Raw genomic sequence first — 115,343 nt, 5'->3', positions numbered from 1 at the left:
TTGGGAAATTAAGATAAAAAGTTAATGGAGCTAATCCAATAACTTTTTTATTTTACACTCTCATAATCTAAAAAATATAGGATATTTAAAAGTTATTAGTAGCGTTTTTGGGGGAAACTGTTATAATGATTCTTAAGAAACTGAGACAATTTATGTTTTACCATCTCACAAAGTTTCTGGAGAAGTGTATACTTCTACCTTTTAGAAGAATGAAAGAGGTTTTTGTATGGGTTATTCGAGTGAAAAATCGTTTAACAAGGCTACTTCAGCGGGCTTTATTATCGCACTTGGGGTAGTTTATGGTGATATCGGTACAAGTCCGTTGTATACTATGCAATCCATTGTCTCAGGACAAGGCGGCTTGCAGAATATTTCAGAGAACTTTATCTTAGGGGCAGTTTCTCTTGTTATTTGGACGCTAACCCTGATTACTACAGTTAAATATGTTTTGATAGCTTTAAGGGCTGACAACCATCAAGAGGGCGGAATATTTTCCCTCTTCACTTTAGTCCGTCGTATGGCTAAATGGCTAATCGTACCGGCGATGATAGGGGGAGCTACTTTACTGGCAGATGGCGCGTTGACTCCAGCGGTAACAGTAACTTCAGCAGTTGAAGGTCTAAAGGGAGTCCCCGGGCTAGGAGAACTATATGCCAACCAATCATTAGTTGTGGTGACTACTTTAATTATTCTGGCCTTCCTTTTCCTCATACAAAGGTTTGGTACGGGAATGGTAGGCAAGCTTTTTGGTCCTATCATGCTGATTTGGTTTGGCTTTCTGGCAACAACAGGAATTCTGAATTCCTTTGCCAATCTTGAGATTTTCAAGGCTATTAATCCTTATTATGCTGTACATCTATTGTTAAGTCCAGAAAACAAAGCAGGCCTTTTCATTTTAGGATCGGTTTTCCTTGCTACAACAGGTGCTGAAGCCCTTTATTCAGACCTTGGCCATGTGGGACGTGGCAACATTTATGTCAGCTGGCCTTTCGTGAAGTTATCCATTGTCTTATCGTACTGTGGACAAGGTGCTTGGTTGTTAGCGCATAGAGGTGGTGACCTCGGAGGAATGAACCCTTTCTTCGCGGTTATTCCGTCAGAGATGATGATTTATGCTGTTATTCTTGCTACACTTGCGTCGATTATTGCATCACAATCATTGATTTCCGGCTCCTTTACTTTAGTTTCAGAAGCTATTCGTTTGAAACTTTTACCTATGATGCGTATTTATTATCCTGGGAAAACTCTCGGACAGCTTTACATTCCAGCAGTGAATTTGGCTTTATGGCTAGCAACCACCAGTATTGTGCTTTATTTTAGAAGTGCAGAGCACATGGAAGCCGCTTATGGTCTAGCCATTACGATTACCATGCTCATGACAACTATCCTTTTGGCTTACTACTTAATCCATAAAGGAATTAAAAAGCCTTTTGCTTACTTGATTGCAGCCTTTTTTGCAAGTATCGAAGTAATCTTCTTTATTGCTTCAGCAGCAAAATTCGTGCACGGTGGTTATGTCGTGGTTATAATGGCGGCTCTGATTATCTTTGTTATGTTTATCTGGTTCCAATCAAATAAAAGTGTTAATAAATATATCAAGTCTTTAGATCTCAATGACTTCAAAGGTCAGCTCAAGGAGCTGAAAGAAGATAAGGAGATGGACCTTTATCAAACAAATATTGTTTATATGAGCAACAAGATGGAGGGCGATTTCATTGATCGTTCTATCTTGTATTCAATTCTTGATAAACGTCCGAAGAAAGCAGAAGTATATTGGTTCGTGAATGTTAAAGTAACCGATGAGCCATGGACTTCAGAGTATGAAGTGGATATGATGGGAACTGATTATATCGTGAAGGTTCATCTTTACTTAGGTTTCCGTATGAAGCAGGAAGTTCCGCGCTATCTACGAACAATTGTGAAAGACTTGATTAAATCAGGCAGATTGCCTAAGCAGGAGCAAAAATATACCACTATGCCAGGGCGTGATGTGGGAGATTTTAGATTTATTGTGATTGAAGAGCGCGTGACCTATGCTCAAAAACTGCCAAGTTTTGACCGCTTTGTTTTGAAGACAAAAGCCAACATTAAGCGCTATACAGCTACACCTGACCGCTGGTTTGGTTTACAATTCTCGGAGGTATCGCTTGAGAGAGTTCCATTGATTTTGTCAGATGTTCACAATCTCAGCATACAGGAACGTCCAAAACCAGAAGAAGGCGATGATGTCACTGAAACATATAAATAAGAAATATAAAAAGCAGTTAGCATTCTAACTGCTTTTTATTTAAATAAAACAAAAGAAAAGACTTATTTCTTGCCTTGGAGTCCACTCTAAGGTGTATAATGCACATATCAACCTTAAGGAGGGATAAGATGACAGAGAAAATAACAGCAGGAAGAGATCTTTTAGAAAATTTTGCTCCAGATTTTGCGAGATATAATGATGACATACTTTTTGGAGAAGTCTGGGCGGATGCGACGCTTTCTCCTAAAGTTCACTCCATCATAACACTGAGTGCTCTGATAAGTAAAGGTGCCACCGAGCAACTTACTTTCCATTTAAAGAAAGCAAAAGAGAACGGCATGACAAAGGACGAAGTGGCTGCATTAATTACTCAGCTTGCCTTTTATGTCGGCTGGCCAAATGCATGGTCAGCATTTAATCAAGCAAAGGAGATTTGGAATGAGCGAAAATAAACCCTTATTTGGCATGGGTGAACTTAACACAGCATATGCACAGTATTTCATAGGAAAGAGCTACTTGAATCCTCTTGTACCCCCTGAAGAAGAAATTCCTTATATGACAGCCAATGTGACCTTTGAACCAGGCACCCGAAACAACTGGCACATTCATCGTTCAGGTTATCAGATTTTACTAATTACTGATGGGGAAGGCTGGTATCAAGAAGAGGGGAAGAAAGCCCAGTCTCTTAAAGCAGGAGATGTCATTGTAACAAGAGATGGCATCAAGCATTGGCATGGAGCCAAAAAAGACTCATGGATGAGTCACATTGCTATAACTGCTGGTGAAGCCGAGTGGCTCGAAGCGGTTGATGATAAGGCTTATAAAGATTTATAATTAAGGAGAAAATAACGATGCTTACAGATACATATGAATTAATAAATGGAGTAAAAATTCCTAAACTTGGTTTTGGCACTTGGTTACTCGACAATGAACAAGCTGCCCGTGCGGTAAAAGAAGCACTTCAAGCTGGTTATCGTCATATTGATACGGCTGAGGCGTATGAAAATGAAGCAGGAGTGGGACGAGGCATCCGTGAGTCAGGTATAGCGCGTGATGAAATATTTGTGACTACTAAGCTACATGCAGAAATTAAAGACTACGACCAAGCAAAACTTGCTATAGCAGAGTCTTTGGAAAAACTGGGACTTGATTCAATCGACTTGATGATTATCCATTCTCCTAAACCTTGGAATGATTTCTTAGGTAAGGAACGCTATTTTGAAGGAAATCTTGCTGCCTGGAAAGCCTTAGAAGAAGCTTATGAAGAAGGAAAACTTAAAGCTATAGGTGTATCTAATTTTGAAACTATTGACTTGGAAAACTTAATTAACCATGGAAAAATCCCACCAATGGTTAACCAAGTCTTGGCACATATTGGGAATATTCCCTCAGAAGTAATCGAATACAGTAAAAAACATGATGTTTTAGTCGAAGCATATTCTCCATTTGGCCATGGGGATATGTTTAAACATGAAGCGCTAAAAGAAATAGCGGATAAATATGGTGTTTCTGTGGCACAACTCGCAGTACGCTATCTTTTGCAACTGGGTTTGCTGCCCTTACCAAAAGCATCAAGTCTCGACCATATGAGAAATAATGCTGATGTTGATTTCATTATTGGAGATTCAGATATCAAAAGACTTGATAATTTTACTAAAATTGAATATTCTAAAGAAAATAAAGTTTTCCCCGTTTATCAAAAATAGGAGTAGTTCATGAACATAAAGCAAATCAGTGAAAAGTATGGTATTCCTGCAGATACTTTAAGATATTGGGAGAGGGTTAAGGCCATCCCAGCAGTGACACGAAATTCTTCTGGATATAGAGATTATGATGAAGAAGATGAAGACTGGATTCATTGGACAAGTTGTATGAGAAGTGCTGGAGTATCACTTGAGAGGATCATCGAATATATTGACTTATTTGCAAGAGGTGAGCAGACTATTGATGCGAGAAAAACACTGCTGACCGAGCAGCTAAAAGTAATCGAAGATAAGCAGTCGGAACTCCAACATATGCACGATATATTAGAAGAAAAAATTAATCATTATGAAGACCATATGCTGAAATATGAAGGAAAGCTCAAAAAACCTTAGTATTTCCATAAAAATTACTTTCTTGTTCCTATAATACTCTAAAGTATCTGCTATACAAACACGTATTCTTGCTATATAATGATTTATATAAGAGTTAAAATAAGGAGGAGAAGAATATGAAAGCTATAGAAGTATCTGAGTTTGGAGACAGCAGTGTACTGAAGTATAAAGAAGTAGAAGAGCCAGTTCTTAAAGATGATGAGCTTTATGTATCACTAAGAGCTGCTGCGGTAAATCCTGTAGAAACATATGTACGTCAAGGGACCTATGCTCAGCTTCCCTCCCTGCCTTATATACCCGGAAAAGATGGAGCAGGTATTGTGAAGTCTGTTGGCGCAAACGTCAAGACTTTCAAACCAGGAGACAGAGTCTTTTTGACAGTAGACAGCAATGCGCAGTCGGGGACTTATGCCCAAGGAATTTCTTGCAAAGAAACAGAAGTAACCTTCCTCCCAGAAAATATGTCTTATAATGAGGGAGCAGCACTAGGATCAAGTGGACTAACCGCACTTTATGCTTTAAAGCAAAAAGCTGATATAAAATCTGGTGATCTTCTACTCATTCATGGTGCGAGTGGAGGTGTCGGAACCCTGATGCTCCAATTTGCAAAATTATATGGAGCAAAAGTGATTGCCACTGCTGGTTCAGAAGAAGGACTTCAAGTTCTTCGAGACCGAGGTGCAGACTATGTCTTTAATCACCATAAGGATGGCTATATTGATGAAATCAAAAACTATGGTATAAATGTGATTATTGAAATGTTGGCCAATGTAAACTTACAAAATGATTTAGAAGTAATTGGTAAGCAGGGTAAGATAGTTATTGTAGGAAATCGAGGGGAGATAACAATTAACCCAAGATTACTTATGATGAAGGAAGCAACTGTGACTGGCCTCTTGCTGTCGAATATTACTGCTGACGAAGTTGAAGAAAATACCAAATTACTCTTGTCTGGATTGGAAAACGGTGTTAAACCAGTTATTGACAAAGTATTCCCTCTGAATGAAGCAGATAAAGCTCAAGATTATATTATGGACAACCGAGGGAGTTTAGGAAAAGTCATTCTTTCTGTTAATGTGTGAAAACTTGTTATAAAATACTGGATTTTAATCTGGTATTTTTTATTTTAAAGAAGGCTTGACTTTAGTGCGAAAACGTACTATAATTAAATGGTACGACTTCGTACTAAAAACGCTTCTAACTTTAAAATCGGAGGAATAATATGCACCATCGTGATTTAATGACTGAATTTAGCACGGCTTTAGGGAAGGTTGACACAGCTTATGCCTTGGTAGCTCAGAGATATAACTTGACCTTTAATGGATTGATGACTTTATATATCGTTGATGAAAAAAATGAAGTTACACAAAAAGAAATCAGTGATACACTCTTTTTGCCTAAATCAACCGTTCATAGTTTGCTTTTGAAGTTGCAAAAACAAGAAATACTTGAGTTAACTAAGGGAAAAAATGCTAAAGAGAAGTTTATCATTTTTACCGATAAAGGCAGAGAAGTGTTTGAGGAAATTCAAGGTCAAACGGATCTTTTTGAGACTCGTGTAATAGAGGAATTCGGATTAGACAATGCTCAAAAATTTCTTGAAAGTACGAAAATTTTCACAGATAGTTTATTACAAAATGCCCGAAAAGTAATGGAGGATAAGGAAGATGAAGCTTGAAATACGTGAATTAGACCAAAAAGATTACCAAAAAGCTATAAAATTTGCTGTAAAGGGCATGAGCTTTGACCGATATGGGGAAAATCCATCTATCATCAATATGTATGGTAAATACTTCCTCTATCTAGAATTATCAAAGGCCACCCAAGTTATTGCAGCCTATATGGAGGATGAATTGGTTGGTTTATTGCTCGCAGAAGTTTATGGAGAACCGAAAATTAAGCAAACTTTGGGACAAAAGCTATATATAAAAGCTTTTGGCTTCTTACAATCTCTTTATGCAAGTGGTGGCCTCGGGACATATGAAGCCACAAATAAGGACCTTCTGAATATCTACAAAAGCAAAACACAGCCTGATGGTGAAATTTTATTCTTAGCTGCCGATCCAGATAAAAAAATAAAAGGTGTGGGTACAACTTTGCTGAAAGAACTAGAAGCACGAGAACCAGGTAAAGAAATATTTTTATATACAGATTCGGGATGTACTTACCAATTTTATGAACACAAAGGTTTCGTTTTAGAAGGCGCGCGTGATATTCAGTTAAAAATTGGAAAAAGTAAAACAGACTTAACCGCTATGCTTTTTAGTAAAAGATTGACTCAGAGATAAAAACAAGACTTATCTATAAATAAAAAAGATTAGCCCTTTGGCTAATCTTTTTTATATGAGCGGAGCGATACTTCACAATATTAACAGCTTAACTTATATTAATAAGAGAATCAATCAAAATATTTTACAAAAAAAATTTATTATAGTATTATTGACTAGTCAACAATTGACCGGTCAATTAAGAAGGAGGCGATATGGACCTTAGACAGATGAGCCAGCTCTTTTATCAGCTCAAACTTGCAAATCAAGAGATGACGACAAAGTTTGAAAAAGAGACTGGCTTCAGTATTACTCGTTATGAACTCATGATGTTTTTGAAAGAGAACGGGCAATGTTCTCAGGGAGAATTACAAAACAATTTAAAAATAGATAGTGCTGCCATTACACGGCACTTGAAAATACTAGAAACCAAAGGTTACGTCGCTCGTGAAAGAAATAAACAAAATAATCGAGAAGTTTTTGTAACTATCACAGAATGTTCAAAAGAAGCTTTGGAATCCTGTGAAAGAGAGTATAACTCTTCAGAAAATAAATTAAAGTTGCCTTTCACAGCTCAGGAAGAAAGTTTGTTTCTTGAGTTATTGACAAGGTTAACAGAAGAAAAGGAAAAATAAATGACAACGAATAGAGTAAATAACGATTTCTCAGAAATCACTTTTGGCAGAAAATCAGTACGAGTTTATGATGAAACATATAAAATCTCACATGAAGAAATGTTAGAAATGATTCAAGAGGCAACAACAGCACCATCATCTGTAAATATGCAACCTTGGCGCTTTGTAGTGGTTGAAAGCGATGAAGAAAAGGAAAAGCTAAAGCCTTTGATTCGCTTTAATACCCGCCAAAACGAAACTTCTTCGGCCATGGTCCTTATATTTGGAGATATGTTGTGTTATGAATTAGGTGAAGAAATTTATAACCAAGCTGTGGAAGAAGGCAAAATGCCTCCTGAAGTGAGAGATCAACAACTGGAAACAATCATCCCTTATTATCAAAGTTTTACTAAAGAAGTAATGAATGATGTGGTTAAAGTTGACTCTAGCTTAGCTGCGATGCAATTTATGCTAATCGCGCGTGCACATGGTTATGAAACAAATCCTATTGGAGGATTTGAGTCAGACCAGTTGGCAGAAGCTTTTGGCTTGGACGAAAAGCGCTATGTCCCTGTTATCATTTTGTCAGTTGGTAAAGCTAAAGAAACTGGTTATGAATCAGTACGCTTACCTGCTGAAAAGATTACTGAATTTAAATAATCAAGTGATTAAACAAGAGAGTGATATTGGATAGAATTACGAAACTGTAGTTTCCCCTACCGCTCTCTTGTATTATGAAATAAACTCGAAAACTTTATTGAATATTTTCTATAAGCATACTTTCTGGCCGAGATTTTTAAGGCGAGAGGGTAGGCTTTTTCATTTCCTATCTCTCAGCTATAAGTATTAATAATCACCTCATAGCCAAGATACTCTTACTCTTGAAAATGGATAATGCTTCGAGATATGGTGTTAGAGTATTAATATTTAAGTGATGAATACGAGATAAGATATTTATCTTTTGAAATCATAGAAACTATTTTATAGAGGAGTATTCCTAAGAAATAGTTCACAAAAGCAGTTGAGACAACCGTGATGAAAAGTACGGGAAGTCCCATTTTAAAGACAATCATTAATTCAGAAATATGGAGGAGCTTGCCAAAGAAATAAACTGAAAGAACATAGACAGAGCCACTTACGAGAGTAGAAATGAAGTAAGTTACACCTACCTTCATCAAAAATAATTTTGGAGAGGATTTGATGATTAATTTATAAATAAGCAGGCAGACTAAAGCTGATAGAGTGCGGTCAAAAGCAGAGGGTATTTGAAAAATCGGATTACTTCCCAGCACCATAGATGTGATAATGACAAGACCACTTGCTAAGAAAGTTTGCTTTACTGTGGGCTTTATCATTACACATAAGAATAAAAATGCTAATGAAAAATCGGGACGAATAATACCAGCGATACTGGGGGTAATTACATTTAAAATTTGACCGATAATAATCAGCACAGGAGTGAGGGCAATAATATTTGATGATTTAGTTTTTTTGTTCATGAGTGTCTCTCTTTCTATATTTAGGAATGGGATAGAGTACTTTCTAGAACACAAAAAAGCATAGAATATTCTATGCTCATATCATCAATATTTTGCATAGATACAGGTTTTAGAAAGTACACTAAAATTTGTATCTATGGAATTCATTTAGAAGCCATACATACACCTGTATCTTTGCCAAAGTTTAGTAGAATAACAGTTGTTCATTATGCGTACAGCTCCTTTCGTTTTTTGTTAATAGTAATACTATCATTTTATAAATTAACTGTCAATGATTAAATATCTTATGCAAAAAGATTTTCTCTAAAAGTTTATAAGTTATAGTTTTACAACACCTGGTAACAAGCGGAGTGAACAGGAAAATTCTCTTCTAAAATGGTATACTAAATTTTTTTAACTTGAGTTGTTTTTTTAATAATAGTCTGCGGGGTTATGGTAAAATTAAAGTAAGATAAAGAGATTAAAATGTATATAATATAATAAAATAGGAGGGACGGACTATGGTTTATAAAAAATATGGTGAAGTCTTTAAAAAATTGCGCTTACAGCACCATTTACTTTTAAGTGATTTCGAACGTGTAGGTTTATCAAAATCAACCTTGTCTTATTTTGAAAATGGTAAATCAATGATTTCTTTAGATAAGTTGGATCTCGCTCTACAAGAAATGCATACAACATTCCGTTCTTATATGTTAATGATTAATAACGATGAGGAAGATTACTGGCTGTCACAGTTCAAAGAAATGGAGCAAAGCTATTTTAGTAATGATCAGGACAATCTCCAAAAAATATACCGTAAAAATATAAAATACGACATGGAAGAAAATCAAGTGATTGCGCTCTCCGCAAAAGCTTGCTATGCACAACTTTCCACGGATGAAGTACATTATATAGAAAATAAGCTTAAATCTTATGAGGTTTGGCATAGTTATGAAATGTATATTCTAGTGAATACATTAGAAGAAATTAATCCTGACTTATTATATAGCCTTATAGAGAGAATTTTATCCCAAAATAGTCAATACTTAAAAGAAATCACTGAATTTAGAAATCTATTAATTAGACTCGTTATCCGGACAATTCTTTCCATGATTAGAAGAGGACAAAAGAATTTTTCAGAAAAGTTAATACATGAATTAGATAAATTAACGCTTGTGTTTGATACATATGTCAGAATATCTTCAATTTTTGTAAATGGTTGTTGGATTTATAAGTTTGAAGATAAAAATATGGGAATGAAACTGGTCAGTAGAGTTCTAAAAATATTATCGGAAATAGATGCTTTGGAGTTACGGGAAATTTTTAAAAATAATTTTGAACAAATAAAATTATCGAATGGAAATTAATCGTAAATAATAAAAAAGAAGGTTATTAAACCTTCTTTTTTTTATCTAAAAACTAGCCATACAGAAGTATTTTTTAGCCTATATAAAACTCGGAAAAAGGATTTACATATATAAATTATTCAATTAATTGAACTTGAAATGAGGAAAAAATATTAAAAAAATAAAAAAAAGTTGTTTTTATTAACTTAGAGAAATTATTAATTTTTCATCTTAGATTTGTCTATATAATTTTACCGAAAAATAGTTTGAATTTGTGAAAGATATGGTGTATTTTAGTAATACATAAGGATAAAACAAAAATTTTTTTAATGTTATAAAAAGGCCAAAACTAAAAATCTTGTTTATTTTTGACGGAAAATTATAAAAACATTATAAAAAGATTTGTGTAAAGGAGGGGATTCAAAATCAAAAATTAAAAAAATTTGAGTAGGTTTATCCTGAAAAGTGAGTTTAAAAAATGGAAGGAGAAATTATGAATAAATATATAAGGAATTTACAGGGCGTTGCAACGGTTATTGCAACTCTGTCACTTTTACTCAATTTATTCCTCCCAGGAATTACAGTAGTAGCAGAAACAGTTAATGAAGCAACTTCTACGACCGAGGTGATACGCTCTTCTGAAAAAGATATAGCGTTAAACGAAAATTCTGGAAAAAAAGAAGCCATAAAGGGCTCTTTAGGGGAGAGTAAACAAGGAGGGACAACAGAGAAAGCGAAACCGTCGTCTGACCAAGAAATTAATAGAGAGAGTAGCACTGCAGAATCTTCAGAGACGAAAAAAAGTTCGATGAAGTCCATTATTGGAGAAAGCCAAAATGCGAATGATGGGCCTACTGCATCTACTGAATTAACTTTAGAAGAATATTTGGCACAAAATGATTACCTACTTGCCGATGGGAAGCTGTATTCAACAAATGGAACGGATGTACGTGAAGATTTAAAAGACGTTTTATCAGTCCTAGCTCAAAAATATGGATATGGTTTGGGTATTTCTCCGAGAGCTGCAAGTGATGTCGTTATTGACGATGCTTACAGTATTAAGACAGCTAGTTGGACATACACCAATGGGAAAGAAGGTTCACGCTGGTTTGCTAAGAGGGATGATGATCAAACAAAACGAAATCTTCTATGGTGTATTGAACCAGCAGCTCCTTTATATGCGGGTGCCAATACAGGTTTTACTTTAGGTCAAGATACTTCTACCAAAATGCAAAAGATTTCTTTAATGGCCTACTTTGGATATGAGAAGCAAAAATCGATTGTAAATGCTTTTTATACAGAAAAATATAGCCAAGAAATTGCTACAGGAATTGGTGTTAGTAGTATTTCAGATACAGCAAATAGTGTAAGTTTAGCTGGTTATAATGCTTTCAAAAAAGCAGTAGATGAAAAGATTCGTCCGTTTTATAATCCGCCAAGTTTCGCTGGGAAAAACATCACAATCAATGCAGGAGAAACACTTACATTGACGGATGAAAATAATAGCCTAGCAGCATACAAAGTCACTTCAACTCCTGCAAATATGACAGTGACTAAAAGTGGGAATACCCTCACAATTAAAGCGATATCTGCTGCCAATATTGCCGATCTTCGCTTCGCTTTTGATATCGACCCCGCCTATGTAGGTGCCACAGTTGTTTACAAACATGCTACTTTACAAGATGTGGTTAAAGGGCGTGTTTATAATCCAACAGGGTTTGATTTATCAATAAAAGTTAACAATGAAATAAAAACTAATGCCAGTGACGCAGAAGATGGCGATAAAGTATTATCGCCTGAAGAAGAAGTAACAATTTTTGATGATGTAGAGTACAGTCATCTATTTACAGATGGACGGACTTACAGTATCAAAGGTAAACTAATGGATAAGCAAACGGGAGCACCGTTACTCGTAAATGGCAAAGAAGTAACAGCAGAAAAATCTTTTATTCCTACTCAAAGTAGTGGAACAATCCGCCTTGCTTTCACTTTTGATGCTTCTGTTTTAGCAGGTAAAAAAGTAGTTGTTTTTGAAGACTTATATGATGAAAATATAAAAGTCGGGACACATAGTGACTTAACGGACGAAGGACAAACAGTTGAGTTTGATGAGCCCAAAATTTCAACAACTGCGACAAACCAAGATGATGGCTCAAAATTATTTGATCCAGAAGAAAAAGTTACTTTAGTTGATAGTGTAGCTTATCATAACTTACAAATTGGAAAAACGTATAAAGTTTCAGGCGTTCTCATGAATAAAGCAACTGGGCAACCATTGGTCGTTGGGGAAGAAAAAGTTACAGGTGAAACGATTTTTACTCCAACAGCTTCCGATGGAACTATTGATGTGGTGTTTGAATTTAACGCTTCTGCTTTAGCTGGTAGCGAGTTAGTTGTTTTCGAAAAGATTGAGCGTCAACACGCTGTGGATAAGGAATATCGTTTTGTTGCTAAGCACGAAGATTTAAATGATGCAGGGCAAACAGTTGAAATAACAGACCCTAAAATAGCAACACAAGCAACAAATGCCAATGATGGTACCCAAAGTTTTGAGCCTGTAGAAACAATTACCCTTAAGGACGAAGTAGCTTATGAAAACTTAATTGAAGGTAAGGTATACACTGCCAAGGGAACGCTTATGGATAAAGCAACTGGTAAACCTTTGGAGATTAATGGTAAAAAAGTTACCGCCCAAACAACCTTTATCGCAGGTCAAGGTGAAGTGACCAAAGAGGAAGAGATGGTTGATTTAGAGGGAACACCTACTAAACGTGTAAGTGGGACTATCGAGGTCATCTTTACTTTCAATGGTTTACATCTCAACGGGAAAGAGCTCGTCGTCTTTGAAGCTCTAGAACGTAAGGGTTCTGAAATAGCTGTTCATGCAGATCTTGAGGATGAAAAGCAAACTGTTAAATTTACAGATCCAAAATTAGCGACACAAGCTCGAAATATAGAAGACGGTACTCAAGTATTTGACCCATTAGCAACGGTTGTTCTGGAGGATGAAGTAGCATATGAGAATTTAGTCGAAGGACAAGTTTACACAGTAAATGGAACGCTCATGGATAAAGCTACTGGTAAGCCTTTGGAGATTAATGGCGAGAAAGTTACGGCTCAAACAACCTTTATTGCAGGGCAAGATAAGGCAGTCGATGAGAAGACGAAAGATGTTTTAGGAAGTAAAAAAACTTTTGTCAGCGGAAAAATTCATGTCACTTTCAAATTTATTGGTTTACATTTAAAAGGGAAAGAACTTGTAGTTTTTGAGTCTCTCGTTCGTGCTGGCTCTGAAATAGCCGTGCATGCTGATTTAAAGGATAAAGGACAAACTGTAAAAGTCACTGAACCTAAAATTGGTACAAAAGCTACAAATGCTCAAGATGGTACACAAAGTTTTGAGACAAATGGTAGCGTCGTCTTAAATGACCAAGTTACTTATACAAATTTAATTGCAGGTAAAACCTATACAGTTACTGGGACACTGATGGATAAAGCCACAGGACGTCCGCTTCAAATTAATGGTCAAAAAGTTATGGCATCAACAACATTTGTTGCTGGAGAAGGTGGACCAAGTAATAGTCAAAAAGTTACAGGATCTCTTGTGAGTGGGAAAGTGAATGTGGTGTTTAACTTTAATGCTCAATATTTGCAAGGTAAAGAAGTAGTTGTCTTTGAATCTTTGGTACGAGAAGGAACTGAAATAGCAGTTCACGCCGATTTGGAAGATGAAAACCAAACTGTGAACTTTAGAACACCAGTATCTAACGAATCAATCCTTCCAGATTTAGGAGACCATTCTTTACTAGGTGGTGTGGTATTAGGTTTACTTTTCTTAGTATTAGCAAGTTCATTTGTGTTATATCGTTTGAAAAATAATAAATGATTATGAGGAGATTTCTAAAGGGCTTCAGTAATTTTTTGTAATTAGGAAACAATAATTATAAAAAAGCTAGGCCGAGAAAGCGTCCTCAGTTGTATATTCTTCAATACCTAATATGAACAAGTCAATATTAAATAAAAAGAGCATATTTAAGGATAAAAAATATGAAAATTTACTATAGAGGGAGTTGTGCATCAAGTAAAAAAGCTCTTGAATGGTTTAGAAGCCATGACATCGAAATAGAAGTAGTGAAGATTAGAGAAATAACACATAAAGATTTGATACATGTGCTTTCTCTTTCTGACAATGGCGTGTTTGATATTGTGAAGCGCTCCAGTGGACCTGTTTCTGATGAAAATATTAAAAATAGGGAAAAAATAAATAATATGAGTTTTAATGAAGCACTCGTCTATTTAAAGAAGCATCCTGCTTTACTCATGACCCCTATAATATTGGAAGCAGATAGGTGTCTAATAGGTTTTAATTCAGAGCAAATACGTCAATTTTTTCCTATAAAATATAGAAAAACATTACAATGATATATTTTAGGATAAAGAAATTCAAAGGGAAAAATTAAATTGTGATTACTGGGCTTACGAGTCCAGTAATTTTTTATTATTTAATATTTATTTTAAACATAATTTGTAGTGGAAAGTTTTATCATAACAGTTCGATTTATCGAACCTCTTCTCATAAAAGTTACTTAAATTATGTTTTAAACTCTAGTATAAGAGACTTTAAGCTATTTTGGCGATAAAAAAAACGGACTTGTATAGACAATTACATCGAAAGAAATATTGAATTAATTTATTTCTTATTATAATATAATAATATAATAATATAAAGTAAATATATTAAAAATAAAGGGATTGGATTTAGCTTTCAGGTCTTATCAGTTTAATTTTAGAAAAGTGAAATTTGCCTTTAAACATAGTGTCACTGCTTTTAAAAAGTAGTGCTAAAGGTAGTATTTTACTGGATATCAGTTACTAAAGAATATATATAAAATAAGGAGAAAATAAAAATGAGAAAATATCAAATATTATATAAAGCACTATCCTTAAGAAGACTCGTCATGTTAAATGTTGTGATAGCTATAGTTACTCTGTTAAGTGTATTACCTTCTAGAGTTTTTGCAACAAATGGAGGAGCAGTTACAACTGCGGATAAAACTTATACTTTTGACTACAAGACACACATACCTTGGGTAGGTGCTAACAATAGTTTGTTTAGAGCTTCTTTTAATATCCCTTCACCAGGTACAAGTACTATTGATGGTGACCGGTATCAAGGATCACTCACGTTTACTAAACTTCCCAATAATGATTATCGATTGGTGAATGTTATACCTTACATGGACGTCCCTACTTTTAATATCACAAATTCTGGTGGCGCTACAGCGGCCGCTGGCTCTTATAAGTGGGATGAATCCTTACAAGCTTGGGCTCTTCCAAACCCACTGACCGACAACACAGGGTCGAGTATTGATACCAGCCAAGCAGTGAATGGCAGTGCAGGTATTAAAATTTACATGACGGGAGCTTCAACAGGGTTCATGCCTCTAAGCACACTTACAGAAGATTACACATCCCTTGAAACAAGACCTGTTTTCTTACTGGGCGATGTTGCTGGTTTGGCTCCTAATGTTGTGCAAAATATTTCCTTTAACTTATATCAAGAAAGAGCATATAATGGAGATCCTAATAAATGGCACGCTTTTAATTTTAATGTTCCAGCTTTAGTCCAATATGAATATGATGGCCAAGTATCAGGGACCAACCCAGAGGATCAAGTTGACTTAGTACCAGGAGATATGGTTCATTTCGAGTCTGATGTAAACCTTGCATCCCCTCAGAAAATAGCAGTGGATATGATTTGGCAGTCCAGCAAAGACAAAGGTTTAACCTTTAATGATATTCCTGAAACGCTGACTAATTCAGAAGGCAATAAGAATGTCACTAAGTCTCTTGACTTTGTTTCTGATCTTGCAGATGAAGGAAGTTTATATCGCTTAAAAATTATCCCTGTAGGTTCAAAAAATACTGACCCAATTTATACTGAACCAGCTGTATTGTCATTTAAGTCAGAGAGCCTGACCTTTAAAATCAATTATGTTCTAAATGGGGGAACGAATCACACTGCCAATCCTTTGACATACAATTATGGACAAGGCATCAGTCATTTTGAAGCCCCCCAACGTGAAGATTATACTTTCATAGGATGGACAGATAAAGACGGAAACAGTATTACTCACATACCAGCAGATGCGCAAGGAGAAAAAACACTTCATGCAAATTGGGTGGAAGATAAGCACCCGATTAGTTACTTTTTAAATGGTGGAGAGAATCATGAAAAAAATCCAACATTTTATGTCTATGGAAGGGGCATAGACTCCTTTGAAAAAGCAACACGTGTAGGCTATTCTTTTGTAGAATGGATCGATGAAGCTGGAAATCCAGTGACAAACATAGCTTCAGATACACAGGGAGAGAAAAAATTATACGCAAAATGGCAAGCAAATACTTATAAAATCAATTACGTACTCAAAGGTGGAGAAAATTCTGAAAAAAATCCAGACTCTTACATATATGGCCAAGGTATAAGCCGCTTTGAAAAGGCGACGCGCCAAGGTTACACTTTCATGGGATGGACAAATCAAGAAGGAAAAAATATCGAAAACATATCACCTGAAGATCAAGGAGATAAGACACTCTATGCCAGTTGGGAAAAAATAGCAGTTGCCTCTACTGAAAATAAAGTTTCTAACAGTAGTGACAACAGTGGTGACAATGGTAGTGAGAATAGTCAAGGCAATAGTAGTGATAGCATTCAGTATTCTTCTAAGTCTAAATCTTTACGTGCTGCTCAAGAAAAAAGTAAGCTACCACAAACGGGTGAAGCAGAAAAAACGAATTTTTATTTACTAAGTAGTATTGCCTTTATCGCAAGTTTCTTACTTATAGCGAGAAAAAAGTTATTTAGAAAGTAGACTTTATCTAAAATTTAGGATAGAGACCATAGTCATATACAAGTTGATAAAAGAGACATTTATTGAAGGAGGATAACGTCTCTTTTTATTGGGGATATGCTAAAAATAGCGCACCCCTACTGTTGAGTGAGGTAAAATTTCAGTATTGCCAAAATTTTTCAGACAGAGAGAATCTAATACCTTTTAATAAAGCAATAACACAGTCTCTATTGTAATATTAGAAAAAGTATATAAAAGTAGTTACAGTTCAGCTTTTATGATACAATTAAGCTTAAATTAGTCTTAAAAATTTTAAAAAATAGTTAATATGGAATGGGAAAGGGAAGCAGATATGCGCAGGAGAAAAAAAATAGTTTTTTATAAAAAAGTAAAAGTTGTGGGGGTAGGGTTAATATTGCTGACAACTGTTGATTTATCACCTGTGCTTGCAGTGACCAATCCTAATGTAGATAATGCACAATCTATTAGTAATGGAGTTGCCACCAGAACGGAAAATTATACCTATGATGTATCAGTAGACTATAATCCAATGAATTTTCAACAACTAAAGGTTACCCTTCCAATACCTGAGCAATACGTTACAAAAGAATTAGGTTTTAGAATTGAGCCTAATACAAATTTTTATAACTATAAAACAGATACAATCAACTCTAAAATTACTAGTGTGAGTTATGACAACCCAATAACTTCTACTAATACTTTAAGAATGTCTTCGTCGAATTTCATCGTATCTAGTAAGAATGTCAATTATTTGGGATTTACTTTTAAAGTTAAGTATACAGATATACAAACGAATGAGTTAATTGATGTTACATATAATGTGAAATTTATAAATGCTGCTTTAAATATAAATTACGTGGATGAAAACAACACGATCATAAGTGAGCCTCAGAGGGTAACGGGTAGTGTAGGCGACTTATATGATGCTAGTGCGGAGGAATATAAGAAGATAATCCCGGGTTATACAATAAATGAAGCCAAATTACCAACTCATACACAGGGAGTTTTTTCAACTTCTGAACAAGATATAACTTATTTTTATACAAAAAATAAGGCAGGAGCTGGCAATGTAACTGCTAAGTATGTAGATACGGATGGTACACCAATTTCAGGAGATGTGGTAAAAGCAGGAGTTATTGGTGAGGATTATACGACAGAGCAAAAAGATATACTGGGTTATACTTTTAAAGAAGTTCAAGGCTATGTAACAGGTAAATTTACCGATCAACCTCAAACAGTAACATATGTTTATGAACAATATAAAGATAAATCAACAGTACTTGTGCATGATTCAGAGCTAACGGTTGGAGATACATGGAAACCAGAAGACAACTTTGATAGTTCCACTGATTATTATGGTAATACAGTACCTTTTTCAAACATAAATGTTGCAGGTCAGGTAGATACTACAAAATCAGGCACTTATAAAGTTACTTATAGAAGATTCGTACCCAACTTCTTTTCAGCTTCTGAAAACCAAGGAACATATTCTGCTATAGCAACAATTACTGTAAAAGATGCCCAGCCTCTAAAAGGTGGGGACATTACTACAAAATATGTGGATACAGACGGAAATGCACTTTTAGAGGATGTCGTGCAGACTGGTAATATTGGTGAAAATTACACAACTGAACGTAAAGAATTGGATGGTTATACTTTCAAAGAAGTGCAAGGTAATGCTACAGGCCAGTTCACAAATCAAGCTCAAACTGTCACTTATGTCTATACTAAAAATGAGATTCCTAATCTAATAGGTACAGTCATTGTTAGATATGTGGATACGGATGATAATTCCATTTCAGAAGATGTTGTAAAATCAGGTACTGTGGGAGAAAGCTATATAACGGATAAGAAAGTTATTGAGGGCTACTCTTTTAAAGAAGTTCGGGGGAACATTTCAGGACAATACAACGAGCAACCTCAGACTGTGTCTTATGTGTATGTGAAAGATGAAGTTGGTTCTGAAACAGGAACTAATAATAATGCCAAAGATGAAGTTGGTTCTGAATCAAAAACTCATAGTAAAACGAGCAACAAACGTACAGCTTTATTATCAAAACAAGCTTTACCTAAAACAGGGGAAAATGAAAGAATGGCTTTAGTCAATTCAACTATAGGCGCTGTTCTATTAGCAACAGGATTACTTGTTTACGTTTTTCGCTTTAAGAGAGTAAACAAGTAAGAGCATAAAAAGTAAAAGAGCTTAGGCCTTAAGGATTTGAGTTGTTTTGTATGAATGCTCAAAAGGGTATACTCAGTTTTCCTTTATATAGAAAATAAAAAAATCATTAGGCTAAAACCTGATGATTTTTTTTATATTAACATAGATATCTTTTATTTAGAAATCAAGTTTATTAGTTTACTCGACTATTTTCTGAAGTCCCCTCATCCACTTTATCTTTTACTTTATCCACTTGTTTTGAAGTGAATTTACCTGTACTTTGAGCCGCATCCACAACGCGATCTTGAACGGTTACTTCGTCTTCTCTTTGTTGCTCTTTGGTCTTGATATCTGTAACTGTAACGTTCACTTCAACAACATCTAAGTCGGTCATATTTGCGACTTCTTTACGGATAACATCTTTGATTTGATCATAAATCTCAGGGACATTTTTACGGTATTCTGTAATGACTTTCAAATCTACAGCCACTTGAGTTTTTCCAACTTCTACATCCACTCCTGAAGTCACATTATCAGTGTTCACAAGTTTGCCTGTTAAGTTAGAGAAGAAGCCACCTTCGATAGAGAGAAGACCATCCACGGTTTCTAGGGCCAAGCCTACAATTTTTTGAACGACTTTATCTTCATAAGTCAACTCACCTTTGATGTCATGCTCATGGGTTTGAGTATCCACTTTATCATTTTCAGCCATTGTTCCAAACGATTTCATGTTTTCTTGTACCATTAAATTCTCCTTTTATTTATAAATTATTTACGATTTTTAAGTTGTTCAATGATGCCTGTCTTTTGTAAAAATAAACCCGCCATTATGCCTAAGCTTATTAAAATCAAGAGAAGAATCATTTTCCAGAATCCAATTGTGAAGATGGCAATGGCTGCTATACCACCGATAATGCCTCCAATAATTGGATATCGATATCTTTCTAGATAATCCATTGACACCTCCTATATTACACGAGAGCGGTTTGAACTCGCTTCTTTATTTATAGCATTCACTTCAACTTTTATTTTTACGGGTTGATCTACCCCAAAGAAAAGTTTTAAGCTATCAACTATTTCCTGTTCCAATAATTGAGCCTTCTCTGCGATATCTACCCGAGGGATGATCTCCCCTTTCACATCAATGTCTATTTTATTTCGATGTAAAATAACATCAATGTTTGGCGATTTGAGGTAGTCGTTCTCAATAACTTTTTCACGAACAAGTCCCTCAATAGCAGAACGTTTTAAAGTAAGCTTTCCTCCCTGGTTGGAGAGTGTAATGTCTATATAGGTGCGAGGGTAGAATGCAATGATGATCAAAGCTAAAATTAAGATACCCGCTAAGATAGCATTTCCCCAGAATAAGTACATAGGCATGTATTCCCCAACATAGAGAAGTTGGCTTGAAGTGCTCATCATGTCATTATACTCCACGACATTGTAGTAATCCCAAGCAACAGGCACCACAATGGAAAGTAAAAGGATGTCAAACACTATAAGTATAAATTTCTTTCCAGATGACACAGGGCCTCCTTTCTAGATTCTTTAACTCAATGATTCATTTTTGCGAGCACGAAGGAAACTACAGCAACGACAATTACTGCCCCAATGATTGAGGGGATAAGTGCCATTCCGGCTAAAGAAGGGCCCCAGCTTCCTAAGAGTGCTTGACCAACCGCAGAACCAACAAGCCCTGCCAAGATGTTCGCGATCCAACCCATGGATCCCCCTTTAGTAATAACTCCTGCGATTAAACCAATAATGGCTCCAACAATTAACGACCAAATCATAAAATTCTCCTTTTCCAATTTTTGTAGTTTTTAGTTACATATGCGACTAATATAAAACTAACACAGATCTATACCAATTTCCAATAATTTGCTTATATTTTATAATGTTCTAAATATTATCTTGTTTATTTTATTTTGCAAGCTTTGTGGAGAAGGTAATTAGGTACTCTATTTATGGTTGCTCAACCTTAGAGTTATTCTAATATTTCATATAGATTTAAGAAGTAAAGAAGCTCATAACTTAACATTTATGAAAAACAATAATAGTGATAGTGGTAATACAAAATACCGAGGAGACAGAAAATTTCCTCAGTGTTTTATTATTAAATACATTTATCAATAAAAGTAGGATTTTTCGAAAAGTTAACATAAGTTATATTGATAACCTAATACTGTTATATGTATGTGTATATATGTGTGTATTAGTGGTTAATGTTCTTCTCAAACATGTATTATAATTTAAAACTACATATAAATGAACACAGATTAAATTACAAGTTAATGAACATAAAATATAAAAGATATTGATGAAAATTTGTAGAAAATAAAAAGCGTCCAGAAAATGGTGGTTTTCTGGACATAACAATTGTAAAAATGATATTAAGCAAAAATAAGATATATCTGATCAATTAGGGTGAGTGTATCTTCATTATAGTGGTCATTCTACTGAATAAATTATTGCTATAAAAAATCTAGGACAATATTCTAGATTTTTTTATTTTTAACCTACTTAAAGTATACTAGCTTTTCGTAATGCAGTTTTTATTTCGCTAAGTGTAGTATGACAAGGAGTGTTTTTTGGATTTACAAATGTATTATTACTATATTCTTTTTCTACTTCATCTGTATTATTTTGATCAAAAGTCTCATCTGTATAAGTTAATCCAGAACCTGGTGTATGAACAGCATAACCTTTGTCGTACCAATCCTTGGACATTTTATTAACTTGTTCTTATGTATAACCCATATAAAAATCTAGACAATATTTTATTGTTGGATTAACCTGTATAGATTTAATTAGATTTTTTGACTGGTTTTCCGTTAATATGGTAGAGCAAGTTTTATTTGGCAGTAAAACAACCGCTACATACTATAGACAGAAAGGCAGCGCCTAATAATATTTTTTTCATACTCCCCCTTGTTTATCCAATTCTAGTTCCTCTAACCTTATAAGTAGTACCGCTTTTGCATTATATGTAGCATATGCAAACCACTGTCCAGTTGTTGGATAAAGACGTTTATGGTCATCTCCTGGATAGATAATTATACTAGAAGTCGCCCATCCTAATTTGTATAAATTATACATGTCTTGCACATCACCCACTGTTCCTAAATCGACATTGATTTTCCAATCAAGCCATCCATTAACTTCATGTGAGGAGCCTCTATTTAAGAAAACCATACCTGAAAATTGACCTCAATTACTACTGAATTTTTGAGAATTATAAACTTCTCCGGCAACAAGTACGCGATAACTAGTAACGGGGTCTGGAGGAGTGCTCCCCTAATGTAGAATCTAATTTAGATTTTTTTCAAGAGCAATATCATTCTTTACGTTCCTAACCATAGTTTTTTTAGCTTGTGCTACGGTGATTGCATTACTACTGTTACTGTCATAAGTTTTAGCTATTTTAGTAAGTTCGCTTACCTTTGTCAGTATCTTTTAAATTACTAAAAAGCTCATTAACACTCTGTTTAGGTGTGTTACTAGTTTCTGTAGTTTCAGAACAACGAGCAAGAGAATGTTGCTCTGAATTTGTATACTCTTTTACATCTGCTTTAATTGAGTGTGAAACAACTCCTATAGTTCCAAGAGATAAAATTAATAGTACAATTTTTTCATGTGTTCTCCTACTTCTAAGTATATTACTTAAAACGAATACGTTGAGAGTTATATAACGATAATTTTTAACCCATTAAAAAAAAGTAAATAAATATTAGGCAAAACATATAAAGTAAAATTGGCAAAAGAAATAAGCAAGAGTAAAGAATATAAGGAAAGTATTTGACCGTATTTTGTTTAAATGAGTTATAAAAAAGGTAAAAAAGATAGAGAATAATTAAAGAGTAAAGAAAAAGCCAAAAATTCAAAGAGGAAGAAAGAAGTCTGAACACAATAAAAAACAATTCAATTAAGGAAAGAAGCCAAAGAAAATAGGCATTATCTCCTTTTTTTTGAGCAAAATACTGAGCAACTAAACACAGAGTACTTGCAATAAATAAATACGAAAGCACAATTGTTAAAGAGTTGATATTAGAAAAAAAACTAAATGAAGAGGGGAGCAGTATTATAAGTAAGGTTATTACTGTGTTAACTGTTAAAACAATCGCAGCGACAATTTTTGGATTAAATTTAATTGACATAAGGTATGTTTCCAGTTCTTTTTTATTTATATAAGTTATTTTAACATTTATTCTTACTATTTTGTGTTACTCCCGAAAGGTCAGGTAACCTAAACTAATTGGGTAGGGGGTGTTACAATTTTGTTGAATAAGAAAGGAGGTGTATATAGAAGTATATTCGGCATAAATGATAAGACATTTTAAGTAAGTAAATCTGAAAAGGAGAAGCAATGAGTTTAACACTAAAAGATGATATGGTATTAGCTGCACAAAAATGGGTAAATGCAACCTATGGTAGTAATGAGGGTTTTGAAAAAGTAAAAGAAGATGGTAAAACGGGTTGGCCTACAATGTTTGCCCTCACTATGGGGCTACAAGTCGAGCTTGGGATTACGGCTTTATCAGAAGCCTTTGGTCCGACGACATTTAGTTTACTTTCTCAAAAATATCCCAAGATAGGAATTTCAACAAATACTCCTAAAAACGTAGTTAAACTAATTCAGGCAGGCCTCTATTGTAAAGGTTATTCAGGTTCTGATATTGGGGGACTTTTGATTCAACAACACAAAATAGTATTCAAAATATTTTAAAAGATATGACAGGACAAGCTGGGGATATCGTTACACCTAAGGTATTTAAAGCAATTTTAAATATGGATGCATATGTTGTAATTGGAAATGGAAGCGAGCAAATTAGAAGCGTACAACAATGGCTTAATAATAAGTACATTAACAGAAGAGAATTTTATTATATGCCGTGTGATGGTAACTTTTCAAGGAGTGTACAAGTATATTTGACATATGCTATTCAATATGAAATTGGTATGGATGATGATACAGCAAACGGGAATTTTGGACCAGGTACTCAAGCAGGGCTTAAAGAGCATCCATTGAATGTTGGAGACAGTGATTCTGGTAATTTCTTTGTACATCTTTTTCAAGCTGCAATGATTTTTAATGGATATAATGTTCCATTTGATGGTACTTTTACAAGTTCGACATCAAGTCAGGTTATGGTTTTTCAAGCTTTTGCCTTATTACCTCAAAATGGAATAGGAGATTTTCAAACATGGGCCTCCCTTCTTGTAAGTACAGGAGATCCAGACAGAGTTGGTAAAGCTTGTGATTGTGTTACAGAAATTACTGATGCTCGAGCAAAAGAATTAATTAAACGAGGGGTTGAAACTGTAGGTCGATATTTAACAAATGTGGAAGGTACTGACTTAAATAAAAAAATACAACCTGGCGAATTAGAAACAATTTTTAGAAATAAGCTAACAATATTTCCAATTTATCAAACTTATGGAGGGGAAGCAGCATACTTTAATTATGAACAAGGCTCCCAAGATGCTGAAGCCGCAATTCTAGCCGCAAAAGGATATGGCTTCAATCCAGGGACTACAATATATTTTGCGATTGACTACGATGCTACAGGAGATGACATACAGAGTAATATAATTCCTCATTTTGAAGGCATTAAAGATAGTTTTATTAAAAATATGTCAGGTTATAAAATTGGGGTTTATGGTTCTCGGAATGTTTGTATTCAAGTTTCAGATAAAGGCTTTGTAAGTACAAGCTTTGTAAGTGGAATGTCAACGGGCTTTAGTGGAAACTTAGGATTTCCATTGCCAAAAAATTGGGCTTTTGACCAAATATCAACGATAGCAACTGGTAGTGGAGACAGCTATATTGAAATAGATAATGATATTAAATCAAACAGATATAATGGAGAAAGTTCAGTAGATAGTCATGGAGTAAATGATGATTTTATTGAACAATTCCTAAATATAGAAACTGCAGTAAGAGAATATCTTACACTAAATAATATCGCTTTAAATACATCTAGTATTAATAGTAGAATTTGCGGCTTATATCGTTATTTTAATGCTCCAAGCTATGTAGGTTGGCAATGGGATATACTTGCTGGACCAATTGATCAAAAATGGATTGATTACTCAAAAGAAAAATTAGGGATGTCAATTGAAAATAAGATTAAACCTGTTGATCCTGCGACAGGACTAAATATAGATATATCACATTTTATGGCAGCATTAAATGCATATATTTATGATTCAGTTTGGCCTATTGAAAATAGATTAAGTAATTTTTGTGGGTGGATTGGGGATCTTCTTACATTTATTAGAACTGTTCAGGATAATGAGAAGAACTATGACTCTTTCTTGCAGTGTGCGGAGGCATTAATTGCTCAATTAGAACCTATTCCAGGTAATGCATTTTCAATGGAAGATATGATTGTTGATGTTGATGCGATGAATATGGCTAAGAAGGTAAATGACAATCTGGATACAACACTTACTTCTTTATACCTTGACTACTTACAGTCTGATGCAATGGATCGCTTTAAATTAGTGTATGAAAACAGATTTAATAGTGACTATAATAAGATGTTAAATGAAGCAGAAGGGTTCGTATATAGTAGTATTGATCCAGAAGTTGTCGCAACTCGACTACTCTTTTTAAAGCACTTTGCTGTTCCTGATCATACTGTTGCGGAAGGAAAAGATGTTTGTCTAGCCTTTGCGAATTATATACAGAAAAAAAGTTAAATAATATTATAATAAAAAATACTCAGAAATTAAGCTTTTCTGAGTATTTTTCTGATACTTCCTCTAATCATTTCGAACTTATGTTAGCTAATTAGCAATGATAACACTTGAATATTTTATTGTTAGAAATTACTGAGTTTTGACTATCTATAATTTCATCTTTAGCAGTCTATAGTCAAAACTATGTAAGAAAATCAGATACTTTTTAGAATATTGAGGATACTATCCGAAGGAGGGGAGAGTAGTTGTAATTAATGTACAAAAACAAAAATAAGTATTGTCCATAAAATGGTGGTTTTCTGAACACGGTTTATATTATATTTTTATTTCGCCACATATAAAAAGATGCTTATAATTCATCCTTTTATAACATTATTACCCACCAGCATCTCAAAAGTTAATAATACCAAATGTAGAATTAAATGCAAAGCTATCAATATAGTTTATTATCGTTTGAGATACGCTAGTTTCTAATCTCCCTCACAATTCAAAGTATTATTAATTTCACTAGTCAGGATGCTTATGGGTTTACAGCATACTGTAAACCAGTGAAGAGAAGGAAGATAGATAAAATAAGTGGATAAGTAGCAAAAAAGTGATCGGTGAATATTAAGGTTAAGAGCAATTTTTTAGAATGTGGAGAGGTGTGCTTTCCTGAATTTGATGAATTTTTGAAAATAAAAGACAGAGAAAAATATAGATAAAAATGATATAATAAAAATGATTTTTATTCTGTCCTTTCCTGAAAGAAAAGGAAGAAAAATATGAAAGCTGTAGATGGAAAGCAGGAAGTTAGAAAACTACAGCTGGAGATAAAAAGTAATGACAGTAAATAACAGACGAAACAAATAAAGCGTTTTGTTGCTGAATTTGAAAATCATGAAATATCAGTATTTACAAACTTTAAAATTCAAGTGTTTTTTCATATAAGTATATTTTTTATTTTAGCCACGATAATGGAGATTGTTACTATAGATCCTCCTTTATATCTCTAGCTATTGAATTTGTAAAGGTTATGAAAATCATAGATATATATATTATATACTCAATCTAGCCAACCACATACTTTTTAATAGTTGAATCATTCTTTTAAAGCTATGGAAAAAAGACGAGGGTAGACTGGCGATTTTCTAGTCAGGAATTACTAATAATAGATACGCATGTCACACCACATATCTAAAGAATTAAACCAAAAAATTGAACACGATTAGTAAAACTTCTTCAGCCATTTGGTGGGAAAAGTGGGCAGAATTGAATGAAAAAGGGCTTTTAAGCCATTTTTATAAAGGGGAGAGAAAATTGGCACAATTGTACTTCAAATATGGCAGTATGAATTCAGGCAAAAGTATTGAAATTTTGAAAGTTGCCCATAATTATGAAGAACAGGGAAAACCTGTTTTGATTATGACTTCAAGTTTGGATACGCGCGCTGGAGTTGGTGTAGTAGCTAGCCGAATAGGTATGAGCAGTGCAGCTGTAGCTATTGACGAAACGATGAATGTCTATGATTATGTAGAAAGTCTTCCTGTAAGGCCTTTCTGCGTGTTGATTGATGAAGCACAGTTTCTCAGTAAGCAAAATATTTATGACTTGGCACGCGTTGTTGATGATTTAGATGTGCCAGTCATGGCCTTCGGTTTAAAAAATGATTTTCGAAATGAACTTTTTGAAGGCTCTAAGTATTTGCTCCTCTTAGCAGATAAAATAGAAGAGATTAAGACAATTTGCTGGTATTGCAGTAAAAAAGCAATCATGGTTTTACGCATGGTTGAAGGAGAACCTGTTTATGAAGGAGAACAACTCCAGATAGGGGGAAATGAAAGTTATATTCCAGTTTGCCGTAAGCATTACTTTCATCCCTTGAAAAACAAGTAATTCCATCATCTAAAATAATGAAATAAGTAAGGAAAAGATAAAAAATGTTTGATCAACTTGAAACAATGGTAGGACGATATGAGGAACTGGGAGAGCTACTCAGTGACCCTCAGGTTGTTAATGATACAAAGCGTTTTATGGAGCTGTCGCGTGAGGAAGCAAACTTACGGGATACTGTAGCAACCTACAACGAATATAAAAAAGTACTTGAAACCATCTCCGACAGTGAAGAAATGCTTGGGGAAAGTGGACTTGATGACGACATGAAAGAGATGCTCAAAGAGGAACTTTCCGAAGCCAAGTCAGAAAAAGAAGTCCTTGAAGAAAAAATAAAAATCCTTTTGCTTCCAAAAGATCCTAATGATGATAAAAATATTATCTTAGAAATTCGCGGAGCTGCAGGAGGAGATGAAGCAGCACTTTTTGCTGGTGATTTGCTTAATATGTACCAACACTATGCTGAATCACAAGGTTGGAAGTTTGAAATCATGGAAGCAAGTATGACCAGTATTGGGGGTTATAAAGAAGTGTCAGCGCTTGTTTCAGGAACTTCTGTTTATAGCAAACTCAAATATGAATCTGGAGCCCATCGTGTACAGCGTGTTCCATCTACGGAAACACAAGGGCGTGTGCATACCTCGACTGCGACAGTACTTGTAATGCCCGAAGTTGAAGAATTTGAAATGAAAATAGAACAAAAAGATCTTCGGGTAGACATTTACCACGCTTCAGGTGCTGGTGGACAAAATGTCAATAAGGTTGCAACAGCTGTACGTATGGTTCACTTGCCAACAGGTATCAAAGTTGAAATGCAAGAAGAACGTACACAGCAGAAGAACAGAGACAAAGCGATTAAATTGCTGAATACAAAAGTGTTTGACTATTATCAACAAATTGAATTAGACAAGCAAAACGCTGAACGTAAGTCGACTGTAGGGACTGGGGACCGCTCAGAACGTATCCGTACATACAACTTCCCACAAAACCGAGTAACAGACCACCGCATTGGATTGACTTTGCAAAAATTAGATACCATCCTTTCAGGAAAAATGGATGAAGTCATCGATGCCCTCGTGGTTTATGATCAAACAGAAAAATTGGCAGAGTTAAATAAATAATGGATAATTTTCAGTTTGACGGGTTTAATATCCAGCTTAAAGCTGAGGAGCAAAGACGGATGGAAACTGCAAAAAGAGTGAAAGACGTCGATACCAGAGTGCTGGTTTTTGAGGTGAGTCGAGAAGATACCCGCTTTGACTTACTTTATTGTCAGGCGGTAAATAAGGACTACTGGATAAGTATTGAAAATGTGGAAAGTCCTTCAAAGCATCTCCAAAGACTAGACAGACGTGTACGAATGAGCATTGATTTTTATAAGAATAATGCTTACTGTCGTCTCTGGCAAGAGCTCAAATCGGGAGATAACTGGAGTAAGCGCAAAAAAGTACTTTCGCTTGCTGATTATGGAAAATTTAGCAGACAGCCTTTGGATATCACCATGAAAAAATTCAACGCAATCGCTCTTGGAAAGTTGGAAAATATTGTCAACGAGAAGAACAGGACACGCAATGAGAATGCTGTCCTTTTTGCACAAGATAATATTAAAGTTCCGATAGTGACTTATCTATTGGGCCGAGTTTTTCCTCTACTTTAAAATGAAGGAGGAGAAAGGAAAGAAAAAATGTTATGGATTGAGGCCGTGCGCCAATTCTCCAGCAATTTAGAAGAGCCGTATGCTCTAGAGTTTGTCTGGCGAGATTTACACGAATTAACAAAATTACAATGGTTGAATTTGCAAAGAGAAGACATCTCTGAAACAGATTTGGCAAAATTAAAGTCTATTGCTCAACGCCTAAAAAATAATGAACCACCACAATACATTGTCGGTTGGGCGGAATTCTGTGACATGAAACTTGCAGTAGATGAACGTGTCTTGATTCCACGTCCAGAAACTGAAGAACTTGTACAGATGATTCTATTGGATAATGATGATTATCCAATGTCTGTTTTAGATATTGGAACAGGTTCGGGAGCTATCGCTTTGTCTTTAGCTAAAGCGAGAAAGCACTGGGAAATCACAGCATCTGATATTTCGGAGGAGGCGCTTGAAATAGCGCGTCAAAATGCCTCAACTCATCGACTTAAAGTGAATTTTTTGAAATCTGATGTATTTGAAAATCTGCAAGAACGCTATGATATTATCGTTTCTAATCCACCTTATATAGCTTATGATGAAACCTACGAGATGGATCAGTCTGTAATCCGTTTTGAACCAGATCATGCGCTGTTTGCACAACATCAAGGCTTAGCAATTTATGAGAAGATTGCCGAAAATGCGCAAGTCTACTTGCAGCCCAAAGGTAAAATCTACTTGGAGATAGGATATAAGCAGGGTGCAGTTCTAAGAGCACTTTTCCAAAAACATTTTCCGGAGAAAACAGTCAGCCTTCACCAAGATATCTTCGGAAAAGACCGGATGATAAGTGTGAAATAAATGGAATTTAAACGTATAAAAGCTCATAAAGAAACTTTTATTCCTTTGCTTCTTTTAGCGGATGACCTAGTGCATATTAGGTCTTACCTAGAAGAGGGTACATTATTTGTTCTGAGTGAGGATTCGGAAGTCAAGGCAGTGTGTATCGTGAACTCAAATCTTGAAATTGAGAATTTAGCGGTGGCAGAGCAGGCTCAAGGTCAAGGCTACGGCAAGCAACTTCTGACGTATCTTTTCGATTACTATAGAGGGCAAGGGATAATGACAGTTGGAACAGATGAAGTTTCAGGAAATATTCAATTTTATCAAAGCTGTGGTTTTGAATTTTCACATAAAATCAAAGATTATTTCATTGAGCACTATGAGTCACCTCTTTATGAGAAAGGTAAATTACTTAAAGATAAAAGCTACCTAAGAAAGGAGTTATAAAATGTCAGTAGAAAAAGCAATAGAAGCATTAAAATCAGGGGAGTTGGTGGTTTTACCCACCGAAACAGTTTATGGAATTTTTGCGGATGCAAACAATGAATCAGCAGTTAAAAAACTTTATGCTGTAAAAGGTCGGCCAGTCGAAAAAGCACTTAACATGAACGTGGCTAACTACGAAACAATCCTAAAATACTCACTCCACCAGCCTCCTTACCTTGAAAAGTTAGTAAAGGCATTTCTTCCTGGTCCGTTAACTATTATCTTGGAAGCAAGCCCCGAAGTACCTGAATGGATTCATGTGGGAAAGACAACAGTCGGTTTCCGTATGCCTTCTATCCCGGCTACACAAGAAGTCATAAAAGCCTTAGGAGTTTTGGTGGGGCCTTCTGCAAATTTGACAGGCTCTCCTAGCCCAAGATTTTACAGTGATTTGACATCAGACATTTTAGACAAAGCAGCTCTATCTATTCAAGACGATAGTGTCTATGGTTTGGATACAACGATTTTAGATCTCTCGGCAAATCAACCAAAAATCCTCAGACAAGGTGCCATTACTGCAGACGAGATCCTTAAAGAAGTCCCAGAATTGTCTGAAATTGTCTAAACAGATAATTTGGTTCGGAACTTTGCTTTAGATATAATGGAAGATGTACAAAAGCTTCCCACGCACTTGGAAAAGGCTTGAGGTAAGCACCGTATAAGGCAAAGGAGACTACACATGGAAATATATAATTTTGAAGCGTTTGATCCAGAACTTTGGGCTGCTATACATGCAGAAGAAGTTCGTCAGCAAGAAACTATTGAGTTAATTGCCTCTGAAAATATCGTATCCCCCGCGGTACGTGCAGCACAGGGCTCTGTCTTGACCAACAAATATGCGGAAGGTTATCCGGATAAACGTTACTATGGCGGGACAGAAGCTGTAGATGTGGTCGAAAACTTGGCAATCGAACGTGTCAAAGAATTATTCCATGCTGACTTTGCAAATGTCCAACCGCACTCCGGGTCGCAAGCTAATGCAGCGGCATATATGGCCCTTATCGAGCCAGGTGATACTGTCTTAGGGATGGATTTGAATTCTGGTGGTCACTTGACTCATGGATCACAAGTTAACTTTTCTGGAAAGACTTATAATTTTGTTTCATATGGCTTAAACCCAGAAACTGAATTACTAGACTTTGAAGAAATTGCAGCTCAGGCCGAAAAACACCGTCCAGCATTAATCGTGGCTGGTGCATCCGCTTATTCACGCATTATCGATTTCTCAAAATTCCGTGAAATTGCCGACGCCGTGGGAGCTAAACTCATGGTTGACATGGCACATATTGCAGGTCTTGTGGCTACAGGACACCATCCAAGTCCTTTCCCCTATGCAGATGTAGTGACTTCGACAACACATAAAACATTACGCGGCCCACGTGGCGGTATTATTTTAACCAATAATGCGGATTTAGCGAAAAAGATTGACAGTGCAATTTTCCCAGGTTTACAAGGCGGCCCATTGGAACATGTAATTGCTGCTAAAGCGGTTGCTTTTAAAGAAGCGCTGGCGCCTGAGTTTACAACATATATTGAACAAGTCGTGAAAAATACAGCAGCTATGGCTGATGAATTCAGCAGAGCTGGTTTACACGTTATTTCAGATGGAACAGATAATCATCTTTTCTTAGTCAAAGTAACAGAGTTAGGTATCAATGGTAAAGAAGCACAAAATCTTCTAGACACTGTCAATATTACTCTTAATAAAAACTCTGTACCAGGTGAGGAACTGAGTCCCTTTAAGACAAGTGGTGTCCGTATCGGTGCAGCAGCGATTACAAGTCGTGGCATGAAAGAAGAGGAAAGTCGTAAAATTGCTCAAGCAATCATCAAGGCTTTGTCTAATAAAGATAATGAAGTAGCACTACAAGAAGTTCGACAATTTGCATTAGATTTGACAAAAGGCTTTCCTTTAGTCTAGAATGTAAGTATGACTTTTTTAACAAAAATTTCCACCAACCTAAATAATAATATGAACAGTGATAAGTAAAAAAAGGTGGAAATGCTAGAGAAGTTTTTAACATAAGATGGTATAAAATGATAAGTAAATTGATACACGAACCATCGGAAAAAATGATTAGGATATAGACAGATGTTGAAAATTTTGAAGCTACTTACTAAACTTGCACTACTGGCAGCAGTGGTTGGAGTAGTTTTTTATGTGCATAGAACTTATACAAATGTAAAAAATGTGATGAAGTATGAACAATCAGTTGATGCAACTCTTAAAGCTCAAGGGCTAGAAGGAGATACAAAGCTAGCATTAGCAATTATTTATACAGAGACAAAAGGAAATGCTACAGATGTTATGCAGTCGAGCGAGAGCTTAAATGGCAATCAAAACAGTATATCAGATGAAGATAAAAGTATCGCACAAGGTGTGGCAAACCTGTGTAAAGTTTTGGAATACGCTGAAGATAAAAATGTAGATATTTGGACAGGTGTCCAAGCCTATAATTTTGGACAATCTTACGTTGATTATGTAGCCAAAAATGGCAGAAAAAATAATCTCGAACTTGCAGAAAAATATTCACGAACCGTAGTTGCTCCCAGTTTAGGAAACACGTCAAATGCGACCTATTACCATGTGACAGTTGATTCATTAATGAACAGTAAAGGAAAACTTTACGTCAATGGCGGAAATATGTACTATGCAAATGAGGTTAAATGGCATCTCTTGTTGCTTAACCTCTTTAACTGGTAAAACAAAAGGACTTCTCTCGGAGACAGTCCTTTTTGCCTTTTGAGTAGGCGTGATTAATATTTGATATCAAAATTTTTGAAGTCTGAAAAGTCTGTGGTGCTGATATCTAACTTTGAAACTGAGGCAAAGGGCGTTGGCCCTTGACGCAACTTCATTTCAAAACTTTTTAAAGCTGCCTGACTATCTGATTGAGCCAGAAGACCGACCGTACCATCTGCATTGTTCCAAACGCGACCTTTTATTCCCAGTTCTCTTGCAATAAGGACAGTGCTATAGCGAAAGCCAACGCCTTGTACCTGCCCATGAACAATCATTTTTACCTTATGCATCGTACCAACCTCCTTGTAGGAAAATAAAAATTCTTCAAGTAATCTATGATATAATTATATCAAATGGAAATTATTACAGCAAAAGACAATAAAAAAATTAAAGAAGCACGTAAGCTCCTGACTAAGAAAAAGTATCGTCAAAAATCTTATCTTATCGAAGGCTTTCATCTGCTTGAAGAAGCCATGAATTCTAAGGCTGAGATTTTACAAATATTTGTAGAAGAATATAAGTACGATAAAGTCGCAAACTGCGATAAAGTTGTGGTGGTAAGTGCGGAAGTACTGAAGAGCTTATCTGATACGGGAACCCCGCAAGGAGTAATAGCCGAAGTGGCACACAAATCCCAAGAGGTTCTGTTTAATCAAGGTAAATTTTTAGTCCTAGAAAATGTTCAAGATCCTGGGAATGTAGGTACTATGATACGCACAGCTGATGCGGCGGGGTATACAGCTGTACTTTGCTTAGGAGAAACAGCTGATGTTTATGCACCAAAGGTCATGCGAAGTATGCAAGGAAGTAATTTTCATATCCCCATCAAGCTTATCGATAGCCTAGAGATACTGAAAAATGCAGAAATTCCTCTGTATGTTACCACCCTATCTGAAAATTCAGTTAGCCACAAAGAGCTTGTGGCAGAGAGCAGTTTTGCCTTAATTATGGGGAACGAAGGATCTGGTGTAACCTCAGAAGCAGTAGCAGCTGCAGACAAATTGATTCATATTGAAATGCCGGGTCAGGCCGAATCGTTGAATGTTGCAGTTGCGGCAGGGATTCTTATGTTCAGTATATAAAAAAACTGCAATTGCAGTTTTTTTATTTTATTGAACTTTAGCTGCTAATGTTTCAGCAAAGGCTTCAAGATTAGTGATATCTTCATCTTCCGCATTTAAATCTACCTTGACTGATTCAGCTCCTTTTTCAGCTCCTGTGAGCCCAAACTGTTCTTCAAACATATCGACACAGATACAGAAGTCATCGTAGAAAGTATCTCCTGAACCACAAACACCAAAAGTTTTTCCAGCAAGATTAACATCTTTCAAATCTTCATAGAAATCGACGATTTCATCAGGTAATTCCCCATCACCGTAAGTATAAGTGGCAACGATACAAAGATCAGCCTCTTCAAACTCATCAGCATCAACGGATGTACATTCATCCAAATCTACATCCAGTCCCAAATCTTCTAATTTATCAGCGACGATCTCTGCGATCTCTTGTGTATTACCTGTCATACTTGCATAAACTACTTTTGCTAAAGCCATTTTTTGCTCCCTTATGAAATTTATATAACAAGATTATATCAAGAAATTCTATAAAAATCAGCTCTTGTACATTTTTACAGGTTTTCTATGCACTTTTATGACGAACTTCATGATAATGATTAAGTACAAAAAGGATGCTAAAGCATAAGGCAGAAAAGAAGAACAAGGTAAGCATAAAAGGCACAGACGAAAGGGTGCTTTGATTATTGGAGTATCCTAAAATATATTTCAGGAAATTCGCAAAGTGTATTTTTGCTGAGTCGCCTCCTAATTGGATAAGGGTAGCAATGATGATTGGTAGAGCCATAGCCAACAATAAGATAATTATTTTCTTGAGACCTGTAAACATATCATTGAAAGTACCTACGAGTAAACCAAAAGATGAGAAAAAGAAAATCACCATAAAAAGGAGGAGGATATTTAGGAGGGGATTATCATTATAATAAAAACCTTTAGATGTAATCATTGTCGATAAATCAAGACTAGAGAATGAGATCTTTGATAGGGAAAAGACTAATATTGAAGTAATAAACGAGGTTAAACTAATGGTAGACAAGTTTACTAAGAAAATATCAAGGCGACTTAGGCCATTTTGGATAAAGAACTTAAAGTCTGCACCTCCCCCAATAAATGAAATAATAATTGAAAAAAAGATTATGGGAAAGAGAACATCTGCTGATAAACCAGTTTCACTTCCGGAAAACCAAATTCCTATTATTGGAAAAGCAATGCCAAATAAAATCCACCAAACAAAGAAAATACCTAAGGAGATAACTTGTTTTAAAAGTTTATATTCAACTGCTGTTTTATACTTCATTTACTTTACCTTCTTTCTGCTTGTTACTTTTTTAAAATAATCTTGTAAGTTCATAGGAGTTACTTTAATATTTCCTAAATTTTTTCTTGTCAGATTTCCTTTGATATAAACAGTTGTTGCTCCACCAAGTAATTCTTTATCTAGTACTTGAACATTGTCAAGAAGTGCTTCGACTTCATCAGTGGAACCAGATAAAATATATGCTCCCTTCAGCATAACTTCGACATCTTCATCAGCGATCACTTTACCCTTATCTAAGATGATGACACGTTCAAGAAGGTTGGATATTTCTTCGATTAAATGAGTGGAAATCACAAATGTTCGGAGTCTATCTTGATACGTTTCCAGTAAAAAATTATAAAAGATTTCACGGTGATTTGCATCTAAACCTAAAACAGGCTCATCCAGAAAGATATAGTCACAGGGAACACATAAAGCAACAATTAATTTTGTAATACTTCGATAACCTGTAGATAATTTATTCAGGTACTTGCTAGAATCAAGTTCAAACTCTTCTAACATTTGATGGGCCAAATCCCAGTCAAAACTTCCATAAAATTTTTCTGTTAACTTAAATAAAGAATTTATCTTTATTTTAGAAGGATATAAGTCATCTTCGCTCATCAAATAAAGTTTGTTCAAATATTTTTCATTGTCAGATATTTTTTCACCTAAAAGCTCAATTTGGCCTGTAGTACTGAAAATTCGGTTATTTATTATATTCAATAAGGTACTTTTTCCAGCACCATTATTTCCTAACAAACCATATATTTTTTGAGGCTCTATATTAATAGAGATATTATCTAAAACATTTTTTTTGCCATAAATTTTACTGACTTCTTTTATTCTTAAGTTCATTTTGTATAACCTCTCTCTATTAAATTTATCAATTGTTCTTGAGAAATATCGAGCTTCTGGGCTTCTTCTAAAATATTCAATAGTTTATGATTAATAAATTCTGTTTTTCTTTTTTCTAGAAGAGCTTGTTGAGCTCCTGATTTCACAAACATTCCGAGTCCTCTTTTCTTTTCAATTAAGTTTTCCTCCACTAACTTATTCATTCCTTTTAAGATTGTTGCTGGATTTATTTTATACATTTTAGAAATTTCTGTAGTAGAAGGTATTTGTGTTTCTTCTTTGTAAGACCCATTGAAAATCCCTTCTGATATCTCCTCAGCTACTTGCTGATATAAGGGCGCTTCCCCTTCAAAATCAAATTTCATATCTCCTCCTTTCTGTTTGTTGGTTAATTACTTATGTAACTAAGTATATATCTTGTAATTTGAATTGTCAACCCTTAAAAAAACATCTTGTATTAAAAAATAACCGCTATCCCTTGCATATCGCAGATTCCCAGTACTTCCGTCTTAAAATAATTTATGATAGAATAGGAGTATCATTGCGATTAAAGAAATATTTAGAAGAAGGTATAATAATTGATTACATTAAAATCTCAACGTGAAATAGATCAGATGGATCGTGCTGGGTCCCTATTGGCAAGTATTCATATCGGTTTACGTGATTTGATCAAACCCGGAATTGATATGTGGGAAATTGAAGAATATGTCCGTAAAGTTTGCAAGGAAAACAATACTTTGCCCCTCCAAATCGGTGTAGACGGCTCGATTATGGATTATCCTTATGCTACTTGTTGTTCACTTAATGATGAAGTAGCCCATAGCTTTCCACGCCACATGAAATTAAAAGATGGAGACCTTATTAAAGTTGATATGGTTTTAGGTATGGTTGAAGATGGTTCAGTAGATGTAGCAAAACTGGATTTTGACAATGTACCTGAGATGAAAAAATATACGGAAGGCTTCAGTGGAGCTATTGCGGACAGTTGTTGGGCTTACGCTGTAGGAACTCCTTCAGAAGAAGTTAAAAATCTCATGGATGTGACACGCGAATGTCTTTACCTTGGGATTGAACAAGCTGTAGTAGGAAACCGTATCGGTGATATAGGTGCAGCCATCCAAGAATATGCAGAAAGTCGTGGTTACGGTGTAGTACGTGACCTTGTAGGACATGGCATGGGTCCAACTTTCCATGAAGACCCTTTGGTTCCTCACTATGGTAAAGCGGGACGTGGTTTACGTTTGCGTGAAGGTATGGTTTTGACTATTGAGCCAATGATTTCGACAGGTACTTGGGAAATCGATACAGATATGGAAACAGGCTGGATGCATAAAACTTTAGATGGCGGTTTGTCATGTCAGTATGAACATCAGTTTGTTATCACTAAAGATGGCCCTGTTATATTGACAAGTCAAGGAGAAGAAGGCACCTACTAAGATGTTAGAAGGTTGTGTGCATTAAAAAGAGAGGAGAAAATTAAGAATGAAAGCTCTTTTTAAACGAGTTTCAACTTGGCAACCTTTGAAAGACTTTATTAACTTTTACAAAAGTTCCGAATTGTCTTTATCGAGTATTGCCGTTGCTTATTATCTGCTTTTGTCTATTTTTCCTTTACTTTTGATTTTGGCAAACTTGCTTCCCTTTTTAAATCTTGATACGGATTTGATTTTGGACGTGCTTCAGGATCAGGTGCCGCCTCAGATTTATGAAATGAGTGTTGGTTTCATCCGAAATATATTAGAAAATCCTAGCACGGGTTTGTTATCAGTCTCAGTTTTAGCTGGTTTTTGGACGTTTTCCAGAGCCTTGGCTACCTTGCAAATGGCGATAAACAAAGCTTATGAAGTTTCGCAACATCGCGACTTCATTCTCAGTCGGATTATTGGATTGGTTGTCGGTTTAGGACTAATGATTTTGTTATCTTTAACTATTCTGATTTCAACATTTGGCCAGGTAACATTGACCTTTATTCACGATCATATCTTTGCATTTGATAATAGCCTGTATAGAACGCTGCAAACAGCTACCTTACCAGTAGTCATCATTGTTGTCTTTGTTTCTTTGGTTTTACTTTATTTTGTATTGCCAAATGTGAAAATACACAAACTGCGCTATATTATGCCAGGAACTATTTTTTCAACCTTAGTTTTTGTTGCTCTACCTAACTTTTTTGGTGTATACCTAGGACGTGCTCTTAGTCAGATGCGAGACTTCAAGTTGGTTGGATCCTTGCTTATCTTTGGTTTGATGATTTGGTTTATTTTTATTGCCAAAGTCTTAATTATAGGAGCAGTTTTAAACGCTACGTATCAGAAAAAATATTTTGGACAAATTGAAACGCGCCGGGGAGAAATCGTTGGCTTTATCAAGGATATTAGAAAATAAATAATAAAAACTCCGCTGTTTTGAACAGGGAGTTTTTATAGTTTCTTAAGCTTTTTTTCGGAAAACAATTAATTTTGAATAGAAGTAATTCAAAACAATATTGAGGACTTGAATGACGAGCGAGAGGGCCAGGACAACGACAGGCTTTTTCAAATGTAGTAAATCCATCAAAATCTCGGGATGGGTGTCAATAAACCACCATTTGAGTATGATAGCCAGTAACATGAAGAAGAGACGGCCAGCTGCAAAGTTGATGAAGTCACGGAAAAGATGAGTAGACTTGTGTTTGAAAACCCAAATTTTGTTAGTAAAAAAAGCAAAGATGATGCTGACAATTTGTCCAATTGCTTCTGAAATAGCGCCGGCATTGATTCCGGGATGATTAAGCAGATAAAAGCTCGACTGCATAAAGACATAATAAACAAGTGTAGTCAAGACACCAAAGACCAAATATACAAATGCTTCGGTCTTCGCAAAGTTTTTTATTTTTTCCATAGCACCTCATTTTACCAAATTTATAATTTTTTTGCTAGATAATCTAGTGATTGTCTTGACACTATTTACTTGAATATTTCTTAACTGAGGAGTGGCTGAAATTATGAATTAATTAATGATTTTTGATTTATTTTCTGACAGGCGCGATGCGATTTTTTCTTGTAAGCTATCAATATCAGCTTGAGGTCTTCGCTTCCAGTTATTTATTTCTGCAATAATTTTTAAAGGAGACGTTGAGCGATAGGAACGTGTCGGATTTCCCGGGAATTTCTTGTCGGTCACATTTGGATCGTTTTCATAAGGACCAGTTGGCTCAACGAGGTAGACGTGAGCGTTTCCGTCGCCCGCTGCCATTTGCGCAGCAAAACCAGCACCATCTTTCAATGCTGTAAAATAAATATGATTCATCACTACACGCGCATCATAGTTAGATACAAAACCAGCCTTTAGTAAATCGCCCACTTTTAACTCGGCCTTTGTCCCATGATAAAAAGGGCCTTCATCTAAGACTTTGTTCATTTTTTTATTTCCTTTCTTCAAATATAGGATAGCTGAAAATATTTTTTAAAATAGAGATTTGGCTATCAGTCCAATAATTATAAAAACAAGAATAAACATAGCCAAACTAGCAACTCCAGAAAGAATGAGCATACTTTTTTGATAGATAGAAAACTTGGGAAAGTCTTTTCTAAAGGCAATAAATAAGTTGATTGTAGCAAAAAATGAAACAAACGAGAATAAAGCAAAAAAGCTCATAATACTTCCTTTCACGAAGTTGGTAGGGCGCGGAACTCCATTAGCTCCATAATGTATTATACAGGATAATACTTGTTTTTTCTCTTGATAAGCCAATTCAGACAAATTTTTACTACCCGTGAGCCAATGTAGGACAAGTAACGTCCTTTTAGAAGTAATACCCCCCTGAACAAAAGATTATTCTATATTGCGTAAAGCATATTTGACCTTGATTAATGTGTATGATATAGTTAAACTATGTTAAAATCAAGATTTTATTCTTTTATGTTTGGGACAATTATTGAAGCATGGATTTTCTCCATCGCCTTTTTTGAGGATCAATGGTTTTGGCTCCTTATCGCTAGTTTTCTTTTAGGCCGTAGAATTTATGTGGCTTACAAGGTAGACAAGTTTGTGAAACTCAGCAATATCAAGTAATGGCTCAGGTCATTACTTTTTTGTACGCTTGAAAGAAAGGTGTTCTTTACTGTTTTTTGATATAATAAGTGGAGAAAAGACGATAGGAGACGGTTATGCCAGTTACAGTACAAGATCTCATAAAAAAAATAAAATTTAATGTGATCTACTCGACAGAAACAGCACTTCAAAAAGAAATTACGACTTCAGATATTTTACGACCAGGTTTAGAAATGTCTGGGTATTTTGAATATTTCACACCAGAACGTATCCAGCTGTTTGGTATGAAGGAATGGTCATATATGATGAATGAAGTGGGCGATGCCCGCTATGACATTCTCAAAAAGGTTATGGCAGAAATAACTCCAGTAGTTATTGTAGCCCGGAATTTGGAAATTCCAGAGGAGATGGTTAATGCCGCCCGTAAACATGATATCGTTCTCCTTCAATCGCGTGAAACAACCAGTCGCTTAAACAGTATATTAACCTCATATCTTGATGAACAGCTGGCCGAGCGCGTGAGTGTCCATGGTGTATTGATGGATATTTATGGTGTCGGTGTTTTGATTCAAGGTGCCAGTGGTATTGGTAAATCTGAAACGGCATTGGACTTAGTAGCCCGCAATCACCGTTTGGTAGCAGATGACCGTGTAGATGTTTTTCAAAGAGATGCCTTTACTTTAGCTGGCGAGCCTGCTCCTGTTTTGCAGAACTTTTTAGAGCTCCGTGGTGTTGGTATAATTGATGTGATGAGTTTGTATGGGGCGCGTGCTGTAAAAGATCAAACCGATATTGATTTGACAATCTATCTTGAACCTTATGAGGTAGGTGGTGAGTTTGATCGCTTAGGTAATGGTGTTAAAAATATTGTTCTTGCTGAAGTTGAAGTACCACAGATTAAAATTCCCGTGAAAACAGGACGTAATGTTTCCACAATCATTGAAGCTGCGGTTATGAACTATCGGGCGAAAGATATGGGTTATGATGCAACAGCACTTTTTGAAGACCGCTTGACGCATCTCATTGAGAATAACAGCTAAGGAGTTTATCGTGAACTATTTTCCAAGTTTGGCTATGAATAAAATAGCTTTTGAGCTGGGCCCCTTTTCTATCCACTGGTATGCTATTTTTATCGTGACCGGTGCAGCTCTTGGTGTGTGGCTGGCTTGTAAGGAAGCACCTCGCCGTGGTTTAACTCCGGATGACGTGATTGATTTTATCCTTTGGGCTTTTCCTATCGGACTAATCGGAGTTCGAGCCTACTATGTCGCTTTTGAGTGGGGATATTATAGCCAGCACCCGAGCGAAATTATTGCCCTGTGGGATGGCGGAGGCGCTATCTATGGTGGTTTGATAGCTGGAGCTATCGTTTTATTTGTTTTTTCTTATTATCGAATGATTAATCCTTTAGATCTTTTAGATATCAGCATCCCAGGTGTCCTTATCGGACAGGCTTTTGGGCGCTGGGGAAATTTTGTCAACCAAGAAGCATACGGCAATGCAGTAAACAACCTCAATTATCTACCTTCATTTATTCGAGAGCAGATGTTTATTGATGGGGCTTACCGTATTCCAACATTCTTATATGAAAGCATTGGGACCTTTTCAGGATTTTTGATTATTATACTTTTCCGTCATCGTATTCCAGGACTTAAACGAGGGGAAATTTTTGCTTTTTATCTTATCTGGTATGGAGCTGTGCGTTTTATCGTAGAAGGCATGCGGACAGACAGTTTGATGCTGGGTATATTTAGAGTATCTCAAGTTTTCTCTGCTGTAATGATACTTGCAGGTATTGCTTTTGTTTTAATTAGAAGATTGAAAAAAATTGATTAAAAATATAAACAATGAAAGTACTTTTGTAGAAAGGTGCTTTTTATTATTGCAGATCCAAATTTATAGGGAAACTAAAAGATATAATCAAGGTTAGGAACAGCTTTTTTATCTTATTAATATCACTCCGAAAATTTATGGCTAAATTATTTTCTAAAAAATATTAATTTTGCTATAATAAAGTAAAATTACCGTTTAAAATTAAGCGGTTTCGGAGGTGAATATGGGAGAAATTAGTGTACAAAATGTAGCTTGGCTGATTATTGCAATTGCTTTTGCGGTTTTAGTTATTTTCATAATTGTACTTTTAAACAAGGTTTCAAAAATTATCGAAGAAGCAAATCGTACGGTAAAATTAGTGTCAAGCGATGTGGATGTCTTACTCCATCAAGCTGATGGACTAATGGCAAAAGCCAATGTTCTTTTGGAAGATGTTAATGGCAAAGTAGCAACGATTGATCCGCTATTTGTAGCTGTAGCTGAACTTTCTGAAAGTGTAACTGCAGTGAACAAGAGCAGTCGTGGCATGGTTGAGCGTTTCTCAAAAAAATCAGGAACCGTGGGCCGTTCAGCTTCAACTTTAGTATTGGCTAAAACAGCGAATAAATTCTTAAAGAGAAAAAAGAAAGTGGAGGATAAATAATATGTCTAAAAAATCAGGATTTTTGGCGGGTGCTTTGATTGGTGCCGCAGCAGCTCTGTTTTTCGCCCCTAAAAAAGGAAGCGAAATGCGTGAAGACGCGAGCAAAATGTATGATGACTTCAAGGACGATCCAGAAGCCGCAATTAATAATTTGCGTGACCTTTCAGCGGATAAGTTCAACGATATTAAAGAACGCTTTGACTCAGGCGAAATCTCAGCAGATTCTGCAAAAGAGTACTTGACAAGCAAGCGTGATTTGATTAAAGAAAAAGTTGACTCAGGTGAACTTTCTAAAGAGTCCGTAATTGAATTTTTCAATAGCACACGTGATGCGATTGTAGATAAAATCAATCAAGCTAAAGAAGGTACAGAAGAGCTTTTTGATGAAAATGAATCAGAAATTACTGATGAAGTAGTCGAAAAAACAGCAGAATTTAAAGAAAAACTGAACGACAATGTTGATAAAGCAGTCGATAAAGCTGAAGAAGTTAAGGATGACACTGAAACAGCAATCGATGAAAACGTTGATTTTGGTGAAATTTCTGAAGAAGCAGAAAAACTTGAAAAAAAAGCGAAGGACCTTTCAGAAACAGAATGGTAAAAATAAAGCTGTCTGAGGACAGTTTTTATTTTTGTAAAAGTTTTACAGTGTTTAAATAAGCTTTTGTAAAGAAATTGCGTTATAATAGTTCTATCAAAAATTAAAAATCGGAGGATTTATAATGACTCAAGCTAACTTTGGCGTAGTCGGTATGGCCGTAATGGGGAAAAACTTAGCCCTCAATGTTGAATCACGTGGATATACGGTAGCCCTTTTTAACCGTACGACTGCAAAGACTGAAGAAGTTGTAGCGGAACATCCAGACAAAAATTTTGTTTTGACTAAAACAATTGAAGAATTTGTAGCTGCGATTGAAAAACCACGTCGTATCATGCTCATGGTACAAGCTGGGCCAGCAACAGATGCAACAATCCAATCGCTTTTACCACATTTGGATGAAGGTGACATCTTGATTGATGGCGGAAATACACATTTCCCCGATACAATGCGTCGTAATGCAGAACTCGCAGACTCTGGGATTAACTTTATCGGTACAGGTGTTTCAGGAGGCGAAAAAGGTGCGCTTGAAGGTCCTTCAATCATGCCTGGTGGTCAAAAAGAAGCTTATGATTTGATTGCTCCAATCTTTGAACAAATCGCAGGTAAAGCACCACAAGATGGTAAACCATGTGTGGCTTATATGGGCCCTAATGGTGCAGGTCACTATGTAAAAATGGTCCACAATGGTATCGAGTATGGAGATATGCAACTTATTGCAGAATCTTATGACCTTTTGAAACGCATACTTGGTCTTGATAACGCTGAAATCCAATCTATCTTTGAAGAGTGGAATGAAGGGGAGTTGGACAGCTACCTTATCGAAATTACAAAAGAAGTTCTTAAGCGTAAAGATGACCAAGGAACAGACGGTTATATCATCGACAAGATTCTTGATAAAGCAGGAAACAAAGGTACAGGTAAATGGACGTCACAAAGTTCGCTTGACCTTGGCGTGCCATTGCCATTGATTACTGAATCAGTTTTTGCACGCTTCATCTCAACTTACAAAGATGAGCGTGTTAAGGCAAGCACTGTCTTATCAGGACCGGAAGCAACATTCTCAGGCGATAAATCTGAAATTGTTGAAAAAATCCGTCAAGCACTTTACTTCTCAAAAATCATGAGTTACGCACAAGGTTTCGCTCAACTGCGTCAAGCTTCTAAAGAATACGATTGGGACCTTCCTTATGGTACAATCGCGCAAATCTGGCGTGCAGGATGTATCATCCGTGCCGAATTCTTGCAAAACATCACAGATGCTTTTGACAAAGATGCTAACCTTGAAAATCTTCTTTTGGATGAGTATTTCATCGATATCACAAAACGCTACCAAGCTGCAGTACGTGATGTAGTAAGCCTTGCTGTACAAGCAGGTATTCCAGTACCAACTTTCACAAGTGCAATCAGCTATTATGACAGCTATCGCTCAGCAAACTTGCCAGCTAATTTGATTCAAGCACAACGTGACTACTTCGGCGCACATACATACGAACGTACAGACATGGATGGAATCTTCCACTATGATTGGTATACAGAAGACTAATCGTAAGCCTCGCTGAGCTTTCCGCTCAGTCTCCGTTCGCTGTGCTCACTGCGCTGTCCACTCTTTCTAAGCGCTAAAGCGCCAAGAAAAGTGGCACTTCGGCACACATACATACGAACGTACAGACATGGATGGGATCTTCCACTATGATTGGTATACAGAAGACTAATCGTAAGCCTCGCTAAGCTTTCCGCTCAGTCTCCGTTCGCTGTGCTCACTGCGCTATCCACTCTTTCTAAGCGCTAAAGCGCCAAGAAAAGTGGCACTTCGGCGCACATACATACGAACGTACAGACATGGAAGGTATCTTCCACTACGACTGGTACACAGAAGACTAATCGTGCCTCGCTGAGCTTTCCGCTCAGTCTCCGTTCGCTGTGCTCACTGCGTTGACCACTCTTTCTAAGCGCTGAAGCGCCAAGAAAAGTGGCACTTCGGCGCACATACATACGAACGTACAGACATGGATGGAATCTTCCACTATGACTGGTATACAGAGGATTAATCTCAAATAAATTTACTAAACTTCTTACCAAAGTAACTTGGGAAGGAGTTTTTTTGTTATTTCTATGTAAAAAAGTGGGATTTATGTGTTTGTAACATGTTAAAAACTCCATTCTTTGACAAATCTTAACAATTCAATCGAAAAAACTTAGAACTCCTTTGTTAAACTATGCTTATAGTAATCACAAAGGAGTTTTTATGTTACGCAAGAATAAGGCGAGAAAAAGAAAAGATTATTTAGTCATTCTACCTTTAATTTTAATCATCATTGCCGTTTTAGGATTTCATTCATTTTATAATCGACCTATTGCAGAGACTTCGGCTGCTCGAAAGTCTGTAGTGCAACAAGAAGTCGTAAAGCAAGAAAAAGTAACGACTGAAACGGTTAATCTCTCAGATATTGTAGACACAAAAAATTTGCAGCTGGTTAATAGTGACTATGCTTTTGATTCCGCAGAAGTAGGACAAAGTTTAGCGAGCAGTAGCAATGGACTTCTGCTGAGAGCAGATGTATTATCCGCTGTTTCTGGTCTTCTCAACGACACACGAAATACAGTAGGTGGGGAGCTTGTTCTTAATAGTGGCTATCGAAGTGCTGATGAACAGAGTCAACTTTATCTTAATACAGCTGACAAGTCGTATGTTCAAAAACCAGGTCATAGTGAACATGAAACAGCTTTAGCTGCGGATATTGCTATCCAAAACGTAGCGAATGTTGAAAATTCACCACAATCAAAATACCTAATTGAAAATGCTTGGAAATATGGTTTTATCTTGCGCTATCCAGGAGATAAAACTCAGGTAACGGGTATTACAAATGAACCTTGGCATTTTCGCTATGTGGGAAAGATTCATGCACAGTACATGTCGGAACACCACCTTGTCCTTGAAGAATATATAAATATGCTCAAAAAGAGCGGCGGCTATAATTTTAATAAAGATGGGCAGAGCTATACAGTTCGTTATGAGATTCCTACGAACAATCAATTGCAGATTCCACATGATGAAGAATATGAAATTTCGAGTGATAATACTGGCGGATACGTGATTACCAGCTGGAAAGAGACGGAATAGAAATGAATCTGAGCATAGAAGAAAAAATGATAAAATAGAAGAGAGGAAGGGCTTGAAGAAAGACTATGGTTTATACAGTTTTAGTATGTGATGATGATAAAGACATCCAAAATGCTTTGAAAATATATATGGAACAAGATGATTATAAGGTTTTATTAGCCAGTAACGGAAAAGAAGCATTGGAAGTAATCTCTCAAAATGAAGTCCACTTACTTTTGCTTGATGTGATGATGCCTGTTTTGGATGGGATTTCTACAGCTGTGAAGATACGTGAAACTTCTAATCTTCCCATAATCTTTTTGTCTGCCAAATCAGAAGATACAGACCGCATTCTGGGATTAAAAATGGGTGCTGATGATTATGTCAGTAAACCTTTTAATCCAATAGAATTATTAGCGCGTGTAGATGCCGCTTTACGTCGGTATGCGCGTTTTGGTGGTTTAGAGAATCAGAAGTTAACAAAGTCTGTGACAGAAAATAATTATCAGAATGGCGGTTTAGTGCTTGATACACAACAAAAGAAAGCAACGATTGACGGACGAGCGATTACTTTGACAGCTATAGAATATAAGATTTTACATCTCTTGATTACACACTTGGACCAAGTTTTTAGCTCGGATAAAATTTATGAAAAAGTTTGGGAAGAACCAGCCTTTCAGGCAAGTAAAACAGTTTCGGTACATATCCGACACTTGCGCGAAAAGATTGAGATAAATCCAAAAAATCCTCAATATATTAAAGTTATTTATGGTCTGGGATACAAAATGGTGAAAATAAAATGAAAAAAATAATGCGGTCTAACCTCACCAAAATTCTGAGTATATTTTTGGCTTTTATTTTTGTGCAGAGCTTTTTACGTCATATAAGTACAACCTATAATTATTATTTGGCAACTTTTTGGGGAGATTTTCTCAAATTTAATTTTATTATTTCAGCTTTACTGAGCTTGCTCTTTCTCTTGATTTTTGTGTTTTCAATAATATGGAGCGAGCGAACACAGAAAGTGAAAAATAGTATCACACAGATGGATTTTTCCTTGTTACTGTTTTTGGTTTTCTTTAGCTTTTTTATAACTTATAATTTACTGAGAAACTATGGCTCAGGCTCTCTCACCTTTATTCTTTCCTTACTCACCATGCTTATCTCAGCTATGGGGTGCTGGGAAGTTATTATGCGGATTAAAGAAGGAAATTTTCAATTTCAATGGAGGAAATTTTTTAAGAGAATGTCTGCCAGAACAAGTCTTATACTCGCAATGATTCTGCCTCTGATAGGAATTGCCCTTTATTTTTTGATATCTATTCTTCTATGGTTTATTATCCCTGTGATGAGAGTGGATAGTGGCCTGGTTGTGCGCATTCCCAATAATTACACCATTTTTAATGACCCACTCATTTCCATTTCGATGGCAATTTTATTTGTGTCTCTGACTTTTTTAATGGATTTTATCTTACAAGAGGACCGAAACTACGAGCAAGCCAACCAAGAAAAACTTCGTGCGGAACGCTTTAAAGCTGAGCTGATTACGAATATGTCTCATGACATGAAGACCCCTTTAACGAGTCTCATTAGCTATGTTGATTTGCTAAAAAATCTCCCAATAGAAACTCCTAAGTTTAAAGAATATACGGAGGTTCTAGAACGAAAATCACTTCGTTTAAAACATCTGATTACGGATTTGCTTGAAGCTTCAAAGATTGGGACAGGCAATGTTCAGCTAAATTTGGAACAAGTAGATGTGACAGAAATGCTGGGACAAATTGCTGGAGAGTTTGAGGATGATTTTCTAGAAAAGCAACTTACACTTATTCTTCGCTTAGCAGACAACCCCTGTTTTTTAAACATAGACAGTGAGCACTTCTATAGAGTTATTGAAAATGTTTTGGGAAATAGTTTGAAATACAGCCTTGAAAAAACGCGCGTCTTTCTTGAGGTTAAGGAAAAAGATGAACAAGTATATATCTATATAAAAAACACATCCAAAGATCCTATAGAGATAGAAAGCTCAGAACTCACAGAGCAATTTATCCGTGGAGATCGTGCACGTTTTCAGGAAGGGCATGGTTTAGGTTTATACATTTCTAAAAACTTAGTTGAACTTATGGGAGGTCAATTTGAAGTAGAAGTTACGGGTGACTTATTCGTTGCTAAACTGACCTTTAGTAATAACTATAAAAATAAAGCCATCCAAGAAGGATGACTTTATTTTTTGCAAAGATAGATTACTTGCCACTCAATCCATCTGTGATATGATCAATGTTCCATTTCAACATATCATAGTAGGTATCTCCTTCTTGGCCTTTATCCGCCAGTGAATCCGTAAAGATTTTTGAGTAAATATTTACACCAGTTTGTCTTGCTACGGACTCCATAGTTTTTGGAGAAACGCTGGTCTCGACAAAAAGGGCTTTTACATCTTTGTCTTTGACGATATTATTTATTCGTGTCATTTGAGAAGGTGTCCCTTGATTATCGGTATTAATTTCCCATATATATTCAGCGGTTAGGCCGTATTGTTGAGCGAAGTATTTAAAAGCACCTTCACTTGTGACTAAGATACGGTCTTGCTCAGGAATCGTCGCTATTTTTTGCTTTGCTTCAGTATCTAGCTTTTGTAACTTATCGGTGTATGTTTTGAGATTCTTTTGGTAGGCATCTTTATTTTGAGGGTCTTTCTTTGAAAGCTCTTTTTCGATGTTTTGGGCATAGGTAATCCCATTCTGAATATTAAGCCACGCATGTGGGTCTTCTTCGCTTTCCTTACCTTTTTCACTTAAGGAAATTGGTGTGACACCTTGACTTACCATGAAGCTGTTCTCTTCTTTACGGCTATTTTTAATCAGCTTATCAAACCAACCTTTTCCTGTCTCAAGATTGAGGCCGTTGTAAAAGACAAGATCAGCCTTTTCCACGGCTTGAGTGTCTTTGGGTTTAGGATCATACAAGTGCGGGTCTGTTCCCCGTGGAACCATACTATACACATCCACATGCTCTTTTCCAACATTTTCAACAATATCAGCGATGATGGAATAAGTGGTCACAACTTTCAGCTTGTTTGAGGAATCTTTTGTTTCTTTTTTAGACGTACAAGCGGTGAGGAGCAAGAGAAGCGAGGCTAAGAGAGCGACATAGGAGAGTCGTCTGAGTTTCATATTTAATTTCCTTTCTGAGTATAGCGGATAAATTCATTTCTTGGACTGAGAAAAAACGAGAAGGCAAAAGTGAGTGCACCAACAATAACAATGGTTGCGCTTGTGGGTAAGTCGTATTGGAAACTAAGGAGGACTCCAATTATCCCGAAGAGTACACCTAAAAGAGAAGATAGAGCAATCATCCGTGGAAGGGTATTTACCCACAAATAAGAGATAGAAGCAGGAATAATCAACATGGCAACCACGAGTACAATTCCGACTTGTGATAAGGCCGAAATTGTAAACAGTGTGAGAAGAATCATCAAGAGATAGTGATAAAAGGTATTATTCAAACCATAAGCTTTAGACATTGTAGGATCAAAAGAAGTGATTAAAAGTTCTTTGAAGAAGAGTTTCACAATAATCACAACGACAAGCAGTAAGATAAAAGATTGCAAGAGTTCGTGTGGTGTGACTGCCAAAATATTCCCAAAGAGAATATGATTCAAATCAACCCCACTCTCTGCTTTAGTGATTAGAATAATCCCCAAAGCAAAGAAACTACTCAGAATAATCCCAATCGAAGCGTCGGTTTTTAAATTACTATGCTTAATGATGAACTGAATTAGAATAGCTCCCAAAATCCCTGATAGGGTTGCTCCAATCAATACATTTATACCTAACATATAAGAAATAGCAACACCTGGCAAGACAGCATGCGATAAGGCATCGCCCATGAGGGACAGACGTCGAAGGACAATGAAACTTCCTAAAATTCCTGAAATAATTCCAAGCAAGATAGAAGCGATAAAGGCACTCAGCATAGTTACACTGAGTCCCGTAAGATCAGAAAGTGAAAAAAGAATATTCATTTTGTTTCAGACCTCGCTTTCTTTTATGACGATATCACCTAAGGAATCCCCATAGGCTTTTTGAAGATTATCATTTGTAAAACTTTCTGCAGTGTAGTTTGCACTGATTAATGTTTTATTGAGAATAACCAGATAGTCAAAATATTCTTTTACGTTATGAAGATTATGGTGGACGATGATTATTGTCTTTCCAGCTTGACGCAATTCTTCAAGAATTTTGACAATAATCTTTTCACTGACCATGTCGATACCAACAAAAGGCTCGTCTAAAAAATAAAAGTCCGCTTCTTGTGCTAAAGCGCGTGCGATAAAGACGCGCTGAAGCTGTCCTCCAGATAAAGCACTTATTTGTCTATCTTTAAATTCATCAAGTCCCAAGCGATGCAAAGCTTGACTCGCTTTTTCTTTTTCCTTTTTACGGGGTTTTTGAAAAAGTTTCAAGTTGGGATAAGTCCCAGTCAGCACAGTGTCAAAAACGGTGATAGGAAAGCTCAGATCAATCTCACTACGTTGTGCGACATAAGCAATCTTTCTTTTGAGATCTTTGACAGGTGTATCGTTAATTGTTACGGTACCAGATTTGGTAGGAACCATTTCTAAGATACTTTTCATTAACGTTGATTTTCCAGCGCCATTAGGGCCGATGATGCCCGTACAAGTTCCTAGAGGAACCTGCAAGGATATATGATCTAAGGCTGTATTACCTTTATATTCGACGGATAAATTTTGAATGTTTAACATTTTTTTCCCTTGTTTTTAAAGTTCACAGTGAGCTACTGTTGGCGCCCAAGATTCCCTTGGTGTCGATAGCATTTTTTGAGTTTTGAAAATTTGGGTACAATAAAAAGAGCAGTTTATACTGAATTAAGTTTCGCTGCTTAGCATATTTTAGCTTTCCTTCTGTAAGTATTGTTTTTCTTCCTGCTCTGTAATTAGCATCTAGATGGAAGGGCAATAAATAAAAAATGAAAAAAGTTTAGTCGTAAGTCTAGGTAAGTAATATTTTACAGGGTAAGCTACAAAAAGTCAAACGTTTTGTGGGTGAGCCTATAAATAGAAGAAAAAAACCAAGGGTAACCTTGGTTTTTAGTAAGTAAATATATTATAGGCTTTTAAGTTTACCTCGAAACTCATCAATGGACTTATAGCCTTTCTTGTCCATGATTTCTTGTAATTCGTTACTGATTCGGGTGAAAATCGCTGGGCCTTCTTTGTGCAAGGCCGTACCGATTTGTAACATAGTAGCTCCGCAGAGTAGATGTTCAAAAGCATCTTGTCCTGTTTCGATACCCCCAGTACCGATGATTTGAATCTCTGGTTTAAGACGTGTGTAGAACGCACGCACATTCGCTAAAGCAGTAGGTTTGATATATTGACCACCGATACCACCAAAACCTTCTTTAGGTTTAATCACTACGGATTCTTCCTCAGCATCAATGAAAAGGGCATTGCCAATGCTGTTGACAGAGTTAACATAAGTCAGTGGAAACTTATTGAGTATTTCTGCCATTTGGTCGAAATGAACCAAATCAAAGTAAGGTGGGAGTTTTACACCGAGAGGTTTATCAAAGAGAGTAAAAACTTTTTCCAAAAGTTCTTCTGTAGCTTGAAAGTCATAGGCAAGTTGCGGTTTACCTGGGACATTTGGACATGAAAGGTTAAGCTCTGTGATACCAGAAAAACGACTTTCTTGGATAGCTTTTAACATTTCGATATTTTCTTCTTTACTCATCCCAGCGATTGAGAAAAAAATAGGTGAGTCTTGATTCTCTTGTACTTCTAAAACATAATCTAAATAATAGTGAAAGCCTAAGTTAGGAAGTCCCATAGAGTTAATACTGCCTAACTCGAGATCGACATAACGAGGAGAAGGGTTACCTTCTCTTTTTTCTAGGGTTGAACTTTTTGTAATGTATGCACCAGCATCAGATTTTTCTAAGTCTTTCAAATCCTCAATGGTCATACAGTGAACGCCAGAAGCATTCATAAAAGGGTTGGAAAATTTAGCGTTAGCAAAAGTTGTTTCTTGTTTCAAGTCTCTAGAACCTCTTTCATAATTTTTACTATTTTACCATTATGAGTTGATATGTCAAATTATTTATATAGAAATTTGAAAATAAGCTGAAAAGTATTTTATTTTTCTTTTTATCTATTATGTGTTACTATATAGTTGTACTTAGTAATACATAATAGTTGGAGGAACAATGGAAAATAACACAGAAATGCTGAAAGGCGTTTTGGAAGGGTGTGTAATGCAAATTATAAGCCAAGGAGAAACTTATGGTTATGCTATCACACAAAAGTTAAAAGAACAGGGCTTCACTGATGTGGTTGAGGGGACTGTTTATACTATAACTTCCAGACTTGAGCGGCAAAAACTACTTGAAACAGAAAAAAAAGCTTCTGAAAAAGGGCCAGCGCGAAAGTTTTTCAAGCTTAATGAAGCAGGAGAGAAAGAACTCGAAGCCTTTTGGACGAGGTGGGATTTCATTTCAGATAAACTTTCTGAGATAAGGAGACTACAATGAATTTTTGGGATAGAATTACAGGCAGAGATATGACTACTGCTAGAGCGGATTTTGAAAAACGCGTCGCTTACTTGCCAGAGTCTTATCAAAATATATGGGCGGACTTGGATACCGAAATCCAAAGATACAGTGATTTGACAGGGAGAAACCTTATACCCATCTTATCTAGCCTACTGGACTTTTTTGAAGAAACAGCTTCAGATCAAGAGGATGTATCAGCTGTGATTGGAGAGGATAAGGAAGCTTTTGTTGCAGAGCTCTTCGATCAGCGCAAGCCAATCCCAAATCAGTCCTACAGAGACAAATGTCGGGAGCAGCTCAATCGTAGTGTGATGAAAAAACTAGGAAGAGGGTAAAATGAACCTGCAAGAAATAATAGACGGAAAAAAAGATTGGCTTGCCTTACAAGCCAAGGTAAAGAAATTACCCAAAGACTATTACATTGTCAATAAAGAAATTCAAAAATACTTTTTCAAGATTGGCGTGACCGATACTCAAGTTTTCTGGGAACTTTTGGAACTTTTTGAAGACGGTGCACAACGCAATATAGATGTTTTACAGTTAACGGGAGATGATGTAGCAGCTTTTAGTGACAGCTTACTTGACCAAAATGAGAGCTAAGAAGTAAAAAAAGAAGCCTGTCATATTTGTGACAGGCTTTTTAAAAGGGGCAAGTTAATGTGTAACACGTTTACGATTTGCTTTTTTACGACTTTCTTGAGCAAATTCCCATTTTTGTTCAACTGGATCAATCATACGTTTTTTGTAAATTGCACCTGCAGTAAATAAAGCCGCAAGAGTCAAGACGTTACCAGCAACAAATCCAGTAATAAGATTTTTATTCATAGCTATACCTCCAAGAGTAATTTTTAGCGTGCGAGACGTTTACGTTTTGCGCGTTTTTGACTTTCTGTGAAGTGATTTTCTTTAAAGTTAGGACGCATCTCAGCATCAATCAAACCTTTATGTTTAGCTACCATCATAGCTGTTCCAGCAACAGTGATTTCAATGGCTTTACCGATGAGGTAGCCTTTAATAAATTTATTCATTTTTTCCTCCCTGTACATCTTTAACAATACTACTATTTTTTCTTTGAGAAACTTATAAATTTATTATAACACTTGCAAGGCTTTAAACCCAGCATTTTAAGCTGCCTTTCTTACGAAAGGTCGGATAAAAGAGTTAAAAATGTTATAATGAATAAATATGTTCATTCTTATTGGGCAGAAAATATAGAAATTGAATATCAGAAAAGTAAGTATATGAAGAAGAATAAAGTTTTAGTGGTCGTAGGGCCTACAGCTGTAGGAAAAACGGCCTTGGGCATTCAGCTGGCTCGAGAATTTGATGGGGAAGTTATCTCTGGGGATTCTCAGCAAGTTTATCGTGGTTTAGATATTGGAACGGCTAAGGCCAGTAGAGAAGAACAAGCAGCAGCTGTACACCATCTGATTGATGTGAGAGAAGTAACGGATAACTATTCAGCTTTTGACTTTGTTCAAGAAGCAAATCAATCCATTGAAAAACTTATTGTGCTGGGCAAGGTACCCATCATCGTGGGTGGGACAGGTCTTTATATCCAAAGTCTTGTTGAAGGATATCATCTAGGTGGGCAGGACAATCATGAGGAAATGATGGCCTTGCGTAAAGATTTAGAAAAATTATCAGATGAAGAGTTATTTGCGCGTGTCAGAAAACCAATCCCAGAACTGAATCGCCGCAGAGCTATTCGTTTTTTAGAGTTAGAAGCCTTTGGTACAGGGGAGAATTCAGCGTCTGAGTATGAATATTGTATTATTGGACTAAATACTGAGAGAGAAAAGCTGTATAAACGGATTAACCAGCGTGTCGAACAGATGGTGGAAGAAGGCGTCTTGGAAGAAGCTCAATTTTTATTTGAAAAGCATCCAGAAGTGCAGGCAGCCAAAGGAATTGGCTATAAGGAATTTTTCCCTTACTTTGCAGGTGAAAGTTCTCTTGATGAAGCAGTGGAGCTTGTCAAAAGAAATTCAAGAAGATATGCCAAGCGCCAATTAACTTGGTTCCGAAACCGAATGAACGTAGACTTTTATGATGTTTTGGCGAGTGATTATCCAGAAAATGCTATAATATGTGCAAGAGAATTTTTAAATAAGGAGGAAGAAAGTGAAAGATAAGGAATATATTGATTTAGGTTTGAAATACGGAGGCTATATGGCTCAAGACCGTGCATTTTTAGAAAACCGTTTGGGAAGTTTAACAGATGAAAAAGAAAAAATGCTTTTGGTTACTCCTCCTTCAAGTGTAATCAATGCTTATTTTGCAGAACTTTATCAAAAACGATCACCTCAAGATGCAACGGACTATTTCTTTCAATTATCGCGTGATTTGAAAATGTTCCAAACCCAGCCTAATTTTCACTTAGAAGGAAAAGATGGAACAGAGAATTTCCGCTTTATGCGTTTAAACATTTCCGGGAAGTCTTTTGGTTTCTGTTACCGCAATGAGCAGGAAGAAGCCGTTGTCTTCAGTGAGTTTCCACTTAAAATAACTACCCAAATTATTTATGAAATTGCCCAAATTTTTCCACATTATGTCTTAGAACAAGAAGGGGATTACCTGATTATGAAGAAAGTGGAGTTTAATGGGGCTTTTACTGATGCGCAAGAATTGTCAGATTTAACGACATCAGATGAAAATGAGAATTATATTCGTTTGATAGGCTACAATTTTGAAGATTTAGTACTCCAAGCGGAAAAAATTCGGTATATTAAACCTCTTCTTTATCAAGCAGAGCAAAACAAGTGTTACATGTACATTTCTAAGGGATTTTGACTTGAAAATTCTAAAGAATGACGTATAATTAGAAGAAAGGAGAGTTTTATGTTGACAATTTCACTTATTATTACAGTGCTCATCGTGATTCTTATTTTGGCGAGCGCGGGGACACTATTTTATGTTATTAAACAACAAACTGTGGCAATCATTGAGCGGTTCGGGAAATATCAAACGACATCTACAGCTGGTTTTCATGTGAAATTGCCTTGGGGAATTGACCGTGTAGCTGCACGCATTCAATTACGCTTGCTGCAAAATGAAATGACTGTAGAAACAAAAACAAAAGATAATGTTTTTGTGACGATGAATATTGCCACACAATACCGTGTCAATGAAAACAACATAAAAGATGCGTACTACAAATTAATGAATCCCTCAGAGCAAATTCAGGCCTATATCGAAGATGCTCTACGTTCAGCGGTTCCTAAGTTAACTTTGGATGAAGTATTTGAGAAAAAAGATGAAATAGCTTTAGAAGTACAGCATCAAGTTGCAGAAGAAATGACAACCTACGGGTATATCATCGTAAAAACTTTGATTACTCGCGTGGAACCTGATGCAGAAGTAAAACAATCAATGAACGAGATTAATGCGGCACAGCGTAAGCAAGACGCTTCACAAATGCTGGCAAATGCCGAAAAAATTAAAATCGTGACTTCAGCTGAAGCCGAAGCTGAAAAAGATCGCCTACGTGGTGTCGGTATCGCCGAGCAACGTAAAGCTATCGTGGATGGACTTGCACAACAAATCCTTGAAATTAAAAGTACAGGTGCAAGCTTAACAGAAGAACAAATTATGTCGATTCTTTTGACTAACCAATATCTAGACACTTTGAACCAATTTGCTGACGGAGGAAATTCAACGATATTCCTGCCAGCAAATGTAGATGGTGTTGAAGATATGCGCACTCAAATTATAAGTGCTTTAAAAACAAAATAAAAAGATCACTGGAAAGTGATTTTTTTATTTTCAAATTAAAGACGGCTTAAAAGATTTTAAAATAGTGCGTGGTATTATACTGAATCTATATAATAATAAAGAAATGGAATAAAAGAATGTAAAAAAATAATCGTTGACAAAAAAAATTTTTGTGATATAATAGAGTAGTTGAAAAGCAGAAGCACCCGCTTCTCGCCTGAGTGGTAATAGCCCTGGGCAACGAAATGGAATTATTCACAAAACGAATGTTTTCATTAGCGGGGCGCGTATGCGTTCCGCTTTTGTTTTTCTAAAACTTTTTTAGAAGGAGAATAGACATAGCAAAACAAGACAACAGAAAACCTTTGATGAACGGTCAAATTCGTTCACGCGAAGTACGTCTTATCGGCGCTGAAGGCGAACAGCTTGGTGTTACACCAACCGCTGTGGCACTCACTCAGGCCGAAGACCTTAACATGGACCTGGTTTTGATTTCCAATCAAGAACCACCAGTTGCAAAAATTATGGATTACACTAAATTCATGTTTGAGCAAAAGAAAAAGCAAAAAGAAGCTAAGAAGAAACAGGCAACTGTTACTTTGAAAGAAGTTCGTTTGAGTCCAGTTATTGATAAAAATGACTTCAATACAAAACTTCGTCAAGCGATTAAGTTCCTTGAAAAAGGAGACAAAGTTAAAGTTTCAATTCGCTTTAAAGGTCGTATGATTACTCACCAAGATGTGGGTCGTCAAGTAATGGATGAATTTGCTGAGGCAGTGAAAGATATCGCTGTAGTAGAGCAAAAAGCCAAAATGGATGGTCGCCAAATGTTCTTACAATTGGCACCAATCAAAAAGAACTAAGTTCTTATTATTAACCAAGGAGAATTAAAATGCCAAAACAAAAAACTCACCGCGCATCAGCTAAACGTTTCAAACGTACTGGTAATGGCGGTCTTAAACGCTTCCGCGCTTACACTTCACACCGTATGCACGGTAAAACTGTTAAACAACGTCGTCAACTCCGTAAAGGCCGTATGGTTTCAGCAGGTGACTTCAAACGTATCCGCCGTATGGTTGCGAACATGCGTTAATAACAGTTCTGTGGACTGTTATGCATGAGAGCAATTGACGAGTAGGCGGAAGCCGTACGAGGAAGAACATGCGTTAATAACAGTCCTGTGGTCTGTTATGCATGAGAGCAATTGTAGCAAACAGTCCAAGACTGATTAACTCATAAGCAAATATATAAGGCTTATATGATTTCACTAGAAATCAATCAACTATAAAAATTAACTGTCACTGACAGGATAAAAATTTTCTAAGAAACAAGGAGAACACACATGGCACGTGTTAAAAATAGCGTTGCAACTCGCAAACGCCGTAAACGTATTTTAAAACTCGCTAAAGGTTACTACGGTTCTAAACACCGTCTTTTCAAGACAGCTAAAGAACAAGTAATGAACTCATACTACTACGCATTCCGCGATCGTCGTCAAAAGAAACGCGACTTCCGTAAATTGTGGATTGCACGTATTAATGCAGCTGCACGTATGAATGGTCTTTCATACAGCAAAATGATGCACGGTTTGAAATTGGCTGAAATTGAAGTCAACCGTAAAATGCTTGCTGACATTGCTATTGCTGACGCAGCAGCTTTCACAGCTCTTGCTGAAGAAGCTAAAAAAGCATTGGCTAAATAATTTTAAGAAGCTTCCTTTGTGGAGGCTTTTTTTGTTTTATAAAAATAGTAGGCTTTAAATATATGGATATATTTTTACTTCCTTTTAATAATTTTTTATCCTTATCTGAGTAAATACTATCTAATCTTTATACGATAAGCTTTTTCACGTAATTTAAAAGTAATAAACTTCATGAAAAACAAATATTGATTTTCAGTATACTAAGATTATGTACCTTATATACCTCTCTAAATATTGACTAATAAAGGCAAAAAAGACTTTAAAGGTGGAATATACACAATAAGTCTGAAAATTCTTTTTTTTTTGAACTGTAAAAATAACAGAATTTTTTATATAATCAACAAGGAGAAAAATAAGAGGGCTAAAAATTGGAATTATCAAAAGAAATTAATAAGTTGTGTTATTTTAGACAAAAAATAACAAAAGAAAATCAAGAAGGTGAAGAATATGAGCTCTTGCTCAGATACAAAGATGGAGATAATTACTATTTTCCACAGGCTATTTTTGATGAAATAACAGCTAATGAGGAATCCCATGACCTCTACATTAGACATATTGAGAAACTACTTCACGAAAAATTATTAAAAGATTCGAATACTTATACTATAAATTTTGATTATCAAGAATTAAATTATCCTGAGACACTAAGATTTCTCACAAATTTTGAATTTAAGGATCGTTTAAAAATTGAAGTAACAGAAAATTTCCTTCCTAATCCAGAAATAGAATTTGACGAACGAAAATTTATCAGTATCCTGATGGAACTACAAAAATTAGGATATGAGCTTGCACTTGATGATTTCTTAACAGGTATAAATACATATGAATTTTTGTTCAAATTATGGGAAGTAATATCTAGAGTGAAAATATCAGTATTGAAATTCAAGAAATTTCTTAATAATGATGAGCTAGAAGTGTTTTTGATGTCAATTGCCGAAAGCATCTCTTTTTTAGAAAAAGAAATAGTTATTGAAGCAGTGGAAAATGAGAAGTTACTTTCCCAATTTCCTAGCGAATGGTATCAACAAACTTTTTATTATGATAAACCGCATTTATTTTGATTTGAAAAGATATTTTATGTGAACAAATGTGACCAGCTGCACGTGAGTAGAAAGTGTTAAAAAATAGAAGTAAACCTTATTGCAAGGTCTATTTTTAATGTTCTAGCTTGTGGGACAGTCAAACAGATAATATAAGGAGAAAATATATACAGAATGAACGTAATTAGTACAGTATTAGGAGATAATTTCTTTATCAAAATACTGCTCATTCCAACAATTTTAGGTTTAAACTTTTTAATAAAAAATACTATACAGAGAAAGTACTCCAGGGGAGAAATGGGAGTAAAGAAGGAGTGGATTATTTCCACTACCCTTTTTACAATAAGTGCAGTTATTTTAAAAGTATTATTTGTTGAATTAGACATCTTATCTCCAAATACAAATACATATCTACTAAATGATAGTGCTTTATACTTCACGGCTATTTGTATCTGCTATATGACCATTGGGTACTATAAATACATGGAATACTCCGTACTCATCTTATTCCTTGTCTATTATTATTTTTTCATATATTTTTGGGGCTTTGAGTTCCAGTCATCTTTCTTCGTTATTTTAAGTTTATTTTTATTTTGGAGCTTGATTTTTGTTATTGCTAGGTACAGAAAGATTGTCATAAAAAAATATTATTTATATTTTTCAATAAGTATGGGAATTGGAATAATTGCAGAGCTACTGTGCCTCTCAGAATTTGCTTTCAGTTTTGAATTATTAATAGGCGTATTACTAAAGTCTAGCGCTTTACTCGCTCTAAATAAAGTAGTAAGTAAACTTCTAGGAATTGTAATAGAGGAGTTTTCTGAGTTAAAAGAGCAGAGCTATATCGATGAGCTTACCGGGGTCTCGAATATTAGAAAGTTTTATGAAGTTCTAGAGCAATTATTGCACAATAAGACTTTTAGACATTTTTCACTCGCTTTATTTGATATTGATTCATTTAAAAGTATAAATGATAACTATGGACATACTGCTGGAGACGATGTTTTAAACCAAACATGCAGAATAATAGAAAAAGTTTTTTCTGAAAATAAGGTACATGGTCAAGTATTTAGATACGGTGGTGATGAGTTCTATATTATAATTAGAAAAAAAGCCAATAAAGATATTCAGAATGTGATGGAACAGATTAGACTACAGGTAGCGAATCATAATTTTAAGTATAAAGACACGGATTTTAATATATCATTGTCTGTGGGAGTTTGTGAAATTACGGAGCAAATAAAGTTTGGTGAGATACTAAACACGGTAGATGAGAAGCTATATTCAGCTAAAGCAAACGGTAAAAATCAAATCGTTTACTAGTTGTTTTAGAAAATAGAGATATAAAAACTAAGAAAACAGATGTGAGCATCTGACTCCTATAGAATTTCAAGAAAACAAATCATCCATTGCTTACGTTTTGAAAACACGACAGTTACGCTCTGTCGTGTTTTATATGTTCATACTAAGAGAGTTTTATTAACAGGTCTTTCCCTTTGTGTGACTCTTACAGTTAATAGTAATTCACCAGATCTATTTTCAAAAGATAAGATGAAAAATAAATCGTTAAAAATATAGATTTTATATTCAGAATATTATTTCGAATAAAGCAAATACATGGTCTATAGAAGTTAAAACATGATATAATAAAAAAAATTTTATCCACAAAGTAATAACTAGAGAGGAGTGTGATCTATTGGTTTATAAAAAATATGGTGAAGTTTTTAAAGAACTGAGAAAACAACATCGAAGAACTTTAAAAGATTTTGAAAAAGTAGGTATATCGAATGCTACTTTGTCACAGTTTGAAAATGGCAAATCCATGCTTGCTTTTGATAAATTAGAAGCAGCTTTACATGAAATGCATGTGACAATGGCTGCCTATATCCTCATGATTAATAATGGGGAATCAGAGTATTTTCTCAGCGAATTTATTGAGATTGATAAGGCCTCTATCACTAGAGATACTGATAAATTAAAGAATATATATAGGTCAAATAGTCTGTATGGAGCTGAGGAAGACTGTGCTATATCTGTAGCTGCTAGAGCGGGTTATGAAGAGTTGTCTCCCAGTGATAAGGAAATTATTGAAAAATATTTTACTTCTTGTATTCTGTGGAGCAGGTATGAATTGTATCTTTTAATTAATACCGCTGAACAGATAGACAGTTCACTCCTCATTGAGTTAATAGATAAATTTTTTAGTAATAAATATTACTACTTGAGAGAACGTCAAGAATTTAAACATTTAGTGGCTAGAATATTGGTGAAGGGGATACTTTATTTAATTAGGAATAATAGAGCTAGCGAGGCGCAGAGGATGATGAAACAACTTGAGCAATTACCTACAGAGTTTGAATTAACTGAAAGAGTAGCTTATATGTTTTTAGAAGGTTGTTTCATGATGAAATTTTTGAGTTTTGAGAATGGTAGCAAGGTGATTAGAAGATGTTTCAGGATACTTACCGATATTAATGGTGTAGCTTTTAAAAAGATGATGAAATTTGAATACGAACGCGTCTTACAAACAATAAAAGAAGGCTAGCTTCCTAAGAATATTATATATTGCGATAGGCTAGCAACCAGTAGGGTTTAATATCACCCTGTAAATGTGATGTTCTTTTATTTAGAAATCAAATATCAGAATATTCAGTTTTTAAATTCTACATCATCCAATACGATTTATACAGTGGTAGCCACGTTTAATGGCATATTCCTGATAAAAAATGAGTTGTATATTATTACCTTATAGGTGAAATGTATTGAACCTCAGTGACATACTGTGTTATACTAGCTCTATGAAGTTAATCGCTTACACAAATGTCTATAAACAGGCAGTTATAGACTTGATACTCCATATTCAAAAAGACGAGTTTGGGGTTGCTATTGATCTAGAAGATCAACCAGACTTACAAAACATCCTAGAACATTATAGTCAATTTTGGTTAGCTGTTGATGAAGAGGAAGGAGTGATAGGCACACTTGGCATCGTCAAGTTTGACAAACAGCAAGCCGTCTTAAAGAAGATGTTTGTAAAAGCGGACTATAGAGGGAAAGCTGTTTCTAAAGCCCTTTTAGAGTCCTTATTTGAGTATTGCCAAAAAGAAGGAATAAAAGAGGTTTATCTAGGAACAGTAGATAAGTTTAAGGCCGCCCATCGCTTTTATGAAAAAAATGGATTTGAATCTATTCAGGAAAATAATCTGCCAAGTCATATGCCAAGAATGGAGGTTGATACGATATTTTATAGAAAAAATATCTAGCAATTTTAAAATTAGAAATGTAACCGCATACCTTGTATAAAAAGCGTCTTAGCTTGTTTTTCACTTGAAATAAAGGCGGAAAAATAGTAAAATCATAGTGTATTAAAAAGTGCAAAAAGCACTTAAAACAATAAGGAGATAAAAATGTCAATTATTACTGATGTTTATGCTCGCGAAGTCCTTGACTCACGCGGTAACCCAACAATCGAAGTTGAAGTTTACACTGAAGACGGTGCATTCGGACGCGGTATGGTACCTTCAGGTGCTTCAACTGGTGAACACGAAGCTGTTGAACTCCGTGACGGTGACAAATCTCGTTACCTCGGTCTTGGTACTCAAAAAGCTGTTGACAACGTAAACAACGTAATCGCTGAAGCAATTATCGGTTACGAAGTTACTGAACAACAAGCTATCGACCGTGCAATGATCGCTCTTGACGGTACAGAAAACAAAGGTAAATTGGGCGCTAACGCTATCCTTGGTGTTTCTATCGCTGTTGCTCGTGCAGCTGCTGATGAACTTGGTGTTCCACTTTACAACTACCTTGGCGGATTCAACGCTAAAGTATTGCCAACTCCAATGATGAACATCATCAATGGTGGTTCTCACTCAGACGCTCCAATCGCTTTCCAAGAATTCATGATCGTACCAGTTGGTGCACCTACATTCAAAGAAGCGCTTCGTTGGGGTGCTGAAATCTTCCACGCTTTGAAGAAAATCCTTAAAGCTCGTGGTCTTGAAACTTCAGTTGGTGACGAAGGTGGATTTGCTCCACGTTTCGACGGTACTGAAGATGGTGTAGAAACTATCCTTAAAGCTATCGAAGCTGCTGGCTACGAAGCTGGTGAAAACGGCGTTATGATCGGTTTCGACTGTGCTTCATCAGAATTCTACGAAGACGGCGTTTACAACTACGCTAAATTCGAAGGAGAAGGTGGTGCTAAACGTACTGCTGCTGAACAAATCGACTACCTTGAAGAATTGGTTAACAAATACCCAATCATCACTATCGAAGATGGTATGGATGAAAACGACTGGGATGGCTGGAAAGCTCTTACAGAACGTTTGGGCGATAAAGTTCAACTCGTTGGTGACGACTTCTTCGTTACAAACACTTCTTACTTGGCACGTGGTATCAAAGAAGAAGCTGCTAACGCTATCTTGATCAAAGTTAACCAAATCGGTACTTTGACAGAAACATTTGAAGCAATCGAAATGGCTAAAGAAGCTGGCTATACAGCTATCGTTTCTCACCGTTCAGGTGAAACTGAAGATTCAACAATCTCAGACATCGCCGTTGCTACAAATGCTGGACAAATCAAAACTGGTTCACTCTCACGTACAGACCGTATGGCTAAATACAACCAATTGCTTCGTATCGAAGACCAATTGGGAGAAGTTGCAACTTACAAAGGTCTTAGCGCTTTCTACAACCTTAAAAAATAAGGTTTAGATAGTTTTGATTAGCGATATATATTGCTTTTAAAAATACTCCATCACTGTTTGGATTCAAGCAGTAAAGGGGTATTTTTTCTTATCGAAAATGGTGCAGCAGTTTCCCATAATTTAAGAACCAATAGACCTATATAAGGGCGACTGGTGTGCTATAATAAAAAGATGAAAAAGGCAAATGAAGATCGTGTACACGAAATTTTTAATAATATCTCCGCAGATTACGATAAAATGAACGCAATTATTAGCTTTAAGCAACATGATTTGTGGCGTATCAAGACAATGAAAAAAATGGGCGATTTATCTGGTATGACTATTTTAGATTTGTGTTGCGGGACAGGGGACTGGACTTTTGACCTTTCTAAAGCTGTAGGAGATAATGGCAAAGTTATAGGCTTGGACTTTTCAGAAAATATGCTAAAAGTTGCAGAAGATAAGCTTACTAAAAAAACTATTGGTAATATTGATTTTATTCAAGGAAATGCTATGAGTATTCCTTTTGAAAAGGAAATGTTTGATGTAGTAACGATTGGTTACGGACTGAGAAATACCCCCGATTATCTTACAGTTCTAAGAGAGATACATCGTGTTCTTAAACCCGGAGGAAGGGTAGTATGTATTGAGACTTCTCATCCGACTTTACCCATTTACAAGCAAGCTTTTGAACTTTACTTCAAGAAGATTATGCCTTTTCTCGGGAAAGTCTTTGCAAAGTCTTTGAAGGAGTATCAGTGGCTTCAAAAGTCAGCAGAAAATTTTCCCGATGCTAAGGCTTTGGCCCTTCTTTTTACTAAAGCAGGATTTTCTTCTGTAAATTATCAAAAACATGGTGGCGGGGCTATAGCCACTCACTTTGGAACGAAAGTTTCCACAGTTAGTAAAAACAATTTACAGTAAGATTTTAGAGAGTAAAACACTAAATTTACATTTGTAAACTTAGTGTTTTATTTTCTGAATTTTAAGTGGTATACTGACATCATATCAAACATATCAATGTGAACAATAAAGAAACGAGAATAAAGATGTATACAAAACCATTTAACATTAAAAAAGTTACTTTGAGAGCTTCTAATCAACACGCAATGCGCCTTTTCTATGAGGAATTACTCCACTTGCATATTGCGGAGCAAACAGAGGATTCGATCTCTTACGCTTTTCGAGAAAAAGAAGCGCCTTTTCTAACGCTTGAGTTTGGTGGCAAAGCAAGAGCTCAAAAGACTACTGGTCTTTTTCATTATGCGATACTTTTTCCAGACCGTGCTTCAAAAGCTGGTCTCATCGAGCGACTCATCAAAGCAAACTACCCTCTAGGAGCCGGTGACCATCTGGTGAGTGAATCTTTCTACCTTAACGATCCCGAAGGAAATGGCATAGAACTCTATCACGATCGTGAGCCCCAGAGTTGGACTTGGAATGAAGGACAAGTGGAGATGGGTACCTTTGCTGTGGATATTGAAGCTGTTCTGGCAGTCAAAAAAGCTGGCTCTTTCAGTTATCCCGCACAAATGAGTATCGGCCATCTCCATTTTACGGGTAATTCCCTCGCGAAGGCAGATGAGCTTTTTATCAAGTTACTTCACGCTGACTTAGTTGCCCAAGTCGGTGAGACAGCTCATTTTTACTCACAAAATCATTATCACCATCATTTCGCGACAAATCTATGGGAAGGAACAAGACTGGAAAAAAGAAAGAGACAAGAAAATGGCATTCTGGCTTGGGAGATAGAAGTAGGAAGCGAGTACTATGAATCTCTACGTGAACGTCTTGTAAAAAATAAGATAGTTTATGAAACTAAAGGAAAAAGTCTTCTCCTAGAAGATCACGTGGGCGCTCAGCTTGTGATCACACCGATATAAAAAAGTTGCTGGCTGATCAAGGCCGCAACTTTTTTTATTTGGTAAAGCACATCACTTTAAGAAGCATCGCCAACTTGACTTAGTGCAAAAGTATTTTTTTCTTGAATTAATAATTCAAGCAGCTGGAGAACTTGAAAAAGGCCCGCTCGATTTTCAAACTCTTCACGTGTTTGAGGCAAATCCATTTGACGATAATTAGAATAAGCATTCTCAATCTTCCGTAATAAGTCGCTGCCATCATTATTTGCAGCATAGGTGAGCGATAAGGTTTCAAAGATATTAGAAACTTCAGCTAGGTGCTTACTGTCTACATCTATCTGCTCTAATTTCATGATAATATCTTTTAAAAGGGTAATCTGGATATGTCGCATATCAAAGTAACGCTGGTAAAAAGTATTATTTCTTAAGAGATTATTTTCGGATTTTTCAGTGGCTATTTTACTGCTTGTTTCGATGAGCTCAAGAAGGGTGTCGCATTGTGCAACGAGTTCTTTGAGGTTTTGTTTTTGATTTAAGCAAATGACCAGACGGGCTGAAATATTTTTAAATTCTTTTTCGAGGATGTTAAGATTATTTTCGAGGAGTTTTTCGTTACTTGGCATATAGATATTGGCTATAAGCGCTAAACCTACACCAATAAACATTAAGGAAAATTCATTTCCGACCAAAGAGAAAGTTATTTCCTGCGCCAAAAGATAGTGAGAAAAAAGGACAGAATTTACAACAATCCCCTCACTGGTATTTGTTGCAACAGAGATAGGAATAAATAAAAGTAAAAATATACCAAATGATACAGGTGTGAAGTGAAAGAGGTTTAAAACAATAAAAGCAAGTAAGGTAGCTATGACTAGCCCTAAAACGCGCATAAATCCTAAGCGGAGGGTGCTTTTTTGAGTATTGGTAATTGAGAGAATCGCAATAATCCCTGCACTTGTAGCAGATTCTAAGTGGAAGAATTGTGCAATAATGATAGCTAAAGTTGCACAGATTGCCGTTTTGATTGTTCTTTGCCCTATTTTGATATAGCGGTAATTCACATTTTATCTCCTTGTGGTAGTGTAGAAGCGGTGGTAGAAGTTAACTTGAAATTAAAAACTTCTCTTAACTAGAGTTATTATACCAAAATACCAATAGAAAACAGATTCTATAATCCCCAAATTCTTATAAAGAAGTATTTTCACTAATTTTCGAGAACAAATGAGGCGAGAAGTAAGAAAAATCTGTGTATAATAGAAGGTAAGAGAATAAAGGAGAAAAAATAAACAGATGAAAAAGTATATTATTGTAGGGATGTTTTCGTTCTTACTCGGAGCTATAGTAGCCTTAGGCATATCTAATATTACTCAATCACCTGCTACACCTATGGCCAAGGAAAGTTCGAGTTCGACAACCTCTGAGGACAGCAGTTCTTCAAGTATTTCCTCTGAGGTGAAGACCACTCCGTCTACCACAAGCAGTAGCGAGCAATCCATATCTTCTCTCTATAACCTTGTCCCCCCTCAAAAGACTTATAAAAATTTAATTGTAGCTAAGACTGCGGAAGCAGAAGCTTATATTCAAATGAATGGCTACAACCTGACGAGTAAAACCAATAATGTCTTGAACGAAAAATCACTCATCAGTGAAGCCTCAACAGAACTACCTAATCCAGTGGATACTTCTGGAAAGGAAAGCTATCTTTATTTTTGGGCTAATGATACACAAGCCAATGAGCTGGGAGCCGTTCGGGTGAATGGGCAAGTCGTTTTCTTCAAAGCAACAGATACTTACTTAAGCAATTTGCGTTAAAAAAACAGGAATATATCCTGTTTTTTTTTGTGTGGAAAAATCTACCTTCTACATGGACATCCATACAGGCTCTAAGCAGTTGCCATCTGGATCTTGGACTTCCAGACCGTACATAACCTCCTCAGGAATGCCATTGTCGAGGTGAATAGACTGTCCGCCGTTTTGACTGGCGCGTTGGCCAAAGTCTTTGACAGCATCTGCACTAGGGAGAGTAAAGGCAGCAAGAGCTCCACTCACTTTATGAGTATCAGCGATAGTTTTATCTCCGATAAAAGTTTGGTAGCGCTCATGTGACAAGAGCATGATATAGAAGTTCTCATCCCAAACCATACAGCTTACTAAGTCATCAGAAAAATCAGGGTTCTTTGTAAAACCAAGCTTTTCATAAAAAGCTGTGGATACCTCAATATCTGTAACTGGGAAGTTTACGAAAACCATTGTTGCCATATTCAAATCCTCCTTTGAATAATTTTGGGGTCAAAATATTCTTAACTTTAAGCTAATTGTAGCATAAATGATTTTTTTTACCGCTTCATTAGACTGAAAAATACAACGTGGAAGTATCAGTGTTAAGCTAAAAAACGAGCAGGTTATTCAATTATCATGAAATTAAGATTGTTTTTTAGGCGATATTGCGCGGGAGAAATCCCTTCTATTTTTTTGAAAATATGAATAAAGTGGCTCTGGCTAGAGAAGTTGAGTTTGGATGCAATCTCTTTGTAACTCTGGTGCGTGAGCATCAAGAGATGTTTTGCTTCAAAGATTTTTTTCTCATTTATATAGCCATGTATAGTTTTTTTCATTTCTTTTTTGAAATTTGAAGAAATATAGGTTTTATGCCTTCCGACATAGTTTGAAAGTTCTTCTATCGTAATTTTATTGTAAATATTACTATCGATATAATATAAAATTTTTTTAACCATATCGCTTTTTTGAGTATAGGGAAAATGATGAATAAGTTCGATAAACATATAGGAAGATTCTGTTATAAAATGAATACAATCTTCCAGATTTCTCGCTTTTTCAAGCGACTTAATTAATGAATCCGATAAGCTGTAGGCTCTTATTGCAGATATTCCACTGTTTATACTGATACGAGTAAGTAAGGTGATGATTGCAACGCACTTGAATTTTACACTTTCTAACTTATTGGATGATAATTGAGCAGTGTAAGTGGTTCTTATTTTTTTTATGATCCATTCAATTATCCGAGGCTCATTACGTCGTATAGCATCTAAATAACGTTTCTCTAGTTCAACGGAGTCCTCAAAAGAATCAGTGAAACGTCTTGACTCGATACTTGACTTAGAGAGATGATAAATTTCGTGCAAAGATTCTTCTGAATTAAGCCATTCAGGAGGTGTTGGAAGTGGAGTTTTTTTTAATAAGTTATGAACAAGAGCGATAAAAGTAATAAATTCTTTTCTTTGGATAAGATTGCTATTTATAATTGATGAAGAAGTGCCTGCTTCAGCGATATCGGACACATCCACTAAATTTTGAATAGGTTTGGGACCAATAAGCACTGCAAAAAAGGGTTTATCTTCAAAGTAACAGTCAAAACTTGAATATATGTGGCCGTTATATTGAAAATAGTCCACTTGCTCAAAATTTGGCGAATGCTTCGTTAATGCCGCTTGTAGCTCGACTAAGCAAGTTTCATCTTTCGGAAAAGTAAAGAGTTCTTCTCCCTGACTTATAGTTATAGGTACGCCATATTTGAGGGAAAGTTCTTCTAATATAAACTTAAGTGTAGCTTCCATAGTGTAATCCTCCATTCCATATCTTAGTAAATTATAACATATAATACTTTTGTGCTATATACTATACTATTTTGATATATCTAATGGTTTTTTTATTTTACAATAAAGAGAGTAGCGAATGTATGAAAGGAGAAGTGTAGCCTAAAACATATCATTCTAAATTAAGGATTAACGACGACTCTTTTAATTTATAAGGTGAAAGATTCTGTCTATAGTCAGGGTGTAAGTAGATTTAGACACGATTATTCTAGAAAGGGCAATAACAAAAATAAGATGAACTATAAAAAAATTAAATTTCTCATAGCTGTATTTACTCTTTGCTTGATTCCGACGCTTTTTCCATCCAGTACAAAAGCAGATACCGCGGGGTTTTCGGTAGTCCCAATATTAGATGAAAATCAAGTCAAACCAGGCCTTGGTTATTTCAATCTCTTGTTAGACCCGAGCCAAAGTAAAAAACTAGAGTTTAACATTTACAATAATGGAGATGAACCCATAAAAATAGAGACGACGTTTGGGACGTCTTTTACTGGAGATGCTGGTAATGTCTTATATACTCCCAAGAAGTATAAGAGTGATTCATCTTTAGAGATTAATATTAAAGAGTATGTAAAACTGCCTAAAGAAGTAACTGTTCCTGCTCATAGTAAAATGATAGTTGCGGCAGAAGTAACAATGCCGAAAGAAAAATTTACTGGAGTTATTGCGGGAGGATTCAACTTCAATGAAAAAGATACACAAGAAAATGAGAACAAATCAAATAACTCAAAAGATTCTACTTCTATAACAAATCGCTATGCTTACGTCATAGGTCTAGTCTTGCAAAACAGTGTAGAAAAAGTTCAACCAGAACTTAGCTTAGGAAAAGTGGGTGCCTCTCAGAGAAATAACCGTAATATTATCAGTGCAAATTTGCATAACTCTGCTAGAGCCTACCTCTTGGATATGGATGTTGATGCTGTAGTTAAGAGCACTAAAGATGAAAATGTTAAATACACTTTCAACAGCTCTTCAATGGAAATGGCTCCCAATTCTAACTTTGATTTGGCCATTCCTGTCTCTATCCAAGGGGCATTAAAGGAAAACCAAACTTCTGAACCCTTAAAACCAGGTCAATATAAAATGACTCTAACAGTATTTGGCGGAAAAAATAAGAATGGACGCTACCAAAAGCTAACCAACGGACAAGTTACAAAATATGATAACAAATGGACCTTCAATAAAAGTTTTACCATCACTGAGGCACAGAGTAAGGAATTAAATTCAAAAGACGTCACAGTTGACCAAAAAGATGAAACGCCTTGGCTTCTTTATATTCTCGTTGCTGTTGTGTTCCTCTTAATCTTTATTATCCTTCTTTTGTTATTTAAGCAGAGAAAACAAACCGCGAATCTGAAAAAATAATTTTTGCCATAATAATTTGGAAAGAAGGGAGTATTGATGACTTGAAAAAAACTATAATCTTTATTTTGGTGATTGTCCCTTGGTTAAGTAGCGTTGTTTTTCCCACAAAGGTAGAGAGTTCGTCCTATCAGCAGGAAGCAACGATAACCTTTATCGACAATCCTAATTTACCGCGAGCCCCAGCCCCCGGTATCGCTCCAGGAGAAAATCCTATCCTCATGGTAAACGAGGAAAGACGACTTCCAAAAACGAATGATTCTAACTCTAGTTTGATTCCTTTAGGAGTTTCACTAATTTTTACTTCAATTACTATTTTCTATTTAGCTACAAATAGAACAAAGATGCACAAGACAATCTGAAAATTAACTCATTTTAGAATAAAAAAAAGGAAAGAGAAACATTATGAAAAAATCAATCACTCTATCATCATTGACCCTCATGACTCTTGCATTATCAGCAACAAGTCTATCTCTAGCAGTATCAGCTGATACAACTGCTACATCGGAAAATACGGTAGCTTTTAATGCCCCAACAGAAACAACAACGCCTCCAGATGTTGTGAACCCGACGGACCCAAATGAACCGGCAAGTTTAATTCCTTCACAACCAGGGGCACAGGCTGTAGACTTTGTCTCTGCAATTGATTTTGGTACACATACTCTTGATGGTGCTACAACAACATTTACAGGTGCCGTAAAATCAGGGACAACTGGCGATGCAGGGACACCGATACTTGCATGGCATGATTTAGATGGGGCTTCTCCTGCAGTATCATATACGATTACAGCGGAAGTAACGAAAGCCTTTGGGTTAGAAGGCGCAACAGTTACTTACGGTGGTGGAACTCTTGTGAACTCTTCAGGAGGTGAAGCCACTGCTACAACAGGTATTGGTACCCCTGGAGACCTCGTTTTAGGAGAAGAGGGAACAGCGCAAACTGTAATCACTGGTACAGGTGGTTTGGATGGACACTTTGTGAATAAGTTTAGCGCCGTGTCACTTTATGTGCCAGTAACTTCTCAAACTGCTGGGACTCATTCCGCTACAGTTACGTGGACAATGACGAATGCTGTATCATAATTACAATATAAATCAATGCTTCTCGGATTAAAGAGGAGCATTCATGATTTGAGAGGAGATATTAATGGCTAAAGTACAAAACTTACTCAAAAAGTCAATAAATATAACAACATCTACACTACTTTTGTTAAGTGCTTCGTTGTCAATCTCAACTCTAGTATTCCCTGACCATCCTGCAAAGGCGGATACAAATTCAACTAATGAAGTCCTGGTTCCTGGTGTTACATCAGATACAGGCGATCACAATTATTCAGATCTACCTATAAGCACTATTCACAGTATGGGGACTTGGCTTGCTTTAGGCACGACCCAAGAAAATGTACCTGGTACAAACTGGTTTGGGATGGCTACAAACGGAACAAACCAAGCTGGCTATGCTATCTTTAAAGGTGCGATGGATGCTTCCCAACCGTTCTCTATCTCAGGTTACTTTAGGACGGCCTCTTCTGGTGCGAATTACAAAGATTCTGGGGATTCAAACGGATTTATTTTGACTCCCGAATCAATTAATCAGATTAATTCGAATGCTACTAAATATACTGGAAACTCTAACTCGGCTAAACCAGTTATTTATCCGACTGGACCAGGTCTAGGGATTGGGGGATTGAGTGGCTCTATTTTTGCTGGGCGTGACCTCTACTATAATTCTCCGACATCAGGGACCGCTGCCGATGCGGATAAGAGTGCCATTGACGGGATTTATAATGGTTCAGGTACAGGAGTCTCAGGCTCATCGCCAGCCATTTCAATAAGAACAACAAGGGATGCTTCTGGAGCTTCTATTATCTCAGGTGATGCTTCAGTGGGCACGGCTGGAGAACTTGTGTATGGTAAAGGGAGCACAACCACTACTGGGGTAGGTGTAAACTTAGGCTACCCCAATGCGGTTGGACCTGATACGAGTTATTTTACATTATTCGGAAACTTTAGTACTCAGGATGATACCATGACTTTAACATGGTCAAATCCAGTCGCGTCTGCTGATGAGAAAAGCTATACAGGAACGCTGAGCTTAACAGTACAAGGAATGTCCGCGGATGGCATCGCTACAGGAAATCCAGTTACTATTACGCAGACATCCGTAACTATTCCACGCACAATCTCAGTCGGAGCGATAGGGGCTACAGGTGGAAACTATGGAAGTTTATCATTTTCAAATAACAGCAGTCTTATTAACGGTAACAGAGGACAAAAAGATGTTAAAGTAAACTATATAAACTCTGTAACAGGTAAAAAAATCTCAAGTTCTGAAACTACTCCTATTAAAGCGAATGTCGGTGATATTGTGAATGTATTGTCTCCAACAAAGACAGGAAGTTCAACATCTGGTCTTCCGGGGAAGTATGAATTTACAGCTCCAACTAATGCAACTTTCAATGCGCTTACAGGTTATACTTTTGAAAAAATTACTTATGGTGGAGTATTTGATGAGTCTACAGGTACTCTGACAGGAGATGGAGTAAATGATCCTAACGGCTCAGCAGGTACTAATAATGGAATAACTGTTTCAAACTTTGACAATCTTGCTAATCCGAATCAGATTAATATTTTCTATACCCCCACAATGCAAGAAGCATCTTTTGCTACGGGTTATTTAGCTGGAACACCCGGAACTTCAATCGTGGGTACAGTTGAACCTAATAATATTGAAGTGGCGCTACCCTCGGTGACTCCGACTACCCCAGGTTTTGCCAGCCCTCTACCTACATATACTTCAACTTCAGCTTACACCGATGCTGTTGCACCAATGCCCCAAGTGAGCAATATGCCTGTAGGCTACAGTGTTCTTCAGGTTCTGACCTCAGGCGGGAAAGTATACACGACAGAAAGTGCTATCACAGCAGGTTATTCTAGTGCGCTTGCTTATGCTCTGGCTGACAACCCTTTAATTGACCCAGGAAATAAAGACTTTGTTGGTGTACCCAATAAGTTTTTGGTTATCTTATCTCCAGATCAACACAGTGCTACATGGAAATACCAATATGACAACAACACCCCAGGTTACAATGGTAACGAGGGGATAGCGGCTCTGCCAACCCTCCCGACAGTTCCCACTCAGGAAGGTGTTACGGGTCTGCCGATAACAGATCCGGGAGTTGCTGAATTACCTGCAGGATATGAAGTTTCCCAGATATCAGATGCCACGGGGACTCACTATGGGCCATCAGAAAACCTCACTCTTCCGAGTGTTTTCCTGAATAAATATTTTCCATATATATTTATGAACCCTGCAACTTACACAGATTCTACTATGAATACTCCCGTTTTTGGTACTGAAAGTTCGTTCACCTTTTTAGTTTCAGCACTGCCACAAACTGGTGAGATAGAATTTAAGTACAATGCTGGTACTCCAGGAACAGATGAAGAGGGGAATCCAGTGGTGGATTCGGAGGGAAATCCTACCCCTGTTATCGACGAAAGCAAGGGCACATTAGGTATTGCTTCTAGTTTGCCTCCTACACAAGCGTTGAATGGGTTAACTGGAGGAAGTTTATATTTTGACTTAAGCAAAACGATTCCAACGGGATATACGGTCGACACAGTAGTTGGGCCAGATCATATTAAATATACGGATGATACTGTTTCTGGGAAAACAGCCGTGCAAGCGGCTTTAGAAGCCAATCCTTATTTTGAAGATAGTTCACAGTCTACAAATAGTTTTACAATCTATCTAAGAGCCGAGAGTAAAACTGCCTCCATAGCTATTAAAATGGATAATTCACAAACACCCAGTGGCACGGTAATTCCTGATGAACAGAACTTTGTTTTGGGTGAGGGATCAGTAGGAGAGCCGATACTGCAGTCTGATATCGAGAAGGCACTTACGACTTTAACGAGTGGAGGGGGAGTACTTGATATAACGAGCTCAACATATGATAACTGGAATGTCACATCGCTAAGTGGGCCGGGCAATACGATAATTAGTACAGCAGGAGAAATGAATAATCAAATTGCTGCGGAAAAATTATCGGATTTGGTTGCTTCTCAGCCTTATTATTTAGCTGGCAACAGTGTCTATGAGATTCACATGAGTTATAACGGAACACTCTCTTTGAGGGTCCCCTCAACGATCGACTTCGGCAACCATGAAATTTCGGGGAAATCCTCCACTTATAAAGGGAGTATGGAAAAAAGTGTGTATGTTATTGATAGCAGAACAACGCCAACGGCTTGGACATTAAAGGTACAACAATCTTCACCGCTCATCGGATATGGAGAGAATACAGGAGTAATCATTCCTCAGCTGGAGTTATCTGGTTCCTTGCACTTTGTAGATACACAAAGTAATGATACGCTACTTACAGATGACACATCTGCTACAGTTTATCAACAGACGTCAGGCTCAAATGAGTTGGTTGAAGCAATGACTAATAGCAATGAAGGAGAGAAGGGCTTTTATCTGGATACACTTGCCAATAAGCAAATTTCCAAGTGGTATGGTGACAATGTTGTATATAAAGGGGAAATATTGTGGACTGTATCTAATACACCATGATGTAAAATATTATAATTTATTGATGAATAAGTTTGATAAATATTTTATATAAAATTAATAACAGAATGCGAAATAGAGAAAAGCAATTTTCTCTATTTTATTTTTAGACTTTCATAAAGTGAGGTGTGGCTATACGGATAAAATATGCTGGAAAAGGTGACCAAAAACTGGCTGAAAGCAAAGAACCCATATTTTGAAAGCTAGGCAAAAATGAAGATATGAAAGAAGCCTAAGGAAATAATTTGTTTTAGCTTTGGGAAGAAAAGTATTCCAATGTGTTAATTAGGGTGTTTAGAGAAGTTTGAGGAACAATAATAATGGGATTTCTGATAGAATATAATTATGATTAAAAACTATGAACTGTCAGCTGAACAACGGCTGGTCTCTACGGCAGAGATGAGAAATTTTACATATGTACTTAATCCGACACGCGAAGAAATCGGAAGCGTCTCGGAGTACTTTCAACTGCCTTTTGACTACCTTAGCGGCATTCTCGATGATTATGAAAATGCCCGTTTTGAAACGGATGATATTGATAATAATCTAATCCTTTTACAATATCCAGCTTCATCGAGCTACGGAGAGGTAGGAACTTTCCCTTATTCTTTGATTTGGACAAAAAATGAAGCTGTCATTTTAGCCTTAAATCATGACATCAAGGGGGAGCACATTTTTGGTCGTGAATACAGTGCTACGCGCTATAAACATGAAATTATTTATCAAGTGATGTACCAGATGACACATGATTTCCACGACTATTTGCGTGAGTTCCGTCTTCGTCGCCGCCGTCTTGAAGTAGGCATCAAGAATTCGACTAAGAATGACCAAATTGTGGACATGATTGGTATTCAAGCCAGTCTTATTTATTTTGAAGACGCCTTGAACAATAATCTTGAAGTTTTAAAAAAATTCATTGATTATCTGCGTGAAGAAGATGAAGATGGCTTTGCGGATAAGATTTACGATATCTATATTGAAACGGATCAGGCTTATACAGAAACCCGTATTCAACTTAAGTTGCTCCAAAACCTGCGCGACTTGTTCTCAAATATTGTGTCGAACAACTTGAATATTGTCATGAAAATCATGACTTCCGCAACCTTCGTACTTGGTATTCCTGGTGTTGTTGTCGGGTTTTATGGAATGAACGTCCCCATACCAGGTCAGCAAATCAGCTGGGTGATGTGGGCAATATTAAGCTTGACCTTGATATTTTGTGGTATTGTCGTTTGGGCTCTGCGCAAAAAGGATATGCTATGATATTTTTGTCCCAAAAGTTTTAGTGAAGGAAAGAATTATTCATGTATAGATTACGCATTTTTGCACAAAATTTGGCTATCTTTTTGTCGGTTGTGATTGATATTGGGGCCATATCAGCCTTTTACTTGCATCGCTCACCGGCCTTGAGAGAATACTTTTCCTCCTATGGTTTCCTGCCACATTACATCCTAGGCTTTGCTCTTGGTTTATTAGGTCTTTTAGTCTCTCTCAATCTTTACAGACGGGTGCGATCGGCGTGGGTTATCACGGTTATCGTTCAGTTTGTAATTTTACGTTTGAACTTTATTTCGACCCAAAACTTTTTTAGTATTGGTTCAATTCTTTCCTTAATAATTCTTGTTATTCTTGGAGTAACTTATCGTGATTTTAGTCGGACCATAGATCGGAATTATGCGAAGAAGGCGATATTTTTAGGAATTATTCCTCTGGTATTAGCTTTGTTCAATACATTATTAAGTTTGAGCTTTTTGAGACGGGATTATTTAGGAAATCCAGACGTCTATTCAATCTTTAAGCAGTCCTTACATTTTCTGTTTACTATGGATATAGGGCAAGCTCATTTTAATTCACATGTGCATGGTTTTTACATTGTTGGCTTGATTATTATTACTTGGATTTGTGTCCTCCTCGCTCTTTATTATATTTTGAAACCACTTGTTTATTATCCGATATTGAGTGGGCGAGAAAAAGAAAAAGCTGTGGCACTTGTCCAAAAATATGGTCAAAACCCAATGGCTTATATGACCATTGATGGTGAGAAATCTTATTTTTTCAGTGTAACAGTGGAAGGGATGCTCGCATATACTGTCGTAAATAATGTTTTGGTCGGCTGTGGGGATATCGTTTGTGACCCTAAGGATGCTGCTCGTTTTATGGGGGAACTGGTACATTTTTCTCGACGCAATGGTTGGAAAATCCTCTTCATGGATATTACGGAGACGATGAGATCTGCTTATGAAGCCTATGGGTTTGCCATGATTAAGATTGGGGAAGATGCTTGCCTAAAATTAGAAGACTTCAGTCTTAAAGGCAAGAAAACCGCTAAGGTACGTGCCAATATCAATCATGCACGTCGCCTCGGAATAACAGTGGATGAATACAAACCGAATGAATATCGCAATGCCGAAATCGAAGAAGAGATTCAAGAGATTTCTGAGGAGTGGTTTGGTTCAAAAGGCCCAGAATTAGGTTTCATGCTTGGGGGCTTAGCTTTGGAAAATCCACTCGGGAGACGATACTTTTATAGTCGAGACGCTTCAGGTAGAATGCTGGCTTTTGTAATTTTTGTACCTTATGCTGAGGGGAGCCAAACAGGTTATATGGCGGATGTGACGCGTCGCCGAACTGACGTACCCAATGGTTCTATGGAACTTTGCCTGTTGCAGGCATTTGAAACCATGCGAGATGAGGGTGTAACATGGGGAAATCTTGGCCTCTGCCCTTTGGCAAATATTAAAGATGAGGAAGACAGCAGCAAGGTTACAACCCAACTCTTCCAGTTTATCTATGAAAATATGAATGGCGTTTACGGCTTCAAAGGCCTTTATCAAGCCAAGAAAAAGTGGAATCCGAGTGACTGGCAGGCACGTTATATAGCTTATGCGCCTAAACCTTTTAGCTTTAGTTATGCTTATGCGATGTTAAAAGCCCAAAATCCAAAAGGAATTAATAAATTAATTTTGGAAAAATTACGCACAAAGATTGAAAAATAAAAAAATACTGCGGTGATAAGCAGTATTTTTTTAAAAAGAAAAACCTCTCAAAAGAGAGGACAAAATATGGCGATTATTTACGAACAACGAGAGTGTCACATGGTGCATTTTTAATGATGTAATCAGCAACAGAACCGATAAAGATACGTTCAATATAGCTTAGACCAGTAGCACCGAGAACGATAAGGTCAATGTTTTCTTCTTTTGGAAGTGTTTGACCCAACATAACTTTTGGTGACCCAAATTCGACACGAGTTGTTACTGTCTTAACGCCAGCAGCTTTTGCTTCATTAGCAAAGTCATTAATGAGGTTTTCGGCACCTTTGTGTGTATCATCAGCAACGACAGAATCGTAAGCAGAGATAGATTGGAAGGCACGCAAATCAATAACGTTAGCGATGACTAACTCGGCTTCGTTACGAAGGGCAGTGGCAACAGCCTTGTCAAAGGCCTTTGTTGATTCGACAGAACCGTCAAGACCAACAAGGATTTTTTTGTAATTATCAAGCATAATGGAACTCCTTTTCTGTTTTTTACTATACTCTAATTTTACTCTAATTTGAGCTATTTGTAAAAGAAAAACTACTTTTGTGGTTTATGATATAATTAGAAAGATATATTTTTACCTGAAGAAAAGTAAAACAGGTTTAAGAATAAATAGAAAATGAAAGGTAAAAAAATGACTCGATATGCTGTGGTGGATTTGGAAGCCACCGATGCGCACAGTACGCAGAATAAAATTATCCAAATTGGTATTGCGCTGGTCGAGGATGGAGAACTGGTAGATACATATACGACAGATGTTAATCCACATGAGTCACTTTTGCCCAGAATTGCTAACCTTACTGGACTGTCTGATGAGCGCTTGGCAAAGGCACCAGACTTTTCAGAAGTTGCAGATGAAGTACGTAAGAAGTTAGAAGGCTGTATTTTTGTTGCCCATAATGCACGATTTGATTACTCTTTATTGATGAAAAGCCTTTTCCCCCTCGGTTTGGATCTAGATATGGCTCGGGTGGATACTGTTGAGCTAGCGCGAGTGCTTTTCCCTAACTTTGAAAAATATGGGATGGAAGCTTTAAGTGAAAGACTTGATTTAAACCACGATCAGCCACACGCAGCTTTATCCGATGCCATTGCAACAGCGGAACTATTAATCCAGATGCAAGAAAAAGTTCGTCAACTTCCTCGCGCCGTACTCGAAGAAATTATTCGTCACTCGGACAGTTTGCTTTACGAGACAAAGGAATTCTTGAAAGAGCAGCTAACATATACACCGCTACAAGTCAAAAATCTCCACCTTGTCCATAATATTGCAACACGTGTGCTTAAAATCAAGCAAGGAAAGAAACCTCTGGCAAATTCTTTTTCCAAAAATATTGCACACCTCGGACTTAAAGTCAGAAAAAACCAGGAAAAGATTGCGGAGAAAATCAAAGAAGAACTCTCGCAAACTTCCCCCTCTTTTATTGAAGCACCTACAGGCATCGGAAAAACCTATGCTTACCTTCTCCCTTTGCTTGCAGAGGGACGCGAAATCGTTGTTTCAACACCAACAAAAGTATTGCAAAATCAGATGATTCATGGTGTAGCGCCGATTCTTAAAGAAAAGTTTGGGATCAACTTCTCTAAACTTTTAGGAACAAAAAATTATATCTCTTTGGAGAAATTTTCTCGTCTCCTTTTGTCCAATACTGAGGGTAAGAATTTTGAGATTTTCAAGATGAAGATTCTCGTGTGGCTAACCGAAACTTTGACGGGCGAACTGGACGAGTTATCCAGAGTCATGACAAACGAAGACTACTTTGCCCAGATTGCGCATGACGGTTATGTGAACAACAAGCACTTGCATTATGAACAAGACTTTTGGCTGAAAGCACAGCAAACCGCACAAAAGTCTCAGGTTAAAGTTGTAAACCACGCTTACTTAATTGAACGACTGGCCGACTCTCCCGAAACTTTCTTAGAAAATCGCGTTTTAGTGGTTGATGAAGCACAGCAACTCTTTACGATACTTGAAAGAGCAAATCAAAAAGCAGTCAAAATTTCGGAACAACTGGAAACCGTAGACATAGAGTCTTCTCATCTTAATAAGCGTTTGCTAGAGAGCTTGACTTTCCAGCTGAATAATAAAAAACTCGATGGTAAAAAAATCGCCTTAGATGCAAGAGAGCTTGGCCTAAAAGATTTAGCTGAAGTTTTTGAAGAACCAGCAGAAAACTTTATTTGGCGTGATGGGGATATGGTTTATGCTTCAAGTACGGATTTTTATAACTTTGAAAAGCTTGTACCTGAAGGAACAAAAACCTATATGTTGGGAGCTACCTTGTCTTTGACGGAAGCTAACCCCATCTTTCCAGAACTCTTAGGCTTTAAGGATTATCGTTTCTTTAAATTTGACAGTCATCCAGCTGAAAATCAAGAGATTATCATTGTCTCTGATGGCCCGCATGTGAAAAACACAGGTGTGATGCCTTATGCCCACTATGTTGCAGATAAGATATCAGAAGTTGCGGAGTTAGGGCCACAAGTGGTCGTTCTTTTCACCTCAAAAGTTTCGCTCACGTTTGTTGCGGAGCAACTGTCAGCCGCTGGCTGGGATGTTTTGGCACAAGATATTAATGGCAGCCCAGCCCAAATCAAGAAAAAATTTGATAAGGGCGAAGGTCAAATCCTTCTTGGGCTCTCCTCTTTCTGGGAAGGCGTAGACTTTGAAAAGCAAGATCATCTTGTACTGATGATTCCCCGTCTTCCTTTCGCAACGCCCGATGATATCTTGACGAAGAAGTATGCGAAGCGCTTTAACAATCCTTTCTATGATTTCAACGTACCCATGGCCACTCTGAAACTGCAACAAGCTTTAGGACGGGTCAACCGCAGACATAACCAATACTCACAAGTGGTGATACTGGATAATCGCTTGGCTGGGAAGTCCTATGCGAAGAGGATGCGAAAAAACCTTGCACAGTCGGCACCCATTAAGATATTAGAAAACGGCGAATTGGTAAATAAAATCTTAGAGTTTCTACTGTAATATGCCGCCAAGATGAAGTTAAAAATCAAAACTATCACTTTTACATACTATGGAATAGAAGACTTTTGAAGAAAAGCATTTTCTCTGCTTTTTTGCTATAATTAAATAGATTATCTAGAGGACAGGAAGGTAGGCTATGAGAAGAAAACGAATGACTCTGCATTCACAGATTATTATAGGTATTTTAACCGTGATTTTGGCAGGATTTATTGCCATAAGCCTTTTTATCTGGAGAGCAACAAGCCCTTATAGCACTGCAAGACGTGCGGCAATAACGATTGCCAAAGATAAAACCGACCTGAAAACACCGACAGCTTTTGATATTGCAACGACAGATACGACAGACTACTCACTGCTTGGGAAAACAGAGCAGGGTAAAGAAATCGGGGTGCTCATACCTGAAAAAGGTGGGAACTTAACGGTTGTTGATATGTCAGAAGGTGTAAAAGCAGAAACAGTTAAAAGTGATAATACACGCTCGATTGTACTGGCCCTCTATAAAAACAAACCTGTGTGGCAAGTAAACAGTCATGATGGCTTTAAGCTGTATGACTTTAAGTCTGGTGAGGAGCTTCTGTAAACGATGAAAAAATTATCTGATTTTGTTTCAAACATTGAAGAATCTGTGACCTTAGCAGCTGCAAAGCGTGCCAAGGATCTTGCCCGTCAAGGACGAGATATTATTGATTTGACCTTAGGCCAACCTGACTTTACAACGCCTGACGCGATTGGTCAAGCAGCGATAAGCTCGATCGAGACAGGAAAGGCGAGCTTTTATACCCAAGCTTCTGGCTTACCGGAGCTAAAAGAAGCTGTACGAAATTATTGGCAAAACTTTTATGGCTATGCGCCTGAAGATAAGGAAATACTCGTAACCTCAGGTGCCAAGTTTGCGCTCTACGCTTTCTTCCAAAGTGTTTTAGATAAAGGCGACGAAGTGATTATTCCAGCACCTTACTGGGTGAGCTATGTGGATCAGGTCAAAATGTCAGGTGGGCAACCTGTTATCGTCCCAGCCTTGCAAGAAAATGACTTTAAAATCACAGTCGAACAGTTGGCAGCCGCAAAAACTTCGAAAACAAAGGTTCTCCTTTTAAATAGCCCCTCAAATCCCACAGGAATGATTTATTCCGAAGCAGAACTGACTGCGATTGGAAATTGGGCGGTGGAGAATGACCTTTTGATTCTGGCTGATGATATCTATCATCGCTTGGTTTATAATAATAGCACGTTTACAGCTCTTTCTTCCTTGTCGGAAGAGATTCGCCAACATACTCTTGTCATCAATGGGGTTTCCAAAACTTTTGCGATGACAGGCTGGCGGATAGGTCTCGCTGTGGGAGACAGTGAAATCATAGCAGCCATGACAAAAATTGCCGGACAGACCACCTCCAACCCCAGCACTGTCGCCCAGTATGCCGCGATTGAAGCCTTTAACTCTGACTCAGATGCTGTTTCCAAGATGCGTCAAGCTTTTGAAGAACGTCTGAATACGATTTATCCTCTCTTAAACCAGATTCCTGGCTTTGAAGCGATTAAGCCAAACGGTGCCTTCTATCTTTTCCCTAAGGTTGAAGAAGCAATGGCTCTTAAAGGCTTTGATAAGGTCACTGACTTTGCGACAGCCTTGCTTGAAGAAGCAGGCGTGGCAGTAGTTACAGGAGAAGGGTTTGGTTCTCCTTCACATATTAGACTGAGTTATGCGACAGATTTGGAAAGTCTAAAAGAAGCAGTAAACCGGATGAAAAAGTGGATGGAGAAGCCACATGATTGACAAAAAAGAAGCAAAATCAGCATACAAACTTCAAACTAAAGTTGGGGCAGTGGTGGCTTACAAAAACATCACTAAAAACAAACTTTACATTGACATCGCCCCAGATCTTCCGGGCTTAAAAAATCGTTTTGAATTTTCGCAAAAGACAGGTATCGGTGTTCCTCTAGCCATAGATAAAGACTGGAAAACAGATGATTTTGAGCTTGTGGTCCTCGAAGAGCTCAAAAAAGATGAACTACAAACACCTAAAGCCTTTAAGGATGACCTGAAAACCTTAAAGGAAATCTGGCTAGAAAAACTTTTGGATAAAGAATTATATTAACAAAATAGAGAAGGAATTATTTATGAAAGACTTAGTATCAATCATCGACGTGAAAGACCATGTAGGTGAAGAAATAAAAATCGGCGCTTGGGTTGCAGACAAATCAGGAAAAGGAAAGTTACAATTTCTCCAACTCCGTGATGGGACAGCCTTTTTCCAAGCTGTTGTTTTTAAACCAAACATGATTGAAAAATTTGGTGAAGACGCTGGCGTTGAAAAATTCACTGAAATCAAACACTTGTCACAAGAAACATCAGTACTTGTAACAGGTATCGTTAAAGAAGATTCACGCTCAAAGTTTGGCTATGAACTTGATGTCACAGACCTTGAAGTTGTCGGTGCATCAGTGGATTACCCTATCACACCAAAAGAACACGGGACAGACTTCCTGATGGATAACCGTCACTTGTGGTTGCGTAGCCGTAAACAACATGCGGTTATGCTTGTTCGTAACGAGATCATCCGCGCTACATATGAATTTTACAATGCCAACGGTTTTGTGAAGATTGATAGCCCGATCCTGACAGGTTCAGCTCCTGAAGGAACAACCGAACTTTTCGAGACAGACTACTTTGGTCAACCTGCTTACTTGTCTCAAACAGGTCAACTCTATGCTGAAGCAGGTGCGATGGCCTTTGGTAAAGTCTTCACATTTGGTCCAACTTTCCGTGCCGAAAAATCAAAAACACGCCGTCATTTGACAGAGTTTTGGATGATTGAGCCAGAAATGGCTTTCACAACACACGAAGAATCTTTGGATATCCAAGAAGCTTACGTGAAACATTTGATCAAGTCTGTATTGGAAAATCAACGTTATGCACTTGAAACTTTGGAGCGCGATATTGACTTGCTCGAAAAATATGTCAACGAACCTTTCAAACGTGTCACTTACGATGATGCGATCGAGTTGCTTCAAAAAGAAGAAGCAAACAATGACTATGATCATATCGAATGGGGCGACGACTTTGGTTCACCACATGAAACATTTGTTTCAAACTACTATGGTGTACCAACATTTATCATCAACTATCCAAAAGCAATCAAAGCTTTCTACATGAAACCACACCCAGCACGTGAAGATGTTGTTATCTGTGCTGACCTTATCGCACCAGAAGGTTACGGTGAGATTATCGGTGGTTCAGAACGTGCGACAGACTATGACTACTTGGTGGAAAAAGTAAAAGAATTTGGTCTTTCCGAAGAAGAATACAGCTGGTATCTTGACTTACGTAAGTTTGGTTCAGTACCACACTCTGGCTTCGGACTTGGCTTGGAACGTGCAGTAACCTTTATCACAGGTAACCAACACATTCGTGAAGCGATTCCTTTCCCACGTATGCTTGGACGTATCCGCCCTTAAAAAATGATATAAAAGCTTTCAAGTTTCTTGAAGGCTTTTTTTTGATGTCTAAAAGTGGACGGGTATAGTAAGGGTGGGAAAGCTATTTATAGCTGACAAGTAGAGAAATCAAAAAGAAACAAAAGAAGTTATAATGAAATCTTTTTAATGTAATAGTATAATATGTTAGAATATAAATAAGAGAATTCTTAAAAAAGACTAAAAGACTTGATGAGGAGAATGCCATGGTTTATAATCTATCAGCCCAGCCCAGCCCAGCCCAGCCCAGCCCAGCCCAGCCCAGCCCAGCCCAGCCCAGCCCAGCCTAAATCGGGCTATACTTAATGTTCTAGTTTGGATAACTTTACACACGAAACGATGAAGTAGAAGAAAAGAACATCGAGGAGCGAGATGAGATGAATTCAAAAAGTAAAAAAATAAGATATATTATAACCGTTATGGCTCTGGCAGGGCTCATCGGGAACCCTATGCTTGAGGGAGCTACAGTCGTGGCGACTACGCTGCCCACAGAGTCGGAGTCCAGTGAAGAGAGTGAAGCACCGTTACCAGAAGCTTTAGAGCCAGAGCAGGACACAGAGGAAAGCGAAGAGACAAAAAGTGAAGATACACCAGATCGTTCAGCCTCAGCAGAAGAAATCCTTCCCCCAGCATCCAGTGCCTCTAAACCCGAAGAACCAACTCCCCCAGCAGATGTAGCCTCCCCAGAGCGAAGCACGGCAGTGGCCGCACCGAAAATGACAGGCACGATGTGGGGTGGTGTTGATTTTGAATGGAATGCTACTACGGGTGAGCTCACACTTTTTGGAGGGACCATTACTGATCCTGCTGCTTTGCCTACTGACAGATGGCTAATAAACCATATTAAATTTGAAGGGCCTGTAACAGTCGGAGGTTCAAGGAGCTTAGCTGGACTTTTTCAAAGTATGACGAATCTTACGGCCATTGAAAATTTGACCTACTTAAATACGAGTGGCGTCACAGATATGAGTGCCTTGTTTAGTGCAACATGGGCTCTTACCAACCTAGATCTCTCCTCTTTTGATACCTCTGCCGTCACTGATATGAGTGGTATGTTTAATGGAACAAGTAGTTTAACCAGTTTAGATTTATCTAACTTTGATACATCATCTGTTACAGATATGAACATGATGTTTCGTGGAGCAAGTCGCTTAACTAGCTTAGATTTATCTACCTTTAAGACGTCAGCTGTTACGGATATGGGTGGTATGTTTTGGGGCATGCACAATTTGACCAGCTTAGACTTATCTAACTTTAATACCTCAGCTGTTACAGGAATGTGGCAGATGTTTGCAAACGCAAGCAGCTTAACCCGCTTAGATTTATCTAACTTTGATACAGCATCTGTTACTAATATGCATAGTATGTTCTTGGGCGCAAGCCGTCTAGCCAGCCTAGACCTTTCCTCATTTGTCATAACTAGTGGTACACCTATAACAGCTATGTTCATGCATACAGGGTCTTTAAGAGAACTTAAGCTAGGCACAGGTATCTCTCGTTTGAATGGCACCAATCTCCCAGCTATTGGCACCACTTCAGGAGAATTCACAGGTTTCTGGCAAAATATAGATACTGGCTCTGCAGAACACCCCAATGGTACAAATGTTCTCGACTCTGCAGGCTTGATGAGGGATTTTAATCCCTCAATGGCGGATACTTTTGTGTGGCAAAGAAGAGTTGTGCCAAAAGTATGGGGTGATGTCGAGTATGATTACGATGAGACAAGCAAAACCCTTACGCTAGAAGGTGGGATGATCACGGATCCGTCAGATTTTGATGCCGCCATCCGATCAGAGGTAGAACACATCGTCTTTCGTGGGGACGTGAATGTCGGGGGTGCCATGTCTCTTGGAGGAATGTTTGCGAATTTCACTAATCTCGTCGATATTCAAAACTTGGAAAGATTGAATACAGCTGGTGTTACGGATATGTCTGTAATGTTTGCCGGAACGAGCAGTTTAACCAGTTTAGACCTCTCTTCTTTCGACACATCCTCAGTCACAAACATGCACGGTATGTTTGGTGTGACAGCCTTTAAAAGTCTAGATCTCTCCTCTTTCGAGACATCCTCTGTCGAAGATATGTCCTTTATGTTTTATGAAGCCCGCAACCTCAACAGCTTAGACTTATCCTCTTTTGTTACATCCTCTGTTGAAGATATGTCGCTGATGTTTGCGATGACAGAAAGCTTAACTGACATAAATCTTTCCTCTTTTGATACCTCCTCAGTGAGAAACATGGAAGGCATGTTTGCTGGGGCAGAAAGTTTAACTGACATAGATCTTTCCTCTTTTGTTACTTCCTCTGTTACAAACATGAGCTCTATGTTTGCTAGGGCAGCCTTAAAAAGTTTAGATCTTACTTCTTTTGATACCTCCTCTGTTACGAACATGACCTCTATGTTTGCATGGGCAGAAAGTCTAATCAGCCTAAATCTCTCCTCATTTGACATAGCGAGTAGCACAGATATACGAGATATGTTTTTTGACACAAGCTCTTTAAGAGAGCTTAAGCTAGGCTCAGGCATTTCTCGTTTGAATGAGACGAGACTCCCTAATATTAGCTATGCATCAGGTGAGTTCACAGGTCTCTGGCAAAATGTAGGTACTGGCTCTCCAGAACGCCCTAATGGTACAAATGTTCTTACGTCTGACGGCTTAATGCAAAATTTTAATCCCTCAATGGCGGATACTTTTGTGTGGCAAAGAACTCTACCAAAAGTATGGGGCGATGTCGCGTTTGATTACGATGAAACAAGCAAAACCCTTACGCTAGAAGGTGGGACGATCACGAATCCTTCAGATTTTGATAGCGCCATCCGAACAGAGGTGGAACACATCGTCTTTCAGGGCGATGTGAATGTCGGCGGTTCAAAGTCTCTTAGTACCCTCTTTGACGGTTTTCAAAACCTTAGAGACATCCAAAATTTAGAAAAACTGGATACAAGCGGTGTGACAGATATGTCATGGATGTTTACAGGAACCAGTAGCTTAACTAGTTTAGACCTCTCCTCTTTTGATACGTCCGCTGTTACAAATATGTTTGCTATGTTTGATTCAGCAGAGAGCTTAACCAGCTTAAATCTTTCCTCTTTTGACACATCCGCTGTTATAAATATGCAGAGTATGTTTTCAGACGCCAGAAGTTTAAGCAGCTTAGACCTCTCTTCTTTTGAGACTTCCTCAGTCACAACGATGCAGGGTATGTTTTCAGACACCAGCAGCTTAACTCACCTAGACCTTTCATCCTTTGAGACAGGTTCGGTTATAAATATGTCATGGATGTTTTCAGGTGCCAGTAGTTTAACTCACCTAGACCTTTCATCCTTTGAGACATCCTCAGTCACAACGATGCAGGATATGTTTACCGGCGCCAGCAATTTAGCCCGTCTAGACTTGTCTTCTTTTGATACGTCCGCGGTGGATGATGCACAGTTTAGGCTTAACTTTGGTGGACTCAATGCCTTAGTCGAGCTTCGCTTAGGCGATAATACAGCTATAAATTTAAGTAACTTGCCAGAGTTCACTACAAGCACCGGTTATCTGAACTGGTGGGCGAGAGAAGGCGAGGCAAATAACTGGCTGGACTCACATCAGTTGATGGATTTATCTGCTACTTCGGGCCAAGCGGCAGGGACATGGCGCCGTGTGCCTTATCAAACAAAAGTTCAAGTTAAAGACAGCACGCTCGCTGTTGGCGACACATGGCAAGCCAAGGACAACTTTGTCCAGGCAATCAATCGTGAAGGAGATGAAGTTCCCTTTGAAGATGTCACAGTCACAGGAAAAGTAGACACTACCAAAGCGGGTATCTATGAAGTAACCTATGCTTATGATGGCGTAAGCGCCACAGCGAAAGTTACCGTAAAAGCCGAAGAAGAAAATGGCAATGGCAATGGAAACAATAACTCTGGCGAAAACGAAAATGGTCAGGACAAAGACGACTCAACCTCAAATAATGAAAATAGCGAAGATAAAGTATCTGACTCTGACGACACCAGAGGAGACAAAAAGCAGTCTCAGCAAGAAGAACCAGACCTCAATGCAGCAAGTAGAGATAAGCTACCAGAAACAGGCGAAATAGCTGGAATGCTTAGCTGGCTTGGTCTGGGAAGCTTAGCTGTAGCTATGCTCCTGTGGTATAAACGTAGACGTAAAAAGTAGTATTCTACCTACCTAACTTACCTCACTTAGAAAATAAAACGCACTTCTTTGCAGAGTTTTGGTCTGCTGGTGGAGTGCGTTTTTCTTTTTTCAGACTTAGCTTTCCTCTCAAAAATTTACTTATGCTTAGCGAAAGAGGTTAACCTAGAGTAGGGAGGATTATTTTGTTATAATACTAGGTAGAGACTAGAGGAGGCCACCTATCTATGGAACTTAAGGACTATCAGCAAGAGATAATAAAATTTGATGTAAATGGTCCCTTGGCCGATATTGCTCAGGTAAACTTTGCCTTTTTAGACAAGGTGTTGGGCTTGGCTGGAGAGTCGGGCGAGGTTGCAGATAAGATAAAAAAGATTATCCGAGACCAAGACGGCATGATCCGAGCCGAAGATAAAAAAGCACTCGAAAAAGAGCTGGGAGATGTGCTGTGGCACATCGCCACCTGTGCACGTTATTTGGGGTTGGACTTGGAAGATATTGCCCAAGCCAATATCGCTAAGCTTGAAAGTCGTAAAGCCAGAGGGATGATAGCGGGAAGTGGGGATGAGCGATGAAGATAGTCATTCATGCAGGACGACCAGCGCAAGCACTCACAGAAAAGTTTGATTATTATGTGGGGATTGATCGTGGTGCCTTGTTTTTACTGGAGGAGCAACACCATTTAGACTTGGCTGTTGGTGATTTTGATTCTGTAAATGCTAAGGAGTTTGCCCGCATCTCAGAAGATGCTGCGGAACTCTTTAAGCTTCCCGAAGAAAAAGACCAGACGGATTTGGAAGCTGGCTTAGAACTTGTCCGCTCACGCTTTCCGGAAGCAGAGGTTACGATTATTGGGTCACTCGGCGGACGTTTAGACCATCACTTGACCAATGTATATCTTCCTCTAAACTTTGCAAACTATGAAAATATTTGTTTGAAGGATGCTCAAAACCTAGTCCGCTACTTATCGGCTGGCGAGCACACCATCAAAAAGATAGAGGGTTACCCTTATCTGGGTCTGGTACAGGTTAATACAGGGAGAAGCTTAGAGATTAAAAATGCCAAATACCCGCTCAAAGCCACGGATAATTTTGCGGATATTTATGCCAGTAACGCTTTTATTAGTGACAGTATGGATTTGCAGATAGATCAAGGCCAGCTTATTGTGATTTACTCAAAAGACAGTTAGAGAGAATATATGATTATTGGAATTATTGGAGCAACGTCAAACATTGCAGGAAAAGCTTATCTTCCTGTTTACGCAAAGATGCAAGCCGAACACCGCTTTATCTTACACTCAAGAACATGGGAAAAAGCAGAAGAGATTCGTAAAAAGTATAAGTTTGAATATGCGACAACGGATCTAGGGGCCTTAGAAACCTGTGATATGGTGGCTATCCATGCGGCTACTGCACAGCACTTTGAGTTAGCCAAGCGCTATTTGAGTGCGGGTACACATGTCATGATGGATAAACCTATCTCTGAAAACTTTGAAGAAGTACAGGAGCTCCAACGCCTCGCCGAAGAAAACAATGTCCTCTTTGTGAGTGGCTTTAACCGTCGTTTTGCCCCAATGACTGATAAACTCAAAGAGGTAGAACAAAAGAACTTTATCAAAGTCAGTAAAAATCTCGCCAACAATGCAGCTGAAGTGCAGTTTACCTTGTATGATATTTTTATCCATCCTTTGGATACACTGATTTATCTGCTGGATGATGAGATTGAGCGTTACAGTTATCAGCTAGCGCTGACACCAGATAAGAAGATTTCACGGGTGATGGTGACCCTAAGAACCCAAACCTGTATGGGAATTGCCAGCATGAACTTGACAGCGGGTGCTTTTTCCGAGGAGTTTACGGTGGAAGCTGCAAGCGGCACTTATCGCTTATCAGAGCTGACGGACTTAGAGATTCTGACGGGACTAGATAAGCAAAAAATCGGCATCAACGGCTGGCAATCAGCGACCTATAATCGCGGCTTTGATAGCTTGGTGGCGGGTATGGTTGAAGCTGTTGCTAACTTTGACGGGCAAAATCGTGCCGAGCTCATGGAAAAGATGAAACAAAAAAATGTGCTGGATTCCCATGAAATTATTCATGAGATCTTAGACAAAATTTAAGAGGGAGAAACGATGAAAGATATTTTAATCCTTACTACAAATGATGCCCCAGGCTATCGTGTTGTTGAGATTTATGGTGAAGTTTTTGGGCTTACCACACGCTCACGTAATGTCTTTTCAAGCACGGGCCAACAGCTAAAAACGATTGTTGGTGGAGAAATAGCAGGTTACACCAAGCTACAACATGAGACGCGCGAGAGCGCGATTGAGCGCTTGGCAGAGGAAGCGCGTGACAAAGGAGCAAATGCCATCCTTGCGATGCGCTTTGATTCTTCAACTTTTGGAAATGTGGATTCTGTCGCAGCCTATGGTACAGCAGTCAAGTTAGAAAAAATATAAAAAACAAACCTCAAGGTTTGTTTTTTATAAATGAAGAATGGCTACAATAGCAAAAAGCACTAAAAAGATGGTATAAACACTAAACAAGATAAGGCGGGGAACCTTAGTGTATAGAGCGCGCATCAGCATACTAAGTACGCTAATCATAAACAGCATCGCAAAGCTCTGCACGGAAATTCTTTTAAAAATAAATACCCAAGCGAGGGTCAAGAGGGCCAGTGCACCGAGAGTAACAATAAAATCCAATAATATTTTTTTCATAAAAGGTCTCCTCTTTTTCGTTAAGTGTCTAAAGTTACATTTATATTTATTATATAACAAATGTTACTTTTAAACAAAAGAAACTCTAAAATAAAAAAGACATTTACTGTCCTCTTTTTTTCGCTTCAAGCACTTGTTCAAAGGTTTCTTTGAGTAGCTCTTCTTTAATAAGTTTAAGTTTTTGCGGCCGAGTGAGTTTATGCTTAAACCACCATTCACATTTTAGCGCTGTTGCTTTATCGTCAAATTCCACAGAGGTTATTAACTCCAGTGGGCGACGTGCCTTGGTGTATTTTGCCCCTTTGCCCGCATTGTGAGTTTCGAGACGTTTGGTCACGTTGTCAGTATAACCACAGTACAGAGTACCATCCGCACAACGCAAAACATATACAAAATAAGATTTCATGATAAGGCTATTGTACCCTAAAATATAGTATAATTGAAGTATCCTTACCGAAAATAAGAAATTCAGTTCCGTCCATACGGAATAGAAGTGAGAAGGGAAAATAAATGCCCCAAGATAAAATTGTTATACATGGTGCGAGAGAGCACAATTTAAAAAATATAGATGTTACTATTCCGCGTGATAAGTTAGTAGTTGTTACGGGAGTATCAGGATCAGGAAAGTCTTCCTTAGCTTTTGAAACGCTGTATGCAGAAGGCCAACGCCGTTACGTAGAATCATTATCTGCCTATGCGCGTCAGTTTTTAGGAAATATGGATAAACCAGATGTAGACAGCATCGATGGTTTGTCTCCAGCTATTTCTATCGATCAAAAAACAACAAGTAAAAACCCACGTTCCACTGTGGGGACAGTAACGGAGATTAACGACTATCTGCGCTTGCTTTTTGCGCGTGTCGGAAAACCTTACTGTATCAATGGTCACGGTCAAATTTCGGCACAGTCTGTTGAGGAAATTGTGGATCAGATTCTTGAGTTGCCTGAGAGAACACGTCTTCAAATTTTAGCGCCGATTGTTCGTGGCAAAAAAGGACAACATGTTAAGATATTTGAGCGTGTTCAAAAAGAAGGCTATGTCCGTGTTCGTGCAAACGGTGAAGTTTATGATGTGACAGAAGCACCCGAACTTGATAAAAATAAGAAACACAATATTGAAGTCGTTATTGACCGTATCGTCGTTAAGGAAGGTATCCGTTCACGTTTATTTGATTCAGTCGAAGCAGCCTTGCGTATCGCAGAAGGCTATGTGATTGTGGATAAGATGGATGGGGAAGAACTGCTTTTTAGTGAGTTTTATGCTTGTCCTGTCTGTGGTTTTACTGTGCCTGAGCTGGAGCCTCGTCTCTTTTCATTTAATGCACCTTTTGGCTCATGTCCAGACTGTGATGGATTAGGAATGAAAAATGAAGTCGATCCTGACTTGGTTATTCCAGATGACAGCAAAACCTTACGTGAGGGCGCTGTAGCTGCTTGGAATCCTATCTCATCTAACTATTACCCAACGATGCTGGAATGTGCCAGTCGTGATTTTGGTATAGATATGGATACGCCTTGGGCGGATTTGCCAGAAGAGCATAAAGATATTATTCTTCACGGTTCAGGCAAACGGAAATTCCATTTTTACTATGTAGGGGATTTTGGTAACGTGTCTAACAAGGACATGGTCTTCCCTGGCATTATCAACAATATTAATCGCCGTTTCCGTGAAACTTCAAGTGATTATACACGTGAATACCTTCGGGGTTATATGAGAGAGTTGACATGTACGACGTGTCATGGCTACCGTCTCAACGACCAAGCATTGTCAGTTAAGGTAGGCGGCAAGCATATCGGGGAACTCTCAAACCTAGCCATTGGTGACGAGTTAGAGTTTCTTGGTCAACTCGCTTTGACAGCGAACGATGAAATGATTGCTGAACCAATTGTGAAAGAAATCAAGGACCGTTTATCCTTCTTGAAAAATGTTGGTTTAGATTATCTGACTCTTTCTCGTGCTTCTGGAACTTTGTCGGGTGGTGAATCACAACGGATTCGTTTAGCGACACAGATTGGTTCAAACTTATCTGGCGTCCTTTATATCCTTGATGAACCATCTATTGGTCTACATCAAAGAGATAATGACCGCTTGATTGAGTCCCTTCAAAAGATGCGTGATCTCGGAAATACCCTCATCGTTGTTGAACATGATGAAGACACGATGAGAGCCGCCGACTGGCTGATTGATGTTGGGCCAGGAGCGGGCGATTTGGGTGGAGAAATCATCGCCTCAGGCACGCCAGCACAGGTTGCGAAAAACAAGAATTCTTTGACAGGTAAATATTTGTCAGGAAAACGTTCCATACCTGTACCCGAAAAACGTCGTAAGATTGATAAGAAGCGGATGGTTAAAGTTACAGGAGCTTCCGAGAATAACTTGCAAAATATTGATGCGCAATTTCCTTTGGGCATCATGACTGCTGTGACAGGTGTTTCAGGGTCAGGTAAGTCTACTCTAGTTAACTCTATCTTGAAGAAAACCTTGGCACAAAAGCTTAACCATAATTCAGAGAAACCAGGCAAGCATAGGAAAGTCACAGGCTATGAAGAAATTGAACGTCTGATTGATATTGACCAATCACCGATTGGGCGGACACCTCGCTCAAATCCTGCGACGTATACCTCTGTTTTTGATGATATTCGCGGTCTTTTCGCTGAAACAAATGAAGCTAAAATTCGTGGATACAAAAAAGGACGTTTCTCTTTCAATGTCAAAGGCGGACGTTGTGAAGCCTGCTCTGGTGACGGTATTATCAAGATTGAGATGCACTTCTTACCTGATGTTTATGTCCCTTGTGAAATCTGTCATGGGAAACGATACAATTCAGAAACATTGGAGGTACATTATAAAGGAAAAAATATCTCTGAAATTCTGGATATGCGTGTCTCAGATGCACTAGAATTCTTCCGTCATATCCCCAAAATTGAACGCAAATTACAAACCATTGTTGATGTTGGCTTAGGCTATGTGACTTTGGGTCAACCGGCTACCACCTTGTCTGGTGGTGAAGCGCAACGGATGAAACTTGCGTCAGAACTTCAAAAACGAAGTACGGGTAAGAGCTTCTACATCTTGGATGAACCAACCACTGGTTTGCACAGTGAAGATATTGCGACTTTGATTAAAGTGTTGGATCGCTTGGTGGATCAAGGAAATACTATCGTCGTTATTGAGCATAATCTCGATGTGATTAAAACGGCTGATTATATTATTGATTTAGGTCCAGAAGGTGGTGCAGGCGGAGGGACTGTTTTAGCAACAGGTACTCCAGAAGAAGTTGCGAAGGTTGCGGACTCTTACACCGGGCAGTATTTAAAGTTAAAATTATAATTTAAAACTTCAAAAAGATCAAAAAAGTAAAGACTTCTCTTTACTTTTTTTATTTTAAAATTAAGAGCGTTGAACGGAAGTTTGAAGAAAGCGCTTTACTAAAAAGCTTAAAAATAATATAATGGAGCCATGTTGTTTTTACACGCGTGTAAAGATGAGAGGAGAACTTCAATTCATGGACGAAAAGTACTATAAGCTGTTAAAAGAGCAGTTTGTATCAAAAGAAGCAGTCTTGACCGAAATAATCAATCTCAGTGCTATTTGTGAGCTTCCTAAAGGGACAGAGCATTTTGTAAGTGACATACATGGGGAATACGATGCGTTTAATCATGTTTTGCGTAATGGTTCGGGGTCGATTAAAGAAAAACTACGTGAATGTTTTCCTGAACTCGATCCAACGGAGATTTCGGAACTTGCAACCTTGATTTATTATCCGGAAGAAAAGCTGGCTTCAAAAGAAGGCCAACTTTCGCACGAAGCTTTCGCCTACTATTGCCGTGAGAACTTGATTTCCTTATTGAAACTTGCGCGTTTTGCAGGGAAAAAATATACACGTTCTAAAGTGCGCAAAGCTTTTCCAGAGAAGTTTCGTTATATTCTTGAGGAATTAAAACATGAAGTCGAGTCAAGCTCAGAGAAGCGTGCTTATTTTGACTCCATCATTGAAAAACTTCAGCATCTTGGTGAACTTCCGAACTTAATCATTGCTCTGGCAGATAGTGTGAGACGTTTGACTGTCGATCACTTACATGTGGTAGGTGATATTTATGATCGAGGGCCTTATCCAGATAAGATTATCGATCGTTTGATAAGTATGCCCTCAGTTGATGTCCAATGGGGCAATCACGATATTATCTGGATGGCAGTTATGGCAGGTTCTCCACTCGCCATGATGAACGTTATTCGTATCAGTTCCCGCTATGGTAATCTGGATATTCTTGAAGATTCTTATGGGATTAATTTACGGCCGCTGATCGAATATGCGGAGCGTTATTATGAGCCAAGTTCTGCTTTTGCACCTCGTCTGACAGAGGGAGAATACCTGTCACAGCAGGAGTGCGATTTGTTGAACAAACTCCAACAAGCAACAGCGATTTTACAGTTTAAGTTAGAAAGCCAACTGATAGCCCGGCGCCCTGATTTTCATTTGGAAGAACGTGATGTGTTGCATTTCATTAATTATGATGAAAACAGAATCACGCTTAAAGATAAGCAGTATGATCTGCAAGATTTTCAAGCACCAACAGTTGACCCCTTGGAACCTGAGCAATTAACCGCTGAAGAAGAATTACTTCTAAAAAAATTATTGAAAAATTTTCAAACGTCACAGAAACTAAAGAAACACATTGATTTTCTTTTAGAAAAAGGCTCAATGTATCTTTCATACAATGGCAATCTTTTGATTCATGGTTGCTTGCCTCTTCATGAAAATGGAGATTTCAAGTGCTTTAGGCTTGAAGGAGAAGGTTATTCTGGGCGTGAATTACTGGATCTTTTTGAACACCATGTGAGAAAAAGTTTAGCACAGCCAGATGTGGAAGAAGACTTATCCACAGACTTGCTCTGGTATCTCTGGGTGGGAGAATCTTCCTCACTTTTTGGTAAAGAGGCAATGACAACTTTTGAGCGCTATTATATCGCTGATAAAGCAACTCATGTGGAGAAGAAAAACCCGTATTATCGTCTAAGAGAAGAGCCTGAGACGATTAGTCGCATTTTGAAGAACTTTGGTATGGATGAAAAGGGTCATATCATCAATGGACATACTCCTGTGAAAGAGAAAAAAGGTGAGGAACCCATCAAAGCAGGTGGCAAATTAATTGTTATTGATGGTGGTTTTTCAAAACCTTATCAAAAAGAAACGGGAATAGCTGGCTATACTTTGCTTTATAACAGTTATGGTATGCAGCTGGCAGCGCATGAACCATTTAAAACCATCAAAGCAGCAGTGGAAGATGGCAGCGATATTGTCAGCGTAAAAAGGTTGGTTGATAGAGTTGAAGAAAGAACCTGTGTGAAAGAGACTAATATTGGGCAGGAACTCTTGAAAACGATAGAAGATTTAGAATATCTTTTTGAAAATTATGAAAAATATTGACTTAGCTTTAAACAAAGGCAGAGGATTCGAGATTAAAAGGAGAAACGTATGAAAAAGTTGAGTGAAGCAGAGTCCTATTGTTGGAATCATATTCAAGATAATTTGAGCAGGATACCTAACTTATCTATATCTATACTGGCAACTGAATCGCATGTCAGTGTCTCAACGGTTAATCGAACGTTGAAAAAAATGGGGTATGATGGCTATTCAGACTTTAAGCAGACGATACGGAATACAAAGAACGAAAGACGTAAAAATGGTTTTTCAAAAGAAGTAAATCAAGCTATTCGTAAAAATGAAATAGAGATTACGCGGACGATAAACCAGCTCTCGGCCGATGATATCGAGGAAGCGATTAAACTGATTGACCATCACAGTAAGATTCTTATTTTTTGTGCGGGGCTAAGCTCCAATGTGGCGCGTGAGATGATGGACAAGTTGCAACTTTTTGGAAAACTTTGTGTTATTCATGATGATTTCGATTATATGAAATATTTTGCCAATCGGGTCAATCGTGACTATCTGATCGTCGTCTTTTCTTTAAGTGGTGAAACGCCTGAGATAGTGTCCGCTCTTCAAAAAGCTAAAAACCATGGGGCAAAGATTATTGCCCTTGTGGGAGCCATGCCTAGTTCCATTGGCAGTCAGGCTGATGTGTATATCCATGCTTACAAGTCCACACAAAAGACGATTAATTTCGGTTTAGATGTGGGTAGTCGGATGTGCTTACAAGTCGTCAATCGCATCTTATTGGATGCCTTTGCGCTTTACAAAAACTTAGCGCCGATACGTGAAAGCTAAAAAACAGAGAACTCTGAAGTTCTCTGTTTTTTTGGAAAAGTTTCCATCGTTATAAGTATAAATTTGGAAAAATTTACTCTAAGTCCTGATTTATACTAAGAAAAAAGACAAATGGAGGCACAATATGACTTACTATATCAAAGCGGATAAGTTTTTCTATCCTTACCAAACGCTCACAGGTGGATTCTTAGAGATAAGAGACGGGAAGTTTGGAGAGCATGTTCAAGAAATTCCTGAAGAAGCTGAGGTTAAAGATTACTCCGGTTATTGGATCGCGCCAGGGCTTGTAGACACTCACATCCACGGCTTTGATGGTGCAGATGTGATGGATGGACAAGAAGAACTGCTGGATAAGATGAGTCAAGGATTATTTAGAGCGGGTGTTACTTCATGGATTCCGACACCGCTCACTGGGGATCATGAACGCCTGCGGGAAGTCTGTGAGATTATTGGAAATTATCGTCCGACAGGGACGGGCGCGAAAATTCAAGGTATTTTCTTTGAAGGCCCTTATTTTACAACAGAACACAAAGGGGCCCAAAATCCAACATACATGACCGATCCTAGCGTGAAAGAATTTGAACAATGGAATCAGTCTGCCCAATCAATGATACGAAAAATCGCTGTGGCTCCTGAGCGTAAGGGAAGTTTAGACTTTATACGTGCTTTGGATAGGAGCGGGATAACGGTTGCTTTAGGGCATTCTAATGCTTCTTTAGAGCAGGCAACAGCAGCAATAGAAGCCGGTGCTTCCGTTTTTGTTCATACTTTCAATGGCATGAGTGCCTTTAATCATAGAGAGCCTGGTATGGTTGGAGCTGCTTTGAGTACACCCGATACTTATACAGAGTTAATCTGTGATGGACAGCACGTACATCCTACAGCAGCCAAGGTAATGATACAAGCTAAAGGCGCTGCACACACGGTTTTAATCACAGATGCGATGCGTGCAGCAGGTATGCCTGATGGCGACTATATGCTGGGAGAGTTTGCCGTTACTGTGAAAGAAGGTGCGGCCCACCTCAAAGAAGGAAATAGCTTGGCTGGTTCGGTCTTAATGCTAAAGGATGCAGTGAAAAATGTTGTAGACTGGGGGATTGCTACTCCTGAGGAAGCCATTATGATGGCGACTTTATCTGCCGCTAAATCAATCAATATTGCGGACCGTTGCGGACAGATCAAGCCAGAACATGCGGCTGATTTTATCGCTCTTAGTCCCGATATGACCTTGAAAGCCGTCTATTCAGATGGCGTGAAAGTTTTGTAAGCGTTTAATTTGGAAAAATTTACCAAAGTATGGACTATTATCTGGAAAAATTTCCTGTAATTTATAACTTATAATATTTATAAATCACAAGGAAAGACATTTAGAAATGAGGATAATGATGAAAGCATTAATTTCTGGACACGCTAATTTTGCGGAAGGGATGAAGAGTGCAGTAGAGTTAATCACTGGACCACAAGAAAATTTGATGATTTTGCCTTTTGATGAAGCCACTAATCTTGAAGAGTACCAAAAGTCCTTAGTTGAATTTTGTGCAGGAGATGACGAAGGGGTAATCTTTACCGACCTTCTGGGTGGAACTCCTTTTAACAAATCGATGATTGCAAAAGAGGGCAGAGAAAATATTCATATCTTTACAGGAACGAATCTTCCGATGCTTATTGAGTTTGTCTCACAAGCTATGATCGGTTCAGAGAGTCCTTTAATGCTGGATATGGCTTCGTCAACAGCTAAAGAGGGTATCACTCTGGATTTAGCATTAGGCGGTAAAGTGCAAGAAGACGAAGAAAGTGATGGCATCTAAATGAACGGAGAATTTATTATCAATAGTTCACTGGTTTTTATAGCTTTCCTTTTTATCGGCGGTACCTTTTATAGTATTGTAAGTGGTTTACAGTTTAGTAAAAGAAAAAAAGTGATTGCAGAGCTTCATCAAAAACTTGCGGTAGGAAATGAAATCATGTTCAGTGGTGGGTTAACGGGTACTATTACACAGCTGGATGAAGAATTTTGCCGAGTTAAGCTTGCGGATAAGCTCGATATTAAAGTGTCGCGTTATGCGATTACACAGATTTTATAAAATTGATAACATCTTGAGTCTCATAAATGGGATTCAAATCTTATATTAAGAAAGGTCATTATTATGCCAAATATTTTACTCACTCGTATCGACAATCGGTTGATTCATGGTCAAGTTGCGACTCAATGGAACAGCTATGTTGGTTCAAATCTCTTGCTTGTAGCTAACGATAATGTTGCGAGTAATCCACAGCGTCAGTCTCTCATGGATATGGCAGCTCCAACAGGTGTAGCCACACGTTATTTTAGCCTACAAAAAACGATTGATGTTATCAGCAAGGCAGCTGATCGTCAGCTTATTTTTATCATCTGTGAAACACCTAAGGATGTTTTGCGATTAGTTGAAGGCGGTGTACCGATTAAAAAAGTCAATATCGGTAATATGCACATGTCAGAAGGAAAACGTCAAGTTGCGACAGTTATTGCCGTCGATGATGAAGATGTGGCAGCATTCAAGAAGCTCAAAGAGCTTGGGGTGGAACTTGAGATTCAGCGCGTGCCAACTACAGCAATCGAGCCATTGGATAAATTGTTTAATTAAAGGTATAGTCTACATTAATTTTGGGAACAAGAGATTTTGTTAGAGATAAGATTACGGTTAGAAGGGGAACAGGATTTCTGCCAAATTCAGAAACTGTTCTGGAGCGTGGGATTCATTTCTAATAAAATCACATAAAAAATATAAGGAGAAAAACTTATGGATGCTTCCATTTTTCAGATTATTTTGATCTTTGCCGTAACTTTTGTAGTTGCCATTGATCAATTTAGTTTATTTCAATCTCTGTACCAACCGATCGTAACAGGTCTGGTAATCGGTCTTATTTTAGGTGATGTTCAAACCGGTCTGATCGTCGGTGGTACTTATCAACTTATGACTATTGGTAACATGCCAGTCGGAGGGGCACAACCTCCTAATGCTGTTATTGGTGGTATCATGGCAACCGTGCTTGCTATTTCGCTTGGGCTTGAACCTGCGGCCGCTGTTGCTACAGCTATCCCATTCTCACTGCTTGGTCAATATGGTGTAACCTTGATTTTCACTGTTATGGCGCCAGTAATGGGTGTGGCAGACAAATACGCAGAAGAAGCAAATCCAGCCGGTATTGCTAAGATTAACTGGTTGGCTATGTGTGCACTCGGGACTATCTTTGGTGTAGTTGTAACACTCTTCTTCGTCGGTGGCCAAGCGTTTGGGGATACAGTTGTAAATGCTATCCCAGCATGGCTCATGAGTGGACTCGGTGCAGCAGGTAATATGATGCGCTATGTCGGTTTTGCCATTCTGATCAAAGTAATGGTTTCAAAAGAACTATGGGGCTTCTATTTCCTTGGGTTCGTACTTGCTGTTGTTGTCACAGGTATTGAAGCACTTAAGGGTCCTGCATTACTTTTACTTGCCGTTATTGGTTTTGCATTCGCTTATTGGGATTTCCAAATGAATACAAAACTGAAAGCAGCTGCGGCTACAGCACCAGCTAGTGAAGGAGATTATGAAGATGGTATATAATATCCCTGATAATTACTCAAATCAAACACCAGCACCACAACTTGATAAGAAAACTCTTAACAAAATGGTTTGGCGCTCCGTTTATCTACAAGCATCTTTTAACTATGAACGTATGCAAGCGGGGGGATGGCTTTATTCTATCCTGCCAGGTTTGGAAAAAATCCATACGGATAAAAAAGACCTGTCTGCATCCATGGCACATAACTTGGAGTTCTTCAATACGCACCCATTTCTTGTGAATTTCGTTATGGGGATTGTGCTCTCCCTTGAGCAAAACAAAACTGATATTCAAACGATTCGTGCGGTCCGCGTCGCAGCGATGGGGCCTCTCGGAGGTATTGGTGACGCACTCTTCTGGTTTACGCTTGTTCCAATTACAGCAGGTATCACAGCCAATATGGCAATTGCTGGTAATATTGCTGCTCCATTTATCTTCTTATTCATCTTTAATGCCGTACAGTTTGGACTACGTTATTTCCTTATGCACTGGTCATATAAGAAGGGGACAGATGCAATCAGTATCATGACAGCCAATGCAAAGGAATTCACACGTGCGGCCTCTATCCTTGGTATTTTCGTAGTTGGTGCATTAACTTCAGCTATGGGAGCGACTTCCGTTAAAATCATCATTCCCAATGGCGAAGCAAAAATCGATATTCAAGCCATTTTAGATGGTATCTTGCCCTCAATGCTTCCTCTAGGATTGACTATGCTTTTGTTCTTCCTTATGCAAAAACATAAATGGACACCAATCCGCTGTATTATCCTCCTTCTCTGTCTGGGTATTCTTGGATCAGGGATGGGCATCTGGCCATCAATCTGGCCTTAAAATTAAGAAAAGCAGATGAGATTTATCATCTACTTTTTTTATTTTGAAGACAGGAAAAATCAGGAAAAATTTCCGTTTGTTAAAAGCTTCATTTGGAAAATTTTCCTATGGTTAGCACCTTATAATGGATACCATAAGATTAAAGTAAATATAGAAATCGAGGGAAGAACATGCTTCAATTACCAGAAGAACGACTTAAGGAACTAGGCGCGGATATTACTGTGGGAGAAACTTTGGGGCAGCCCGCCCTCTGGCGTAAAGTTTTTGAAGAATATGCCGAAAGAAAAACAGAAATTGAGGCTTTCTTGGCAAATCTTGTAGAAAAGCATAGCTTTATTCGTGTGATTTTTACAGGCGCAGGAAGTTCACAGTATGTAGGCGACACAGTACTTAAAAGTTTGATTGAGTTGGGAGATACGGAACATTTTCGTTTTGAATCAATCGGGACAACGGATATCGTCGCAGCGCCCCAAGCCACTTTGGAAAAGGATACACCAACCCTACTGGTTTCCTTTGCCCGAAGCGGAAATTCACCTGAATCTGTGGCTGCAGTTGATATTGTAGAAGAGCTTGTAGAAGACAGTTACCAGCTGGTTATCACTTGTGCCAAGGATGGTAAGTTAGCTCAGCTAGCCCTCACAATGGAAAATGCTTTTACCTGTATCCTACCCGACGAGTCCAACGACAAAGGCTTTGCCATGACGGGATCATGCAGCTCAATGACTCTTTTGGCAACACTTATTTTCTCAACAGAAGAACTTTCAGATAAAGAAAAGCAAGTCCATATCGCTGCGGACTTGGCTGAAGATGTCTTTCAGCGTGAAACAGAAATCGTAAGTTATCTCAATGACGATACAGACCGTATGGTCTATGTTGGCTCAAGTACCCTTTCCGGTTTTGTACGGGAGGCACAACTTAAAGTTCTTGAATTAACCGCAGGTAAAATCGCAACAATGTTTGACAGCTCAATGGGCTTCCGTCACGGACCTAAGTCTTTCATTAACGAAAACACAGTTGTCTTCGTCTTCGCAGCGAATACGCCATACACTCGTCAATATGACTTGGACCTCTATAATGAAGTTGCTGGTGACGCGATTGCACAGCGAACTGTCGTCATCGGACAACACATTTCTGAGGGCTTTGCTTATAAGGAAGCGCCAGAACTTAAGGAAGCATATCTCGTCTTCCCAGCCTTTGCTTTTGCCCACGTTATTTCCTTAAATGCTTCAATTTTGGTGAAAAATACACCAGACACACCATCGGCATCAGGTACAGTTAACCGTGTAGTAAAAGGTGTGATTATCCATCCTCTGGAAAAATAGGAGAGCAGTAAAATATGAGTATCTTAACAGTCACACTCAATCCTGCGATTGATATATCCTATCCTTTGGAAACTTTCCACTTAAACACAGTCAATCGCGTGGCACAAGCGCGAAAAACGGCTGGTGGCAAAGGACTTAATGTATCCCGTGTGCTGAAAGAATTAGGCGCAGATGTCTTGGCGACAGGGTTTGCGGATGATATTTTAGGGGCTGAAATTATCGAAAACTTAAAAAGTGACGGTATCGAAAGCCAGTTCACCAAGATTTCGGGAAAAACACGCAACTGTATTGCGATTTTGCATGAAGGACAGCAGACTGAGATTTTAGAAAAAGGGCCACGGATTTTAAAAGAAGAAGCGGAACACTTTATCCATAATTTTGAAGAAATTGTAGCCAAAGTCGACGTAATCACTATTTCAGGCTCTTTACCTGAAGGTTTACCGGAAAATTTCTATTCAGAACTCATCAAAATTGCGAATAAACAAGACAAAAAAGTTGTTTTGGACTGTTCTGGGAAAGCACTTGAAGCGGTGCTCAAAAGCAACTATAAACCACACCTCATCAAGCCGAACTTGGATGAATTGTCCGACTTGCTAGGCAAAGAGGTAACCTTAGAAAATATCGAAGACAGCCTAAAGGATAAGCTGTTTGAGGGTATTGAGTGGATTGTGGTTTCGCTTGGAAAAGATGGCGCATTTGCTAAAGTTTCCGACAAATTTTATCGTGTGAAAATCCCTAAGATTGAGGTTGACAATCCTGTCGGTTCAGGAGACTCAACGGTTGCAGGCCTTGCCTATGGGATAAGTCGTCATGAATCGATCGAGGAAACATTGAAACGCGCCAATGTTTGTGGCATGCTGAATGCGCAAGAAGCTAAAACAGGCCATATCGATATGGCAAATTATCAAGCTTTGTTTGAGCAACTCAAAGTAGAAAAAATATAAAACAAAGACTTACAAGAGGAGAAAAAATGGTACTTGTTAAAAGTAAAGAAATGATAGAAGAAGCATTTAAAAAAGGCTATGCTATTGGTGCCTTTAATGCAGAAAACATGGAAATGGCTGAGGCGATTGTAGAAGCAGCAGAAGAGATGAATGCACCAGTCATTGTGCAAACGACATCAGGTACACTCAACACCACACCACCCGAAATGTTCTATCATATGGTTAAAGCTGCTGCAGAGAAAATTTCTGTACCAGTTGTGATGCATCTGGATCACGGGGACGACTTTGACCGCGTGGCACGCTGCTTGCGTGCCGGTTATACTTCGGTGATGATTGATGCTTCAAAAAAACCTTTCGAAGACAATGTATCAATCACTGAAGAAGTAGTCAAAATGGCACACTCTATGGATATTCCAGTAGAAGCAGAACTAGGAATCGTTGGCGGAAAAGAAGATGGAAACAATGCAGAAACAGTAGCCTTTACAGATCCAACAGAAGCTGAACAATTTGTTAAAGCCACAAAAGTTGACTTCTTAGCTATCGGAATTGGTAACTCACACGGCTTCTATAAAGCAGAACCAAAACTCCAATACGATATCCTAGAAGCTGTAAAAGCTAAAACCGGAGATGTGCCATTGGTGCTTCATGGAACCTCAGGAATCCCGGACGAAGATGTCTCAAAAGCGGTAGCAATGGGCATTGCGAAAGTTAACTACGCGACTGAACTTCGTGCTGTTTTCACAAATGCCATAAAGGAATATATCTCTGAAGACGAAAAAGTCGTTGATCCGAAAAAATACAACACCGCAGCCAAACAAGCAGTAAAAGAACTTGTTAAACAAAAGATTCAAGTGCTTGGTTCTGATGGGAAAGCGGGGAAGTGTTGCTGAAATATTAATGCCTATATTTTAATAAAAAAATCCTGATTGTTTATCAGGGTTTCTTTTTAAGAAAGCTTAAACTCCAGAGTGTTCTTTTAAAGGCTACCCAATCCTTAGTTTTCAAGTAAATACTGTGGGGAAATCTTTCGGTTATGCTATAATAAACCTATGAAATTTAAAGCGATTGTATTTGATATGGATGGTGTTTTGGTTGATTCGGAACGTTTTCACTCGAAGGTTTTAGACAACTTTTTTGTAGAGAGTGGTATTGATGCCAGCCATTTAACACCCAAAGATTTTGTAGGGAGTGTCTTGAAAGATATGTGGCCAAAAGTCTTGCGTGATGAGTTTACGGAGGCGCGTGCAGCGCAAGTTCACCAAGATTTCTTGGATTATGATGTACAATTTCCAATTCCTTATAAAGAGCTACTTTTACCTGGCGTTACCGATGCTTTGAAAACTTTTTCAGAAAAAGGATACAAGTTAGCTGTAGCTTCAAGTTCACGTCGTCATGAGATTGCTGAAGTCTTGGATACACACGGTTTGCGTCAGTATTTCGAATTTTTCTTGTCTGGTCAAGATGAGTTTGAGCAGTCTAAACCAAACCCAGCTATCTATCTAGCAGCCATGGAGAAACTTGGAGTGCAACCTTCAGAAACACTGATTATTGAAGATTCTCATTATGGAATTATGGCAGGTAAGGCTGCAGGTGCCACAGTATGGGCAGTTAAAGATTATTACTTTGGGATTGATCAAGAGCAAGCAGATTATTTTATCGATACTCTTACAGATGCCAAAAACTTGTTGACTGATTCAGAATAGATAAAAGAACTTCTTTATTAGAGGTTCTTTTTTACTAGAGAAAGAAGCAATATTATCGTTCAGACTTTGTTATAATAGAAGAAAATATCCCAAACTAAAAGGAGAAAACGATGAGAATCAGCAACTTAAAAGAAAAAATAGTTCAAGAAAATTTAGATGGCTTAATCCTTACTGACATGAAAAATATCTATTATCTGACTGGCTTTTCAGGCACAGCGGGAACGATTTTCATGACGGCTGACCAATCCTACTTTATGACTGATGATCGTTATATTGGGATTGCACGGCAGTTAATTACCGGCTTTCAAATCATCCAAACACGTGATGCTTTGTCTGAAATCGCTCGATTGGCTGAAGGTCTCCATACTGTCGGCTTTGAAGATACCGTTGATTTTGCCTTTTATCGTGTATTGGCAGAAAAGTTAAAAAATGCTAAGCTTGTACCGACGACAAACTTTGTAGCGGAGCTACGCCAAATCAAAGAAGCAGATGAAATAAAAACAATCAAGAAAGCGTGCCAAATTGCAGATAAAGCTTTTGAAGCTGTGCTGCGCTATATCGAACCAGGCAGAACAGAAATAGAAGTTGCGAATTTCCTTGATTTCAAAATGCGGGAAATGGGCGCAAGTGGCATCTCTTTTGATACAATTGTCGCCTCAGGCAAGCGCAGCAGCTTACCGCATGGTGTTGCTACGCATAAGATGATTGAGTTTGGCGATCCTGTGACTATTGATTTTGGATGCTATTATAATCATTATGCGAGTGATATGACAAGAACAGTCTTCGTTGGTGAGGTTAGTCCGAAGATGCGAGAAATTTATCATACTGTACGTCAGGCAAATGAAGGACTGATTGCCGAAGCTAAGGCAGGAATGTCCTTGGTTGATTTTGATAAAGTACCCCGCAATATTATTGAAGAGGCTTCCTATGGCGAATACTTTACACATGGTATCGGCCACGGACTAGGACTTGATGTGCATGAGATTCCTTATTTCGGTGCGAAAGCTGTTGGAGAGTTAAAGCACAATATGGTGGTCACTGATGAGCCAGGAATCTATATTCCTGACTTTGGCGGCGTACGGATAGAGGATGATTTGCTTATTACTGAAGAAGGCTGTCAAGTCTTGACACAATCACCGAAAGAACTTCTGATCCTTTAAATCTAAAACCAGAATTCAAAGCCTCATTTGTTTTAAATATTCCTTTCAGCAAATGAATAGAAATTTGAAAAAGAGGTGAATTTGTGCTAAAATGAATTGTTAAAAGCTGTCTATTTAGGCAGTAAATAGAATATTCACTAGGAGATATATATAATTATGGTAGCAGCAAAAGACCTCAAAGCCGGTATGACATTTTTGAACGGAGATAAACTCCTCCGTGTTATGGAAGCAAGCCACCACAAACCAGGTAAAGGAAATACAATCATGCGTATGAAATTGCGTGATGTACGTTCTGGTTCTACATTTGACGATACATACCGTCCAGAAGATAAATTCGAGCAAGCAGTCATCGATACAGTACCTGCACAATACCTTTACCAAATGGATGATACAGCTTTCTTCATGAACAATGATACTTATGATCAGTATGAAATTCCAGTTGAACAAGTAAAAGAAGAATTGCTCTACGTTCTTGAAAATACAGATGTTAAAATTCAATTCTATGGTACAGAAGTTATCGGTCTTCAATTGCCAACTACTGTTGTCCTTGAAGTAGCTGAAACTCAACCTTCTATCAAAGGTGCGACAGTAACAGGATCTGGTAAACCAGCAACAATGGAAACAGGCCTAGTAGTAAATGTACCTGACTTTGTAGAAGCAGGAACAAAACTCGAAATTAATACACAAACTGGTGAGTACCTTAAACGTGCATAAGTAGTTTACTGTGGTATTATAAAGAGCCTTACTCCATAGAGAAACAAAAGAAAAGATAGAGGAGAGAACTATGGCAGATACAACTGTTCATACTGAAGAACTTGGTGAAATCGTTATTGCACCGGAAGTTCTTGAAGTAATTATCGGTATTACTACTGCAAAAATCGATGGTGTCTATGCATTGCGCAATAAACACTTTTCAGATAGCCTCGGCAAAAAATCAGAAGGCCGTGGTGTTTATATCGAAAGTAAAGTAGACAAAGTTATTGTGAATATCTATGTCTACTTGGCTTTTGGTATCAACGTGCCACAAGTAGCTATGAATATTCAAAAAGAAGTGAAAGAAGCAGTTGAACAAGCAACAGAAATCGTAGTTAATGATGTGAACATCCACGTTGTGGGAATCGTTCCTGAAAAATTACCAAAACCAAGCTTTGAAGATTTGTTTGATGAGGGTTTCTTTGATGCCTAACAAGCTAACACAACATAGCATTCGTCAACGTGCTGCACAAACGCTTTTTGAATATGAAATCAGAAAAGCTATGTCAGAAGCGGTCTTAACAGAATTTAAAAACAATGTAGAAAAAATCAATCGTGAATTGGCAAAGCCTATTCGTTTTGATATTGCTTACCAAGATGAACGTATCACCGTACGTGACTTTCCACGTTTTTTCACAAAACCGTTGAAAGAAATCGATAAGATTTATGAAATTTTGGATATTCCAAATCGTGAAAAAACAGCTGTCTATAGAGCATTGAGTTTTATCCGTGATTTTGGTGGTTATACTAAACGGATGAATGACCAAGAAGCTGTTGATTTATACAAAGATATCTTCATGAACTTGAATCTGGTACGTCTCTTTAATATTGAACTTGAAGAAGAAAATATTGCTGTACGTGTTCGTGATTTTTTACGTGCAAGTTTCAGATCCGAAACCCCAGAGGCAAAATTAGAAGTTTTCAACAAAGTCTTTTCAGATGTTCATTCTAGTGTTCGTGAAAAAATTACTGTGGAAATCTTTAAACCACTAACAGTTCAAGATGAAGTAGCAGAAGTATTAGCACAGACTGAACCAAAGTTTGCTGTAGCATCAAAAGGTATCTTGGAGCAAGCAAAACAATTTGCTTTAAACTACGATAATGATACCGATGAAGAAGTTGTAGCACCGGCTTATTTTACAGAATTAGTCGATGGTATATTAGAGAAGAAAAATGTTTTGGATGCAGCACTGTCTGAGTATCTCGCAAAAGGTTGGACTTTCTCTCGCTTGACAACGATTGAGCAAGCTTTGCTACGTCTAGGGGCTTACGAGATTTTGTTTACCGAAACTCCAGATTTAGTTGCCATAAATGAAGCTATCGAACTTACAAAAGACTTTAGTGATGAAAAATCAAGTAAATTTATTAACGGTATGTTGACAAATTTGATTAAAAAATAAAATATAATATATAAAAGACACAGAAACTTTACGTTTCTGTGTCTTTTTGTGATATTTTAGAATAATATTAGCAAATTTTCTCGTAAAATATTATAATAAAATCAGGTAATACAGCAAGTACTAAAAATATTCTTTATAGCTAAGAGGGCTTTAAAAATTTTACCGTAAATTTTCTAAATATTCTAATATTCGAAAATGCTTATTTGTGAGTAAATATACATTTTCTTTACTTATAACTATATAAATTTAATATGAACTAATAATTAGAATAACTCTTTTATAAAAAGAATAAAAAATAAATTCAGAATATTTTTTAGTAAAGGAAAGATTTATTTAAAAATTTATTAAGTCTAGTTAAATAGATGTTTAGCGCACTTTTGGAGTATTTTTTCCTATTATGAAATTTATTATTCTAATTAAAAAACGAAAAATAAATGAGTTTTACATTAAAAAATCTTGACTTTACTATATTAATAATATAAACTAATACTACAATAAAAATCGGAGGTCTGTTATGGGAATAGAAATGCTCGGTCTCATTCTTGCTGGGGGGCAAGGAACGCGTTTAGGAAAACTAACAAAAGATGTTGCAAAGCCAGCTGTGCCATTTGGGGGGCGATATCGTATCATCGACTTTGCTCTGTCGAACTGTGTGAATTCAAATGTTAAAAATGTGGGGGTGATTACACAATATGAACCTCTTGTTCTCAATGAACATATTGGGAATGGAGCACCATGGGGCTTAAACGGCGTTAATAGTGATGTAACCATTTTGCAACCTTACTCTTCAACCGAAGGAAGCAAGTATTTTGAAGGGACCGCGCATGCTATTTATCAAAACATATCCTATATTGATAAAAAAAATCCAGAATATATTTTGATATTGTCTGGTGACCATATCTACAAAATGGATTATGAAGCAATGCTGGAGAGTCACAAGAAACGTGAAGCGAGTTTGACCGTTTCGGTTATGGAGGTTCCCATAGAAGAAGCCAGCCGCTTTGGAATTATGAATACGGACGATAATGACCGAATCATTGAATTTGAAGAAAAGCCAGCAGAGCCAAAGTCTAATTTAGCTTCTATGGGAATTTATATTTTTAACTGGAAACGTCTGCGAGAAGTTTTGATTACGGGGTATTCAAAAGGTGTGGATATGGAAGATTTTGGAGCAAATGTTATTCCAGCTTATATTGATTCGGGAGAAAATGTTTTTGCCTACCGATTTAAAGGCTATTGGAAAGATGTGGGAACCATTGACAGCCTCCACGAAGCCAGTATGGAATTCCTTGACTTAAAAAATGAGCTTGATATCACAGACAAAGAATGGCGCATTTATTCGCGTAATGACATTTCAGCGCCACAGTTTCTGACAAAAAATGCCAAAGTCGCCGGTTCTCTAGTTGGTGACGGATGCTATGTTGATGGGCAAGTCTCAGATTCTATCTTGTCGCAAAATATCCATGTCCAAGAAGGAACAACTATCGAAAAAAGTTTTATCATGTCAGGTACTCATGTGGGTAAAAATGTAACCATAAAATATGCTATCTTAGGCGAAAAAGCCTACATAGGTGATAATGTAGAGGTTATTGGCAAACCAGGGGATATTGCTGTAATCGGACATGGAGAAGTAAGAGGGGAAGAAGATGAAGTCTGAAAATAAAATTTGTGCAATTCTGTCGACCGTTACACGTAATGAAAAACTTTCGCCTCTGATTAATCAACGTCCAGTAGCCACACTACCTTTTGATTGTAAATATCGCTTGATTGATTTTCCCCTTTCTTCTTTGGCTAATGCGCATGTCAATTCTATTTTTATGGCGGCAAACCAAGGGGAAACACAGTCCATCTTTGACCACATGGGCTCAGGTAGTGAATGGGGCTTGGACAGCTTTAAAAAGAGATATTTTGTTTATATTCAACAAGACTTTGAACGTCTCAAAGAACAAGGGTTACCTTACTTCGATCAACAAATTAGTTTTTTAAGAAAATCGAAAGCTGCTTATACTGTGCTGTTGGACAGTAAATTTGTTTGTAATGTTGACTTAACTGCTGTATTAAAAATCCATAAAGCTTCTGATAAACATATCACAGCTATCTATAAAAAAGTGACACCCGATATGGCTGAAGAATTTGATACCATTATTCGTTTTGATGAAAATAATAAAGCTTCCAGTAGCTTTCTGGGGCAGCTGACTTCTGTAAGAGAAAAAGAAGCCCTCAGTTTGAATATGTTTATCGTTGATACAGAGTGGTTGATTAAGTTTCTGCAACGTATGCAAGAAGAAGGGGAATATGCTTCAAGTTCCCGTTTACTCCGTAAATATATGGTTGATATGGATATAAATACTTACGAGTACACAGGCTATATGAGCAATATCAGAACTATAAAATCCTATTATGATGCCAATATGTCAATGCTTGATTCAAGCAATTTTACAGCCTTGCTTTATAGTAGCCAGCCTGTACGTACAAAGGTAAATAACGAAGTACCAACCTATTTTTCTAAGGAGAGCAACGTGACGAACAGTCAACTAAGCTCAGGCTGTATCGTGGAGGGTAATGTTAAGGATTCTTTGATTTCACGCCGTTCTAAAATTGAAAAAAATGCCTCTGTTGAAAACACAATGATGTTTACAGACAGCAAGATTAAATCAGGCGCTCAGGTCAAGTATGCCATCGTTGATAAGCATGTAGTGATTGAAAATGATGTACGTGTCGAGGGGACGCTTGAGAATCCCGTTGTTATTCCAAAGAATACGATTGTCACAGAGAATATTATTCAGAAATAGCAAAAAGTTGTCGTTACTCAAAAAACGGCAATTTTATGTATATGAGGAGAAGTCATGAAAGTATTGTTTGCATCAAGTGAGTGTGCGCCCTTTTTCAAAACAGGAGGATTAGGAGATGTAACAGGCGCGCTTCCTAAAGAACTAGCCAAAAAAGGTACAAATCTACAAGTAGCTGTTATCTTACCTTACTATAAACATGGGATAGCAGACCGATATAAGGCACAGATACAAGATGAATTCTGGGACTATGTTAATGTCGGATGGCGTCACGAGTATGTAGGTGTAAAAAGCCTCGTTCAAGATAATGTTAAATACTATTTTTTGGACAATGAAAGTTACTTTGGTCGTGATGAAATCTATGGATATGGCGATGATGGTGAACGTTGGGCCTTTTTCACTCTTGCTATCGCTCAGCTCATGGAAAGGCTCGAATTTATACCTGATGTTCTTCATGTCAATGATTGTCATACAGCTATGCTTCCTTTCTTACTGAAAGAAAAATTCCAATGGATTCGTGCTTACAAAGATATTAAAACAGTACTCACTATTCACAATATTGAATTTCAGGGGCTTATGCAGGGTACGGCTTTGACAGAACTTTTTGGCATGAGTATGGATCGTTATTTTGAAGGTGTGGTACGTCATAATGACATGTTGAACAGCTTAAAAACAGGCATCTTGTATGCTGACCGGGTCAACACTGTTTCGCCCAGTTATGCGCAAGAGATTCAGACTCCAGAGTTTGGCTGTGGACTGGACTCTATTTTACGCTTTGTTTCAGAGAAACTTGTGGGTATTGTTAACGGAATTGACTATGATGTTTATAATCCAGAAACAGACAGTATGATTGATTATCATTTTTCTATCTCTGATTTATCAGGGAAAGCAAAAATGAAAAAAGCACTGCAGAAACGAGTAGGGCTTCCTATGGAAGCCAATAAGCCACTCATTGGTATGGTCAGTCGTCTGACCACACAAAAAGGCTTTGATTTAGTACTTGAGCGGATGGATGAGCTTCTCCAAAAAGATATTCAGATTGTCCTCTTAGGCACAGGATATGAAGATATTGAAAATGGTTTTAAGTATTTTTCTGAAAGATATCCGGATAAATGTGCAGCTATTATCAGCTTTGACTTAAAACTTGCTCAAGAAATATATGCGGCAAGTGATTTCTTTCTCATGCCGTCGGCTTTTGAACCTTGTGGACTTTCTCAAATGATTGCGATGCGTTATGGTACCCTTCCTATCGTTCACGAGATTGGCGGTTTAAAAGATACGGTTAAACCATACAATCCTCAAACACATGAAGGAACCGGTTTTGGGTTTATTGATTTTACGGCTCAAGTATTAGTAAATACAATCAATCAAGCCTTGAATCTGTATGAATATGAGCCAAAAATTTTCCAAAGTCTTAGACTTAAAGCGATGCAGACAGACTTCTCATGGGAGAGCAAAGCTGACCTATACATAGACCTTTATAAAGATATGCTTGCGCAAAAAGGTTAATAACTATAATAAACCCATGAATAGAAGTTAAAAAAATCGGAGTAAAACATATTGAAGCTTTCAAAAACACAATTTAGACGAGACTTTGAACAGAAACTCACTTCAGAGTTTGCCACAGACCTTGACAAAGCAGGAATTACCGAAACGTTTTCTGCCTTGTCTGCAGTTGTGAAGCAGTATTACACACAAGTTTGGCAAGCAGATAATCAGTACAAAGACGAAACCCATACCAAACAGGTTTATTACTTCTCCATTGAATTTTTACCAGGGAAAATGTTAAAAAGTAATCTACTTAATCTAGGGATACTTTCAACAGTCCGAGAAGCTTTACAGGAGCTAGGAATTGATTTGGAAAAAGTAGCCGAAATTGAGCCAGATATGGCTATTGGTAATGGAGGCTTAGGGCGTTTAGCGAGTTGTTTTATGGACTCTGCGGCTTCGACAGGTCTTTCCGTAAATGGTAATGGTATCCGCTATCGCTATGGCCTTTTTAAGCAAAAAATAATTGATGGCTACCAAGTGGAATTACCGGATTCATGGCTAAACAATGTTAATCCATGGGAGGTAAGGCGTGCAGACAAGGCTTTTGAAGTGACCTTTGGAGGAGAAACTTGGCTTGAAGAAAAAGCAGACGGGAGTCTGGTGCCACGCTATCGGAATCAAGAACGTGTTTTGGCTGTCCCTTATGATACAGCAATGGTCGGTTTTGAAAACACAAGAGTAAATAATATGTGCCTTTGGCATTCAGAGGTACCCCAGGATTTGGATGCGAAATTCCAAAACTTGGAATATATGCGTCAAACCTCGATGCTGTCTGC

General features: G+C 37.5%; 118 protein-coding genes and 1 other annotated feature (2 of these 119 cut by a window edge). Of the genes, 92 read left to right on the top strand and 26 right to left on the bottom strand.

The genetic code is table 11. The features are described 5' to 3' along the window. The 11 genes from wecB to I6G50_RS06245 all read left to right on the top strand — a co-directional run. Window positions 1–12, top strand: the end of a protein-coding gene (gene wecB, locus I6G50_RS06295) for a non-hydrolyzing UDP-N-acetylglucosamine 2-epimerase (RefSeq protein ID WP_197908275.1). 1,071 nt of this gene lie to the left of the window's left edge; 12 of the gene's 1,083 nt are visible here — the last part of the coding sequence; the start codon falls outside the window, past its left edge; its stop codon occupies window positions 10–12. Window positions 13–226: 214 nt separating this feature from the next. Beyond that, on the top strand, window positions 227–2,248 hold the full coding sequence (locus I6G50_RS06290; protein WP_197908274.1) for a KUP/HAK/KT family potassium transporter: 2,022 nt from the start codon (window positions 227–229) through the stop codon (window positions 2,246–2,248). A gap of 128 nt (window positions 2,249–2,376) precedes the next feature. Further along, complete coding sequence (locus I6G50_RS06285) at window positions 2,377–2,700, top strand: carboxymuconolactone decarboxylase family protein (protein WP_197908273.1); 324 nt, start codon at window positions 2,377–2,379, stop codon at window positions 2,698–2,700. Beyond that, entirely contained in the window at window positions 2,687–3,082 is a 396-nt protein-coding gene (locus I6G50_RS06280; RefSeq protein WP_197908272.1) for a cupin domain-containing protein, read from the top strand. The genes I6G50_RS06285 and I6G50_RS06280 overlap by 14 nt, the downstream gene beginning before the upstream one ends. A 17-nt stretch (window positions 3,083–3,099) precedes the next feature. Next, a complete protein-coding gene (locus I6G50_RS06275) occupies window positions 3,100–3,954 on the top strand; it encodes an aldo/keto reductase (protein WP_197908271.1) in 855 nt (284 codons plus the stop codon). A 9-nt stretch (window positions 3,955–3,963) separates the two neighbouring features. Then, window positions 3,964–4,344 (top strand): MerR family transcriptional regulator, encoded by a 381-nt coding sequence (locus I6G50_RS06270; RefSeq protein ID WP_081168484.1) that lies wholly within the window; start codon window positions 3,964–3,966, stop codon window positions 4,342–4,344. Window positions 4,345–4,460: 116 nt separating this feature from the next. Then, on the top strand, window positions 4,461–5,426 hold the full coding sequence (locus I6G50_RS06265) for an NADPH:quinone reductase (protein ID WP_197908270.1): 966 nt from the start codon (window positions 4,461–4,463) through the stop codon (window positions 5,424–5,426). 140 nt (window positions 5,427–5,566) lie between these two features. Beyond that, on the top strand, window positions 5,567–6,022 hold the full coding sequence (locus I6G50_RS06260; protein ID WP_003136011.1) for a MarR family winged helix-turn-helix transcriptional regulator: 456 nt from the start codon (window positions 5,567–5,569) through the stop codon (window positions 6,020–6,022). Further along, window positions 6,012–6,632 carry a GNAT family N-acetyltransferase gene (locus tag I6G50_RS06255; protein WP_197908269.1) on the top strand — a complete coding sequence of 207 codons (621 nt, stop codon included), beginning with the start codon at window positions 6,012–6,014 and terminating at the stop codon, window positions 6,630–6,632. The genes I6G50_RS06260 and I6G50_RS06255 overlap by 11 nt, the downstream gene beginning before the upstream one ends. 194 nt (window positions 6,633–6,826) lie before the next feature. Further along, window positions 6,827–7,246 carry a MarR family winged helix-turn-helix transcriptional regulator gene (locus I6G50_RS06250; RefSeq protein ID WP_081168491.1) on the top strand — a complete coding sequence of 140 codons (420 nt, stop codon included), beginning with the start codon at window positions 6,827–6,829 and terminating at the stop codon, window positions 7,244–7,246. Further along, the gene (locus tag I6G50_RS06245; RefSeq protein WP_197908268.1) at window positions 7,247–7,885 is read left to right on the top strand and encodes a nitroreductase family protein; all 639 of its coding nucleotides are present in this window, start codon (window positions 7,247–7,249) and stop codon (window positions 7,883–7,885) included. Between the two features lie 260 nt (window positions 7,886–8,145). On the opposite strand, the gene I6G50_RS06240 is transcribed toward I6G50_RS06245, so the two are convergent. Next, entirely contained in the window at window positions 8,146–8,724 is a 579-nt protein-coding gene (locus I6G50_RS06240) for a tryptophan transporter (RefSeq protein WP_081168495.1), read from the bottom strand. Between the two features lie 500 nt (window positions 8,725–9,224). Here I6G50_RS06240 and I6G50_RS06235 point away from each other — a divergent pair, with 500 nt between their 5' ends. The 5 genes from I6G50_RS06235 to I6G50_RS06215 all read left to right on the top strand — a co-directional run bounded on the left by I6G50_RS06235 (window position 9,225) and on the right by I6G50_RS06215 (window position 19,103). Then, window positions 9,225–10,070 carry an Rgg/GadR/MutR family transcriptional regulator gene (locus I6G50_RS06235; protein WP_003136004.1) on the top strand — a complete coding sequence of 282 codons (846 nt, stop codon included), beginning with the start codon at window positions 9,225–9,227 and terminating at the stop codon, window positions 10,068–10,070. A gap of 472 nt (window positions 10,071–10,542) precedes the next feature. Then, window positions 10,543–13,935 carry a VaFE repeat-containing surface-anchored protein gene (locus I6G50_RS06230; RefSeq protein ID WP_197908267.1) on the top strand — a complete coding sequence of 1,131 codons (3,393 nt, stop codon included), beginning with the start codon at window positions 10,543–10,545 and terminating at the stop codon, window positions 13,933–13,935. 161 nt (window positions 13,936–14,096) lie between these two features. Further along, the gene (locus I6G50_RS06225) at window positions 14,097–14,471 is read left to right on the top strand and encodes an ArsC/Spx/MgsR family protein (protein ID WP_081168499.1); all 375 of its coding nucleotides are present in this window, start codon (window positions 14,097–14,099) and stop codon (window positions 14,469–14,471) included. A 485-nt stretch (window positions 14,472–14,956) separates the two neighbouring features. Further along, entirely contained in the window at window positions 14,957–16,921 is a 1,965-nt protein-coding gene (locus tag I6G50_RS06220) for an InlB B-repeat-containing protein (RefSeq protein ID WP_197908266.1), read from the top strand. 307 nt (window positions 16,922–17,228) lie between these two features. Beyond that, window positions 17,229–19,103 (top strand): MucBP domain-containing protein, encoded by a 1,875-nt coding sequence (locus tag I6G50_RS06215; RefSeq protein WP_197908265.1) that lies wholly within the window; start codon window positions 17,229–17,231, stop codon window positions 19,101–19,103. 172 nt (window positions 19,104–19,275) lie between these two features. Here I6G50_RS06215 and I6G50_RS06210 read toward each other — a convergent pair whose 3' ends face one another. The 6 genes from I6G50_RS06210 to I6G50_RS06185 all read right to left on the bottom strand — a co-directional run bounded on the left by I6G50_RS06210 (window position 19,276) and on the right by I6G50_RS06185 (window position 22,181). Further along, complete coding sequence (locus I6G50_RS06210) at window positions 19,276–19,827, bottom strand: Asp23/Gls24 family envelope stress response protein (protein WP_197908264.1); 552 nt, start codon at window positions 19,825–19,827, stop codon at window positions 19,276–19,278. A 23-nt stretch (window positions 19,828–19,850) separates the two neighbouring features. Continuing rightward, window positions 19,851–20,039, bottom strand: coding sequence for a DUF2273 domain-containing protein (locus I6G50_RS06205; protein ID WP_003136918.1), 189 nt, complete (start codon window positions 20,037–20,039; stop codon window positions 19,851–19,853). Window positions 20,040–20,048: 9 nt separating this feature from the next. Beyond that, the gene (amaP, locus tag I6G50_RS06200; RefSeq protein ID WP_197908263.1) at window positions 20,049–20,609 is read right to left on the bottom strand and encodes an alkaline shock response membrane anchor protein AmaP; all 561 of its coding nucleotides are present in this window, start codon (window positions 20,607–20,609) and stop codon (window positions 20,049–20,051) included. Window positions 20,610–20,635: 26 nt separating this feature from the next. After that, entirely contained in the window at window positions 20,636–20,875 is a 240-nt protein-coding gene (locus tag I6G50_RS06195) for a GlsB/YeaQ/YmgE family stress response membrane protein (protein ID WP_081165962.1), read from the bottom strand. A 730-nt stretch (window positions 20,876–21,605) separates the two neighbouring features. Beyond that, on the bottom strand, window positions 21,606–21,812 hold the full coding sequence (locus I6G50_RS06190) for a hypothetical protein (protein WP_197908262.1): 207 nt from the start codon (window positions 21,810–21,812) through the stop codon (window positions 21,606–21,608). A 189-nt stretch (window positions 21,813–22,001) separates the two neighbouring features. Continuing rightward, entirely contained in the window at window positions 22,002–22,181 is a 180-nt protein-coding gene (locus I6G50_RS06185; protein WP_197908261.1) for a hypothetical protein, read from the bottom strand. Window positions 22,182–23,448: 1,267 nt separating this feature from the next. On the opposite strand from I6G50_RS06185, the gene I6G50_RS06180 reads away from it, so the two are divergent. From I6G50_RS06180 to I6G50_RS06135, 10 genes are all read left to right on the top strand, one after another. After that, window positions 23,449–23,808 carry a hypothetical protein gene (locus I6G50_RS06180; protein ID WP_197908260.1) on the top strand — a complete coding sequence of 120 codons (360 nt, stop codon included), beginning with the start codon at window positions 23,449–23,451 and terminating at the stop codon, window positions 23,806–23,808. 5 nt (window positions 23,809–23,813) lie between these two features. Further along, entirely contained in the window at window positions 23,814–25,787 is a 1,974-nt protein-coding gene (locus tag I6G50_RS06175) for a glycoside hydrolase domain-containing protein (RefSeq protein WP_197908259.1), read from the top strand. Window positions 25,788–27,086: 1,299 nt separating this feature from the next. After that, complete coding sequence (locus I6G50_RS06170; RefSeq protein ID WP_042753313.1) at window positions 27,087–27,662, top strand: thymidine kinase; 576 nt, start codon at window positions 27,087–27,089, stop codon at window positions 27,660–27,662. 44 nt (window positions 27,663–27,706) lie between these two features. Then, entirely contained in the window at window positions 27,707–28,780 is a 1,074-nt protein-coding gene (prfA, locus tag I6G50_RS06165) for a peptide chain release factor 1 (protein ID WP_003136646.1), read from the top strand. After that, window positions 28,780–29,316 (top strand): hypothetical protein, encoded by a 537-nt coding sequence (locus tag I6G50_RS06160; protein ID WP_042753311.1) that lies wholly within the window; start codon window positions 28,780–28,782, stop codon window positions 29,314–29,316. Before prfA ends, I6G50_RS06160 begins: the two co-directional genes overlap by 1 nt. A 27-nt stretch (window positions 29,317–29,343) precedes the next feature. Next, window positions 29,344–30,156 (top strand): peptide chain release factor N(5)-glutamine methyltransferase, encoded by an 813-nt coding sequence (prmC, locus tag I6G50_RS06155; RefSeq protein WP_197908258.1) that lies wholly within the window; start codon window positions 29,344–29,346, stop codon window positions 30,154–30,156. After that, window positions 30,157–30,585, top strand: a complete 429-nt coding sequence (locus I6G50_RS06150) for a GNAT family N-acetyltransferase (protein WP_197908257.1) — start codon at window positions 30,157–30,159, stop codon at window positions 30,583–30,585. Between the two features lies 1 nt (window position 30,586). Further along, a complete protein-coding gene (locus I6G50_RS06145) occupies window positions 30,587–31,189 on the top strand; it encodes an L-threonylcarbamoyladenylate synthase (RefSeq protein WP_003136650.1) in 603 nt (200 codons plus the stop codon). 114 nt (window positions 31,190–31,303) lie between these two features. Further along, window positions 31,304–32,545 carry a serine hydroxymethyltransferase gene (glyA, locus tag I6G50_RS06140; protein WP_081165997.1) on the top strand — a complete coding sequence of 414 codons (1,242 nt, stop codon included), beginning with the start codon at window positions 31,304–31,306 and terminating at the stop codon, window positions 32,543–32,545. A gap of 171 nt (window positions 32,546–32,716) precedes the next feature. Continuing rightward, window positions 32,717–33,328, top strand: a complete 612-nt coding sequence (locus I6G50_RS06135; RefSeq protein WP_197908256.1) for a lysozyme family protein — start codon at window positions 32,717–32,719, stop codon at window positions 33,326–33,328. A gap of 53 nt (window positions 33,329–33,381) precedes the next feature. Here I6G50_RS06135 and I6G50_RS06130 read toward each other — a convergent pair whose 3' ends face one another. Further along, window positions 33,382–33,657 carry an acylphosphatase gene (locus tag I6G50_RS06130; protein WP_003136653.1) on the bottom strand — a complete coding sequence of 92 codons (276 nt, stop codon included), beginning with the start codon at window positions 33,655–33,657 and terminating at the stop codon, window positions 33,382–33,384. A gap of 63 nt (window positions 33,658–33,720) precedes the next feature. Here I6G50_RS06130 and I6G50_RS06125 point away from each other — a divergent pair, with 63 nt between their 5' ends. Continuing rightward, window positions 33,721–34,449 carry a TrmH family RNA methyltransferase gene (locus tag I6G50_RS06125; RefSeq protein WP_197908255.1) on the top strand — a complete coding sequence of 243 codons (729 nt, stop codon included), beginning with the start codon at window positions 33,721–33,723 and terminating at the stop codon, window positions 34,447–34,449. 27 nt (window positions 34,450–34,476) lie between these two features. Here I6G50_RS06125 and I6G50_RS06120 read toward each other — a convergent pair whose 3' ends face one another. The 4 genes from I6G50_RS06120 to I6G50_RS06105 all read right to left on the bottom strand — a co-directional run bounded on the left by I6G50_RS06120 (window position 34,477) and on the right by I6G50_RS06105 (window position 36,960). Next, window positions 34,477–34,920 carry a flavodoxin gene (locus tag I6G50_RS06120; RefSeq protein ID WP_003136655.1) on the bottom strand — a complete coding sequence of 148 codons (444 nt, stop codon included), beginning with the start codon at window positions 34,918–34,920 and terminating at the stop codon, window positions 34,477–34,479. A gap of 85 nt (window positions 34,921–35,005) precedes the next feature. After that, complete coding sequence (locus tag I6G50_RS06115; protein ID WP_197908254.1) at window positions 35,006–35,737, bottom strand: ABC transporter permease; 732 nt, start codon at window positions 35,735–35,737, stop codon at window positions 35,006–35,008. Beyond that, window positions 35,738–36,595, bottom strand: a complete 858-nt coding sequence (locus I6G50_RS06110) for an ATP-binding cassette domain-containing protein (RefSeq protein ID WP_197908253.1) — start codon at window positions 36,593–36,595, stop codon at window positions 35,738–35,740. Continuing rightward, a complete protein-coding gene (locus tag I6G50_RS06105; RefSeq protein WP_003136658.1) occupies window positions 36,592–36,960 on the bottom strand; it encodes a GntR family transcriptional regulator in 369 nt (122 codons plus the stop codon). Before I6G50_RS06105 ends, I6G50_RS06110 begins: the two co-directional genes overlap by 4 nt. A gap of 213 nt (window positions 36,961–37,173) precedes the next feature. On the opposite strand from I6G50_RS06105, the gene I6G50_RS06100 reads away from it, so the two are divergent. Both I6G50_RS06100 and I6G50_RS06095 read left to right on the top strand, forming a co-directional pair. Further along, window positions 37,174–38,031 carry a methionyl aminopeptidase gene (locus tag I6G50_RS06100; RefSeq protein ID WP_003136659.1) on the top strand — a complete coding sequence of 286 codons (858 nt, stop codon included), beginning with the start codon at window positions 37,174–37,176 and terminating at the stop codon, window positions 38,029–38,031. 46 nt (window positions 38,032–38,077) lie between these two features. Then, the gene (locus I6G50_RS06095) at window positions 38,078–38,980 is read left to right on the top strand and encodes a YihY/virulence factor BrkB family protein (protein WP_197908252.1); all 903 of its coding nucleotides are present in this window, start codon (window positions 38,078–38,080) and stop codon (window positions 38,978–38,980) included. 45 nt (window positions 38,981–39,025) lie between these two features. Here I6G50_RS06095 and I6G50_RS06090 read toward each other — a convergent pair whose 3' ends face one another. Beyond that, entirely contained in the window at window positions 39,026–39,475 is a 450-nt protein-coding gene (locus tag I6G50_RS06090) for a GtrA family protein (protein ID WP_197908251.1), read from the bottom strand. 108 nt (window positions 39,476–39,583) lie between these two features. Continuing rightward, window positions 39,584–39,994 (bottom strand): NAD(+)--rifampin ADP-ribosyltransferase, encoded by a 411-nt coding sequence (gene arr, locus I6G50_RS06085; protein WP_003136663.1) that lies wholly within the window; start codon window positions 39,992–39,994, stop codon window positions 39,584–39,586. 474 nt (window positions 39,995–40,468) lie between these two features. Between arr and I6G50_RS06080 the strand changes: the two genes are divergently transcribed. From I6G50_RS06080 to I6G50_RS06040, 9 genes are all read left to right on the top strand, one after another. After that, window positions 40,469–40,648, top strand: coding sequence for a hypothetical protein (locus tag I6G50_RS06080; RefSeq protein WP_081015743.1), 180 nt, complete (start codon window positions 40,469–40,471; stop codon window positions 40,646–40,648). Between the two features lie 95 nt (window positions 40,649–40,743). Then, window positions 40,744–41,667, top strand: a complete 924-nt coding sequence (hprK, locus tag I6G50_RS06075; protein ID WP_003136666.1) for an HPr(Ser) kinase/phosphatase — start codon at window positions 40,744–40,746, stop codon at window positions 41,665–41,667. A gap of 34 nt (window positions 41,668–41,701) precedes the next feature. Then, complete coding sequence (lgt, locus tag I6G50_RS06070) at window positions 41,702–42,463, top strand: prolipoprotein diacylglyceryl transferase (protein WP_420028277.1); 762 nt, start codon at window positions 41,702–41,704, stop codon at window positions 42,461–42,463. Window positions 42,464–42,683: 220 nt separating this feature from the next. Continuing rightward, on the top strand, window positions 42,684–43,103 hold the full coding sequence (locus tag I6G50_RS06065) for a DUF948 domain-containing protein (RefSeq protein ID WP_003136668.1): 420 nt from the start codon (window positions 42,684–42,686) through the stop codon (window positions 43,101–43,103). Between the two features lies 1 nt (window position 43,104). After that, complete coding sequence (locus tag I6G50_RS06060; RefSeq protein WP_081166027.1) at window positions 43,105–43,704, top strand: YtxH domain-containing protein; 600 nt, start codon at window positions 43,105–43,107, stop codon at window positions 43,702–43,704. Between the two features lie 121 nt (window positions 43,705–43,825). Then, complete coding sequence (gene gndA / locus I6G50_RS06055) at window positions 43,826–45,247, top strand: NADP-dependent phosphogluconate dehydrogenase (protein WP_197908250.1); 1,422 nt, start codon at window positions 43,826–43,828, stop codon at window positions 45,245–45,247. A 702-nt stretch (window positions 45,248–45,949) separates the two neighbouring features. Then, complete coding sequence (locus I6G50_RS06050; RefSeq protein ID WP_197908249.1) at window positions 45,950–46,825, top strand: M15 family metallopeptidase; 876 nt, start codon at window positions 45,950–45,952, stop codon at window positions 46,823–46,825. Between the two features lie 65 nt (window positions 46,826–46,890). Beyond that, window positions 46,891–47,607, top strand: coding sequence for a response regulator transcription factor (locus I6G50_RS06045; RefSeq protein ID WP_003136673.1), 717 nt, complete (start codon window positions 46,891–46,893; stop codon window positions 47,605–47,607). Between the two features lie 443 nt (window positions 47,608–48,050). Beyond that, the gene (locus tag I6G50_RS06040) at window positions 48,051–49,025 is read left to right on the top strand and encodes a sensor histidine kinase (protein WP_197908248.1); all 975 of its coding nucleotides are present in this window, start codon (window positions 48,051–48,053) and stop codon (window positions 49,023–49,025) included. A gap of 22 nt (window positions 49,026–49,047) precedes the next feature. On the opposite strand, the gene I6G50_RS06035 is transcribed toward I6G50_RS06040, so the two are convergent. From I6G50_RS06035 to I6G50_RS06020, 4 genes are all read right to left on the bottom strand, one after another. After that, complete coding sequence (locus tag I6G50_RS06035; protein WP_197908247.1) at window positions 49,048–49,977, bottom strand: metal ABC transporter substrate-binding protein; 930 nt, start codon at window positions 49,975–49,977, stop codon at window positions 49,048–49,050. 2 nt (window positions 49,978–49,979) lie between these two features. Continuing rightward, window positions 49,980–50,828 carry a metal ABC transporter permease gene (locus I6G50_RS06030; protein ID WP_197908246.1) on the bottom strand — a complete coding sequence of 283 codons (849 nt, stop codon included), beginning with the start codon at window positions 50,826–50,828 and terminating at the stop codon, window positions 49,980–49,982. Window positions 50,829–50,834: 6 nt separating this feature from the next. Further along, window positions 50,835–51,569 (bottom strand): metal ABC transporter ATP-binding protein, encoded by a 735-nt coding sequence (locus I6G50_RS06025; protein ID WP_197908245.1) that lies wholly within the window; start codon window positions 51,567–51,569, stop codon window positions 50,835–50,837. A 361-nt stretch (window positions 51,570–51,930) separates the two neighbouring features. Further along, the gene (locus I6G50_RS06020) at window positions 51,931–52,863 is read right to left on the bottom strand and encodes a dihydroorotate oxidase (protein WP_081166051.1); all 933 of its coding nucleotides are present in this window, start codon (window positions 52,861–52,863) and stop codon (window positions 51,931–51,933) included. 169 nt (window positions 52,864–53,032) lie between these two features. Between I6G50_RS06020 and I6G50_RS06015 the strand changes: the two genes are divergently transcribed. The 3 genes from I6G50_RS06015 to I6G50_RS06005 are packed head-to-tail and all read left to right on the top strand — an operon-like array spanning window position 53,033 to window position 53,977. Further along, complete coding sequence (locus tag I6G50_RS06015; RefSeq protein ID WP_197908244.1) at window positions 53,033–53,356, top strand: PadR family transcriptional regulator; 324 nt, start codon at window positions 53,033–53,035, stop codon at window positions 53,354–53,356. After that, window positions 53,353–53,712, top strand: coding sequence for a DUF1048 domain-containing protein (locus tag I6G50_RS06010; RefSeq protein ID WP_081166054.1), 360 nt, complete (start codon window positions 53,353–53,355; stop codon window positions 53,710–53,712). Before I6G50_RS06015 ends, I6G50_RS06010 begins: the two co-directional genes overlap by 4 nt. Window position 53,713: 1 nt before the next feature. After that, window positions 53,714–53,977, top strand: a complete 264-nt coding sequence (locus tag I6G50_RS06005) for a DUF1048 domain-containing protein (RefSeq protein ID WP_003136681.1) — start codon at window positions 53,714–53,716, stop codon at window positions 53,975–53,977. A 54-nt stretch (window positions 53,978–54,031) separates the two neighbouring features. Here the strand turns inward: I6G50_RS06005 and I6G50_RS06000 are convergent, their stop codons facing one another. Further along, on the bottom strand, window positions 54,032–54,202 hold the full coding sequence (locus tag I6G50_RS06000) for a DUF3042 family protein (protein WP_003136682.1): 171 nt from the start codon (window positions 54,200–54,202) through the stop codon (window positions 54,032–54,034). 23 nt (window positions 54,203–54,225) lie between these two features. After that, complete coding sequence (locus I6G50_RS05995; RefSeq protein WP_003136683.1) at window positions 54,226–54,405, bottom strand: DUF3042 family protein; 180 nt, start codon at window positions 54,403–54,405, stop codon at window positions 54,226–54,228. 213 nt (window positions 54,406–54,618) lie between these two features. Here I6G50_RS05995 and miaA point away from each other — a divergent pair, with 213 nt between their 5' ends. The 13 genes from miaA to I6G50_RS05930 all read left to right on the top strand — a co-directional run bounded on the left by miaA (window position 54,619) and on the right by I6G50_RS05930 (window position 66,404). Continuing rightward, window positions 54,619–55,512: a tRNA (adenosine(37)-N6)-dimethylallyltransferase MiaA gene (gene miaA, locus I6G50_RS05990; protein ID WP_197909416.1), complete on the top strand. Its 894-nt coding sequence runs from the start codon at window positions 54,619–54,621 to the stop codon at window positions 55,510–55,512. Then, a complete protein-coding gene (locus I6G50_RS05985) occupies window positions 55,502–56,170 on the top strand; it encodes a hypothetical protein (RefSeq protein WP_197908243.1) in 669 nt (222 codons plus the stop codon). Before miaA ends, I6G50_RS05985 begins: the two co-directional genes overlap by 11 nt. A gap of 57 nt (window positions 56,171–56,227) precedes the next feature. Next, window positions 56,228–57,112: an SPFH domain-containing protein gene (locus I6G50_RS05980; RefSeq protein WP_180376126.1), complete on the top strand. Its 885-nt coding sequence runs from the start codon at window positions 56,228–56,230 to the stop codon at window positions 57,110–57,112. Window positions 57,113–57,279: 167 nt separating this feature from the next. After that, window positions 57,280–57,405 (top strand) — a sequence feature (ribosomal protein L20 leader region). 54 nt (window positions 57,406–57,459) lie between these two features. Then, complete coding sequence (infC, locus tag I6G50_RS05975) at window positions 57,460–57,954, top strand: translation initiation factor IF-3 (protein WP_219336262.1); 495 nt, start codon at window positions 57,460–57,462, stop codon at window positions 57,952–57,954. Between the two features lie 29 nt (window positions 57,955–57,983). After that, window positions 57,984–58,184 (top strand): 50S ribosomal protein L35, encoded by a 201-nt coding sequence (gene rpmI, locus I6G50_RS05970; protein ID WP_003133063.1) that lies wholly within the window; start codon window positions 57,984–57,986, stop codon window positions 58,182–58,184. A gap of 249 nt (window positions 58,185–58,433) precedes the next feature. Continuing rightward, window positions 58,434–58,793: a 50S ribosomal protein L20 gene (gene rplT / locus I6G50_RS05965; RefSeq protein ID WP_003136835.1), complete on the top strand. Its 360-nt coding sequence runs from the start codon at window positions 58,434–58,436 to the stop codon at window positions 58,791–58,793. Window positions 58,794–59,161: 368 nt separating this feature from the next. Further along, complete coding sequence (locus I6G50_RS05960; RefSeq protein WP_003136836.1) at window positions 59,162–59,854, top strand: EAL domain-containing protein; 693 nt, start codon at window positions 59,162–59,164, stop codon at window positions 59,852–59,854. A 153-nt stretch (window positions 59,855–60,007) separates the two neighbouring features. After that, the gene (locus I6G50_RS05955; protein ID WP_197908242.1) at window positions 60,008–61,156 is read left to right on the top strand and encodes a GGDEF domain-containing protein; all 1,149 of its coding nucleotides are present in this window, start codon (window positions 60,008–60,010) and stop codon (window positions 61,154–61,156) included. A gap of 373 nt (window positions 61,157–61,529) precedes the next feature. After that, a complete protein-coding gene (locus tag I6G50_RS05950) occupies window positions 61,530–62,378 on the top strand; it encodes an Rgg/GadR/MutR family transcriptional regulator (protein ID WP_197908241.1) in 849 nt (282 codons plus the stop codon). A 253-nt stretch (window positions 62,379–62,631) separates the two neighbouring features. Next, window positions 62,632–63,096: a GNAT family N-acetyltransferase gene (locus tag I6G50_RS05945; protein ID WP_197908240.1), complete on the top strand. Its 465-nt coding sequence runs from the start codon at window positions 62,632–62,634 to the stop codon at window positions 63,094–63,096. 144 nt (window positions 63,097–63,240) lie between these two features. Beyond that, window positions 63,241–64,542: a surface-displayed alpha-enolase gene (gene eno, locus I6G50_RS05940; RefSeq protein WP_003136698.1), complete on the top strand. Its 1,302-nt coding sequence runs from the start codon at window positions 63,241–63,243 to the stop codon at window positions 64,540–64,542. Window positions 64,543–64,713: 171 nt separating this feature from the next. Further along, window positions 64,714–65,445: a demethylmenaquinone methyltransferase gene (locus I6G50_RS05935; protein ID WP_197908239.1), complete on the top strand. Its 732-nt coding sequence runs from the start codon at window positions 64,714–64,716 to the stop codon at window positions 65,443–65,445. 125 nt (window positions 65,446–65,570) lie between these two features. Beyond that, window positions 65,571–66,404 carry a VOC family protein gene (locus I6G50_RS05930; protein ID WP_197908238.1) on the top strand — a complete coding sequence of 278 codons (834 nt, stop codon included), beginning with the start codon at window positions 65,571–65,573 and terminating at the stop codon, window positions 66,402–66,404. A gap of 56 nt (window positions 66,405–66,460) precedes the next feature. On the opposite strand, the gene I6G50_RS05925 is transcribed toward I6G50_RS05930, so the two are convergent. Further along, the gene (locus I6G50_RS05925; RefSeq protein ID WP_081166079.1) at window positions 66,461–67,441 is read right to left on the bottom strand and encodes an aromatic acid exporter family protein; all 981 of its coding nucleotides are present in this window, start codon (window positions 67,439–67,441) and stop codon (window positions 66,461–66,463) included. A 229-nt stretch (window positions 67,442–67,670) separates the two neighbouring features. On the opposite strand from I6G50_RS05925, the gene I6G50_RS05920 reads away from it, so the two are divergent. After that, the gene (locus I6G50_RS05920) at window positions 67,671–68,192 is read left to right on the top strand and encodes a hypothetical protein (RefSeq protein WP_081166082.1); all 522 of its coding nucleotides are present in this window, start codon (window positions 67,671–67,673) and stop codon (window positions 68,190–68,192) included. 48 nt (window positions 68,193–68,240) lie between these two features. Here the strand turns inward: I6G50_RS05920 and I6G50_RS05915 are convergent, their stop codons facing one another. Together I6G50_RS05915 and I6G50_RS05910 are read right to left on the bottom strand one after the other, a co-directional pair. Beyond that, on the bottom strand, window positions 68,241–68,639 hold the full coding sequence (locus I6G50_RS05915) for a VOC family protein (protein WP_081166085.1): 399 nt from the start codon (window positions 68,637–68,639) through the stop codon (window positions 68,241–68,243). A gap of 143 nt (window positions 68,640–68,782) precedes the next feature. Beyond that, a complete protein-coding gene (locus I6G50_RS05910) occupies window positions 68,783–69,955 on the bottom strand; it encodes a helix-turn-helix domain-containing protein (protein ID WP_197908237.1) in 1,173 nt (390 codons plus the stop codon). Between the two features lie 273 nt (window positions 69,956–70,228). On the opposite strand from I6G50_RS05910, the gene I6G50_RS05905 reads away from it, so the two are divergent. The 6 genes from I6G50_RS05905 (at window position 70,229) to I6G50_RS05880 (ending at window position 78,928) form a co-directional block, all read left to right on the top strand. Next, a complete protein-coding gene (locus tag I6G50_RS05905; RefSeq protein ID WP_232252338.1) occupies window positions 70,229–71,359 on the top strand; it encodes a DUF916 and DUF3324 domain-containing protein in 1,131 nt (376 codons plus the stop codon). 41 nt (window positions 71,360–71,400) lie between these two features. Continuing rightward, window positions 71,401–71,718: a hypothetical protein gene (locus I6G50_RS05900; protein ID WP_197908235.1), complete on the top strand. Its 318-nt coding sequence runs from the start codon at window positions 71,401–71,403 to the stop codon at window positions 71,716–71,718. 43 nt (window positions 71,719–71,761) lie between these two features. Continuing rightward, window positions 71,762–72,439, top strand: a complete 678-nt coding sequence (locus I6G50_RS05895; RefSeq protein ID WP_197908234.1) for a WxL domain-containing protein — start codon at window positions 71,762–71,764, stop codon at window positions 72,437–72,439. Between the two features lie 64 nt (window positions 72,440–72,503). Further along, the gene (locus I6G50_RS05890) at window positions 72,504–75,935 is read left to right on the top strand and encodes a WxL domain-containing protein (protein WP_197908233.1); all 3,432 of its coding nucleotides are present in this window, start codon (window positions 72,504–72,506) and stop codon (window positions 75,933–75,935) included. A gap of 342 nt (window positions 75,936–76,277) precedes the next feature. Continuing rightward, window positions 76,278–77,195, top strand: coding sequence for a magnesium transporter CorA family protein (locus I6G50_RS05885; protein ID WP_003136709.1), 918 nt, complete (start codon window positions 76,278–76,280; stop codon window positions 77,193–77,195). A gap of 41 nt (window positions 77,196–77,236) precedes the next feature. Then, window positions 77,237–78,928, top strand: a complete 1,692-nt coding sequence (locus I6G50_RS05880) for a bifunctional lysylphosphatidylglycerol flippase/synthetase MprF (RefSeq protein ID WP_197908232.1) — start codon at window positions 77,237–77,239, stop codon at window positions 78,926–78,928. Window positions 78,929–79,001: 73 nt separating this feature from the next. Here I6G50_RS05880 and I6G50_RS05875 read toward each other — a convergent pair whose 3' ends face one another. Further along, window positions 79,002–79,439: a universal stress protein gene (locus I6G50_RS05875; RefSeq protein ID WP_003136711.1), complete on the bottom strand. Its 438-nt coding sequence runs from the start codon at window positions 79,437–79,439 to the stop codon at window positions 79,002–79,004. 168 nt (window positions 79,440–79,607) lie between these two features. Between I6G50_RS05875 and I6G50_RS05870 the strand changes: the two genes are divergently transcribed. The 10 genes from I6G50_RS05870 (at window position 79,608) to I6G50_RS05825 (ending at window position 92,036) form a co-directional block, all read left to right on the top strand. Further along, window positions 79,608–81,962, top strand: coding sequence for a helicase C-terminal domain-containing protein (locus I6G50_RS05870; protein WP_197909415.1), 2,355 nt, complete (start codon window positions 79,608–79,610; stop codon window positions 81,960–81,962). Between the two features lie 136 nt (window positions 81,963–82,098). Beyond that, the gene (locus tag I6G50_RS05865) at window positions 82,099–82,542 is read left to right on the top strand and encodes a DUF5590 domain-containing protein (RefSeq protein ID WP_042753323.1); all 444 of its coding nucleotides are present in this window, start codon (window positions 82,099–82,101) and stop codon (window positions 82,540–82,542) included. Window positions 82,543–82,545: 3 nt separating this feature from the next. Continuing rightward, complete coding sequence (locus I6G50_RS05860) at window positions 82,546–83,736, top strand: pyridoxal phosphate-dependent aminotransferase (RefSeq protein WP_197908231.1); 1,191 nt, start codon at window positions 82,546–82,548, stop codon at window positions 83,734–83,736. Beyond that, the gene (locus tag I6G50_RS05855; protein WP_197908230.1) at window positions 83,729–84,058 is read left to right on the top strand and encodes a GIY-YIG nuclease family protein; all 330 of its coding nucleotides are present in this window, start codon (window positions 83,729–83,731) and stop codon (window positions 84,056–84,058) included. Before I6G50_RS05860 ends, I6G50_RS05855 begins: the two co-directional genes overlap by 8 nt. Before the next feature lie 22 nt (window positions 84,059–84,080). After that, complete coding sequence (asnS, locus tag I6G50_RS05850; RefSeq protein WP_081166109.1) at window positions 84,081–85,418, top strand: asparagine--tRNA ligase; 1,338 nt, start codon at window positions 84,081–84,083, stop codon at window positions 85,416–85,418. Between the two features lie 395 nt (window positions 85,419–85,813). Further along, a complete protein-coding gene (locus I6G50_RS05845) occupies window positions 85,814–89,599 on the top strand; it encodes a BspA family leucine-rich repeat surface protein (protein ID WP_197908229.1) in 3,786 nt (1,261 codons plus the stop codon). Window positions 89,600–89,805: 206 nt separating this feature from the next. Next, complete coding sequence (locus tag I6G50_RS05840; protein ID WP_197908228.1) at window positions 89,806–90,153, top strand: nucleoside triphosphate pyrophosphohydrolase family protein; 348 nt, start codon at window positions 89,806–89,808, stop codon at window positions 90,151–90,153. Beyond that, window positions 90,150–90,767, top strand: a complete 618-nt coding sequence (locus I6G50_RS05835; protein WP_197908227.1) for a thiamine diphosphokinase — start codon at window positions 90,150–90,152, stop codon at window positions 90,765–90,767. Before I6G50_RS05840 ends, I6G50_RS05835 begins: the two co-directional genes overlap by 4 nt. A gap of 9 nt (window positions 90,768–90,776) precedes the next feature. Next, window positions 90,777–91,697 (top strand): Gfo/Idh/MocA family protein, encoded by a 921-nt coding sequence (locus I6G50_RS05830; RefSeq protein ID WP_197908226.1) that lies wholly within the window; start codon window positions 90,777–90,779, stop codon window positions 91,695–91,697. A 12-nt stretch (window positions 91,698–91,709) separates the two neighbouring features. Further along, a complete protein-coding gene (locus I6G50_RS05825) occupies window positions 91,710–92,036 on the top strand; it encodes a heavy metal-binding domain-containing protein (protein WP_003135923.1) in 327 nt (108 codons plus the stop codon). A gap of 24 nt (window positions 92,037–92,060) precedes the next feature. Here I6G50_RS05825 and I6G50_RS05820 read toward each other — a convergent pair whose 3' ends face one another. Continuing rightward, a complete protein-coding gene (locus tag I6G50_RS05820; protein ID WP_197908225.1) occupies window positions 92,061–92,297 on the bottom strand; it encodes a hypothetical protein in 237 nt (78 codons plus the stop codon). Window positions 92,298–92,400: 103 nt separating this feature from the next. Then, complete coding sequence (locus tag I6G50_RS05815) at window positions 92,401–92,703, bottom strand: GIY-YIG nuclease family protein (protein WP_042753204.1); 303 nt, start codon at window positions 92,701–92,703, stop codon at window positions 92,401–92,403. A 104-nt stretch (window positions 92,704–92,807) separates the two neighbouring features. Here I6G50_RS05815 and uvrA point away from each other — a divergent pair, with 104 nt between their 5' ends. From uvrA to I6G50_RS05710, 21 genes are all read left to right on the top strand, one after another. Next, window positions 92,808–95,627, top strand: coding sequence for an excinuclease ABC subunit UvrA (gene uvrA, locus I6G50_RS05810; protein ID WP_197908224.1), 2,820 nt, complete (start codon window positions 92,808–92,810; stop codon window positions 95,625–95,627). Between the two features lie 175 nt (window positions 95,628–95,802). Continuing rightward, window positions 95,803–97,725 (top strand): fructose-1,6-bisphosphatase, encoded by a 1,923-nt coding sequence (locus I6G50_RS05805; protein WP_197908223.1) that lies wholly within the window; start codon window positions 95,803–95,805, stop codon window positions 97,723–97,725. Between the two features lie 48 nt (window positions 97,726–97,773). Next, a complete protein-coding gene (locus I6G50_RS05800; protein ID WP_003135914.1) occupies window positions 97,774–98,526 on the top strand; it encodes a MurR/RpiR family transcriptional regulator in 753 nt (250 codons plus the stop codon). A 124-nt stretch (window positions 98,527–98,650) separates the two neighbouring features. Beyond that, complete coding sequence (gene nagA, locus I6G50_RS05795) at window positions 98,651–99,793, top strand: N-acetylglucosamine-6-phosphate deacetylase (protein WP_197908222.1); 1,143 nt, start codon at window positions 98,651–98,653, stop codon at window positions 99,791–99,793. Window positions 99,794–99,908: 115 nt separating this feature from the next. After that, window positions 99,909–100,334: a PTS sugar transporter subunit IIA gene (locus I6G50_RS05790; protein ID WP_232252337.1), complete on the top strand. Its 426-nt coding sequence runs from the start codon at window positions 99,909–99,911 to the stop codon at window positions 100,332–100,334. Then, complete coding sequence (gene yajC / locus I6G50_RS05785; protein WP_042753203.1) at window positions 100,335–100,610, top strand: preprotein translocase subunit YajC; 276 nt, start codon at window positions 100,335–100,337, stop codon at window positions 100,608–100,610. It begins immediately after the preceding gene. A gap of 63 nt (window positions 100,611–100,673) precedes the next feature. Continuing rightward, window positions 100,674–101,150, top strand: a complete 477-nt coding sequence (gene agaV, locus I6G50_RS05780; protein ID WP_003135908.1) for a PTS N-acetylgalactosamine transporter subunit IIB — start codon at window positions 100,674–100,676, stop codon at window positions 101,148–101,150. A gap of 156 nt (window positions 101,151–101,306) precedes the next feature. Next, the gene (locus I6G50_RS05775) at window positions 101,307–102,116 is read left to right on the top strand and encodes a PTS mannose/fructose/sorbose/N-acetylgalactosamine transporter subunit IIC (protein ID WP_003135906.1); all 810 of its coding nucleotides are present in this window, start codon (window positions 101,307–101,309) and stop codon (window positions 102,114–102,116) included. After that, window positions 102,106–102,945, top strand: coding sequence for a PTS system mannose/fructose/sorbose family transporter subunit IID (locus tag I6G50_RS05770; protein ID WP_003135904.1), 840 nt, complete (start codon window positions 102,106–102,108; stop codon window positions 102,943–102,945). The genes I6G50_RS05775 and I6G50_RS05770 overlap by 11 nt, the downstream gene beginning before the upstream one ends. Before the next feature lie 170 nt (window positions 102,946–103,115). Beyond that, entirely contained in the window at window positions 103,116–104,267 is a 1,152-nt protein-coding gene (locus tag I6G50_RS05765) for an SIS domain-containing protein (RefSeq protein WP_197908221.1), read from the top strand. Between the two features lie 14 nt (window positions 104,268–104,281). Then, window positions 104,282–105,211 (top strand): tagatose-6-phosphate kinase, encoded by a 930-nt coding sequence (gene lacC, locus I6G50_RS05760; RefSeq protein ID WP_197908220.1) that lies wholly within the window; start codon window positions 104,282–104,284, stop codon window positions 105,209–105,211. A gap of 26 nt (window positions 105,212–105,237) precedes the next feature. Then, a complete protein-coding gene (gene fba / locus I6G50_RS05755; protein WP_197908219.1) occupies window positions 105,238–106,101 on the top strand; it encodes a class II fructose-1,6-bisphosphate aldolase in 864 nt (287 codons plus the stop codon). 159 nt (window positions 106,102–106,260) lie between these two features. Beyond that, window positions 106,261–106,914 carry an HAD family hydrolase gene (locus tag I6G50_RS05750; RefSeq protein WP_197908218.1) on the top strand — a complete coding sequence of 218 codons (654 nt, stop codon included), beginning with the start codon at window positions 106,261–106,263 and terminating at the stop codon, window positions 106,912–106,914. Between the two features lie 110 nt (window positions 106,915–107,024). After that, on the top strand, window positions 107,025–108,074 hold the full coding sequence (locus tag I6G50_RS05745) for an aminopeptidase P family protein (RefSeq protein WP_197908217.1): 1,050 nt from the start codon (window positions 107,025–107,027) through the stop codon (window positions 108,072–108,074). A 156-nt stretch (window positions 108,075–108,230) separates the two neighbouring features. Beyond that, the gene (efp, locus tag I6G50_RS05740; RefSeq protein WP_003135896.1) at window positions 108,231–108,788 is read left to right on the top strand and encodes an elongation factor P; all 558 of its coding nucleotides are present in this window, start codon (window positions 108,231–108,233) and stop codon (window positions 108,786–108,788) included. 70 nt (window positions 108,789–108,858) lie between these two features. Continuing rightward, window positions 108,859–109,260, top strand: a complete 402-nt coding sequence (locus I6G50_RS05735; RefSeq protein ID WP_197908216.1) for an Asp23/Gls24 family envelope stress response protein — start codon at window positions 108,859–108,861, stop codon at window positions 109,258–109,260. Further along, on the top strand, window positions 109,253–110,227 hold the full coding sequence (gene nusB / locus I6G50_RS05730) for a transcription antitermination factor NusB (RefSeq protein ID WP_081166160.1): 975 nt from the start codon (window positions 109,253–109,255) through the stop codon (window positions 110,225–110,227). The genes I6G50_RS05735 and nusB overlap by 8 nt, the downstream gene beginning before the upstream one ends. A gap of 514 nt (window positions 110,228–110,741) precedes the next feature. After that, entirely contained in the window at window positions 110,742–111,884 is a 1,143-nt protein-coding gene (locus I6G50_RS05725; protein WP_197908215.1) for a glucose-1-phosphate adenylyltransferase, read from the top strand. Then, a complete protein-coding gene (glgD, locus tag I6G50_RS05720; RefSeq protein WP_197908214.1) occupies window positions 111,874–113,019 on the top strand; it encodes a glucose-1-phosphate adenylyltransferase subunit GlgD in 1,146 nt (381 codons plus the stop codon). The genes I6G50_RS05725 and glgD overlap by 11 nt, the downstream gene beginning before the upstream one ends. Window positions 113,020–113,073: 54 nt before the next feature. Further along, window positions 113,074–114,525: a glycogen synthase GlgA gene (glgA, locus tag I6G50_RS05715; protein ID WP_197908213.1), complete on the top strand. Its 1,452-nt coding sequence runs from the start codon at window positions 113,074–113,076 to the stop codon at window positions 114,523–114,525. A 51-nt stretch (window positions 114,526–114,576) separates the two neighbouring features. Next, window positions 114,577–115,343 carry the beginning of a glycogen/starch/alpha-glucan phosphorylase gene (locus I6G50_RS05710; protein WP_197908212.1) on the top strand. 1,633 nt of this gene lie beyond the right edge of the window, so 767 of the gene's 2,400 nt are visible here — the first part of the coding sequence; it begins with the start codon at window positions 114,577–114,579; the stop codon falls past the right edge of the window.

The sequence above is a fragment of the Lactococcus garvieae genome, assembly GCF_016027715.1.
In the GTDB taxonomy this organism is placed as follows: Bacteria; Bacillota; Bacilli; order Lactobacillales; family Streptococcaceae; genus Lactococcus; species Lactococcus garvieae_A.
Note: the sequence above shows the minus strand (reverse complement) of the source record. Positions and strands in the feature narration are given on the sequence as shown.

Coding starts and splice junctions, on each gene's coding strand:
- I6G50_RS06290 (WP_197908274.1), top strand. CDS start 227: ATGGGTTATTCGAGTGAAAAATCGTTTAACAAGGCTACTTCAGCGGGC.
- I6G50_RS06285 (WP_197908273.1), top strand. CDS start 2,377: ATGACAGAGAAAATAACAGCAGGAAGAGATCTTTTAGAAAATTTTGCT.
- I6G50_RS06280 (WP_197908272.1), top strand. CDS start 2,687: ATGAGCGAAAATAAACCCTTATTTGGCATGGGTGAACTTAACACAGCA.
- I6G50_RS06275 (WP_197908271.1), top strand. CDS start 3,100: ATGCTTACAGATACATATGAATTAATAAATGGAGTAAAAATTCCTAAA.
- I6G50_RS06270 (WP_081168484.1), top strand. CDS start 3,964: ATGAACATAAAGCAAATCAGTGAAAAGTATGGTATTCCTGCAGATACT.
- I6G50_RS06265 (WP_197908270.1), top strand. CDS start 4,461: ATGAAAGCTATAGAAGTATCTGAGTTTGGAGACAGCAGTGTACTGAAG.
- I6G50_RS06260 (WP_003136011.1), top strand. CDS start 5,567: ATGCACCATCGTGATTTAATGACTGAATTTAGCACGGCTTTAGGGAAG.
- I6G50_RS06255 (WP_197908269.1), top strand. CDS start 6,012: ATGAAGCTTGAAATACGTGAATTAGACCAAAAAGATTACCAAAAAGCT.
- I6G50_RS06250 (WP_081168491.1), top strand. CDS start 6,827: ATGGACCTTAGACAGATGAGCCAGCTCTTTTATCAGCTCAAACTTGCA.
- I6G50_RS06245 (WP_197908268.1), top strand. CDS start 7,247: ATGACAACGAATAGAGTAAATAACGATTTCTCAGAAATCACTTTTGGC.
- I6G50_RS06240 (WP_081168495.1), bottom strand. CDS start 8,724: ATGAACAAAAAAACTAAATCATCAAATATTATTGCCCTCACTCCTGTG.
- I6G50_RS06235 (WP_003136004.1), top strand. CDS start 9,225: ATGGTTTATAAAAAATATGGTGAAGTCTTTAAAAAATTGCGCTTACAG.
- I6G50_RS06230 (WP_197908267.1), top strand. CDS start 10,543: ATGAATAAATATATAAGGAATTTACAGGGCGTTGCAACGGTTATTGCA.
- I6G50_RS06225 (WP_081168499.1), top strand. CDS start 14,097: ATGAAAATTTACTATAGAGGGAGTTGTGCATCAAGTAAAAAAGCTCTT.
- I6G50_RS06220 (WP_197908266.1), top strand. CDS start 14,957: ATGAGAAAATATCAAATATTATATAAAGCACTATCCTTAAGAAGACTC.
- I6G50_RS06215 (WP_197908265.1), top strand. CDS start 17,229: ATGGAATGGGAAAGGGAAGCAGATATGCGCAGGAGAAAAAAAATAGTT.
- I6G50_RS06210 (WP_197908264.1), bottom strand. CDS start 19,827: ATGGTACAAGAAAACATGAAATCGTTTGGAACAATGGCTGAAAATGAT.
- I6G50_RS06205 (WP_003136918.1), bottom strand. CDS start 20,039: ATGGATTATCTAGAAAGATATCGATATCCAATTATTGGAGGCATTATC.
- I6G50_RS06195 (WP_081165962.1), bottom strand. CDS start 20,875: ATGATTTGGTCGTTAATTGTTGGAGCCATTATTGGTTTAATCGCAGGA.
- I6G50_RS06190 (WP_197908262.1), bottom strand. CDS start 21,812: ATGTCCAAGGATTGGTACGACAAAGGTTATGCTGTTCATACACCAGGT.
- I6G50_RS06185 (WP_197908261.1), bottom strand. CDS start 22,181: ATGTATAATTTATACAAATTAGGATGGGCGACTTCTAGTATAATTATC.
- I6G50_RS06180 (WP_197908260.1), top strand. CDS start 23,449: ATGAGTTTAACACTAAAAGATGATATGGTATTAGCTGCACAAAAATGG.
- I6G50_RS06175 (WP_197908259.1), top strand. CDS start 23,814: ATGACAGGACAAGCTGGGGATATCGTTACACCTAAGGTATTTAAAGCA.
- prfA (WP_003136646.1), top strand. CDS start 27,707: ATGTTTGATCAACTTGAAACAATGGTAGGACGATATGAGGAACTGGGA.
- I6G50_RS06160 (WP_042753311.1), top strand. CDS start 28,780: ATGGATAATTTTCAGTTTGACGGGTTTAATATCCAGCTTAAAGCTGAG.
- prmC (WP_197908258.1), top strand. CDS start 29,344: ATGTTATGGATTGAGGCCGTGCGCCAATTCTCCAGCAATTTAGAAGAG.
- I6G50_RS06150 (WP_197908257.1), top strand. CDS start 30,157: ATGGAATTTAAACGTATAAAAGCTCATAAAGAAACTTTTATTCCTTTG.
- I6G50_RS06145 (WP_003136650.1), top strand. CDS start 30,587: ATGTCAGTAGAAAAAGCAATAGAAGCATTAAAATCAGGGGAGTTGGTG.
- glyA (WP_081165997.1), top strand. CDS start 31,304: ATGGAAATATATAATTTTGAAGCGTTTGATCCAGAACTTTGGGCTGCT.
- I6G50_RS06135 (WP_197908256.1), top strand. CDS start 32,717: ATGTTGAAAATTTTGAAGCTACTTACTAAACTTGCACTACTGGCAGCA.
- I6G50_RS06130 (WP_003136653.1), bottom strand. CDS start 33,657: ATGCATAAGGTAAAAATGATTGTTCATGGGCAGGTACAAGGCGTTGGC.
- I6G50_RS06125 (WP_197908255.1), top strand. CDS start 33,721: ATGGAAATTATTACAGCAAAAGACAATAAAAAAATTAAAGAAGCACGT.
- I6G50_RS06120 (WP_003136655.1), bottom strand. CDS start 34,920: ATGGCTTTAGCAAAAGTAGTTTATGCAAGTATGACAGGTAATACACAA.
- I6G50_RS06115 (WP_197908254.1), bottom strand. CDS start 35,737: ATGAAGTATAAAACAGCAGTTGAATATAAACTTTTAAAACAAGTTATC.
- I6G50_RS06110 (WP_197908253.1), bottom strand. CDS start 36,595: ATGAACTTAAGAATAAAAGAAGTCAGTAAAATTTATGGCAAAAAAAAT.
- I6G50_RS06105 (WP_003136658.1), bottom strand. CDS start 36,960: ATGAAATTTGATTTTGAAGGGGAAGCGCCCTTATATCAGCAAGTAGCT.
- I6G50_RS06095 (WP_197908252.1), top strand. CDS start 38,078: ATGAAAGCTCTTTTTAAACGAGTTTCAACTTGGCAACCTTTGAAAGAC.
- I6G50_RS06090 (WP_197908251.1), bottom strand. CDS start 39,475: ATGGAAAAAATAAAAAACTTTGCGAAGACCGAAGCATTTGTATATTTG.
- arr (WP_003136663.1), bottom strand. CDS start 39,994: ATGAACAAAGTCTTAGATGAAGGCCCTTTTTATCATGGGACAAAGGCC.
- I6G50_RS06080 (WP_081015743.1), top strand. CDS start 40,469: ATGTTAAAATCAAGATTTTATTCTTTTATGTTTGGGACAATTATTGAA.
- hprK (WP_003136666.1), top strand. CDS start 40,744: ATGCCAGTTACAGTACAAGATCTCATAAAAAAAATAAAATTTAATGTG.
- lgt (WP_420028277.1), top strand. CDS start 41,702: ATGAATAAAATAGCTTTTGAGCTGGGCCCCTTTTCTATCCACTGGTAT.
- I6G50_RS06065 (WP_003136668.1), top strand. CDS start 42,684: ATGGGAGAAATTAGTGTACAAAATGTAGCTTGGCTGATTATTGCAATT.
- I6G50_RS06060 (WP_081166027.1), top strand. CDS start 43,105: ATGTCTAAAAAATCAGGATTTTTGGCGGGTGCTTTGATTGGTGCCGCA.
- gndA (WP_197908250.1), top strand. CDS start 43,826: ATGACTCAAGCTAACTTTGGCGTAGTCGGTATGGCCGTAATGGGGAAA.
- I6G50_RS06050 (WP_197908249.1), top strand. CDS start 45,950: ATGTTACGCAAGAATAAGGCGAGAAAAAGAAAAGATTATTTAGTCATT.
- I6G50_RS06045 (WP_003136673.1), top strand. CDS start 46,891: ATGGTTTATACAGTTTTAGTATGTGATGATGATAAAGACATCCAAAAT.
- I6G50_RS06040 (WP_197908248.1), top strand. CDS start 48,051: ATGTCTGCCAGAACAAGTCTTATACTCGCAATGATTCTGCCTCTGATA.
- I6G50_RS06035 (WP_197908247.1), bottom strand. CDS start 49,977: ATGAAACTCAGACGACTCTCCTATGTCGCTCTCTTAGCCTCGCTTCTC.
- I6G50_RS06030 (WP_197908246.1), bottom strand. CDS start 50,828: ATGAATATTCTTTTTTCACTTTCTGATCTTACGGGACTCAGTGTAACT.
- I6G50_RS06025 (WP_197908245.1), bottom strand. CDS start 51,569: ATGTTAAACATTCAAAATTTATCCGTCGAATATAAAGGTAATACAGCC.
- I6G50_RS06015 (WP_197908244.1), top strand. CDS start 53,033: ATGGAAAATAACACAGAAATGCTGAAAGGCGTTTTGGAAGGGTGTGTA.
- I6G50_RS06010 (WP_081166054.1), top strand. CDS start 53,353: ATGAATTTTTGGGATAGAATTACAGGCAGAGATATGACTACTGCTAGA.
- I6G50_RS06005 (WP_003136681.1), top strand. CDS start 53,714: ATGAACCTGCAAGAAATAATAGACGGAAAAAAAGATTGGCTTGCCTTA.
- I6G50_RS06000 (WP_003136682.1), bottom strand. CDS start 54,202: ATGAATAAAAATCTTATTACTGGATTTGTTGCTGGTAACGTCTTGACT.
- I6G50_RS05995 (WP_003136683.1), bottom strand. CDS start 54,405: ATGAATAAATTTATTAAAGGCTACCTCATCGGTAAAGCCATTGAAATC.
- miaA (WP_197909416.1), top strand. CDS start 54,619: ATGAAGAAGAATAAAGTTTTAGTGGTCGTAGGGCCTACAGCTGTAGGA.
- infC (WP_219336262.1), top strand. CDS start 57,460: ATGAACGGTCAAATTCGTTCACGCGAAGTACGTCTTATCGGCGCTGAA.
- rpmI (WP_003133063.1), top strand. CDS start 57,984: ATGCCAAAACAAAAAACTCACCGCGCATCAGCTAAACGTTTCAAACGT.
- rplT (WP_003136835.1), top strand. CDS start 58,434: ATGGCACGTGTTAAAAATAGCGTTGCAACTCGCAAACGCCGTAAACGT.
- I6G50_RS05955 (WP_197908242.1), top strand. CDS start 60,008: ATGAACGTAATTAGTACAGTATTAGGAGATAATTTCTTTATCAAAATA.
- I6G50_RS05945 (WP_197908240.1), top strand. CDS start 62,632: ATGAAGTTAATCGCTTACACAAATGTCTATAAACAGGCAGTTATAGAC.
- eno (WP_003136698.1), top strand. CDS start 63,241: ATGTCAATTATTACTGATGTTTATGCTCGCGAAGTCCTTGACTCACGC.
- I6G50_RS05935 (WP_197908239.1), top strand. CDS start 64,714: ATGAAAAAGGCAAATGAAGATCGTGTACACGAAATTTTTAATAATATC.
- I6G50_RS05930 (WP_197908238.1), top strand. CDS start 65,571: ATGTATACAAAACCATTTAACATTAAAAAAGTTACTTTGAGAGCTTCT.
- I6G50_RS05920 (WP_081166082.1), top strand. CDS start 67,671: ATGAAAAAGTATATTATTGTAGGGATGTTTTCGTTCTTACTCGGAGCT.
- I6G50_RS05915 (WP_081166085.1), bottom strand. CDS start 68,639: ATGGCAACAATGGTTTTCGTAAACTTCCCAGTTACAGATATTGAGGTA.
- I6G50_RS05910 (WP_197908237.1), bottom strand. CDS start 69,955: ATGGAAGCTACACTTAAGTTTATATTAGAAGAACTTTCCCTCAAATAT.
- I6G50_RS05905 (WP_232252338.1), top strand. CDS start 70,229: ATGAACTATAAAAAAATTAAATTTCTCATAGCTGTATTTACTCTTTGC.
- I6G50_RS05895 (WP_197908234.1), top strand. CDS start 71,762: ATGAAAAAATCAATCACTCTATCATCATTGACCCTCATGACTCTTGCA.
- I6G50_RS05890 (WP_197908233.1), top strand. CDS start 72,504: ATGGCTAAAGTACAAAACTTACTCAAAAAGTCAATAAATATAACAACA.
- I6G50_RS05885 (WP_003136709.1), top strand. CDS start 76,278: ATGATTAAAAACTATGAACTGTCAGCTGAACAACGGCTGGTCTCTACG.
- I6G50_RS05880 (WP_197908232.1), top strand. CDS start 77,237: ATGTATAGATTACGCATTTTTGCACAAAATTTGGCTATCTTTTTGTCG.
- I6G50_RS05875 (WP_003136711.1), bottom strand. CDS start 79,439: ATGCTTGATAATTACAAAAAAATCCTTGTTGGTCTTGACGGTTCTGTC.
- I6G50_RS05870 (WP_197909415.1), top strand. CDS start 79,608: ATGACTCGATATGCTGTGGTGGATTTGGAAGCCACCGATGCGCACAGT.
- I6G50_RS05865 (WP_042753323.1), top strand. CDS start 82,099: ATGAGAAGAAAACGAATGACTCTGCATTCACAGATTATTATAGGTATT.
- I6G50_RS05860 (WP_197908231.1), top strand. CDS start 82,546: ATGAAAAAATTATCTGATTTTGTTTCAAACATTGAAGAATCTGTGACC.
- I6G50_RS05855 (WP_197908230.1), top strand. CDS start 83,729: ATGATTGACAAAAAAGAAGCAAAATCAGCATACAAACTTCAAACTAAA.
- asnS (WP_081166109.1), top strand. CDS start 84,081: ATGAAAGACTTAGTATCAATCATCGACGTGAAAGACCATGTAGGTGAA.
- I6G50_RS05845 (WP_197908229.1), top strand. CDS start 85,814: ATGAATTCAAAAAGTAAAAAAATAAGATATATTATAACCGTTATGGCT.
- I6G50_RS05840 (WP_197908228.1), top strand. CDS start 89,806: ATGGAACTTAAGGACTATCAGCAAGAGATAATAAAATTTGATGTAAAT.
- I6G50_RS05835 (WP_197908227.1), top strand. CDS start 90,150: ATGAAGATAGTCATTCATGCAGGACGACCAGCGCAAGCACTCACAGAA.
- I6G50_RS05830 (WP_197908226.1), top strand. CDS start 90,777: ATGATTATTGGAATTATTGGAGCAACGTCAAACATTGCAGGAAAAGCT.
- I6G50_RS05825 (WP_003135923.1), top strand. CDS start 91,710: ATGAAAGATATTTTAATCCTTACTACAAATGATGCCCCAGGCTATCGT.
- I6G50_RS05820 (WP_197908225.1), bottom strand. CDS start 92,297: ATGAAAAAAATATTATTGGATTTTATTGTTACTCTCGGTGCACTGGCC.
- I6G50_RS05815 (WP_042753204.1), bottom strand. CDS start 92,703: ATGAAATCTTATTTTGTATATGTTTTGCGTTGTGCGGATGGTACTCTG.
- uvrA (WP_197908224.1), top strand. CDS start 92,808: ATGCCCCAAGATAAAATTGTTATACATGGTGCGAGAGAGCACAATTTA.
- I6G50_RS05805 (WP_197908223.1), top strand. CDS start 95,803: ATGGACGAAAAGTACTATAAGCTGTTAAAAGAGCAGTTTGTATCAAAA.
- I6G50_RS05800 (WP_003135914.1), top strand. CDS start 97,774: ATGAAAAAGTTGAGTGAAGCAGAGTCCTATTGTTGGAATCATATTCAA.
- nagA (WP_197908222.1), top strand. CDS start 98,651: ATGACTTACTATATCAAAGCGGATAAGTTTTTCTATCCTTACCAAACG.
- I6G50_RS05790 (WP_232252337.1), top strand. CDS start 99,909: ATGATGAAAGCATTAATTTCTGGACACGCTAATTTTGCGGAAGGGATG.
- yajC (WP_042753203.1), top strand. CDS start 100,335: ATGAACGGAGAATTTATTATCAATAGTTCACTGGTTTTTATAGCTTTC.
- agaV (WP_003135908.1), top strand. CDS start 100,674: ATGCCAAATATTTTACTCACTCGTATCGACAATCGGTTGATTCATGGT.
- I6G50_RS05775 (WP_003135906.1), top strand. CDS start 101,307: ATGGATGCTTCCATTTTTCAGATTATTTTGATCTTTGCCGTAACTTTT.
- I6G50_RS05770 (WP_003135904.1), top strand. CDS start 102,106: ATGGTATATAATATCCCTGATAATTACTCAAATCAAACACCAGCACCA.
- I6G50_RS05765 (WP_197908221.1), top strand. CDS start 103,116: ATGCTTCAATTACCAGAAGAACGACTTAAGGAACTAGGCGCGGATATT.
- lacC (WP_197908220.1), top strand. CDS start 104,282: ATGAGTATCTTAACAGTCACACTCAATCCTGCGATTGATATATCCTAT.
- fba (WP_197908219.1), top strand. CDS start 105,238: ATGGTACTTGTTAAAAGTAAAGAAATGATAGAAGAAGCATTTAAAAAA.
- I6G50_RS05750 (WP_197908218.1), top strand. CDS start 106,261: ATGAAATTTAAAGCGATTGTATTTGATATGGATGGTGTTTTGGTTGAT.
- I6G50_RS05745 (WP_197908217.1), top strand. CDS start 107,025: ATGAGAATCAGCAACTTAAAAGAAAAAATAGTTCAAGAAAATTTAGAT.
- efp (WP_003135896.1), top strand. CDS start 108,231: ATGGTAGCAGCAAAAGACCTCAAAGCCGGTATGACATTTTTGAACGGA.
- I6G50_RS05735 (WP_197908216.1), top strand. CDS start 108,859: ATGGCAGATACAACTGTTCATACTGAAGAACTTGGTGAAATCGTTATT.
- nusB (WP_081166160.1), top strand. CDS start 109,253: ATGCCTAACAAGCTAACACAACATAGCATTCGTCAACGTGCTGCACAA.
- I6G50_RS05725 (WP_197908215.1), top strand. CDS start 110,742: ATGGGAATAGAAATGCTCGGTCTCATTCTTGCTGGGGGGCAAGGAACG.
- glgD (WP_197908214.1), top strand. CDS start 111,874: ATGAAGTCTGAAAATAAAATTTGTGCAATTCTGTCGACCGTTACACGT.
- glgA (WP_197908213.1), top strand. CDS start 113,074: ATGAAAGTATTGTTTGCATCAAGTGAGTGTGCGCCCTTTTTCAAAACA.